This is a genomic window from Streptomyces sp. NPDC091371, from assembly GCF_040684275.1.
GTDB lineage: Bacteria > Actinomycetota > Actinomycetes > Streptomycetales > Streptomycetaceae > Streptomyces.
In genome coordinates this window covers 1-113,003 of record NZ_JBFBFP010000022.1, presented here as the reverse complement: position 1 = coordinate 113,003, position 113,003 = coordinate 1, and the positions used below count along the sequence as shown (strand labels likewise).

The following is a 113,003-nucleotide window of genomic DNA, read 5'->3' as shown; positions in this document are numbered from 1 at the left end:
TGTCGGCGAGAAGATCCAGTCCGAGCACTTTCCGGCCGGGTCGGGCGACCCCGTCTTCGTCGTGGCCAAGGCTGCCTCGGCGGAGCAGGTGAAGGCCGCGCTGGCCGCCGTACCGGGAGTCGTCGGCGTCTCGACGCCGATGATCAAGGACGGCGAGGCCATCATGCTCGGGGAACTCAAGGACGACCCCAGCAGCAAGACCGCGATACGCACCGTCGAGCAGGCCCGGATTGCGGTCCACGCGATCGACGGTGCGGATGCCCAGGTCGGTGGCAGCACGGCGATCATGCTCGACACGCAAGAAGCGGCCGCCCGCGACTCCAAGGTGATCATTCCCATCGTGCTGGTGGTGGTGCTCCTCATCCTCGCGCTGCTGCTGCGGGCGATCGTCGCGCCGCTGTTGCTCATGGCCACGGTGGTGCTGTCGTTCGGAGCGGCCCTCGGCGTGAGCAGTCTGATGTTCAATCACGTGTTCCACTTCGCCGGCGCGGAAGCCTCCTTCCCGCTCCTGACGTTCGTGTTCCTGGTCGCCCTGGGCATCGACTACAACATCTTCCTGGTCACCCGGGTACGCGAGGAGGCACTGCTGCACGGCACCCGGCGCGGCGCGCTGACGGGTCTGTCCACCACAGGGGGTGTGATCACCTCAGCGGGTCTGGTGCTGGCCGGCACCTTCGCGGCGATGGCGTCGCTGCCGCTGGTGTTCGCAGCCGAGCTCGGGTTCGCCGTGGCGTTCGGCGTGCTGCTGGACACCATGATCGTCCGCTCGGTGCTGGTCACGGCACTGACCCTGGACGTCGGCCGCTTGATGTGGTGGCCCAGCGCACTGTTCAGGCGTCACGAAACCCCGCAACCGCCGGCGGGCAAACCCGACCGCGAACCCGCGCTCAGGGCCATCTGACAACCTTCGCCCACGGGCCTTCCGGCGCCGGACGGAAGGCCCGGTGCGTCGCCGGTCCGGCGTCGACTCACCCTGGCCCGGAGGATGGACCCGGCGAGCCGCACCCCGGTGCAGTGATCGATATGGTCCCGCTGGGCCGCCTTACCTCTCGATGTACTGCGCGAGGACTCGGGCACCTTCGTGGAACGCTGCGCAGGCGTATCAACGCCGCTGCTGCCGTCCGCTCCCGAACGGCGCTGTCGCTACCCGGGTCGGCTTCGTGTACCGGACCGGGCGGCTCTCGCGGGCGTGATGTACGTGCTGCAGACCGGTGTCGCCTGGCGCGATGGTCCGGCCGAGACCGTGGGCTGCTCCGGGGTGACGGCCTGGCGCCGGCTGCGGGACTGGACCGAGGCCGGCGTATGGCCGCGTCTGCATGCCGCCCTACTGGCTGAACTGCGCCGCGCAGACCTTGTGGGCCTGGACGACTGCGCTGTGGACGGGTCGCACGTCCGGGCCCTGAAAGGGGGGATCACGTTGGACCCTCGCCTGTCGAGCCCCGGCGTCAGGCGGAATCCGATCCGGCGGACCTGACGGGCAACGCCCGTCGGGCTGCCCCCGTGGTCGCCGAGGCCGCCCGGCGCGGCGCCCGGGTCGCCGTCCTGCCGGAACTCCACCTGTGCGGTTACGACTTGCCGACCCTGACCGCCAACCCCGGCGCCTGCGAGGTCCCGGCCGACGCGGCGGGAGCCGTGACCGACCGGCGGCCGGCCCCACTGACCGAGGAGGCCGTGCGAACGGGGACGCTCGTCCTGGCCGGAGCGGCGGTCCGTCGGGCCGACGGTGCGCTCGTCAACGCCCTCCTGCGGATCGATCCCTCCGGCTCGGTGTCCCTGGGATACGCGAAGCAGCACCTCTGGCATGCGGACGAGGCCAGGATGTTCACCGCCGGCACCGGACGGGACGAGTTCGTGGACATCGACGGCTGGTGCCTCGGCTCGGCCATCTGCTACGACATGTCCTTCGCCGCGCACGCCGGCGCCGCAGCCCTGGCCGGCGCGCACGCCTACGTCTGCGCGAGCGCCGTCTACGCACCGTACGGCAGCCTCGTCGACAAGGCGGGAACGGACCGCGAGGAAGTCCTGGTCGGCGAGCTGGACCCGAACGAGATCACCCGGACCCGCGCCTTCCTGCACATGCTGGCGGAACGGGTCCGGACCCGCGAGGACCGGACGCGTTGCCGATCTGTCCCTCGTAGCACGCCTGCCGGACGTCGTCCGTGACCTGCTGCTTCTGCTGCGTGATGTACTGCTCGCAGGCCTTCATGTCCGCCTGGGCGGCCGGGGCGGTGAACGCGATGCCTCCGACGGCGAGGGCCAGGCCGGCGAGGATGCTGGGGATACGAGCCGACGAACGCATGCGGATGCATCTGCTCTCTCGATCGGTCACGCGATCCGAGATGCGCCGGACCACGGGCGGGGCGGCGCGGAGCAGGCACTCCGTGGGGCGACCGGCTCGACGCATCGGTCACCCTCGCCCTTCCGACGCTAGAGCACGGCACCAGCGCACGCACATAGGCCGACCGGACCCCCTCCCGGCGAGGCGGTACGGACCCGAAGTGCGCCGCGGACCGCGCGCGCGGAGAGTGGTCGGGGGAACAGCAGCGACCGAGGAGCCGGGCATGCCCCCCACGGCATCAGGAGAACAGTGGCGGCTGCGCCACGGCGAGCAGGCGGCGGTGGTGGTCGAGCTGGGCGGCGCGCTCCGCCACCACGAGGTGGGCGGGCGGCCGCTCCTCGACGGTTTCGCCGCCGACGAGCGGATCACCGGCGGACGGGGGCAGCTTCTCGTGCCCTGGCCGAACCGGGTCGCCGGCGGTCGCTATCGCTTCGGTGGCGAGGACCTGCAACTCCCGTTGACCGAACCGGAGAACGGCAACGCGATCCACGGGCTCCTGCGGTGGGTGCCGTGGCGGCTGCTCGCCCGCAGCGAGGACGCCGTCACGGTGGGCACCACCCTCTTCCCGCAGCCGGGATACCCCTACCGGCTGGAGGTCCGCGCCGAGTACCGGCTCGGCCGGGAAGGGCTCGAAACCACCGTCACCACCACCAACGCGGGGGACGGCGCGGCGCCCTACGGCGTGGGCCAGCACCCCTATCTGACCGTGGGCACCGACCTGGTCGACACCGCGCTGCTGACCGTCCCGGCCCGTCACCGGCTCTCCACCGACGCGCACGGCCTGCCGACCGGTGAGGAACCGGTCGAGGGCACGGCCTACGACTTCCGTACCGCCCGCCCCATCGGAGAGGAACGCCTGGACACCGCCTACACGGGCCTGGAGCCCGGTCCCACCGGTCACTGCGCGGTCCGCCTCGCGCACCCTTCGGGGAGCCGTGGCATCGACGTCCGGCTCGTCGAGGGCGTCCGGTACGTACAGGTGTACACCGGGGACTCTCTGCCACAGGCCGGGCGGCGTCGGCGCGGCGTCGCCATCGAGCCGATGTCCTGCCCCGCCGATGCCTTCCGCAGCGGCACGGCCCTCACCGTCCTGGAACCGGGCGCCGACCACGTCTTCCGGTGGGGCCTCGCCCCGTGGGGATCCTGGTGACCCCGGCCGGCCGGGAGCCGACGCCGCGGCCCATGACCGGTGAGGCCTTCCGCGCGCTGTACCGGGAGCTGCGCGACAGGACCCCCCGGGCCCCGGACGACCGGCGCGGCACGCTCGGCCACCTGACGCCCAGGCGGGTGGTGGCCGCCGTCGCCGAGATCCGCTCCGGGCTCACGGTGTCCCTGGCCGCGCCCGTCGAAACCGTGCCAGGCCCGGACAATCCCGCACCCGCACAGCACCGGATGATCGCCTCCGCTCCCCGCGGGCCCGGCGCCGGCGGGCTGCACTTCGCACGCGACCGGTTCGCGATGAACGTGCACGGGGACGCGGACAGCCATCTCGACGCGCTGTGCCACGTGCTGTTCGACGGGGAGCTCTACAACGGCGTCCCCGCGAGTACGGTGACGCCCCAGGGCGCCCGTGAGCTCTCCGTCGAGACCGTCCGGGACGGCATCGTCGGCCGCGGCGTGCTCCTGGACGTCCCGCGGCTGCGCGGCCTGCCCTGGCTGGAGCCCGGCGACCACGTGACCGCCGATGACCTGACCGCGGCGGAGACGGCCCAAGGGGTCCTGGTCCGGCCGGGGGACATGCTCTTCGTACGGGTCGGACATCGCCTCCGGCGCCGGGAACACGGTCCGTGGGACGCGGCCCGGGCCCGGGCCGGCCTCCATCCCACGGCCGTGCGGTTCCTGGCCGAGCGGCAGGTGTCCGTACTGGGCTCGGACGGCAACAACGACACCGCCCCCAGCGGGGTGGGCGGGATCGACTTTCCCGTCCACGTGCTGGCGATGCACGCCATGGGGCTGCGACTGATGGACTACCTGCAGTTCGAGGAGTTGACGGGGGCCTGCGCCCGTACGGGCCGGTGGTCGTTCTTCTGCGTGGTCGCGCCGCTCAGGCTGCCGTCGGCCACCGGATCGCCCGTGAACCCGATCGCCGTTCTGTGACGGCCGTGCGGCGACCCCGCCCGGTCGCCGCACGGGGAGAGGAGGGATACGTTCGAAGAGGTGGGATGCCTGCCGTGTCCCGGTGGCGCGCAGACCGAGGGCCCGCCGCCAGGGCGGGCCACGAGCGCAAGGACGGTGGTCGCCGTGGGCGACACCCCGCACTACGACGTCATCATCATCGGTTCCGGCGCCGGCGGCGGCACGCTCGCCCACCGGCTCGCCCCGACCGGCAAACGGGTGCTCATCCTCGAACGCGGAGACCACCTCCCCCGCGAGCGGGACAACTGGGACTCCACCGCCGTGTTCGTGAAGGGCAAGTACCGTGCCCCGGAGTTCTGGCTGGACAAGCACGGCAACGAATTCCCGCCCGAGGTCAACTACTACGTCGGGGGGAACACCAAGTTCTACGGCGCCGCCCTCTTCCGGCTGCGGCCCGAGGACTTCCGGGAGCTCCGCCACCACGACGGGCTGTCGCCCGCCTGGCCGATCCGGTACGAGGACCTGGAGCCCTACTACACCGAGGCCGAACACCTCTACAAGGTCCACGGACGCCACGGAGAGGACCCGTGGGAGGGGCCGTGCAGCGCCCAGTACGCCCACCCGCCGGTCGAACACGAGCCACGGATCCAGCAGCTGAGCGACGACCTGGAAAAGCGCGGGCTGCACCCGTTCCACCTGCCCATCGGGGTGGACCTGGTGCAGGACGAGCACGGGCGGGCGACGAGCGCCGGTGCCTGCATCCGCTGTGACCGGGTGGACGGCTTTCCCTGCCTGGTGCGCGGCAAGTCGGACGCCGAGGTGATCTGCGTCGAGCCCGCCCTGCGCCACCCGAACGTCGAAATGATCACCAACGCCCGGGTGGTCCGGCTGGAGACCGACCCGACCGGCCGCAGCGTCAGCCGGGTCCTGACCCGGAGCGAGGACGGGACCCCGGCCTCCTATGCCGCCGACATCGTGGTCGTCGCCTGCGGGGCGGTCAACTCGGCGGCGCTCCTGCTGGCCTCGGCCGACGACCACCACCCGGGCGGCCTCGCGAACAGCTCCGGCGTGGTCGGACGGCATTACATGCGCCACAACAACCTGGCGCTGATGGCCGTTTCGAAGGAACCCAACGACACGAAGTTCCAAAAGACCCTGGCCCTGCACGACTGGTACCTCGGCAGCGACGACTGGGACTACCCGCTGGGCGGCATCCAGATGCTCGGCAAGTCGGACGCCGACCAGATCCACGGTGAGGCGCCCCGCTGGGCGGGTGCCGTGACCCCGGACATGCCCTTCGAGGTGCTGGCCCACCACGCGGTCGACTTCTGGCTGTGCGGCGAGGACCTGCCGCTGCCCGACAACCGGGTCACGATCGACGGAGACGGCACCATCCGCCTCGTGCTCGACGAGAAGAACAACATCGAGGGGCTGAAACGCCTGCGCCACAAGCTCCAGGGCATGCTCAGCCATCTGGGGATGCACGAGCACCACCTGCTGTCGCGCAGCATCTACCTCCACAAGGGCATGCCGATCGGCGCCACGGCACACCAGGCAGGCACCGTGCGGTTCGGCGCCGACCCGGCCGACTCCGCCCTGGACGTGCACTGCAAGGCCCACGACCTCGACAACCTCTACGTGGTCGACACGAGCTTCTTCCCGAGCATCGGCGCGGTCAATCCGTCCCTCACGGCGATCGCGAACGCGCTGCGGGTCGGCGACCACCTCGCGGAGCGGCTGAGCTGACCCCGGCGTGTGCTCCGACCGGGCGTTGATGCTCGGCCGCGTGGCCCAAGAGCACCTCGCCCGGGCGGCCGATGTCCACGGAGGGTGCTTCCGTGGTTCGGACCCTGTCGGGCCGCGGTCGGGCGGACCGGATCGGGCAGTCGAGGAGGCAGTCGATCGTGAGTTCCACCGAGGGCGCACTGCGGGGAGTGATCCCCGCTCACCTGCTCAAGGGCCAGAAGGCGCTGGTCACCGGGGCCAACAGCGGCATCGGCAAGGCCACGGCCATCGGCCTGGGCCGGGCCGGCGCCGACGTGGTCGTGAACTACGTGGCCGGGGCGGAAGAGGCCGAGAAGGTGGTTCGGGAGATCACCTCGTTCGGCGTGCGCGCCGCCGCGTACGAAGCGGACGTGTCCCAGGAGGACCAGGTCGTGGCCATGGTGGACCGGATGGTCCAGGAGTTCGGCACGATCGACATCCTGGTCGCCAACGCCGGACTCCAGCGCGACGCCGCGTTCGAGGAGATGACGCTCGCCCAATGGCAGAAGGTGATGGACGTCAACCTCACCGGCCAATTCCTCTGCGCGCGGGAGGCGACGAAGGAGTTCCTGCGGCGCGGCGTCGTCCCGGAGGTGTCCCGCGCGGCCGGAAAGATCATCTGCATGAGCTCCGTCCACCAGATCATTCCCTGGGCGGGGCACGCGAACTACGCCTCTTCCAAGGGCGGCGTCCAGATGCTGATGGCCACCCTGGCCCAGGAACTGGCGCCCAAGAAGATCCGGGTGAACGCGATCGCCCCGGGGGCCATCAAAACGCCGATCAACCGCGGCGCGTGGGAGACGGAGGCGGCCCGGGAGGACCTGCTCCGGCTGATCCCGTACGAGCGCATCGGCGAGCCCGAGGACATCGCCCACGCCGCCGTGGCCCTCGCCTCCGACCTCATGGACTACGTCGTGGGCACCACCCTCTACGTGGACGGCGGGATGACCCTCTTCCCCGGCTTCGCCACCGGCGGCTGACCCCTCGTCCGACCGATCGTCCCGAGCGGCAAGGGAACGCATGCTCACCACGCTCCACCTACTGGCGGCGGATGCCCCCGCCCAGTTGCTCCCGGCCAGGGAACTCATGGCGTTCACCCTCGCCTCCCACATCATCCTGGTCCCGATGGGAGTGGCGCTGCCGCTGATCACCCTGGTGATGCACTACCGCGGTCTGCGCCGGAACGACGCCACCGCCCTGTTGCTGGCCCGGCGCTGGTCGGCCGTGATGGCCGTGCAGTTCGCCATCGGCGTCGTCACCGGCAGCGTCCTGTCGTTCGAGTTCGGCCTGCTGTGGCCGGGGCTGATGGGCAAGTGGGGCGACGTTTTCGGCATCGGATTCGGCGTCGAGGCGTGGGCGTTCTTCCTCGAAGCGGTGCTCATCGCCATCTACCTGTACGGCTGGCGCAGGCTGAAACCGCGCACCCACTTCCTGCTCGGGCTGCCCCTGCCGGCCACCGCGCTGCTCGGGGCCTTCGGCATCCTGGCCGCCAACTCGTGGATGAACACCCCCCAGGGGTTCACCCTCGATTCCCAGGGCAACCCGGTCGACGTGGACGTCCGCAAGGCCATCTTCACCCCGATGTTCGGGCCCGAGTACTGGCACTTCGTCCTGGCGATGCTGGTGACGGCGGGGTACGTCGTGGCAGGTGTGTACGCCGTCGGATGGCTGCGCGGCCGTCGGGACCACTATCACCGCCTCGGCTTCGCGGTCCCCTTCACCATCGCGGCGGCGGCCACTCCGGTGCAGTTCGTCCTGGGGGACTCGATCGCCCGGCAGGTGTTCCACAAGCAGCCCGTGAAGTTCGCGGCGATGGAGATCGTCTGGGAGACCGACACCCACGTTCCGGAGTACCTGTTCGGCCGGCTCCATCCGGACGGCACGATCTCCGGCGGCATCAAGATTCCCCAGCTCGACTCCATCCTGGCCGGTTTCAGACCGGACACCCAGGTGACGGGACTGACCTCCGTACCGGCGAGCGACCGGCCGAACGCCACGCAGGCCACGATCACGCACTGGGCCTTCGACACCATGGTCGGGATCGGCACCCTGCTGCTTCTCCTGGCCCTCTGGTACGGCCTGGTCTGGCTGCGCCGGCGCCGGCTGCCGCGCTCCAAGTGGTTCTACCGCAGCGCCGCCTGCGCCGGCGTCGGCTCCGTCATCGCCGTCGAATGCGGCTGGATCACGACCGAGGTGGGTCGCCAGCCGTGGATCGTCTACCAGAACATGCGCGTGGCCGAGGCCGTGACCTCAACCCGCTCCACCACTCTGTGGATCATGTTCGGCCTGGTGATCGTGGTGTACCTGTTCGTCTTCGGGGCGTTCCTCATGGTGCTGCTGAAGATGCGCGACCGCTGGCGCCGGGCGGACGAGGCGGCCGACGGCGGGCCGGTGGAGGCGCCCGAGGCGGTCACCCCCTACGGTCCGCGCCCGCCGGTCCCGGCCGGCGACGCGCGGACCTCGCACGACGGGGGATCCGCGCCTTCCGGGGGAGGCGGAGCCTGATGGCAGACGTCGTCGCTTTCGTGATGCTGCTCGCCGTGGCCGCCTACGCCTGCGCCGGCGGGACCGACTACGGGGCGGGCTTCTGGGACCTGACGGCCGGCGGAGCCGAGCGGGGCAGGCGCCCCCGATGGCTGATCGACCACGCCATGGCTCCCGTGTGGGAGGTCAACAACGTCTGGCTGGTCTTCGTCCTCGTCGTGATGTGGACCGGGTTCCCCCTGCTGTTCCAGACCGTGTTCACCGCGATGTGGCTGCCCCTGGCGCTGGCAGCCCTCGGCATGGTCCTGCGCGGCGCCGGCTTCGCCCTGCGCAAACCCAGCCGCCGACTGGCCCGGCGGCGCCTGTACGGCGCCGTGTTCGCCATCGCCTCCCTGCTCACCCCGTTCTTCCTCGGGGCGGCCGTCGGCGCCATCGCCACCGGCCGGATCGCACCGGGCACCGAGGCATCGGCCGATGCGTGGGCCAACCCCGCGTCCCTCGCGTTCGGACTGCTCACCGTCGCCGCGACCGCACTCCTCGGCGCCGTGTTCCTGAGCGCCGACGCCACCCGCTTCGATGCGCCCGACCTCGTCGGCTACTTCCGGCTCCGCGCCCTCGCCGGCCTCGTCGCGGTCGCCCTGACGGCCGTGGGCGTGCTCCTCGTCACGCGCGCCGAAGCGCCTCACGTCTGGCACGGGCTCACCCACGGTGCGGGGCTGGCCCTCACGATCCTGTCCGCCGTGCTCTTCGTCGCCACGGCACTGCTCGTCCTGCGGGGCAAGACCCACTGGGCCCGCTTCGGCGTCGTCGGCGTCGTCGGCGCGGCCGTCCTGGCCTGGGGGATCGCCCAACACCCCTATCTCATCCCCACGTCGCTGTCCGTGGAGCAGGCCGCGGGCGATTCCGAGACCCTGGCCTGGCTGACGGTGGTCAGCGTCGTCGCCCTGCTGCTGGTCGCCCCGGCCGTCTTCCTCCTCTACTGGCTGGACACCCACGGCGAGCTGGAGCCCCTCACCGACGCCGACGTACTGCGACCCCGCCCCGCTCCGGGCGACACGGCCGGCGGGGACTGATCCAGAGGGAGGCTCCGCCATGAGCGAGGACGACATCCTCCTGGGCTTCGCCCTGATCACGACCCTGGCCGCCGCCTGTCAGATCCTCGCCGGCAAACTGCGCGTACCCGCACTGATCCTGCTGCTGCCGGCCGGCTTCGCCGCGGGCGCCCTGACCGACGTCGTCCATCCCGACGTGCTGATCGGGGACGAGTTCTCCGCCTTGGTGTCCCTGTCCGTGGCGGTGATCCTCTACGACGCCGGTCTCGGACTCGACCTGCGCAACCTCACCGGGCACACCCGCGCCACCGTGGGCAGGCTGTTGGCCTTCGGAGTGACCTTCACCTTCCTGGCCGTCTGCGCCGTCGGTCCGGCCCTGTTCGACGTGTCGCTGCGGGTGGCCGCGATGGTGGGCATGATCCTCGTCGTGTCCGGGCCCACGGTCGTGGGCCCCCTGCTCCAGTACGTACGGCCTACGGAGAAGGTCCGGCGCCTGCTGATCTGGGAAGGGACGCTGGTCGACCCGATCGGCGCCATCCTCGGCGCACTCGTCTTCCACGCCATCGCCACGACCCACCACATCGACCTCGGTCGGGGGTACCAACTGGGCCAGTTCGCCATCAGCATGGCGGTCGGCCTGCTCGGCGGGTGCGTCGGGGTCGCCCTGCTGTGGCTGACCCTGCGGGTGCTCCGGCTCGGCGAGACCCTCGGCACGCTGGCGCAACTGGCCACGGTGATCGCCGTGTCGGCGGGATGCGACATCGTCCGCGACGACACCGGGCTCATCGCCGCGATCGTCATCGGCATGGCCGCGGCCAACATCCGGGGCTTCGACATGCCCGCCCGTCGGCCCTTCTTCGAGACGCTGGTCCAGATGATCATCGGGCTGCTGTTCGTCTCCATCTCGGCCGGCGTCACCCCGGCTTCCCTGACGCCCGTGCTCCTCCCCACCCTCGTCCTCGTCGCGTTCCTCGTCCTCGCGGTCCGGCCGCTCGTCGCCTTCGCCTCCACCACGGGCAAGGACCTGACCCTGCGGGAACGGGCGTTCGTGGGGTGGATGGCGCCGCGCGGCATCGTCGCGGCCTCCACCGCGGCGGCCTTCGCCGCGTCCCTCGTCCGGCTCGGGCTGCACGGCGCCTCAAAGATCCTCCCCATCACCTTCCTGGTCATCGTCTCGACGGTCGCGCTCTACGCCCTCACCGCCGCTCCCGTGGCCCGGCTGCTCGGCGTCGCCCGACCGAACCACACCCGACCCCTCCTGGTGGGCGGCGCCCCGTGGACGGTCGCGCTGGGCAAGGCCCTGCGGTCGGCCGGCCTCGACGTGCAGATGTGGGCGGGGCAGGGTGACGAGCGCGAGCGGATCAAGGAGGCCGGACTCATCCTGGCCCCAGGGGACCTGCTGGCGACGGCGACCAACCCCCGGGCACGACTGGAGGGGGTCAACGCCGTCTTCCTCCTCACCGACGACGACGATTTCAACGCCCTCGCCTCGGTGATGGTCGAGGACAACGTCGAGGGCCCCGTCTACCGGGTGGGACCGCCCCAGGAGAACCACGGTGTCGTCGCCCCCTACACGGGCGGCGCCGTCCTGTTCGGCGGAACCCTCCTGCGGCACGTCCTGGCAGAGCGGTACGAGCGGGGCGCGCGGTTCCTCATCCGGCCCGCCTCCGATCCGCTCCCTCCGGGACACCGCACCCTGTTCGTGGTCCACGGCGACGGCCGACTGGAGCCCTTCGACGAGGACCGGCCCCTCGCCCCGCAGGAAGGTGACGTCTTCGTGGCGCTCAGCCCGGTGCCCGGTTCAGGGTCTCGTCCAGGGTGATGGCCGCGTCGATGAGGGCGAGATGGGTGAAAGCCTGCGGGAAGTTGCCGAGCTGTCGGCCCGTCAGGCCGATCTCCTCGGAGAACAGGCCCAGGTGGTTGGCGTACGTCATCATCTTCTCCAGCACGAGCCTGGCCTGATCCGTCCGGCCGGCCCGGGCCAGGGCGTCGACGTACATGAACGTGCACAGGGAGAAGGTGCCCTCGGAGCCGCGCAGACCGTCGGGCGACGCCTCGGGGTTGTAGCGGTAGACCAGGCTGTCGGTGACGAGCTCCCGGTCCATCGCGTCCAAGGTGGACGTCCACATGGGGTCGTCGGGGGTGATGAAGCCGACCGTCGGCATCCGCAGCAGCGAGGAGTCGAGCACATCGCTGCCGTAGTGCTGGACGAACGCGCTGCGCCCCGGGTCCCAGCCCTTCGCGAGGATCTGCTCGTAGATGTTGTCGCGCTCGGCGGCCCATCGGCCGCTCTCCGCCGGCCGGCCGTGCTGCACCGCCAGCCGCAGCGCGCGGTCGAACGCGACCCAGGACATGACCCGGCCGTAGGTGAAGTGCTGGCGCCCGCCACGGGTCTCCCACAGGCCCTCGCCGGCCTGGTCCCAGTGGTCCACGAGCCAGTCGAGCAGGGTGCGCAGCGAGTTCCAGCCGTGGATGTCCAGGTGGATGCCGTGCTTGTGGGCGAAGGAGATGCTGTCGAGCGCCTCGCCGTAGATGTCCAACTGCAGTTGGGTCGCCGCGCCGTTGCCGATGCGCACCGGGGCGGATCCCTGGTAGCCCTCCCAGTGGTCCAGGGTCTCCTCGTAGAGATCGGAGGAACCGTCCACCCGGTACATGATGTTCAGCGGGCCGGTGTCGGTGTCACGGCCGGCCTTCTCCTTCACCCGGTCGCCCAGCCAGCCGATGAACGCCCTCGCCTCCTCCGTGAACCCCAGCCCCAGCAGGGCGTAGACGGAGAAGGAGGCGTCTCGGATCCAGGTGAACCGGTAGTCCCAGTTGCGCTCGCCGCCCAACTGCTCCGGCAGCCCCGCCGTGGGGGCGGCCACCAGGGCGCCGGTGGGCGCGTACGTCATCAACTTCAGGGTCACGGCGGAGCGTTCCACCGTCTCGCGCCACCGGCCCGTGTACCGGGACTGGCGGAGCCACGACCGCCAGAACCCCCGGGTTTCGTCGAAGAGCTCCTGGAACTCCTCGACGCGGATCTCGCGCGGCGGACCCTCCGCGGCCGACTCCATGACCAGCCCCCGCTGTTGTCCGGCCTCGAGAGCGAGCGAGACGCTCAGGTCGTGCTCGTCCGTGAGGGTGAGGGCGTGCACCACCCGTTCGTCTTCCGGTTCCCGCACCAGGCTGATGGTGAGTTCCAGGTCGTCCGAGGCGAACACCGCCCCGTTCCGGCTGATCTGCGCGGTGTGGGGCTTGCGGCCGTAGTCGAACCGCGGGGCGATCTCGACGTCGAAGGTCATGCTGCCGCGTACGCACCGGAGCATGCGGACCAGGCAGTGACGGTCCGTGGCCGTCCCTCCGGTCACCGGCATGAAGTCGATCACCTCACCGGCACCGGATTCGGTCATGAACCGCGTCACGAGGATCGCGGTGTCCGGGAGGTACAACTGCTTCGTGGTGTACGTCCGGTCCGCGGGCCTCACCGAGAAGTGCCCGCCCTTCTCCCAGTCGAGGAGGGCTCCGAACACGCTGGGCGAGTCGAAACGCGGGCAGCAGAACCAATCGATCGTTCCGTCCGTGGTCACCAGGGCCGCGGTCTGCAGATCTCCGATCAGGCCATGGTTCTCGATCAGCGGGTAGTCAGTCATCGGGTGACCCCTTCCGACGCCACCCAGTCAGCGTAGGCGTGAAGTTCCCGGGGAGCCCGTCGAGCGCCGTGCCCCTGCGTCTCCCGCCCACCGCCCTTAGCATGGGAAGGCACGAACCGGACGTCCGGGCCGCGACGCACCACCGAATCCGGAGGCTGCCGTGCTGCCGAACTTCGTCGCGCCGACTCCCGAAGCCCGCGAGGGCCCCGGGTGTGGACCGCACGGGGGCGGACGATGATGTCCTGGGCGGCCCGCTTCCGGCTGCGGCAGTACGCCAAGGCAAGCCTGTGGATCATGCCCCTGCTCGGACTCGTGCTGGGGGCGTTGCTCGCGGAATGGACCGCCGGGACGCAGGGAGCGGGCTGGCTGCCGGACAACTGGCAGTACTCCGCGACGACGGCGAGCAGTGTGCTCAGTTCCGTCGTCGGATCCATGGTCGCGCTGCTGGGGTTCGTCGTCACCATCGGCGTACTCGTCGTCCAGCAGGCCACGGGAACGCTGTCCCCCCGGTACATGCGCCTGTGGTACCGCGACCGTCTGCAGAAGGCCGTACTGGCCACCTTCACCGGAACGTTCGCGTACGCCTTCTCCCTGCTGCGCAAGATCGAGTCGGACGCCGTTCCCGATCTGGGCGTGACCCTGTCCGGCGTGGCGGTCTCCGTCAGCCTCATGCTCCTGCTGATCTACCTCAACCGGTTCACCCACAACCTCCGCCCCGTGGCCATCGCCGACCTGGTGGGACGTCTGGGCGAGAAGGTGCTCGACCGCGCGACGGTACGCATCCGACGCTCCTCGGCGCGCGACGAGGCTTCCGTGCCGCCCGCCGGTCCGGTGGCCCGGATCCGGTCCGAACGGGGCGGCGTCATCCAGGCGTTCGACGCGGCGGGGCTGATCGCCACCGCCGTCCGTCACGACTGCGTCCTCGTACTGGCCCACCAGGTCGGCGACTTCGTGCCGCCCGGCACCACCCTCGTCGAGGCCCACGGCTCCGCGCGGACGCCCGACCCGCGGAGGCTGAACGGGCTGGTCGCCCTCGGAACCGAACGCACCATCGAGCAGGATCCCGCCTTCGCCCTGCGCGTCCTCGTCGACATCGCCATCCGAGCCCTCTCGCCCGCCGTGAACGACCCCACGACCGCCGTGCAGGTGCTGAACCACGTCGACACGTTCCTGCACCTCCTCGGCCGGGCCCGGCTCCGGGGCCGGTACGTCCTCGCCGACGACGAGGGCCGGGCCCGCCTGGTGGTGCCGGGCCGCGGCTGGGAGGACTACCTCCAGCTCGCCGTTACCGAGATCCGCGAGTACGGGGCCACGTCCCTGCAGGTGTGCAGGCGGCTCCGCGCGCTGCTGGAGGACCTGCTGGCGACTCAGCCGGCCGAGCGCCTGCCGGCGGTACGCGCGGAACTCGTCCTCCTGGAGGAAGCCGTCCGGCGGGCGTTCCCCGAACCCGCCCGGCGCGCCTGCGCGGGGACGGCCGACCGGCAGGGCATCGGCGGTGGCCGGGCTCCCGGCAGCGAACCCTCTCGATGACCGGTCATCCCTGCGGTCCGGTGCGCGCGGCGTCACCCGGATCCGGGGCCCCGGGAGGAACAGCGCGGCGGCGAGCCCGACGAGCCCGACGGCGGCGAGGGCGATCATGGCGGCGGCGTAGGCACCGGTACTGAGTCCGGCGACGAGGGTCGTGTCGCCCTGCTGCGACGACGACTGCTTTTCGGGTCAGCGCCAAACCAGCACGGGAGTCAGCACCGCACCGTCGAAGACGGGCACACGGTGCAAGCCGGGCACCCCGCTTTGGGGGTGCCCGGCGGCACTTGGCGGTGGAGGTCGCAGCCGGGATGGTGGCCGTACTCACCCCGCCGCCCAGAACTATGGTGTTCCCCCACATACGCCTGTGACCTGCGCGCTTTTACGGTGTGGCGACACGACAACGTCCCCGTGACCCGCTCGGAAGTGGTGACCATGGCCGCCTCGGCAACCGCTCCAACACCCCCCGGCTCCATCAAGCGCATCATCGCCGCCAGCCTCATCGGCACCACCGTCGAGTGGTACGACTTCTTCCTCTACGGCTCCGCCGCCGCGCTCGTCTTCAACAAGCTGTTCTTCCCCAGCAGCGAACCGCTCGTCGGCACCCTCCTCGCCTTCCTCACCTACGCCATCGGCTTCGCCGCCCGGCCGCTCGGCGGCGTGGTGTTCGGCCACTACGGTGACAAGATCGGCCGCAAGAAGCTGCTCGTCCTCAGCCTGCTCATGATGGGCGGCGCCACCTTCGCCATGGGTCTGCTGCCCACCCACGCCGGCATCGGAGTCGGCGCGCCGATCCTGCTGACCGTGCTGCGCCTGATCCAGGGCTTCGCCCTCGGCGGCGAGTGGGGCGGGGCGGTGCTGATCGTCTCCGAGCACGGAGATGACGAGAACCGCGGGTTCTGGGCCTCCTGGCCGCAGGCCGGCGCCCCCGGCGGCAATCTGCTCGCCACCGGTGTCCTCGCGCTGCTGGCCGCCGTCCAGTCCGACGAGGCCTTCCTCGCCTGGGGCTGGCGCATCCCGTTCCTGCTGTCCGGCGTCCTCGTCGTGATCGGGCTCTGGATCCGGGTGTCGGTCTCCGAGTCGCCCGTCTTCCTGGAAGCGCAGGCCAAGGCCGCCGAGCAGGCGGCGGCCGGCGTCAAGGAGAAGCTGCCCGTGGCGGAGGTGTTCCGGACGAACTGGCGCGGCGTGCTCACCGCGATCGGCACGCGCCTCGGTGAGAACATCTCGTACTACATCCTCACCGCCTTCCTCCTCGTGTACGTCACCACCCACCTCGGGCTGTCCAAGAGCAACGGTCTGAACGCGGTTCTGATCGGCTCCGCCGTCCACTTCGTCACCATCCCGGCCTGGGGTGCCCTCTCCGACCGCATCGGCCGCCGCCCCGTCACCCTGATCGGCTCGGTCGGCATGATCGGATGGGCCTTCGCGTTCTTCGCCATGCTGGACACGAAGTCCTTCCCTGCCATAGCCGCGGCCGTCACCATCGGACTCCTCTTCCACGGAGCCATGTACGGCCCGCAGGCAGCCTTCATCTCCGAGATGTTCGACACCGGCGTGCGCTACTCCGGCGCCTCGATGGGCTCCCAGCTCGCCTCCATCATCGGCGGCGCCCTCGCCCCGATCATCGCGGTCGAACTCCTCAAGGACTACGACGCGTCGCTGCCCATCTCGATCTACCTGGCGGCCGCCGTGGCCATCACCACCGTGACCGTCCTCGTCGCCAAGGAGACCCGCGGTCGCAGCCTGGCTCAGGACCACGCCCCGGCCGGCGCCGCCACGCTCCCGGGCAGCCGCCGGACGGATCAGCGATCGGCCTCCGCCACCGGGTGAGTCGTCCGGCCCCCCGCATCGGCCCGGCCAGGGACCGATGCGGGGGGCGTCCGCGCCCGCACAGCAGCACGCACGCGACCACGGAGAACGCCCCCATGCCCACCACCACCCCGAAGCGCCCCGGTACCGGGCAGCCGTGGACCGCCCTGCGCCACCTCCTCCACCTCCTCGACCTGCTCGCACAGGGCGCGCCGCCCGAACACTTCACCCGCCCCGCCGAAGACGCCGCGGGCGCGGGCGCGGACGTGTCCGAGGCCGAGGCCGCGGCGATCGCGGACGCGACCCGGGTGGCGCTGCGGATACGCCGCACGCTCAGCCAGCACCGCCGGCGCGAGGCCGAGCTCGCCGCCCTCTTCGACACCGCCGGAGACCTCGCCGGGCTCCGGGACCTGGACGCCGTACTGAAGGCCATCGTCCACCGGGCCAAACTGCTCCTGGGCACGGACGTCACGTACCTGTCCCTCAACGACGACGAGGCCGGCGACACCTACATGCGGGTCACCGACGGCTCCGTCTCCGCCGCGTTCCAGCAGGTGCGCCTCGGCATGGGCGAGGGGCTGGGCGGACTCGTCGCCGAATCCGCCCGCCCCTACACCACCGGCGACTACCGCGAGGACACCCGCTTCAAGCACACCCGTACGATCGACCGCGCCGTCATCGAAGAGGGGCTGCACGCCATTCTCGGCGTACCCCTGCGCCTGGGCGCCTGGGCGCCCGGGTGATCGGCGTCCTCTACGCCGCAGACCGCAACGCCCGCACCTTCACCCCCGACGAGGTCGCCCTGCTCTCCTCCCTTGCAGACCACGCGGCCATCGCCATCGACGGCGCCCGCCTGCTGGACGAGACCCGCACCGCGCTGGTCGACCTCAACGCGGCCTCACAGACCATCGAGGCGCACAGCGAGGCCATGCGGCGCGCCGAGGAGGCCCACGACCGGCTGACCGACCTCGTGCTCCGCGGCGGCGACATCACCGACGTGGCCACCGCCATCGGCGGCATCCTCCGCGGCGGCACCCTCATCCACGACGCGGACGGCGGCGAACTCGCCCGAGCGGGCACCGACACCCTCCTCCCGCCCCCGCAGGCCGTCGCCGCCTCCCGGGCCGGGGGACGGGCCGTACCCGTGGACGGGACCTGGGTGTGCGCCGTACTCGCCGGCCACGAACTCCTCGGCAGCATCGCCCTCACCGGCCGCCCCGACCTCGGCGAAGCGGACCGGCGGCTCTTCGAACGGGCCAGCGTCGTCACCGCCCTGCTCCTGCTCCTGCGCCGCTCCGTGGCGGAAACCGAGGACCGCATCCGCGGCGAGCTCCTGGGCGACCTGCTCACCCGGGCCGCCGACCCCGGCACCCTCGCGGCCCGCGCCCGGCGGCTCAAGGTCGACCTCGGCGACCCGCACACCGTCTTCGTCATGCACGCCCCCGCCGTTCCCCGGCCCCGGCTGCTGGCCGCCGCCGCCCGGACCGCGCACACCCGCCACGGACTGGCCGGCACGCACCACGAGGAGGTGGTCTTCGTCTGCCCGACCGACGACCCCAGCGCCGGCGCCGCGCACCTCGCCGAGGAACTGGGGCAGGCCCTCGCCGCGCCGGTCACGGTCGCCGCCGCCGGACCCGTCACGGGCCCGGACGGCTTCGCCGACGCGCACGCGGAAGCCCTGCGCTGCCTGTCCGCCCTCCAGGCCCTCGGCCACGAGGGGCGCGGAGCCGCCCTGGCCGACCTGGGCTTCGTCGGCGTGCTCCTCGGAGACCGGGCCGACCTGCGCGGCTACGTCCAGCAGACCCTGGGCCCGATCCTCGACTACGACGCCAAGCGCGGCACCGACCTCCTGCACACCCTCCAGGTGTACTTCGCCACCGGGATGAACCAGACGAAGGCGCGCGAGGCGCTGCACGTCCACATCAACACCGTCGTACAGCGCCTGGACCGCATCGGGCAACTCCTAGGCCGGGACTGGCAGCGCCCCGAGAGGGCACTCGAGCTCCAGCTCGCCCTCCGTATCGCGCAGGTGTCGCCGACGTAGGCGTAGGGCCAGGGCCAGGGCTAGGGCAGCTTCGCGAAGGGCGACAGGAAGGCCCGTGCACCAGGGGTGTCCAGGCGGTACGAGACGTTCGTGGCGTAGCACGGCCCGTCACCGGTGATGGTGGTGGCGACCAGGGTCCGCTCGCCGTCCACCGTGGCGAAGTTGGGGCCGCCCGAGTCCCCGTAGCAGGCCCCGCCGTTGCCCTGGGGCGCCGTCATGCCCAGGCGTACCCAGGCGTCGTTGAGGGCGTTGAACGTGACGGGCGCCTTCATGCGGACGCCTCCGCCGGGGTGGGTGTGGCCGCCGGGGCCGCGCAGCGCCTCCTGGGTTCCGTACCCGGCGACCGAGAAGGGGGTGTTCTGGAGCCCCCGCGGGCCCAGCGCGTCGAGCGCCCCGGCCTTGGGGAGTGCGGCCGGGGTGAAGGTCCAGCGGGCCCCGACCCGGGCGGCGGGCAGTTCGATCACGGAGATGTCGTGGTCGTCCGCGGCCGGGCCGGGGTAGTCGGGATGGGTGTGCGCGACGCCCGCGACGGCGACGGCCGCAGCCACGGCCGCCGGGTCGCCGGGGTGTTCGGCCGCCGCCGCGTCGAGCCCGGCCTGCACGTCCTGGTCGAGTGAGACGTAGAACTTCACGTTCGCCGGCCAGTCGGTGGTGCAGTGCGCGGCGGTCAGGAAGGTGTCCGCGTCGATCATCGTGCCGGAGCAGACCCAGTCGACCCGGTCGGGGGTGGCGGGGTCGTCGTCGTTGTCCCAGGTGGCGACGAGGGCGCCCACCTCCGTGCGCTCCGGTGCGGGAGCCGCGTTGTACGAGTTGATCGCGGAGGACGGCAGGGCCGCGCCGAGGACGAGCGCGCAGGCGGCGGCGGAGACGGCACTCAGACGTGCGGGTACGGCAGTCAAGGGAAGCCCTTCGATGTCGTGGGGTCGGGGTCCTCCTGTGGGGTGACCGACAGTGAAGCGCGGGCGGCCGTCCGCGGCAAGAGTGGCGGGATTCTTTGGCTGTGGCTTGACCGTTTTCCTGTGGCGGGAGGGGAGTTGGCGAGGATTTGCGGTTCGTGGGCCATGGCCGGCGCCGTATGGCGGTTTGCCTAAACCCTTTAGGCAATTGCATACTTCCTTCAGGCAGACGAAGGAGTGGTGATGGCGGGACGGGTAGGGCTGACCGGGGAGCGGCTGGTGGAGGCCGGCGCGGAGCTCGCGGACGAGCTCGGCTTCGAGCGGGTGACGCTGTCGGAGCTCGCCCGGCGCTTCGACGTCAAGGTGGCCAGCCTGTACTCGCACGTGAAGAACTCGCACGAGCTGAAGACCCGGATCGCGCTGCTGTCGCTGGAGGAAATGGCCGACCGGGCCGCCGACGCCGTGGCCGGGCGGTCCGGCAAGGACGCCCTCGCCGCGTACGCGGGTGTCTTCCGCGACTACGCCCGCCTGCACCCCGGCCGGTACGCCGCGACCCAGTACCCGCTCGACACCGAGACCGCCCTCGCCAGTGCCGGCGTACGGCACGCGCGCATGACCCGGGCCATCCTGAGGGGCTACGACCTCGCGGAACCCGAGGAGACCCACGCCGTCCGGCTGCTCGGCAGCCTCTTCCACGGCTACGTCAGCCTCGAGAACGCCGGCGGCTTCAGCCACAGCGCCCCCGACAGCCAGGAGAGCTGGGTGCGCGCCGTCGACGCCCTCGACTCGCTGCTGCGCAACTGGCCCGCCGCACCCTGACCGCCCGCCCAGCCCAGGGCGCCCCGAACGACCCGCAGGAGCAGACGATGACCACGGATCCGCGCTGGATCACCACCCCGATCACCGCCGAACTGCTGCGCGGTGCCATCGAGCTGGAGCGCACCGCGCAGGGACTGCTGCCTCACCGGCTCCCGGCCCGGGCCCGAGCCCAGTGCGCCGACGGGCAGTTGGCCATGGTCGAGGCCCAGCCCTCCGGCGTGCGGGTGGCGTTCCGCACCCGGGCCACCGCCGTCGAACTCGACACCCGGCCCACCAAGCGCGTCTACGCGGGCGCGCCGCCCCGGCCGGACGGCGTGTACGACCTGTTCGTCGACGGCCGCCTCGCCGCGCAGGGCACGGCCGACGGCGGCAACACCCTCCTCATCGACATGCGGGACGGGAGCACGGAGCTTCGGCCGGGCCCGCCCTCCACCGTCCGCTTCGCCCCCGCGACCGCCCTGTCCGGCGCCGTCAAGGACGTGGAGATCTGGCTGCCGCACGACGAGAACACCGAGGTGCTCGCCCTGCGCACCAACGCCCCGGTGGAACCTCCGGCCGACCGCAGCCGCCCGGTCTGGCTGCACCACGGCAGTTCGATCAGCCACGGTTCCAACGCCACCAGCCCCAGCGCGATCTGGCCGGCGCTCGCGGCGTCGCTCGGCGGCGCGGAGCTGGTGAACCTCGGGTTCGGCGGCAGTGCGCTGCTCGACCCCTTCACCGCCCGCACGATGCGCGACACCCCCGCCGATCTCATCAGCGTCAAACTGGGGATCAACCTGGTCAACCTCGACCTGATGCGCCGACGTGCCTTCGGCCCGGCCGTGCACGGCTTCCTCGACACCATCCGCGAAGGCCACCCCACGGCGCCGCTGCTCGTCGTCTCACCGATCCTGTGCCCGATCCACGAGGACACCCCGGGGCCCACCGCCCTCGACCAGGACTCCCTGGCCACCGGCAGGTTGACGTTCAGGGCCACCGGCGACCCGGCGGAGACCGCCGCCGGCAAGCTGACCCTGAACGCCATCCGGCAGGAACTGGCCCGCATCGTGGGGGAGCGGTCCGCCGACGACGAGAACCTTCACTACCTCGACGGACGGGAGCTGTACGGAGCCCCGGACGCACCCCGACTGCCCCTGCCCGACAACCTCCACCCGGACACCGCGACCCACCGCCTCATCGGCGAACGCTTCGCGGAACTGGCGTTCGCCGACGGCGGGCCGTTCAGGGGGAAGGGCTGACCTGGAGGGTCGTACGGGCGCCGCCCGAGTCCTCCTTCACCACCGTGATCCGGGTCCCGGTGTCCGGGACCCGGACACCGAGCTGAGGCAGCTCGGCGTTCCAGTACGAGCCGTGGCGGTCGTCGAACACGGCCACCCCCGGCCGCGACGGGACCACCACCGGCGTGCCCGCCTTGTGCAGCACGATCCGGTCGCTCGCCCGCAGGGAGAACGGCGCGTCGAAGGTCTGGGCGCGCGCGTTGAGCAGCGTGCCGTCCGCGAACCGCAGCGGCTGCGGGCGGGCGTCGACCGGCAGCAGCATTCCGCCGCCCGGGTGGGCCTTGGTGGTGTTGTCGCTGTAGGCGGTGTCCCAGAGCCAGATCAGCACGCCCTGCTGGTAGGGGTAGAACTCCACCGTGTCCCCGCCGAAACCGAAGTTGTACGGGCCGGACTTCAGCAGGCTGCCGTAGCCCGTGTAGCGGCGGTTCTCCGCGAAGTAGGCGCGCGGGTGCTCCGCGATGCCCGCCCGGCCCTCCGTGCGCGACCACTTGTGCGCCGTCCAGCCGTTGGCGCCCTGCTCCGCGCCGTCGCGCAGCAGCTCCCGGCCGCCGTCCGCCGTGATCCGGATGTCGTCGAAGGTGACGCCCTTGCCGTGGGTGTTGCTGTCCGAGGTCACGCGCAGCCGCAGCTGGACGCTCCGCCCGGCGAACCGGTCGAGCGGGATGGCGAGTTCGCGCCGGCCGGACGAGGAGCCGGAGACCCCCCTCTCCGGGATGGCGGCCCCGTCGACCGTGCCCGGCAGCGGCGCCCAGATCACTCCGCCGTCCGTGGAAGCCTCCACCGTCAGGAAGTCGAAGTCCTGCTCGATGTCGTACCAGACGCGCGCGTCGAGCCGCGCGGAGCCGGCCCCCGTGAGGTCGACCGTACGCCCGAGGGTGTTGTCCATGAAGTCGCCGGTGCCGCTCCACCACTGACTGGCGCCCTCGTACGGGTCGGTCAGCTCGGTACGGGTCACGGAGGGCGGCAGGTGGACCAACAGGGCCTGCGGATCCTCGGTGTTGTAGCCGGACACGCCCAGCACCGCGCGGGTCTTGCGGCCCGCGTCGGCCTCCGTGTACTCCAGCCAGCCGAGCTGGAGCTTGCTCCACGGGTCGAGGTCGCCGGGGAACTCGCCCGTGGTGTTGGCGCCCTTGCCGAGGTAGGAGGCCGAGGACATCAGGGACCAGAAGTTGACGCTGTTGTCCCCGTCCGAGCTGTACAGGTCGGGCAGGCCCAGATCATGGCCGAACTCGTGGGCGAACAGCCCGGCTCCGCTGTTCTCGCCGCCCGTGAGGTAGTCACCGGCCCAGATGCCGGTGTCGCCGACGGGTGTGCCGCCGGCCTTGTTGCCCTCGGGGCCCGCGCTGCCCGCCTGGTTCCAGTACGCGAACCAGCGGTGCGCCCAGACGGCGTCCTTGCCCTGCGCGCCGCCGCCCCAGGTCTGGTCTTTGCCCGCGTGCACGACGACCAGGTGGTCGAGGTAGCCGTCGGGCTCGTCGAAGTTCCCGTCGTGGTCGGCGTCGTAGCGGTCCCACACGTCGTACTCGGCGAGCTGCGCCTTGATCTGCCCGGGCGTACGGCCCTTCGCGCGCTCGGCGTCGTACCAGGCGGTGGTGGCGTCCCGGATCATGTCCCAGTTGGTGCGGCACTGGCCCGGCTCGGTGCAGTTGTCGGTGCCGTAACGGGCCTCGTTGAAGGGGAGCTTGACCCAGTCGGTGACGGTGCCGTCCAGGTCGTAGCGGCCGGAGGACTGGAGCCGGTAGTAGGCGCGCAGGGAGGCCGATCCGGGCTCGGTGGAGAAGAACTGCCGCTGGTAGTAGTCGCGTCCGAAGTCGCTGCGCCACAGCGTGTGGTTGTCGTCCCGGGCGGGCTTTCCGATGGTGTTGTGCAGCGGCCCCGGGGTGCCGCCGAAGCGGGGGTCCGTCTGGTCGCCGAACTCGGCGAGGATGACGAAGACCTTGTCCTTGCGCTCCTGGGCGAGTTCGACGTACCGCTTGCCGATCTTCGCGGTGCGGGGGAGGGTGCCGTCCGCCTCCGCGCGCAGGCCTTCGGCGCCGCCGCCCGCCGCGACGCCTTCGAGGGCCTGGCGGCGCAGGGCTTGACGCTGGAGTTCCAGCGGGGCGGGCGGGGGAGCGGCGGCGTGCTCGGCCCGCGGCCCGCCGAGGGGTGGCGCGGGCGGCGGGGTGGCGGCGAGCGCGGGGGTGGAGAGGAGGGTGAGGGCGGCGAGGGATATCGCCGCTCCCACCGCAGCGAGTCTGCGCAACGTGGCGTGCCTTTCCGTGAATTGAGCCCGGCGGTGAACCGAAGCGCGGGTAATATTTCACATGTGACAGGTGATGGATAGATGCGCGCCGTCGCCCTCTCCCTGATGGGCCCCGCCGCGGACCGGCCTCGCGGGTGCGCCGCCCGGTACCCAAGCCCTCCATCAGCGGGTCTTCCGTCGGGGATCTCTGTTCGTAATAGCCAAATGGCCATCTGATCTATTACCTTCTGTGGTGGGGGAAGCCCCGGCCGCGCGGAGTCGCCGTGTGCCCGGAGTGACGTGCGGAGGGGAGGTGTGCCTTGATCGAGCGCTATGCGCGGCCTGAGATGGCGGCGCTGTGGACCGAACGCTCCAAGTGCGAGACGTGGGCCCGCGTCGAGGTGCTGGCCTCCACGGCACAGGCCGCACTGGGGCTCGTACCGGACGGGGCGCTGGCCGACATCCGGCGGGCACCGGTGCCCGAGGTGTCACGGATCCGGCAGCTGGAGGCGGAGCGGGACCACGAGATCCTCGCGTTCCTGGCCGCGTACACCGAGACGATGCCGGCCGACTCGGCGCGCTGGGTCCATCACGGCATGACCAGCTACGACCTCGTCGACACCGCCCAGGGCCACCTGCTGGCCCGCTCCATGGACCTCGTCCTCGACGCCGCCCACGCCTTCACCCGCGTCCTGGCGGACCGGGCCCTGGAGCACTGGGACACGGTGTGCATCGCCCGCACCCACGGGATCCACGCCGAGCCGACCACCTTCGGGCAGAAGCTCGCCGTCCACGCCCACGCCATGCACCGCTGCCTGACCCGGCTGGCCGACGCCCGCACGGCAGTGGCGGTGGGCACCGTCTCCGGGCCCGTCGGCACGTACTCCCACATCTTGCCGCAGGTCGAGTAGTACGTGTGCGGGCAGCTGGGACTGGGCGTGGAGCCGATCCCGACGCAGGTCGTCGCCCGGGACCGGCACGCGCAGCTGCTGTCCGCGCTCGCGATCACCGGCGCGGTGGTGGAGCAGTTCGCCCTGGAGATGCGCATGCTCCAGCGCACGGAGGTGCGCGAGGTCGACGAGCCCCGCAGCAGCGCCTACCAGGGGTCGAGCGCCATGCCCCACAAGCGCAACCCGACCACCAGCGAGCGCCTGTGCGGACTCGCCCGCCTCCTGCGCGCCAACGCGGGAGCCGCGTACGAGAACATCGCCCTGTGGCACGAACGGGACCTGCGGCACTCCTCGGTGGAGCGCGTCGTCCTGCCCGACAGCCTGACCGCGGCCCACTACCAGCTGGTCAGCGCGGCCGAGGTGCTCAGCGGCCTGGAAGTCTTCCCCGACCGCATGGCCCGCAACATCGACGCGACCCACGGCCTGGCCTTCTCCTCCGAGGTCTTCCTCGGCCTCGTGGCCGAAGGCGCGGAGCGCGAGCGGGCGTACCGCCTCGTCCAGGCGGCCGCCGACGAAACCTGGCGTACGGAAACCCCGCTGGCCGAAGCGCTGGCGGCGCGCGGCGTCACCGTCCCCACTGAACTCCTCGACCCCCGGCGCTTCCTCACCAACCGGAACCACCTCAAGTCCCGACTCGAAGAACTCGGCAAGGAGCTGCAGCAGCATGTGGAAGTGTGAACAGGTCATCGGCGGCGCCCTCGACGTCGAGGAAGCGGCCGCCCTCTACCGGGCGTCCACCCTCGCCGAGCGCCGCCCCGTTGCGGACACCGGACGCTTCACCCGGATGCTCGCCGACGCCAACCTCGTCGTCGTCGCCCGTGACGAGGACGGCCGGCTCATCGGCATCGCCCGCTCGATGACCGACGGCGCCTACGCCACCTACCTCAGCGACCTCGCGGTCGACGCCGCGTACCAGGGCAAGGGCGTGGGCCGCGACCTCATCCGCGCCACCCGGGAGGCCGCACCCCAGGCCAAGCTGATCCTCCTGTCGGCCCCGGCGGCCGTGGACTACTACCCGCACATCGGGTTCACCGCCCACAATTCCGCCTGGACCATGGACGGCCCGTCCACCGCGTCCTGACCCCCGATCAGCCGCCCCCCCCGCAGGACGGAACCGCGTGACATCCGAGACCCGAACCCCGGCCCTGTGGCTGCGCGCCGCCGGGGCCGCCGCCCTCTACGCCGTCGCCGCCTTCATGCTGCTCCTGAGCGTCCCGGCGATGGGCAGGGAGCTGACCCCGACGTCCGACCAGGACGTCCGGGGCGGAGCGCACTTCTGCCTCGTCCTGTCGACGCTCTTCCTGGTCATGACGGCCGTGGTGGCACGCAAGTGGAAGGCGGCGCGGGCAGTGTGCCTGCTGCACCTCGTCGTCACGCTGTACGTGTGGACGCAGGTGCCCGCCCTGTTCCAGCCGTGAGCCGGCCGCTGCGGCGCAGGTCGCCGGGGGTGGCGCCGTACCAGCGCTGGACCGCGCGGCGCAGCGCGCGGGCGTCGGCGTAGCCGCTCCGGGCGGCGATCGCGTCGATGCCGAGGTCGGTGTCGTGGAGCAGGCGCGTGATGTGGGCGCGGCGCACGGTCTCGGCCTCGTGGCTCCATGTGGTGCCGTGCTCGTCGAGGCGGCGCTGGAGGGTCCGCGTGCTGAGGGCCATGCGCCGCGCCACGCTGGACAGCGTGGGAGCGCCCTCGTCCTGGGCGGCCGAGGCGAGGGCGGTGCGGAACAGGTCCAGCCAGTCGTGCAGGGGGATCGAGGTGGCGAGCGTCTGCTCGGCGTGTCTTCGAAGGACGGCCGACAGGCCGGGCTGGGCGTGCGGGTTCGGGGCGCTCAGGTCGGTGGCGAGGAAGGTGATCGAGCTGTTCGGGGCCTCGAACTCGATGGTGCGCGTGCCGTACAGCTCGGCCAGGGCGTCATGGCGGCGGGGTGCCTCGGTGGCCAGGGCGACGCGGAGCGGAACGAGGCGGCGCTGCGCGGCCTCACCGAGCCGCCGCTGGTAGAGGGCGAGCGCGTAGGCGCGGATCGCGCAGGCCGCCTCGTAGGTCACATCGGCGTGGTTGACGTGGCTGATGGTGATCTGCGCGCCGTCCTCGGTGATCCGCAGGGCGTCCGTGCGGGTGTCGGCCACGGCGGCGAAGTAGGCGGAGGCGTCCCGGATCCCTTCGAGCGGGGTGGGCGCGGAGGTGATCAGGTAGTCCCAGACCCCGAGGGCGCCGATGCCCGACTGCTGCGCCAGTACCAGGGAGAGTTCGGTCCAGGGAGCGCGCGTGGTCGTCAGTTCGGCGATGCGGATGGCCGTGGCCGCGGGGGTCCGGCACAGGTCGTCGTTGAGGTGCTCGGGCGCCAGGCCCAGCAAGTGGGCGTATCCGTGCGGCGGGACGCCCAGCAGGCGGGCGGCGTTGACGCTGAGACGGGTGAGGGCGGAGGAGGTTGTTCCCTGATGCGCGTGCGAGACCACGGGGGCTGAGCATAGAGCAGCGTGAATTACCAGATCATCGCCGGGCCCCGGGTCCTGTTGCTCCGTCATGGCGCGGAAGGTCCCCTCGGTGGCGCGTGCTGCCCTGGGGCGGGGGATCCTTCCGGCCATAACGTGGTGCGTGCTCGCTCGTGCGGGCAGTCCGGCGCGGTGCGGCTGGTCAGCCCGCGGCTCGGCCGAGGATCGGAGCTCCCCCACGGGGGTGGGGGGCTCGGCATCCCGTGGTGGTGGACCCGCCGCCGACGCGGACCTCACGGGTGCTCATGTCACGGCTGCGGGCGGGACTTCGGCGCGCTCAGGGCCCGGCGCCGTCCAGCACCAGGTCGACCAGGCGTGGCGCGATGTCCTCGTCCAGCGGCTCTCCGGTGAGCAGGATCCGTGCGAGCAGGGGGCCGGTGATGGCCTCCACCAGGAGGTGCGGGTCGGTGTCGGCGGCCAGTTCGCCGCGGTCGATGCCGCGCCGCACCAGGAGCTCCGCACGCTCGAAGCGGGCCTGCCAGTAGGCGCGCCGGCCCTCCTCCAGGGCGCCTTCCTCGCGGACCGTTCCCAGCAGCAGGAGCGCGGTGCCCGCCGGTGTGGCGAAGAAGCGGGCGAGCGCCGTGAACAGCTCGTGCAGGTCCTCGCGGACGGTACCGGTGTCGGGTGCGGGAAGGGCTTGCTCGGTACGCGTGGCGAGCGCGTCGAAGATCAGATTTTCGCGGGTCTTCCAGCGCCGGTAGACGGAGGTCTCGTGCACGCCCGCCGCCCGGGCGACGGCCGCGACCGTGGTGGCGCCCAGGCCCTCGGAGGAGAGCAGGTCGACGGTCGCGGCCAGCACGGCCTGCCGCATCCGCTCCCCGCGCCGCTTCAGCGGCGGTGCCTCCGGCGTACCGGTCTTCTCGTCTTTCGTCACCCGGCAACGCTATCGCAAGGCCCCTTGCGATGCGTAGCGCATCGGCGTACGTTAGAACGCAAGTCGACTTGCGTTAGCTCTGGAACGTCAGCCAGGAATGGACCACCCCCCATGGAACTCATGCGCGCCGTGCGCCTGCACATCCCCTCACGCACCCTGACCGTCGACGAAGTGCCCGTCCCGACCCCCGGCCCCGGTCAGGTACTGGTCAAGGTGGAGGCGGCGGGCGTGTGCCTGTCCGACGTACACCTCATCGACGGCACCCTCACCCCCGCCCACCTCCAGGGCGACACCGTCACCCTGGGACACGAGGTCGCCGGCACCATCGCCGAGTGCGGACCGGAGGTCACCGGCTGGACGGCGGGCCGCCGGGTGGTCCTGCAGGCCGGTGAGGTCCGCGACGGCCGGGTCCTGACGCGGGGCGTCGACTACGACGGCGGCTGGGCGGGGTACGCGATCGCCGGCGCCGACACCCTCGTCGCCCTCCCCGAATCGATCCCCTTCGAGCAGGCCGCGATCATCCCGGACGCCGTCTCCACCCCATGGGCCGCCATCACCACCACCGCGGACGTACGCCCCGCCCAGGCCGCCGGGGTGTGGGGCATCGGCGGCCTCGGCGTGCACGCCGTCCAGCTGCTGCGCGCAGTCGGCGCCCACCCGATCGTCGCCGTCGACCCCGCCCCGGCCGCCCGCGACCGAGCCCTGGACTTCGGCGCCGACCTGGCCCTGGATCCGGCCGACCCGAGCCTGCCCGAGCGCGTCCTCGCCGCCACCCGCGGCCGCGCGCTGGACGTCGTGTTCGACTTCGCCGGAGTCGCCGCGGTACGGGAACAGGCGCTGCGCGTGCTCGGACCGAAGGGGCGCCTCGTCCTGGTCGGCCTGACCGACGCGCCGCTGACCGTCACCGACGGCACCCTCTTCAGCTACCTTCAGCACCAGATCCTCGGTCACTACGGATCCGCGGAGGACGCGGTGGCGCAGCTGATATCCCTGGCCGAAGGCGGCCGGCTGGACTTCTCCCGCTCCGTGAGCGACGTACTCCTGCTCGCCGACGCCGCCGAGGCCGTCGAGCGCCTGCGCACCAAGGACGGCGATCCCATCCGCCTCGTCCTGCGCCCCTGACCCCCTGCCCCTCCGGATCCCCCAGCCGCGACACCGCGACCCCTGGCCGTGCCCCGGCCGGCGCCGGCCGCGCGCGGCGGATGCCCAGCAGGGCGCCGGCCCTGCACCGCGCCCTCCCACGCATACGCATCGAAAGGCCGGTGTCACCGCACCGGAACCGATCGCGGCCGGCCCGGTGCAGGACGCCGCCGTTCCCGGCCCCGCCGGGCACATTCCCGTACGCGTCTACCGGCCCCCGACGCAGGGTCCCGTGCCGACGGTGGTGTTCTTCCACGGCGGCGGCTGGCTCACCGGCGACCTCGACTCGCACGACGACGTCGCGCGCAGGCTGTGCCGCGATGTGGAAGCCGTGGTCGTCGCCGTCGACTACCGGCTGAGCCCCGAGCACCCGTTCCCGGCCGGCTACGACGACTGCCTCGCCGCGGCCCGCCACGTCGCAGACCACATCGAGGACTGCGGCGCCCGCCCCGACAGACTCGCCCTGGCCGGCGACAGCGCCGGCGCGAACCTGGCCGCCGTCGTCGCCCTGGACTTCCGCGACGAGCGCCGCCCGCTTGCGGCCCAGCTCCTCGTCTACCCCGCCACCGACTTCGACGGCGACTACCCCTCGCGCACGCAGAACACCACCGGGTACGTCCTGAGCCACCAGGACATCCTCGACCTGCAACACCTCTACGCCGGCGACGACCCCGCGGTCCGCTCCTCGGCCCGCGTCTCCCCGCTCCGCGCGGACAGCCACGCCGGCCTCGCGCCCGCAGTCATCGCACGTACGACGGGCTGATCCACGCCTTCCTCAACCTCGACCGCATCTCCCCGGCGGCGGACGCGGCGGTCACCGAGCTGTACGACCAGCTCAAGAACCGGCTCGCCTGATCCATTGGGGAATGCTGCCCCGGATATTCGCTCGCGCCCGCGCACCCCGGCGTCTTACGGTTGAGGCCGCCGGGTGGAGCAGGTCGGCAGCTCGCTGGGCTCATAACCCAGAGGTCGCGGGTTCAAATCCCGCCCCGGCCACTGAAACGGCGGGCCCGTCGCACATCATGCGCGACGGGCCCGCCGTATTGCCCGCTTCAGCCGATTCCCACCGTGTACGCGGCCCGGTAGCCGCCGCCGTCGGGAGTGAGGGCCAGCGTCATGGCGGCGCCGGACGACCTGTAGCGGCTGTCCCGGCTGTTGGGGTGCTTCGGGGCGCGGCGCTGCGCGTAGGGCTGGCGCGCGTACACCTTCAGCAGCGTGTCCTCGGGGAAGAAGAACTGCGACGTCGTCTCGGAACGGGCGTCGGGGTGCACCTTGAAGTGGATGTGGGGTGCCAGCCCCGCGTACCAGCCGGGCACGATCGTCCGGAACACGCACCGGCCTGCGCCGTCCGTGACCTGCGTACCGCGCAGGAACGTCTCCCCGCCGGTGGAGTAGGCGCCCGAGGCGTCGGCGTGCCACACGTCGACGCCGGCGCCCGCCAGCGGCCGGCATCCCGCGGACGCCCGGACCACCGTCAGCTCCAGCCGCAACGGCACTCCGCCGCGGCCCTCGGTGATGTCGGAGCGGACCCGGTCCAGGTCCAGGTAGTACGGGCCGGCGCCCGCTTCGGTGACGAGGACACAGGCCGGGCTGCTGCCACCGCCCGACGGCTGCCCGGCGGCTCCGGGGGTGGCGGCCGAACGGGCACAGGCCCCGGCCAACAGGGCGGCCCCGGCCGAACCGGCGGCCAGCAGCACGGTACGACGGCTGGTCCGGGAGGTGTCGTTCTCGGCCATGCGAACCCCTCACGGGTGGACGGCAGCGCACTGCGCCCACCGTGCCGGACGGCCGGGCGTCAGGTCGGCACCGACACACCCCGACCCGCGACGTCGCACCTCATGGCCGCGCCCGTCCCAGCGCGCCCCCGCCGGAGTGGCGGAGCAGCCAGTCCGCCTCGTCTTTTTACCTCGGGTCCTCGCTGTCCCACGGATGGACGAGGTCGGGGGGACGGACGTGCCACGCTCTGAGCACGGCGGTCAGCTCGGCCTCGCTGCCGGCGGCAGCGGCCCTGACGAGCACCGCGCCGATGTCGTAGTCGAACCCGTCGATGCGCTCGCCGTCGTACTCCCAGTGCGCCAGGCGGAACACGCGATCAGCGTCGCTGCGCACCCAGCCCTGCCGCCGCGCCTGCGAGTCGCGCTCGTCGACCTGGGGCGTGACGTCGACGAACGCCCTGCGGTCTGCCCGAGACGCCGGGACCTCGGCCACCAGCCGCCTGCCGAGGCGGAGGGCGGTCAACTTGTCGGTGGGCCATCGGTACGGGATGTGATGCGGCCTCACCTCCGCCCCGTGTCCTCCCGGCTCCTCTGCCCCCTCATCGACTGCTCCCTCCGCTTCTCCTCAACCGCCCGAGCGCGGTCCCGCCACGCCTATGGGCGCGGCGGTGATCACTGCGGAGGACGCGAAGCTCGTCGAGGCGTTGAAGAGATGGAAGATGTTCCCCGAGGGTGAGACCGCCCCGGCCGGATCCGATGTGGCGGTCATCCGGCGCGGCCTGCCCGAGGGTACGGGTGACGTCGCCTGGATGCCGGACGCCAACACCTACTGCCTGGTGTCGATCCGCGAGCGCGGGGCCGATCGGAAGTGCATCGGGCTCCCGGCCCAGCGCAAGCCGCGGGGCTATGTGAACGTGGGCCGGGCCGCTCCGCACGGTCTTAGCGTCCAGGGGGGACCGACCCAGATGTGGCTCACCGTGAGCGTCGTCGAGAACACCGACGGGCCCTTCACCTACTCCGCCGGCACCCCGCAGCACGCGACACCGCTACAGGAGGGCACGGTGCGGTTCCCGTCGGGCAGGACGATGACGTTTCTGACGTACGAATTCCCGGAGGCCACGAGCATCCCGCACGACGCCGAGATCTGCAGTCCCGACCGCACGGTCTGCTTCCAGGCCTTCGAAGCGACTGCCCGCGGGGAGTAGGGGAGTAGGGGACGGAACGGACGGAGCCGACCGGATTCGAACCGGCGTCCTCACGGTTTTGGAGACCGCGCGCGTCGACCTCTGCGCTACGGCTCCGCCCGCCCGTCATGCTAGGTCAACCCGGGGTCTCGGTCGTGAGCCGGGTGCCCTGGGCCGTGCGCCGGTAGAGCACGTAGCGGCCGTCGCGGACGGCGCTGACGAGGCCCGACCGGCGCAGGACGCCGAGGTGGTACGAGACCGTCGCGGGGGTGAGGAAGTGCCGCGCGGCCAGCTCCGAGGTACTGGCCGGGTGGGCGAGGGCCGTGAGCAGGCCGGCTCGGGTCGAGCCGACCAGGCGGGCGAGCTCCGCGGACACGGGGTGCGCGGGAGACGCCGGGGACGGCAGGGGGTAGTGGATGAGTGGAGGCCATTGCTCGGCCGGTTCGACCGGGTCGATGGCGACGACGGGGAATCGCGCGGCGAGCGAGGGCACCAGCACCACCAGGGGTACGTGCAGACACACGGTGAAGCGGATTCCGACACGCAGTGCGCCGTTGTCCCATGCGATGTCGGGGTGCAGGGAGTTGAACAGGTCCCCGGCTCCGTACCGGGCGAGGATGCCGGCGCACCGGTCCACTTCCGCGTTGAGGAGGGACGCTGCCGCCGACCAGTGCGGGCTGAAGGCCAGCTGCCAGTAGCGGCGCAGTTCGGTGGAGGCCTGCTGGGCGACGTGGCGTCCGCCACGGGTCATGGCACGGCGCAGGGTCTCCGACGGTTCCAGTCCGCGCACGCCGATCCAGGGCAGGCCGCGGCGGACGTGCTCCAGCTCGGCGATGACCCGGTCCGGTGCGGTCCGGGCCACGAGCTCGAGTTCCTCCTCGATGCTGGGGGCGGGGGACGACGGGTACGGGCTGAGGAAGTCGGGGAAGTACCCGGCTCCCTCAAGTGCCAGGGCGGACAGCAGGGGGAGTCCGGCCCGGCGCAGGGACCGGCGGGCCCTCGCCAGCCAGGGGCCGACGTCGTTGGGTGGGGCGAGCCCCCACGGCATGAGGGTGCCGACGACTTGATGGAGCGGTGACACGACGAACCGGGACCGCGCCAACCCGGCGGCGTCGACGGTGAGTTGAATCATGCGTGCCCCCCTGCCTGCATGGATTCGAACCTCCTCGAATCGTCGCATGGAATCTCGTCCTCCGGGGGCGGGGCGCCCGAGGCTGGGCGCAGGCCGTGCACCCCGGCGCGGCCCGTCCACCGGGTCCAAGGAGGAACCATGTCCGTCCACCGAGCAGCCGTAGGGGCGGCCGTGATGGCCGTACTGACAGCCGGCGCACTCGGCCTCACCACCGGCACCGCTACCGCCGACCAGGGCCCATGGCCCGGAGGCAGTGCCCGTTCGGCACCTGCCGTGGCGCGGGCGGGCTCCGACGGCGCCCAGGCCGCCGGCCTGGTCTACTTCAACACCGTCATCGACCAGTGGTCGCACTGGACACCCGACGCGAACGCCTCCTCACACGCCGGATGGCTGTACAGGGGACGCAACTACTTCAAGTGCTACGCCATCGGTGAGTACTACGCGGACAACGGCCGGGGCAGCGTCTTCTGGCTGAAGACCGACGACGACACCGGGCACGCGAACGTCTACGTCAGTGACGTCTACCTCGACGCGTACGGCTGGGCCAACGACCTCAATCTGCTGCCGAAATGCTGAACCGGCGCCGCACCTTCACGTCCAGCCCTCTCGACCCACCCAGGAAGGGGAACCATCCCATGCACTTACGCCACCGGCTCGCGGCGCTCGCGACCGCCGCCCTCGTCACGGGAAGCGTCCTGACCGCCGCCACCTCCGCCGCGCACGCCGCGCCGCCCGCCCCACAGCGGCAGGCCACGACCGCGGGGTCCCTGGCCTACTGCAACTACTACTTCGGCAGCACGACCGTTCGGCGCGGCAGCCGGGGCGACGCCGTAGCCGAGGTGCAGTGCATCATCAACTACTGGTACGGCCACAGGGTCCTGGAAGAGGACGGCATCTTCGGCCAGTACACGGAATCCTGGGTGAAGGATTTCCAGAGGTACAACGGCATTGCCATCGACGGCATAGTCGGCCCGGTCACCTGGAGCTACCTGCGGGCCGTCTGAGCAGCGCGGTCCCCGGCCGACCTGTCCGGCGGCCACCGCTTCGGCGGCGGACCGCCGGCACGGGAAGGGCCGGCTCGACGGCGACGTGCCGCCGAGCCGGCCCTTCCGTGTGGTGCGTCGAGGCAGCGCCCGGTTAGTCCGTGCCGGACTCCATCGCCGCGCGGTCCAGCATCTCCTCGTCCTCGGAGACCTCGCCGCGGGAGGCGATGGCCTCGGCGCCGCCCTCCGGCATGCTGCCGATCAGCCCGGTCGCGGCGGCCTGCGCGGCGCCGACGGCGGGGTGGCCGGTGCCGATCAGGCCGAGGCCGACGTACTGCTCCAGCTTCGCGCGCGAGTCGGCGATGTCGAGGTTGCGCATGGTGAGCTGGCCGATGCGGTCCACCGGGCCGAACGCCGAGTCCTCGGTGCGCTCCATGGACAGCTTGTCCGGGTGGTAGCTGAACGCCGGGCCCGTGGTGTTGAGGATCGAGTAGTCCTCACCGCGCCGCAGCCGCAGCGTCACCTCACCGGTGACGGCCGCGCCGACCCAGCGCTGGAGGGACTCGCGGATCATGAGGGCCTGCGGGTCGAGCCAGCGGCCCTCGTACATGAGGCGGCCGAGGCGCCGGCCCTCGTTGTGGTACTGGGCGAGGGTGTCCTCGTTGTGGATGGCGTTGACGAGGCGCTCGTACGCGGCGTGCAGCAGGGCCAGGCCGGGGGCCTCGTAGATGCCGCGGCTCTTGGCCTCGATGATCCGGTTCTCGATCTGGTCCGACATGCCGAGGCCGTGCCGGCCGCCGATGGCGTTCGCCTCCATCACGAGGTCGACGGGGGAGGTGAACTCCTTGCCGTTGATCGTCACGGGACGGCCCTGGTCGAAGCCGATCGTCACGTCCTCGGTGGCGATCTCGACCGACGGGTCCCAGAACCGGACGCCCATGATCGGCTCGACCGTCTCGACGCCGGTGTCCAGGTGCTCCAGGGTCTTGGCCTCGTGGGTGGCACCCCAGATGTTGGCGTCGGTGGAGTACGCCTTCTCCGTGCTGTCGCGGTAGGGGAGGTCGTGGGCCACCAGCCACTCCGACATCTCCTTGCGGCCGCCGAGCTCGGTCACGAAGTCCGCGTCCAGCCAGGGCTTGTAGATCCGCAGGTGCGGGTTGGCGAGGAGGCCGTAGCGGTAGAACCGCTCGATGTCGTTGCCCTTGAAGGTCGAGCCGTCGCCCCAGATCTGGACGTTGTCCTCGAGCATCGCCCGGACCAGGAGGGTGCCCGTGACGGCGCGGCCGAGCGGCGTGGTGTTGAAGTAGGCACGGCCGCCCGAGCGGATGTGGAACGCCCCGCAGGTGAGCGCGGCCAGACCCTCCTCGACCAGCGCGGCGCGGCAGTCGACCAGGCGCGCGATCTCGGCGCCGTAGGTCTTCGCACGGCCGGGGACCGAGGCGATGTCGGGCTCGTCGTACTGGCCGATGTCGGCGGTGTACGTGCAGGGGACGGCGCCCTTGTCGCGCATCCACGCGACCGCGACGGAGGTGTCGAGACCGCCGGAGAAGGCGATGCCGACGCGCTCGCCGGCGGGAAGGGAGGTGAGGACCTTAGACATGGGAAGAGTATGCAGGCCTTCGCATGATCATGCAAACTCCGACATTGGTCACACCCCGAAGCCGGTCCTCCGAGCTCCATGGTGGCCCACCGTGCGGGGGGCGAGGGCTCAGGACACGGGGCCGCCGGCGTCCCTCAGCCGTTCGGCGAACGCCCGTGCGGCGGCCAGATCGGCGGTGTCCGGTCGCTGCTTGTTGATGCCGCCGACGAGTTTGAAGGGCGCCCAGGTGTCGAAGGCGCGGCACGTGAAGCTCCCGGGCACCTCGAAGCCCTTGCCTTCGAGGAGCCGGACCAGGGGGCGGGTGAACGGCGCCCGCGGCTTCTCGCGGAGCCCGCTGGTGGCGAACACGAAGGCCCGGCCCCTCCCGGCGGGAAGCGCCTCGGCGAAGGCGGTCAGGCGGGGGTTGAGCCTGCCGTAGAAGACGCCCGCGCCGAACCCCACCAGGTCGGCGCCGGCCAGTTCCTCCACGTCGGCCTCCTCGGGGGTGACGACCTTCGCGCCCAGCACCTGGGCCATGGTGTCGGCGACACGACGGGTGTTTCCGTGCGACACGGAGACGCACACGATGACGGTCTTCATCCGGATGATCCCTTCACTCGTTTTCGCTTCCGTAGCGGGGACCGGGCAGCGCCTCCGGACGTGACACCGCGTCGGTGTGACGGCGGTCACGCCCCGAGGCGGTGCGGTGCGGTGCGTGCGGGGCTGGGCACCGGCCGGTCAGGAAACTCAGGCAGCCGACGCCCGGAAGGGATCGGTCGGATCGATCTCCGCAGCGTCGAAGAGCCGCTCAAGGGCCTCGTGGCCGCGCCGCCTGCGGAACTCGATCTCGGCGGCCGTCACAGGCAGGGTCCACAGGATGCGGGCGTGTCCCCCGGGCAGCCGACAGTGTTCCAGGTCGGGTCCGTGGAGGTAGGGCAGGCTGACCAGGAGGTGGTCGCACTCCGAACCCGGCACCCATGGTTCACCGATCGGCATGCTGTGCTCCAGGTCGAGCTGATGGCCTCCGCAGTGGTAATAGGCGATCATGCCCATCAGCTCGACGAAGCGCTGGTCGCGGACGCGGGCCGTCATGACGAACTCAAGCCCACGCCCGCCCTCCTCCGTGGCCGCCCAGCATCCGGCAGTCACATACGCCCAGCAGTCACTTCGGGGACCTGGACCCACGACGAGAACCCGCAGGCCGGACACGGTCTCTCGGCGTTCCGGCCCGAGGTCGCAGGCGACTGCCTCTACGGGATGCCCCTCGAAGAACGCCCGGACATGTGACTCGACGGCCTCTGCGGCCGGCAGCCCCTCATCGCTCACCGAATGATCATCGCAGACCAACCGCGGTCGACGGCCAGGCCGAAGTCGCCGACTTTCGCTTCGAAGGAGACCCACCGTATGTGGACGCAGACAGCCGTGGCGGCCGGAGTGCTCGCCCTGCTGACCGTGGTACCGGGGCCCGACATGGCCGTGGTCACCAAGCGCGCGATCGACTCGGGCCGGGCGGAGGCCCTGCGTACGGCTGCCGGGATCACCACCGGGCTGCTCGTGTGGGGCGTGTGCACCGTCGTCGGGCTCGCGGCGGTCCTCGCCGCCTCGGCCGAGGCGTACATCGTCGTGAAGATCCTCGGCGCCGCGTACCTGTGCTTCCTGGGGCTGCAGGCCCTCTGGCAGAGCCGTCGCTCCGCGCCGCGGACCGCCGAGCCGAAGGCCGCCGGCCCCGGGCGCGCGTTCCTGGCGGGCCTGACCACCAACGTCCTCAACCCGAAGATCGCCGTCTTCTACACCGGTCTGCTGCCCACCCTGGCCCCGCGCGAACTCCCCACGGCGGCCGGCATGGGCCTGCTGGTCCTCCTGCACGCGGCGCTGACCCTGATCTGGCTCGGGTCGTACGCCCACCTCGTCTCCAGGGCGCGCTCCGTCTTCGAACGACCTGGCTTCCGCCGCCTGTTGGACCGCGTGACGGGTGCGGTGCTGATCGGCTTCGGGGTGCGGGTAGCCGCGGAAGCGAACTGACGCGGGCTCCCGGGAGAGGTCACCTCCTGTTAGGTTCGTCGTCATGTGCTGCGTCATCCACAACTGGCGGTCCACCCGCACCCGGTCGATGCTCTGACCGCGGTGTCGGCCGTTGCCGACGCCGGGTCCCGCGTCCACCGTTCGCCTCAGGATGACGAGGATCCCCACCATGCAAGCAACCACCTTCCTGTTCGTTCACGGCGGTTCCAGCAACGCCCGGGCCTGGGGCCCGCTGCAGAACGAACTGGCCCTGCTCGGGCACCGTTCGTACGCCGTCGACCTGCCCGGCCACGGCGACCGCGCCCACAGCCCCGCCGCCTACTACCGCCACCCCCAGGACGTCACGGCCCTGGCCGCCGCCCCCTCCCCGCTGCGCGGCGTCACCTTGCAGGACAACGTCCGGCACGTGGTGGACACCCTGCGGCGGCTCGCCGAACGGGGCCCGGTCGTCCTGGTCGGCCACAGCCTCGGCGGTCTGACGGTCAGCGCCGTCGCCAACGCCGTACCGGAGCTCCTCGACCGCGTGGTCTACCTCTCCGCGCTCTGCCTCGGCGACCCGGCCATGCTCACCGAGCCGTGGGACGTGGCCGACGACAACCTGCTGGACGCCGCGGCGGCGCGAATCACCGTGCCGGGCGTCCGCGAACCCGGTGTGGTCCGGCTGAACTGGCGCAGCGCCCACGCCGACCCCGCGCTGTTCGCCGAGTTGAAGGCCGCGATCATGGCCGACTCCACCGACCACCAGTTCCGGCTGCTGCTGGACTCCATGGACCCGGACGAGAACCACTCGGTGCTGGAGCCGGCCGCGGTGGTCCGCGCCGACGGCTGGGGGCGCGTCCCGCACACCTACGTCCGTCTCTCCGAGGACCGCGGCATCACCCCGGCCGTCCAGGACCACATGATCCGCACAGCGGACGAGCTGACCCCGGACAACCCCTTCGAGGTGCACACCCTGGCCACCTCGCACGTCGGGTACTTCAGCCGGCCGCAGCCCTTCGCGGAACTGTTGGCCGGCCTCGCCTGAGGCCGTCCCCCGGGGCCGCAGGCCCTGCGGCCCCGGGGGAGCCCCACACCCCGACGGCGCGCGCCGAACTGCGCCGAGCCCGGGAGCGGGATATCAAGGAGCCTGAAGGTGAGCGCGAGGCCAGGCGGTCGCCACCCCACGGCTGAGGAGTACGTCTCGTGGAGTTCGAGGTCAATGGCGCCCCGCGCGCGGTGGACGTGGACGACGACCCGGCCGCCGTGGACGTGGTCCGCGACCGGCTGGGTCTGACCGGCACCAAGCTGGTCTGCGCGGGCGGGGTGTGCGGGGCCTGCACCATCCAGGTCGACGGTGAGCCCCGGGTGTCCTGCCTGACGCCGGCGGTCGCCCTCGCCGGCCGGCGGGTGATGACCGTGGAGGGGCTGGCCGGCCACCCGGTCGCGCGTGCCTTCGCCGGCGAGGACGCCCTCCAGTGCGGCTACTGCACCCCCGGGTTCGTCGTCGAGGCGGCCGCGTTCTTCGAGCGGTGGCGGGCCGAGCACGGCCGCGTCCGGCCGGAGCGCGGGCAGATCGCGGACGCGCTGGCGGGCCACCTGTGCCGCTGCGGCGCGTACGAGGGGATCTTCAGCGCGGTGGCCGCCGCCTGCGCCGGCGACTACGACACCGCGCCGACCGACGGCACCGCGCCGCCGGTACCGCGCGCCGAGGCCCCGGAGAAGATCGGCGGATCGGCCCGCTACACCACCGACCTGCGGCCCGAGGGGATGCTGGAGGGGGTGATCATCCGCTCGCCGCACGCGCATGCCGTCGTACGGTCACTGGAGGCCGGAGACCTCCCGCTGGTGCCGCTGCTGCCCCCCGACGGTGTGCTGCGGTACGTAGGACAGCCGGTGGCGGCGGTCGCCGGGCCCGACCGGGCCTCGGCGCGGGCGGCCGCCGCCCGGGTCTCGGTGGAGTACGAGGTGCTGCCCGCGGCCCTCGACGTACGGCGCTCGCGGGACGGCGAGGGCCCGTTGGTCTACGAGGACAAGGCGGCCCGCAAGCGGGCACCGGGCTCCGGCGAGACCCCCCAGCTGCTGCCCGCCCGCTGGCGCGGCAACCTGCGGGGCCCGTCCGCGATGAGCAAGCGGCCCGCCACGGCCGTGCGCCGCATCACCGAGGCCCGGGGGCGGAACCCCGAGCGGGTGGTGGAGGGCGTGTTCACCACCGCCGCGCAGACCCACACCCCGCTCGAACCGCACGCCTGCCTGGCCCAGTGGGTCGACGGCACCCTCCACCTGGACGTGTCCACGCAGTCGTTGAAGCACGTGGCCGAGCAGGCGTCCGAGCGCTGGGGCGTGCCCGTCGAACGGGTGGTGGCGAAGGCCGTCCACGTGGGTGGCGGCTTCGGCTGCAAGATGGGGCTGACCACCGACGTCGTCGCCGCGGTGGAGCTGGCCCGGCTGCACGGCGCCCCCGTACGGGTGGTGCTCGACCGGGACGAGGAGCTCATCGACGGCGGATACCGGCCCGCCACCCGGATCCGGCTGGCGATGGTCGCGGACGCGGACGGCGAGCTGAGCGCGCTGGCCATGGACGCGGACAGCGACGGCGGGGTCTCGGTGGGCGCCTCCGTGGCGGCGCAGGCCCGGTTCATGTACGGCAGGGCCCCGCGCCGGCTCCGCGACTTCGACACGGTCACCAACCGGCCGCCCGGCGCCCCGTTCCGGGGCCCGGGCGGACCCCCGCTGTGCTGGGCCCTGGAGCAGGCCGTCGACGAGATGGCCCACCGGCTCGGCGAGGACCCGATCGCCCTGCGCCGGCGCTGGGACGGCAACGCCAAGAGGCACGCCCTCTACGACCGGGCCGCCGCGCTCCCGCTCTGGTCGGGCTCCCGCGGGGGCACCGGGCGGTACCGCCGCGGCGTCGGCGTCGCGGCGGCCAACTGGCTGTACTTCCTCGACCCCGCCACCGAGGTGGAGCTCACCGTCGAGGACGGGGTCGTCGTCGCGCGCTGTGCCGTGCAGGACATCGGCACGGGCGCGCGGACCGTGCTGCGCCGGGCCGTCGCCGAGGAACTCGGCGTGCCGGAGGAGCGGGTACGCGCCGAGGTGGGCGGGAGCGGGGCCGTCCACGGCCCCACCTCCGGCGGCAGCCGCACCACGCCCTCCATCGCGCCCGCCGCCGCCGACGCGGCCGCCCGGCTGCGCGACGCGCTCGGGGGCGGTGACATCGCGGCCCGGCTGGGCACGGCACACGGAGTGCGGGTCACCGGCAAACGCCCCCGCGACCACCGGGGCTTCGTCACCCCGTTCAACTTGACCATGGGCGGTGTGGCGATCGGCCGCGGCTTCACCGGATCGGTGCAGGTCGCCGAGGTCGAGGTGGATACGCGACTCGGCCGGATCCGCCCGCTGCGGGTGTGGAGCGGTATCGCCGCGGGCCGCATCCACGAGGACCGGCTGGCCCGCAGCCAGTGCGAGGGCGCCGTGGTGCAGGGCGTCGGCTACGCGCTGTTCGAGGAGCGGCGCGTCGACCCGGCCACCGGCCGGGTGCTGACCGACAACCTGGAGGACTACCGCCTTCCCGGCATCGGCGACACCCCCGAGATCACCATCCACTTCCACCAGGAGGGCTTCGAGCACGTGCCCGGCGGCGGTGTCGGCCTCGGCGAGATCGCGACCCTGCCCACGGCGGCGTGCCTGGCCAACGCGGTCCACGATGCGACCGGCTGGCGCCCGTACGACCTGCCCATCCGACCCGACCGGCTCCTGAAAGGACTGGGTGCGTGAGCGTCGAGCCCGCCCTCACCGATCTCTCGGCCGCCGTCCTGGCCCGCGGCGGGGAGCTGCGCGCCGGAGGCACCGACACCACCGCCCGGCAGCGCAGCGGCGTTTCCCCCGGGCCGTTCACCGACCTCGGCGGCGCCGTCCACCTGCGTGGCTGTACGCCACTGCCCGGCGGCGGGCTCCGGATCGGCGCCCTGACCACCCTCGCCGCTCTGGCCGCCGATCCGCAGGTGCGCGCCGGCTGGCCGGCCCTGGCGGCCTCGGCCGCGACCGCGGCGACCCCGCAGATCCGCGCCGCCGGCACGCTGGGCGGCAACCTCCTGCAGCGCAACCGCTGCTGGTACTACCGCAATCCGCACGTGAGCTGCTTCCAGAAGGGCGGCAACAGCTGCCCCGCGCGGGCGGGCGACCACCACTTCGGCGTGGTCAGCGGCGACGGCCCGTGCGTCACCCCGCACCCGTCCACCCTCGCGATGGCCCTGCTCACCTACGATGCCGAGGCCGAGATCCACGGCGAATCCCCGCGCGCCGTCGCCGACTTGTACGGGGACGGCGACCAGCTCTTCCACGCCGACCACCTGCTCCCACCGGACCGCATCCTCACCGCGGTCAGGCTGCCCGCACCCCTCCCCGGCGAACGGGCCGCCTGCCACCGGGCCATCAGCCGGGCCCACGCCGAATGGCCCCTGGTCGAGGCCACCGCCCGGCTCGCGCTCGACGGCACCACCATCACGCACGCCGCCGTCGCGGCGGGCGGCGTGGCACGCGTCCCGCTGCGGCTGACGGAGGTGGAGGCCGCCCTGACCGGCCGCGAGGCCACTCCCGAGGTCCTCGCGGCAGCGGCGGCGACGGTGCTCGCGCGCTGCCGCCCGCTGCCGCAGACCGGCTACAAGGCCACGCTGTTCCGCGACACCGTCCTGGAAGTCCTGGAACGGGTCGCCGGCCAGGCTCCGCCCGGCGGGGCCTGACCAGGACGACTTCAGCTCGGCGGCTGTTCGACCGTGCTGGTCCCGCTGCCCTCCTGGGACTCCCACGTCCACGTCTCGTCCAGCCGGAGCCGGCCGTCGGGGAGCTCCGTCAGCCGGGAGACGCAGTGTCCGGAGGCGGTCGTACCGTCGAGGCGGAGCTGGACGTAGCGGAAATCGAGGGTGTCCGCTGCCCGGGTGCCGACCAGATGGCCCCGGACCACGTCCCCGCCGGAGTACTCGGCCCAGACGCGGCCGTCCTGCTCGTGGTACGTGAACCGGGTCTCGCGGCCGACCTGGCCGGGCGCCTGGTCGGCCACGGGGACGAAGACGAGGCCGTCGAGCGATCGGGCCATGGGTGACTCCTGGGGGAAGCGGTCCGGGGCCGTCGGGCCCCGGCTGCGTGGACGGTCCGGGCCACCCTAGTGCTGTGGCCGGAAAGGTTTGCCGGGTCGCGGTGTCCGGTGCATGGGGCCTCCCCAGGCCCGCAGGGCCTAGGGGAAGCATCGCAAGGCGGAGGGCCGCGGCTCGTACTGGACGTACTTGCGCGGTCCGACAACGCAGCGAGGTGCCGTGCCGGGCGCCGTGACCCGGTGAACCTTGCCGGTCACAGCACTAGAGCCCGGGAGCCGCTACTTCGGCTGGTACTCGGCGATCGGCTGGAACCAGCCCGGGTGTGGTGCCACGCGGTGCCATGACCGCGGGCCCGCCCGCCGCGGTCCGTTACGAGGTGGCGGGGCGCGCCGCCGGGGTGGATGGTGAAAGTAACTCCGGCCACGCGCCCTCGGGGACGAGTCCACCGGGAGGAGCCATGCGCCGTCTACCGGCCGCGCTCTTGGCAGCGCTCGCGCTTGTCGCGGGTGGTCCGGGCGCGCAGGCGTCCGCGGCCCCCTCCCAGGCCGTTCCCCTGGGGACGACGGTCACGCTCACCGGCGTGAAGTCCGGTGAGCAGGTCGACGTCACCGCCCTGAAGGTGGTCGACCCGGCCGCATCGGCCGTCGAGTTCTTCACGCCTGATCCGGGGAACCGCTACGTATCGGTCCAGTTCCGCCTCAAGAACACCGGGACGGTCGCGTACAAGGACAGCCCGGTGAACGGCGCCACGCTCGTCGACACCGCGGGGCAGCAGTTCGACGCGGACGTCGTGGCGAAGACCACCGCCGGGCCGCGGCTGCCCGTTTCGCTGACCATCACGCCCGGCAACACCGCACTGGGCTACCTGACCTTCCAACTGCCCGACGGCTCCGAGCCGGCCATCGTGCAGTTCTCCCTGAACAGCGGTTTCTCCGATGACGTGGGCGAGTGGAAGACCGATGGCGGCGCCGCGACGGGGCTCACCACGACCCTCGGGGCTCGGAACTGAAGGTCCGTGCTGATCGGCGAACGGGACGTCGCCGCCACCAGGGCAAAGATCTTCGTCTGTGCGAGCATGGCCGCATGGCCGCGCACACGCAGTCGCACCCGCAAACCGTCGACCACGAACTGATCGAGGTCGCCACCCGCGTCTCCCGAGACCGGTGTTTCGGCGACAACCACACCGTCGCCGCCGCCGGCCGCAGTGCCGACGGCGAGATCGTGACGGCCGTGAACGTCTACCACTTCACCGGCGGCCCGTGCGCCGAGCTCGTCCTCATAGGCGCGGCCGTCACCCAGGGCATCACCGAGCTGCGCACCGTGGTCGCCATCGGCGACGGCGGGGAGGGCGTCATCCCGCCCTGCGGCCGCTGCCGCCAGGTCCTCCTCGACCTCCACCCGAAGGTCGAGGTGATCGTGGGCCGCGGCGCCGAGTGCCGGTCCGTCCCGATCCGCGGCCTGCTCCCCGAGAGCTTCGTCTGGGCCGACCACCAGCTCCCGGACGACGCGCCAGGTGCCTGAGCCCCACAGGCTCCCGCCGGCTGCGCCATAGGAGGGCACTGAGCGTGCCGCGGCCGGGTCGTCGGGATCACCGCGTCCAGGGTTGACGTGTGATCCCGTACGAGAGGACGACCATGGGGTTCAAGCTCGTCGGCCGGACTGCGGGGCGGGCCGTTGCCCTGGCCGTGGCGGCGCTCCTGTGGGGCGGCGTCTCCCCGGGTGCGGTGCCGGGCGCGGTCGCGGCGGACGGAGGTGCCTCCGCGGAGCCCGGCGACGTACGGGCATGGGGCAGCAACGCGAGCGGGCAACTCGGAGACGGGATCACGATCGGGCGCAGCACCACGCCCGGTTCCGTGTGCGCGCCCGCCACCTGCACCTCGTCCCTCGACCGCCTCGTAGCCGTTGAAGCGGGCGCCAACCACAGCGTCGCGCTGCGGGCCGACGGCACGGTCTGGACCTGGGGGTCGAACGGTGCGGGCCAGCTCGGTGACGGCTCGTTCTCCGACAGGACCACCCCGGTACGGGTCTGCGCGCCCGGCGAGAGCGCCCCCGGCCAGACTGCGACCTGCTCCGGCTTCCTCACCGGCGTGACCGCCGTTGCCGCGGGTGACAACCACAGCCTGGCCCTGCGCTCCGACGGCACCGTCGTGGCCTGGGGCAGCAACAGCCTCGGCCAGCTGGGCACGAGTTCCACCGGCGGTGCCAGAACGACGCCCATCGGGGTCTGCCAACAGGACACGTTCGTCAGCGCCCCGGCCACCTCCTGCACACCGGCCGTACTGACGCGCGTGACGGCCATCGCCGCCGGCGGGAACCACAACCTCGCCGTGCGCACCAACGGCGCCGTCGTCTCCTGGGGATCCAACAGCAACGGCCAACTCGGCAGGCCGGCGACGGCACCCGGCAACACCACCCCCCGCGCGGTCGCCGTGACCGGCGTGACCGCCGCGGCCGCGGGAGGCCAGCACAGCCTGGCGCTGCGCTCCGACGGCACCGTGGCCGCCTGGGGAGCCAACGCCTCTGGCCGGCTCGGAACCGGGAACACCACCCAGCAACCGTCGCCCATCACGGTCTGCGCGTTCGCCGGCCTGCCCTGCCGCGCCCTCACCGGCGTCGCCGCCGTTGCCGCGGGCGGCCGCCACAGCGTCGCCCTGCAGTCCGACTCCAGCGTCCGCACCTGGGGGGCCAACGACAACGGCCGGCTCGGCACCGGGTTCATCGCGACCGGCGCCACGACCTCGCCCGTGCGTCCCTGTGCCGTCGGGAGCAGCTTGCCCTGCGCCACGAGCCTCAGCGGGGTGACCGCCATCGCCGCGGGCGGCAACCACACCCTCGCGAAGGAGACCGGCGCCACCCTCGTCGCCTGGGGCGGCAACGGCAGCGGTCAGCTCGGCGACGGCACGACCACCGACAGGGCCATCCCCGTGGGGATCACGTCCCTCGACAACGCGACCGCCGTCGCCGCCGGAGGCGAGCACAGCCTGGCCATCGTCCGGTCCGGCGCCGACGTGGCGCTCGCGCTCAGCGCCGGGCCCGAGCCCGTACCGACCGGATCGAACCTGACGTACACCGTCACGGTGACCAACCACGGCCCGCGGGCCGCGGAGCACATCGTGTTCCACGACACCCTGCCGCCCAACGCCCGGTTCGTCGGAGCCACTCCGGGCCAGGGAAGCTGCGTGATCCCGCCGAGCGGCTCCTCCGACACGGTGACCTGCTCGGTGGGCACCCTCCTCAGCGGTGCCGAGGTCACCACCGAGATCGTCGTGAGGGTCGTGGCTCCGGAAGGCGGCACGGTCACCAACAGGGCCACCGTGACCACCAGTTCACCCGACGCGAATCAGGTCAACAACACCGCGTGGATCGAGACCCCGGTGGACGACGCCCCCACCCCGGAGTGAACTGACGCCGCCGACAGACGGCAGGAGGCCCCGGAACGTGTGTTCCGGGGCCTCGCCGTGTCACTTCGCTGACCGCCGTGTTCAACGACGGGGCGCGCCCGGTGTCACGCCCGGCGCGCGCTCGGTTTCGTATTGCGGCGGACGGTCAGTCCTTACTGGCGGCGTGCCAGGTCATTCCCCAGCCGTACTCGATGTCCACGGCCTCCTGGTTGCTGATGCCGGGCGGCAGCACCAGGTACTTCGCCTCCCGCCGGACGATCAGTTCCCCGCCCACGTTCTCGATCAGTGCGATCGGCGCGACCGACGAAGGAACGGTGCACTCGTCCAAGCGCATCTCGATCGGCGGACCGACGGGCGGGTACAGGGTGGCCACCCCGTGCAGACCGGCGAAGCCGGCAGCCCCGGAGTAGAGGGACACGAACACCAGCAAGCGCTTGATCTCGGCCGTGCGATCAAGATTGATCATGAGGTTCTCGCCGTCCTCGCTCCCGCCGGTCCGGTCGTCCTGGTCCAGGAGGATGTACGGCGGCTGGTCGAACGAGCCGAACTGGTTGTTGATGGGGTGGACGATCCCCTTCGCGCCGTTCTGCAGCTCCCACAGGCAGGAGAGGTCCAGGTCGACGTCCTCCAGCCGGACGGCGTCCTTCCCCTTCTTCATCCAGCCACGCGACGGCTTGGCCGCGCTCCACGAGAGATTGACCCGCATGCCTCCCGACGTGGCCCCCTGCTTGGTCAGGGAAACCGTGGGCGACGCCTTCGTCAACGTGATCTTCGACAGCCGCACCGGCTGCGCAGGCACGGGAACGGGGGTAGGAGCCGGTGGCGGGGGTGCCGAGGGGAGCGGCGCGGTGACCGGTGGAGGTGCGGCCGGCTCGTCGACCGTGATGCCGAAATCGGTGGCGAGCCCTGCCAGGCCGGAGGCGTACCCCTGCCCCACCGCCCGGAACTTCCACGCGCCGTTGCGCCGGTACAACTCCCCGAGCAGGAACGCCGTCTCCGAGGTGGCATCAGTGGCGTCGAACCGCGCCGTCTCGGCGCCGCTGTCCGCGTCCAGGACCCGTACGAACAGCCCGGACACCTGACCGAACGTCCTGTCGCTGGAGGCCGCGACGACGATGCGGCCGATCTCCTGCTCCACCCCCGGGAGCGACACCCCGATCGTCTCGACCGTGCCCGTGCCGTCCTGACGCCTGCCTTCGTGGCGAACGGCGCCACTGGGATGCACGGGCTGGTTGTAGAACACGAAGTCGTCGTCGGAGCGCACTCTGCCGGCCGCTGTCAGCAGCAGGGCCGACACGTCCACGTCCGGGCCTCCGGGGCCTCCTCCCCAACCGAGCTCCACCCGGATCCTGGTGGCGGCCACCGGTACGTTGGCGCCCTTCTGTAAGGACACGTGGTTCCCCCTTCCGCGACTTCCCGTCTGCTCCCGCAGCGTACGCTTCCGCCGTGAGCAGCGTGCGGTGGAACCGGAGGCGGGTGGTGGGCGCCGGACTCGGCGCGGTCGGGCTCGCGTTGGCCGGATGCTCGGGGGACTCCGCACCGGCCTGGCGGCTGCGGCTCGCGACGGGGCCGGAGGGCGGTCCGTACAACGCGTTCGGGCACGTCCTCGCACGGGCCGTCGCCGCGAGCGGCGGTTCCCTGGAGGTCGTTCCGGTGAGTACGGCGGCCAGCGTGGACAACCTGCGGAAGCTGGACGACGGCTCCGCCGACCTGGCGCTGGCCATGGCGGACGTGGCCGAGGACGCGGTGCTGGGGCGCGAGTGGTTCTCCGGGCCCGCCAAGGCCGAGGTGACCGCGCTGGCCCGGGTCTACGTGAACTACACGCACCTCCTCGTTCCGGCCGACGGGCCCGTGCGCTCGGTGGGCGAGCTGGCCGGCCGTCCGGTCGCGGCCGGAGCGGCGGGGTCGGGGGTCCAGGTCGTGGCGGAGCGGGTGCTGAGGGCGGCCGGGCTGAGCGGCGGCCCGGCGCCGGCGCGCGAGCGGCAGCTGGGCCTCGCCGAGTCGGCGAGGGCGCTGCGCGCCGGCGCGGTCGACGCGCTGTTCTGGTCCGGTGGCGTGCCCACGCCGGCACTGACGGAACTGGCGCGCGAGCTGCCGCTGCGGTTGCTGCCGCTCGACGGCTACGTCGGCGCGCTGCGCGAGCAACACGGCCCCGTCTACACGGCCGTCACGCTCCCGGCCCAGGTGTACGGCCAGACGGAACCGGTGGGAACCATCGGCGTCGGCAACTACCTCCTGGCCCGTGGCGACGTACCGGCCGATGCCGTACGCGCGCTGCTCCAGGTGGTGTTCGACCGCTGGCGCGACCTGCTGCGCGAGGTGACGGCGGGGGCTCGGCTGGAGCCCCGGTTCGCCATCTCGACCGGCGAAGTGCCGCTCCACCCGGGCGCGGTCGCCTACTACCGATCGGTGTACGGCTGAGCGCTCACGCGGGCGGGAGCCGGAGCTCGACGACCAGACCGCGGGGCGTGTTGGCGCCGACGCCGAGCGAGCCGCCGCTGATGCGGGCGATCTCGTCGGCGATGGCCAGCCCCAGTCCGCTGCCGCGCACGTTCTGGTGCTCGGGGGAGCGCGCGAAGCGCCGTAGCAGCAGGGCCAGTTGCTCCTCCGCGACTCCCGGTCCGTCGTCGGCGACCCGTACGACGGCCGTCCCGTCGGCGGCACGCGCGGCGGCCACCTCGACGCGGCCGCCGCTCGGCACGAACTTGACCGCGTTGTCGAGGAGCGCGTCCAGGATCCGGCCCGCCGCGTCGGACAGGGCGCGTGCCCGCAGGTCCTCCGGCAGGTCCACGGCCGCGAGTTCGAGCCCGGCGTCGCGGAAGACCGGGTCCCAGGCCCGCACCCGCTCCCGCACCGCCCGCGACACGTCCTGCTCCGCGGGCTCCGCCGCGGCGGACTCCACCCGGGCCAGGGCCAGCAGGCCGTCGAGCAGCTCCTCCAGGCGCCCGGCCTCGTCCAGGGCGCGGGTGTGCTCGGCCCGGCCCGGGCCCGGGGCGACGTACGGTTCGACGTTCTCCAGTTGCAGTACCAGAGTGGCCAGCGGGTTGCGCAGCTGGTGGGAGGCGTCGGCGACGAAGTCGCGCTGGCGGCCGATGGAGTCGGAGACGGCCTGCGCCATGGTGTTGAAGTGCTGGCGCAGATGGCGCAGTTCGGGCGGCCCGGCGCCGGAGACGGCCCGTGCCTGGAGGCTGCCGGCGGCCAGTCCCTCCACCGCCCGGTCCAGGTCGAGGAGCGGGCGCATCAGCCAGCGCGAGATCCCCGCCGCGACCAGTGCGGCGGCCGCGAAGGCGGCGAGCGCCCCTGCGGCGATGAGCGACCAGCGGACGGCCACGTCCCGGCGGGCGGCGCCGGTGGGCACGGTCAGCAGGACCGCCCCGCTGACCCGCTCGTCCCGCCCCACCGGCTCCGCGAGCACGACCGTCGCCGGGCCCCAGGGGCGCAGGGTGGGCAGCCGGTCGGTGGAGCGCCCGGTGAGGGCGCGCCGACGGGCTTCGGCCGCCGCGGGGGAGACGCCCGAGGCCGCGCGGGGGCCGGCACCGCTGTCGGCCCGTGCGATCGTCGCGCCCGCCGTGTCGACCACGACCACCGCCGCCCCGTACAGCTCGGCGTACCGCGTGATCTCGGCGGACAGTTCCGTCCGGTCGGCGCCGGTTCGCATCCGGTCGGCGAGATCGGCGAACCGGACCGCCTCCGAGCGCCGTTGCAGGAGCAGGTGCTCGGTCCGTCCCCGTGCGTAGGCGTCGGCCAGGGGGAGGCAGAGCAACAGCGCCGCGGCCCCCATGAGCACCATCAGTACCGCGAGGAGTCTGCGCCTCACCTCTCGCCGTCCTGCTCGCCGTCCCGCTCGGCGCGCGGCGTGGGGGAGCCGAGCTGGTAGCCGAACCCCCGGACGGTGCGCACCAGCCCGGAGCGGCCGGTCTTGGCGCGGATGCCCGCCACGTGGACGTCCAGCGAGCGGGAGGCGGCGAGGAAGGCGTCCCCCCAGATCCGGTCCAGGATCTCCTCGCGGGAGTGGACTTCGCCGGGGCGGGCGGCCAGCAGGGCGAGCACGTCGAACTCGCGTCGTGTCAGCTGGATTTCGCCGCCCGCCACGGTGACCGTGCGGCCCGCCAGGTCGACTTCGACGTCTCCGGCGCGCACGGGCTCGCCGCCGTCGCCGGCCGGGCCGGTGGAGTGCGTGTCCGTCCGGCGGCGTACGGTGTCGATACGGGCCATCAGCTCGGCCATCCGGAACGGCTTGACCACGTAGTCGTCGGCGCCCGCCCGCAGCCCCTGCACGATGTCGCGCTCCTCGCAGCGGGCGGTCACCACGATCAACGGTGCGTCACAGACGGTACGCAGCCGCCGCAGGAGCTCTATCCCGTCCAGGTCGGGCAGGCCGAGGTCGAGCAGGACGAACTCGGCCTCGCGGACGTGCCGCAGGGCGTCCAGAGCCCGGGCGACCCGGCGGACGGTGTGCCCGCGCTGGGCGAGGGCGGTGCCGAGCGCCTGGGCCATGCGGTCGTCGTCCTCGACGAGAAGCGCGTGCACGGACAGCCTCCTCGTGACCGGCGACCCGTGACAGGGTACCGGTGCCGCTCAGCGCGCGATGTCGGCGGGAGCCGCGGCCGGCCGCACATCACGTCCGCCGTCGCCGTCGCCTTCGCCGTCGGCCTCGGCCTCGGCGCGGCTCAGCGCCGCGTTGCGGGTGTCCGGCATGAGGACGTACGTGACGAGGGAGACGAGCGCGCACCCCGACACGTACCAGAAGAACATCGTCTCGTGGCCGCTGCTCTTGAACCACAGCGCCACGTACTCCGCCGTGCCACCGAACAGCGCGTTGGCGATCGCGTAGGGCAGCGCCACCCCCAGGGCGCGCACCCTGGTCGGGAACAACTCGGCCTTGACCGCCGCGTTGATCGAGGTGTAGCCGGTGACGATCACCAGGGCGAGCAGCGAGAGACCCAGCGCGGACCAGTACGAGGACGCGGACCCGAGCGCGGTCATGATCGGGTACGTGCCGAGGGTGCAGCCCACTGCGAAGGTGATCAGCAGGGGCCGCCGACCGATCCGGTCGGACAGCATCCCGGCGAACGGCTGCAGTACGGCGAAGAGGGCCAGCGCGGTGAAACTCACCAGCGTGGCGGTCGTCTTCGCCATGCCCGCGCTGCCGACCAGGTACTTGGTGAGGTACGTGGTGTACGTGTAGTAGGCCACGGTCCCGCCGAGGGTGAGCGCCATGACCAGGCCCGCCTGCCGCCGGTGCTCCCACAGGGCCTTCAGCGTGCCGCGCGTGCTGTCGTCGTGAGCGTCCTCGCCCGAGGCCTGCTCCTTGAACGCGTCGGTCTCCTGGAGCCGCCGCCGCAGCCAGAAGACGACCAGTGCGAAAAGGGCCCCGAGGACGAAGGGGATGCGCCAGCCCCATGCGGTCAACTGGGCGGTGCTGAGGGTGTGCTGGAGCGTGATCAGGATGCCCAGGCCGAGCAGCTGGCCGCAGGTCATCGACACGTACTGGAACGACGATCCCAGGCCGCGCCGGTTACGGGCCGACGCCTCGGTGAGATAGGTGGCGCTGGCCGCGTACTCGCCGCCGATGCTCATGCCCTGGAGCAGCCGCGCGAGCAGGAGCACCAGGGCGCCGAAGTAGCCCGCCTGCCCGTAGGTCGGGGCGACGGCGATCAGCAGCGCGGCCGCCGACATCATGGTGACGGTGAGCGTGAGCGCGCTCTTGCGGCCGTGCCGGTCCGCGGCGCGGCCGAGGATCCAGCCGCCGACGGGGCGCATCAGGAAGCCGACCGCGAAGATCCCCGCCGTGTTCATGAGCTGTGTGGTCGGGTTGTCGCCCGGGAAGAAGGAGTCGGCGAAGTAGATCGCGAAGCTCGCGTAGACGAACCAGTCGTACCACTCGACGAGATTGCCGAGTGAGCCGCCGATCAGTGCGAGACGGCGCTTCTTGCGCTCGTCCACGGGAGGTGTTTCGGGCATGGCGGCGGACGAAGGCATGGCGGCTCCAGACGGATGTCCCTGATGAGGGAGGGAGGACTTCCCCAGCCCCCCGTGCTGGGGAAGTTCCCAGAGCATCGCGTCGGCCGTCGTGCCCGGACAAGGTCCGGCACCCAGATCTAACGTCCCGCTAAGAAAGCCCGTCCCGCGGTGGCCGCTACGGCTGCCGCTCGCTCCCCGGCGGTGGAGTGAGGCGGCGCGCGCCCGCCGCGGGAGTGGCGGTGAGGATGCGCGGGGCGCGGTGGCCGGCGGCGGCGAAGGCGGCCGTGACGCGGTCGCCCACCACGTCCTCCCGCCCCGCCCGCACCAGGGCGATGACGGAGCCTCCGAAGCCGCCGCCCGTCATCCGCGCGCCGAGAGCGCCGGCGTCCAGTGCGGCGGTCACCGCGAGGTCGGTCTCCGGGCAGGAGACGCGGTAGTCGTCGCGGAGCGAGGCGTGGCCGCTGGTGAGGATCGGGCCGAGCGCCGCCGCGTTCCCCTCCCGCAGCCGGGACACGGCTTCGGCGACCCGGGCGTTCTCGGTCACCACATGGCGGACCAGCGGGGCGAGTTCGGCCGGCAGCGCGTGCAGGGCCCGCGGGAGTTCCGCGGGGGGCAGGTCGCGCAGGGCGGGCAGGCCGAGCAGCGCGGCCGCCCGTTCGCAGCCCTGGCGCAGGGCCGCGTAGGCCCCGTCGCCGAGGTCATGGGCCACCCGGGTGTCGATGACCAGCAGCCGCAGCCCCTGGCCGCGCAGGTCGAAGGGCACGTGCCGGTGGTGCTCCGGGCTGCGGGCGTCGAGGTGGAGGGCGGACCCGGCCGTGCAGCAGACGGAGGCCATCTGGTCCATGATCCCGCAGGGGACGCCGACGAACGCGTTCTCCGCGCGCTGGGCGATCCGGGCCAGCGCGGCCCCGGACAGGCGCAGCCCGTACAGCTCGTCGTACGCGACGGCGACCGCGCACTCCAGCGCCGCGGAGGAGGAGAGCCCGGCGCCGGTGGGCACGGTGCTGTCGAAGTGGAGGTCCGCACCCGCGACCGGGTGGCCCGCCTCGGCGAGGGCCCAGACCACGCCGGCCGGGTAGCCGGCCCAGCCCTTCACGGAACCCGGGGCCAGCGAGGCCACGGGCAGTTCGGTGATCCGGCCGTCCCCCTGCGCGCTGTGCAGCCGCAGCCGGCCGTCCGTGCGCCGGCGCGCGGCGAGCAGAGTGCTCTGCGGGAGGGCCATGGGGAGGGCGAACCCGTCGTTGTAGTCGGTGTGTTCGCCGATCAGGTTGACCCGGCCCGGTGCTGCCCAGACCCCGTCCGGGGCGTCGCCGAAAAGCCGCCGGAAGGCGTCCGCGACCCGGTCCGCCCGCATGCCGTCGTCCTCGTGGTCCGTACGGTTCACGCCAGCGCCTCCCGCAGTCGCCGCGCCGCCGTCTCCGGGGCCACGTCGTTGATGAAGGCTTCGGTCCCGGACTCGGTCCCGGCGAGGAACTTCAGCTTGTCGGCGGTCCGGCGGACGGTGAACAGCTCCAGGTGCAGGGCCAGTTCGTGGCCGCCGGTGCGGGGAGCCTGGTGCCAGGCGGAGATGTACGGGGTGCGCGCCCGCGGCTGCCCGGCCACGGGGAACAGCCCGTCGAAGCGGCGCAGCAGGTCCAGGTAGATGCCGGGGAACTCGGCCCGCTCGGCCTCGGTGAGGCAGGTCAGGTCGGGAACGCGGCGGTGCGGGTAGAGGTGCACCTCGTACGGCCACCGGGCGGCGTACGGCACGAAGGCGGTCCAGTGCTCCCCGGCCGTCACGACGCGCTCGGTGGCGGCGCGGGCGCCGGCCAGGAGGTCCTCGAAGAGGTTGCGGCCGGTGGCGGCGCGGTGGGCGGCCGCGGCCGCGGTCATCTTGGCGGTGCGGGGCGTGACGAAGGGGAAGGCGTAGATCTGGCCGTGCGGATGACTGAGCGTCACTCCGATCTCGACCCCGCGGTTCTCGAAGCAGTACACCTGCTCGACACCCGGGAGTGCGGAGAGCTCCGCGGTGCGGTCCGTCCAAGCGTCGAGGACCAGGCGGGCCGCCGCCGGGGTGAGGTCGGCGAACGAGGCGTCGTGCTCGGGGGCGAAGCAGACGACCTCGCAGCGTCCCACCGGGCCCGAGAGCGAGGGGAAGCGGTTCTCGAAGACGGCCACCTCGTAGTCGGCGGCGGGGACCTCGCTGAGCCGGCCGTCCCGGGAGGGGCACAACGGGCATTCGCCCGCGGGCGGGTGGTAGGTGCGGTCCTGCCGGTGGGACGCGATCGTGATCCAGTCGCCGGTCGCCTCGTCCAGCCGCAGTTCGGGCCGGCTGCGCCCGGCGTCCAGCGGGCGCAGGTCGGGAGCCTCGCGTGCGGCGTTGTGGTCGGTGTCGAAGTAGATCAGTTCACGGCCGTCCGCGAGTTTCGCGAGTGTTTTCTTCACGCGCCAAGAATAAACAGAACCCAACACACATCACCAGCACCCAACAACATCACCGTGCTATCTTGCTGCTTTCCAACGGATTGACCGGACCCCTGGAGCAACCGTGGCCGAACAGGCAGCCCAGCTGGCCCACCAGCGGCGGGCGCTCATCCTGGACGCGGTCCGGCGCGACGGCGCGGTACGCGTGGCGGATCTCGTCGGACGGCTCGGCGTCTCGGACATGACGATCCGCAGGGACCTGGACGCCCTGGCCCGGAGCGGCGCCGTGGAGAAGGTCTACGGCGGGGCCGTCGCCGCGGCCGGGACCCGCGGCCACGAGCCCGGATTCGACGCCAAGTCCGATCTGGAGGGCGCCGCCAAGGCCGCCATCGCCGAAGCCGCCGCGACCCTGGTGGAACCGGGCAGCGTGGTCGCGGTGTCGGGCGGCACCACCGCGCACGCGGTCGCCGCCCGGCTGCTGGGCGTCCCCGAGCTCACGATCGTCACCAACTCGCTCCCGGTCGCGGAGCTGGTGCGGGCCGCGGGCGGGGACCCGGGGAACGGGGCCCCCACCCTGCTGCTCACCGGCGGCTCACCCACACCCTCGGCCGCGCTGGTCGGTCCGCTCGCGGACCTGGTGATCGGTTCGCTCCACGTCGACCTGCTCTTCCTCGGCGCGCACGGAGTGGCCGAGGAGGCGGGGCTGACCACCCCCAACCTCATGGAGGCGCAGACCAACCGGGCGCTGGTCGCCTCGGCCCGGCGGGTCGCCGTCGTCGCCGACCACAGCAAGTGGGGCGTCGTCGGACTCAGCGGATTCGCCGCCCTTGACCGGGCCGACTGGTTCGTCACCGACGCCGCGATGCCCGCCGAGGCCCGGGCCGTCCTGGCGGAAGCGGTGGGCGAACTCCTCATCGCGGGCGAGGAACACTGAGCCCCGCCGCCTGAAACGGTCCCCGCCGCCGGGCGTGCCCGGCGGCGGGTCCGCGCCGCGGGCCGGTCAGGCCTTCGCCGCGTCGTACCCCTCGCGCGCCTTCTCGATCGCGGCCATGCGCCGCGCCGTCCACCGCGCGAGGCCGCGGACCTGCTCTGCCGCCTCCCGGCCGAGGTCCGTGAGGGAGTAGTCCACGCGGGGCGGGATCACGGGCTTGGCGTCACGGTGGACCAGGCCGTCGCGCTCCAGGGTCTGCAGGGTCTGGGTCAGCATCTTCTCGCTGACCCTGCCGATCTGCCGCCGCAGCTCGCTGAAGCGGTACGAGCGGTCCAGCAGGGAGATCAGGACCAGGGTGCCCCAGCGGCTGGTGACGTGCTCCATCACGAGGCGCTCGGGGCACATCGCGTCCCCGCCGGCGTTCCGTACCCGGTCCACGATCGACGTCTCACTTACTTCCATGCCAGTACCTTACTTCAAGGTGGGTACTTCCTGTCGGTTAGTGCACCTCTTAGGGTAAGTGCACAGAGCCAATCCGACAGGGAGATTTCCGCCATGAGCATCGTCATCACGGGCGCCACCGGACACCTCGGCCGCCACGTCATCGAGGGCCTGCTGGAGAAGGTTCCGGCCGACCTGATCACCGCCGTCGTCCGCAACGAGGACAAGGCCGCCGACTTCGCCGCCCGCGGCGTGCGGATCGCCGTGGCCGACTACAACACCCCCGAGACCTTCGACGGCCTCTTCAAGGCCGGCGACAAGGTCCTCCTCATCTCCGGCAACGAGTTCCACAAGGGCCGCGTCGGCCAGCACAGGGTCGTCCTCGACGCCGCGAAGGCGGCGGACGTCGCGCTCTTCGCCTACACCAGCGCCCCCGGCAGCCTGACCGCCGCCCTCGCCGACGACCACCGGAACACCGAGGCGGCGATCCTCGAGTCCGGTGTGACGTACGCGCTGCTGCGCAACGGCTGGTACAACGAGAACTACACCGAGCAGCTGGCGCCCGTACTCCAGTCCAACTCCGTCACCCAGGCCGCCGGCGAGGGCCGCGTCGCGTCCGCCGCCCGCGCCGACTACGCCGCCGCGGCGGTCGCCGTACTCACCGGCGAGGGCCACGAGAACGCCACGTACGAGCTGAGCGGCGACACCGCCTGGAGCTTCGCCGAGTACGCGGCCGAACTGGGCAGGCAGAGCGGCAAGGAGATCGCCTACAACGCCGTTTCCGTCGAGGCCTACACCGGCATCCTGACCGGCCACGCCGGACTGCCCGCGCCGCTGGCGGCGATCCTGGGCGAGGTGGACCGCTCCATCGAGAAGGGCGAGCTGGCCGCCACCGGCGGCGACCTGTCCCGCCTTACCGGGCGGCCCACCACACCGATCGCCGACTCGATCGCCGCCGCGCTGAACCGGTGACATGCCGCGCTCGGCGTAATGGAGCCGTCGGGCCCTCCGGCCGCCGCACGCTGTGCGTGTCGGTCACGGTCGTGTCAGGGGACTCGTGTGGGGAACGCCAGAGCCCGCAAACGGCTTCACCGGGATGATGGTGCGCGAGAGGCGCGGACGCCCGACCTCGCCGAGCCGCGGCCGTCGCGGGCCCACCGGGCCCGGGAGATCGCGCGAGCCGAAGGCCCCGCGGCCGCCCGCATCGTGGTCACGGTCGCCGTCGCCTGGCAGGTCGCCCTCTGGCTGGGAGCCGACCAGCCGCCGGTCTACGCGGCGGTCGTCCCGCTGGTGGCCCTGCGCGGCGACCCGGTCACGGCCCTGGGCGCATCGGTGCAGCGGTCCCTCGGCGTGGTGGCCGGCGTCCTGATCGGGATCGCCGTCCTGAACGTGCTGCGCCCCTCGACCCTCACGCTGTCGCTGGTGGTGGCCCTGGGCCTGGGCGTCGGCATGGTCCTGCGGGCCGGCGGCGCGCTGAACATCCAGGTCGCGGCATCGTCCCTGCTGGTCTTTGCCAACGACTCACCCGACGCCTACGCATGGCACCGGGTCTGGGAGACCGGCGCGGGAGCCGCCGTGACCATCCTGCTCGCCCCGCTGCTGTGGCCGCCCGACCCCCACCGCGTCCTGGCAGTCATCGCCGACGACTGCCGGGCGCGCCTGATCCGGGCCCTCACCGGCACCGTAGCGGCCCTGGACGGCGGTCCGGCCGCCGCGCGCGACAACCTCACCCTGGTCAACGCCCACGTCGCAGCGGTCCACGCGGGCGCCGCCCGCGCCCGCGAAGCCGAACGCGCCATGAGGTTCAACCCCCTGCGCCGCCGTCACCGCGACACCCTACGCGGGCAGGCTGAGCATCGCCACCGCCGACGCGCTCACCCCCCACCTGACCACCCTGGCCAGGGAAGTCGCCGCGCTCACAGGCCGGGACGACCTCGCCCCCGACCTCGCCCGCGCTCGCCGCCGGCTCCCCGAACTGGCCTCCCTCACCGCGCGGGCCATCGACCGCACCCTGTCCGGGGACGACCCCCGACCCGCGGTGGGCGCCGCCCGCGCCAACCTGGAGGCCTACATCCGCGCGGACTCCCGCCCCCTCGCCGTCGCCCTGCGCCGGCCCTTCTACCAAGTCCTCAACGACCTCGACCAGCCCGCCCGCCCCGCCTGACGGCGAGGACGTCCCCGCGGGTCAAGGCGTCAGGGGCGCGAGCACCTGGTTGTGGGTGTGCTGGTAGATCACGGACGTACGGAATCCGACGACCTCGCGGCGCTCGGTGAACTTGTCCATCAGGAAGCCGTGGAGGTAGTCCACGCTGGGCACGGAGACGTGCACGATCATGTCGTCGCCTCCGGTGACGACGTAGACCGTACTGACCTCGGGCAGGCCGGCCGCGTACGTCTTGAACCCCTCGATGACGGCTCGGCTGAGGGGGCGGATCTGGAAGTGGATGAGCGCTTGGACGTGACGGTTCAGGGCGGCCGGGTCGACCGCGGCGTGAAAGCCGGTGATCACTCCGCGGGCGCGCAGTGAGCGGAGACGTTCAAGGCAGGTCGACGGGGCGATGCCGAGGGCTCGGGCGAGGTCGCGGTTGGTCTGCCGCGCATCGCGCTGCAGATGCCGGACGATCGCCGAATCAAGTTCGTCCATACGGCGATTATGGCTTCCGTACCGAATTTCGTTCGGTGAACGGCCGAGCCTGTTGTCGAAGCGGCTAGCTTCATGCCATGACAGCCGCACTTGAGCACGCTCTGGCCCTCAACACCCCCCACCCTTCACACGAGTTGGTGCAGGTCGTACGCGGACACCGCAGCGGCCTCGCGATCACCATCGCGATCCACTCGACCGCCCTCGGCCCGGCCGCCGGCGGGTGCAGGATCGTCCACTACCCAGACCCCGCCGCCGCGATCGCCGACGCGCTGCGGCTGGCGGCGGCGATGACCGAGAAGAACGCGCTGGCCGGTCTGGCCCACGGCGGCGCGAAGGCGGTCGTCGCCCTCCCCGCGGCGGGCCGTCCGCCGGCCCTTGACCGTACGGCGCTGCTCCACGACCTCGGCGACGCCATCGAATCGCTCGGCGGCCGCTACATCGCGGGCCCGGACGTGGGCAGCAGCCCGGCCGACATGTCCGTGATCGCCGAACGCACCGCGCACGTGTGCTGCCGCCCCGTCGAGGACGGCGGCAGCGGCGACTCCTCCCTCCACACCGCGCGCGGCACCCTCGCGGCCCTGCGCGCCGTGGCCGAGGAAGCCTTCGGCTCAGCCGACCTCGCCGGCCGGACCTTCGGGGTGATCGGCCTCGGCGCGGTCGGCGCCCACGTGGCCCGGCTCCTGAACCGGGCCGGCGCGCGGCTCGTCGTGACCGACATCAACCCGGCCACCCGCAGCCTGGCCGAGGAACTGGGCGCGACCTGGGTGGATCCGGACGACGCCCTCGCGGCGGAGGTCGACGTCCTCGTACCGGCAGCGCTCGGCGGCCTGCTGACCGCCGCAACGGTGCCGCTGCTGCGGTGCGCGGCTGTCGCCGGCCCGGCCAACAACCAGCTCGACGAACCGGCCACCGCCGGCCTGCTCGCCGGACGGGGCATCCTCTGGGCGCCCGACGTGATCGTCAGCGCGGGAGGCGTCATCCACGCCACCGGCGCCGAACTGCACCGGGAATCCGAGGAACAGCTGACCCAGCGCCTCCACGGCATCGCCGGCACGCTCCGGCAGGTCTTCCACACGGCCCGGACCCACCGGACCACCCCCGCGGCGGCGGCCACCGAACTCGCCGGGCAACGAGTCCGCCGGGCGACCCGCCCGGCCTGACGGGCCGCCGACACGGGGTCTCGGCGGGTCAGCGGCGTCTGCCAGACTTCGCGGCATGCGATTCTTCAAGCGAGCCGACGAGCCGAGCCCTGCTCAGGACGCGGAGCCGGCAGACCTCAGCACGCTGCTGCTCCAGGGCGAGGACATGATCGAGCAGCTGGCTCGCGCGCACGTGTCCTGGGGTCTTGGTTCGGCGGACCGCTGGGGCCTGGACCAGAGGACCGGCCTGATCACATGGACCTTCCCCGACAAGACCGCGACGGCGCCCGCGCAGATCCTGGCCAGTTTCAGTCCCTCGTCGGGCTCGTGGCTGTGGGCCTGGGCGAACGAGAGCATCCTTCCGGAGATGAGCCGCGACGCCCGGGGCGTTCGGGAGTGGGCAGAAGCCCATGGTCACCATGGGCTGACCCGACCGGAGGTCGACGCCGACGAGCAGGTGGCGGCGACCCTCGCGGCTCTGGCCGTGCGGATCACCAGGGCAGCCGGCTTCTATCGGGCCCCGGGAGGCAACTCCGTCGCGATCATCACGTTCGGGCCCGTCACCCTGACCGCTGTGGACGGCACCACGTCCACCGTCAACATCGCCCTCGACTAGCTGACCATCACCACGTTCGGTGCACACTCGCCTTGCTGCCGGTCACCAGGCTCGCCGGCGGGACGTCATCGGCCACGACCGCGCCCGCGGCGACCACGGAGTCCCGGCCGATGCTCACGCCCGGCAGGATCGTGGCACCGGCGCCGATCCACACGTTCTCCGCCACGTCGATGGGTGCGCCGGTGAGGTACAGCCGCCGCTCCTCGGGATCGACCGGGTGGCCGCTGGTGATGAACGTGACCTTCGGTCCGACCATCACGCGCTCGCCGAGCCGGATGCCGGCGTAGTCCAGGAACGTGCAGTTCTGATTGATGAAGACGCGCTCGGCGAGGTCGAGGTTCAGGCCGTGGTCCGTGTAGAAGGGCGGATAGATCGTGACCCTCGGCGGCAGCGGCTTGCCGAGGATCTGTTCGAACAATTCCGCCTTGCCCGCTTCGTCGTCGAACGGCAGGACGTTCAGGCGTGACGTGAGCTCGGTGACCCGCAGGACCCTCTCGGCCATCGCCTGGAACTCGGCACTGTGGATGCGCATGAGACGGTCGCTGGACATGCCGCGATCCTTCCTGATGTACCGGTGGCTGGACAAGGCTCACCGGCGGCGTGCTCGTCCGCGTCGTGCAGCGCATCGCATCGCATCCTCGCGCTGACCGCCGCGATCCGGACAACGACCACACCGGACGGCCCGTCCGGAGCCCATCATGGACGGTATGACGACCGAATCCCGTGCTCGTTCGTTCAGCTCGGCGGCCGCGCGCTACGCCGCCCACCGCCCTTCCTATCCGCCCGCGATCTTCGACACCCTGCCCGAACTCGCCGGATTCCCGCTGGCCGGCGCCCGAACCGCCGACGTCGGGGCCGGTACGGGCATCGCCACCGCGCTTCTGGAGGCGCGCGGTGCCCGTGTCGTCGGCGTGGAGCCGGGCGAGGGCATGGCCGCGGAGTTCCGGCGCCGCAATCCGCGGACGCCGCTGGTGCGCGCGGACGGCAACCGGCTCCCGTTCGCGTCCGGTTGCCTCGACCTGGTGACGTACGCGCAGTCCTGGCACTGGACCGACCCGGCCCGCGCCGCCCCGAAGCGCTGCGGGTGCTGCGTCCCGGTGGGGCGCTGGCGGTCTGGTCGAACGACCCGGACGTCACCGTCGGATGGATGGCGGAGCAGCAGACCCGCATCGAGGAGCGGTTCGGCCCGGGCTGGTACATCAACGAGCGCACGCGCTCGCAGTACGGAGTGCGGTTCACCCACCGCCGCCTGCCGTGGTCCCGGCGCGTCCCCGTCGACACGCATCTGGGCAAGCTGTCCACGCACTCCCTGTTCCTCCTCGGCAAGCCCGGCACGGACGCCTTCCTCGCCGAGGAACGCGCCCTCCTCATGCGGCGGTTCCCGGACGGATGGGTGGACGAGCACTACGTGGTCGACCTCAGCCTGGCCGTCCGCCCGAACGGGCCCGGGCGACAATGACGTCGTGGAGCCAACCGGTCAGATCATCGTCGCCCTGGATTTCGACGACCGCCGAGCCGCCGACGAACTCGTCGACCTGCTCGGTGAGGAATGCCGTTCCTACAAGGTCGGACTGGAGCTGCTCACGGCGTCCGGGCCGGGCCTGATCAGGGACCTCGTAGCCGAGGGAAAGGACGTCTTCCTGGACCTGAAGCTCTTCGAGATCCCCAACTCCGTGGCCGGCGCGGTCCGCGCAGCCGGTTCTCTGGGCGTCTCCATGGTGACCGTCCACAGCATGGGCGGCCCCGGCATCATGGCTGCCGCCGTGGCCGCGGCCCGCCCCTTCCCGCGCCTTCGCGTGCTGGCCCTCACCGTCGTCACCAGCATGACGACGTCCGACCTCGCCGACATCGGGGTCACCGGCTTGACGTCGACCGAGGACCAGGTGCTGCGGCTGGCCCGGCTGGCGGAAGCCGCCGGGTGCCACGGGGTGGTCGCCTCGCCGCAGGAAGCCGGGCCACTGCGTGCCGTGCTGGGAGCCGGCGCGCTGATCGTCACGCCGGGAGTTGCGCTGCCAGGTGAGACCCCGGGCGAGCACATCCGGTCCGGCACGCCGCACGGCGCCGTGGCCGGCGGCGCGTCACATGTCGTCGTGGGCCGGTCGGTGACCCGTGCCGCGGACCCGGCGGCCGCATTCCGTCTGGTCCGCGCCGACCTGGAGCGGTGAGGAGCCGCCGACTGCATGTAATGGTCTCAGAGGTTATCTGTTCCTATACTTCGGCGCATGCAGCCCGTAAAGATCAGACGAGCAACCGAACAGGACGCTGAGGCCCTCACGGCACTGATCCATGAGTCCAGTGCCTACCAGGGGCAGTACGCCACGGTGATCGCCGACTATCGAGTCACACCTGCCTACATCGACCGGCACCTGGTCTTTGCGGCAGTCGGCTCTACAGGCCAACTGCTGGGCTTCTACGCCCTGGTGGTGGACCTCGCTGAGCTGGACCTGGCCTTCGTGTCGGACGGGACGCAGGGCATGGGTGTCGGTCGGCGTCTCGTGGAGCACATGCTCGACCAGGCCGCACGGGAGGGCCTGACGCACGTGCGTGTCGTGTCGAACCCCCCTGCCGAGCAGTTCTACCGGCGCATGGGTGCCGAACCGGTAGGGACGATTCCTCCCGCGCCGCCGAAGGTGACGTGGGCGCGCCCGGAGCTGCGGTTCACTGTTGCCCGCCGTGCGGAGGCCACGGGCGTTCATTGATCGCAGCGACGACGGCGGGTGGCTTCGGTCAACCGCCGCCGCTACGCCGGTGGGCAACTCGCCCGGCAGGTCCCGGCGGGCCATGGCCCATTACACGGGGCCGGGTCGAGCGGGGCGGCAACACCCTCCCCGGCGGCCGCAAACGGTCCGGCAGGTGAACCATCCCGCCACACAGAAGTGCGTCAGCCGGGCCGCGCGATACCGTTCAACGGCCGTACCGTCAACGGATTGTGACGATCCCTCACCCCATGTACTTTCGGGGGTGGCCGCGGAGCACGAGCCGTCCGGGGGAGCGATGAAGATCGGCCTTGTTCTGCCTCTCGCCGAGTACCCGTCGGGGCAGCCTTCGTACACGGAGATCAGATCGCTCGCCCTCCAGGCGGAGGACTCGGGCTTTGACTCGGTGTGGGTCTTCGACCACCTGCTGTTCCGGGGGCAGGACGGGGCGAGCGAGGGCATCTGGGAGTCCTGGACCGTCCTGGCGGCCCTGGCCGAGGCCACCGAGCGGGTCGAGCTCGGCTCGTTCGTGATGTGCACCGCGTTCCGCAACCCCGCCGTGCTGGCCAAGATGGCCGTGACCCTCGACGAGGTCAGCCGGGGCCGTCTCATCCTCGGTCTGGGCGCCGGCTGGCACCAGCCCGAGTTCGAGGCCTTCGGCATCCCCTTCGAGAGCCGGGTGGACCGGTTCGAGGAGGCGCTGCAGATCATCGTCGGGCTGCTGCGGACCGGGCGTGTCGACTTCACCGGCCGCCACCACTGGTCGCGCGCCGGCGAGCTACGGCCCCGCGGGCCCCGGCCCGGAGGCCCGCCCGTCCTGGTCGGTGCGAACCGGCCGCGGACGATGGGGCTGGCGGCGCGGTACGCGGACCTGTGGAACTCCTGTTGGTTCGGCTCTCCCTCCGGCGCCGTGGAGGTCCTCGCCAGGGTGCGGGAGAGCTGCCTGGGCGAAGGGCGCGATCCGGCGACGCTGGGCATCACGCTCGGCGTCAACGTCAGCGTCGAGGGGGAGGACGGTCGCGGCGGGGAGGCGCCCCCGGGCGTCGACGTCCTGACCGGATCGCCGGGCGTGGTGGCCCGGGGGTTGCGCCGGTACGAGGCGCTCGGTGTCTCCCACCTCGTCCTCAACCTCAATCCGCATCACAGGGAAGCCCAGAGCCGCCTCGGCGCGGCCCTGCGGCTGTACCGGTCCGGAGCCCGGCCGACCACAGAAAAGGTGAACCAATGACGTGGACCGTCGATGAATCACGGGTGCGGCCCTTCCTGTCGGCCGCCGAACGGCGCGATGTCACGGGGATGTTGAGAGGAGCACCGGAACGGGGCCGGACCTTCTCCGAGACGGGGGAGGCGGACGCGGGTTCCCATCCCGTGGTGCCCGAGGCGCGCAAGAGGTGGAAGGACAGCAAGGATTTCAAGGACTTCAAGGACATCAAGGACGGCAAGGACGGCAAGGACGGGAAGGAGTCCAAGGACGTCAAGGACGGCAAGGACACGAAGGACGGCAAGGAAACCAAGGACATCAAGGACTACAAGGACAGCAAGGACTCGAAGGACAACAAGGACTACAAAGATTCGAAGGACAGCAAGGACACCAAAGACACCAAAGACGGCAAGGACGGGAAGGACGGCAAGGACGGCTTCGACGGGGCCATGACCCCGCCCGGCCCCGGCGCCTTCGTGGACCGGGCACTCGGATCCGCCGCCGGGGTCGGCCCCGGCCCCGCGAGCGCCGGCATGGGGAACGCGTCACCGGCCCCGGCGGGACGGCTCACGGAGGAGCAAGAGGTCGCGGCGGAACTGCGGGGCTCTCGGATCAACCGACTGCTGAGGAGGCGCGGTGTCGTCATCTGAGGTGCCCCGCGCCGACTTCTCCGGACTGGTCATCGTCGCCGACCCCGAGGATCCGGTGGCGGTCGAGGTGCGGGACTTCGTCCGCGAAAGCGGGCACGAGGCCGCCGTTCTCGACGTGTTCGATGCCGCACAGATGTTCACCGTCACCGTCGAGGACGACACGGCCGTCGTCGAGCCGGCCCTGCCGATGGTGCTCCGCCTGCCCGCACCGCCCCTGCTCAGGATCAGCTTCGACGCCGAGTTCCAGCTCAACGAGTGCCTCGCGCACCTGTGGGCCGTTGCCGCCCTCACCCCGGCACCCGTGATCAACCGTCCCGCGCCCGGCGCCCTGGGCAGCAGCGTCTCCGCCTCCGCGGCGCTGACCGAACTGCGGGCCGGACTGCCCGTCGGCTCGGTCGAGGTGTTCTCCTCCCGGCCGCCGGAGCCCGACGGGCCCGCGGCAGCGGACGGGGAGGGCACCCAGTGGTGGGTGCAGGACCTGAGCTCCTGGACCACACGGCCCTGGCCCGAGCAGTCGGCCGCCCCCGGCCCCTACCGTGCGCGGTGGTCGGACCCCGACCCCCTGTTCGAGAACGTGGTGGTGCTCGGGGAGCACGCCTGGCCGTGCAGCGCCGTCGAACTCGACGGGCTGCGCCTGGAGGAACGCAGCACCGAGATCGTCGCGCGACTCGGACTCCAACTGGCCTCCGTGGTCTGGCGCATATCCCCGGACCTCACCGGTGCGAAGCCCGTCCTCGTAGAGCCGTTCCCCGATGTGGAACAGCTGCGCATGGTCTGGCTGGGTCTCGGCCCCCGACTCCTGAAGGTGATCTTCCCATGATCTACACCGTCGGACTCGCCTCCGAGAGCACCATCGCGCACTTCACCGACGCCGCCGAGGCCCGCGGAGTCCACGTCGAGAACGTGGACCTGAGCGAGGTGGTGCGGCAGGACGACTGGCGGCTGGCCATCGGCGGGTCCCGTCCGGCGCGGCTCGGCGAGCACACCCTCGATCCCGAAGGCTCGTACTACTGCCGGATCAGCGACCTGTCGTCCCTCGCCGAGGACCGGGAGCAGGCCCTGCGCTGGCGCTGGCTCACCACCGCCCTCACCGCCTGGCTCGACCAGATCCCCGGTCTGGTCGTCAACCGCCCTTCCATCCGATCCGACAACGGCTCCAAGCCGCTCCACGAACGGTCCCTGGCCGGCGACGGGTTCAGGGTTCCGCCCGCCATCACCGGCTCCTCGCCGGAACGCCTGCAGGCCTTCGCCGAGGCCGGGCCGACCATCGTCAAGGCGGTGTCAGGGGTACGCGCCGACAGTCGGCTCCTGCGGCCCGGCGAGCTGGCCGACTTCGACCCCTGGCAGGGACCGATCCACCTTCAGCGCTACGTACGGGGCCGGGACGTCCGCGCCCACGTCGTCGGCGACCGGGTGCACGCCGAGGAGATCCGCTCCGGCGCGGCGGACTACCGGACCGACCCCGACGCGGTGTTCACCCCGTACGAGCTGCCCGGACCGCTCGCGGAGCAGGTCGTCCGCCATACCGCGGACCTGGGCATGTCCCTCGCGGGCTGGGACTTCAAGGTCGCCGACGACGGCACCCACTGGTGCCTGGAGGTCAACCCGATGCCGGCGTACGACTGGTACGACCGGCGGCTGGGCGGTGACATCACCGCATCGCTCCTCGCACTGCTCCAGGGGAGGCACCCGTGATCGACAGGCTGACCGTACTCACCGAAGCCGAAAGCGACGCGCTGCGCGAGACCGTGCACGGCCTGCGCGAGCACTGGATCCCGCGCGGCGCCGAACCCGCCTCCTTCTTCACACTGGGCACGCCCAGCTACCTCGACCTCGCCGAGAACCCGGACGTCGGCGACTACCAGAAGCGGGCCGACACCTCCAGGCCGCTCCTGTGGGAGGCCTTCGGCGGGCTGTACGAGCGGCTCGCCGACCTCCTCGAAGGGCATCTCGGCGCCCCCGTCCACTACCCCGGACACCTCGCCATGCCCGGCTTCCACGTGTGGCTGTCCGCAGCCGTGTTCACCAAGCCCAAGGCGCCCGTCCACTTCGACATGCAGTACCGGGCCTTCAGCTGGCCCCCCGGGACCGACCTGACCCGGCTGGTGTCCTTCACCCTGCCCGTCCGGCTGCCCGCGGCCGGCGGCGGCCTGAACGTCTGGGACGCCGACTACGAGGACTTCCGCCGGGCCGCCGGCAAGGGCTGGATCGAGAGCGCCGCCGACCTCAAGCGCTTCCACACCAAGCACTACGTCCCCTACACCCCCGGCCAGATGGTGATCCACTCCGGCCACACCCTCCACCAGGTCGCCCCCAGCAGCCGTGTGGAACCCGACGACGAGAGGCTCACGCTCCAGGGCCACGGGGTCTGGAGCGCCGGACGCTGGCTCCTGTACTGGTGACCGGTGACCGTGCCGCGTATCCGGTGCGTGTATCGCGGGCGTATCGAAAAGCGCATACGCCACGGCAACGGCCCGTCGTCTCCCATGGGTCCATGAACCACAACGCCTCCCCGCCCTCCCCGTCCTCACAGCCCCGCCACACGCGCAGGATCGTGCTGATCGGCCTGTCGGTCCTCGGCGTGGCGAGCGCCGTGTTCGTCGTGCGGGGGCCGCTGCTGATGTCCGCTCCGGCGTGCATGGCCGGGCGGTGGCACGGCTGCTTCGACACGTTCAACGGCGTGGTGCTCATGACGCTGGTCGCGCTGCCGTTGGCCGCGCTGGTGGTGTGGGCCCTGGCGCGCCGTCGGCGTGCCGCCGGCGTCGCACCGGCGTGGCGGATGCCGCTGGCCGAGGTGGGCATGGTCCACGGGACGGTGCCGTTCGTCTGGTTGACGATGATGCCGGGCGCCGGGGCCGGCATCGTCCCCGGCCGGGTGAGCCTGGTACCGCTGCGGGACCTGATCACGATGGGGCCGCTCGGGATCGCCGGCAACCTGCTGGTCTTCGCGGCACTGGGGTTCTTCGCCCCGATGCGGTTCGCGGCGCTGGCGTCCGTGCCGCGGATCCTGGCGCTCGGGGCGGGCTGCTCGGCCCTGGTCGAGATCGCGCAGTACGTCCTGCGCCTGGACCGGGTGTCCTCCGTGGACGACGTACTGGTCAATGCCGCCGGCGCCGTGCTGGCCGCGCTGGCGTCGCGCCGCTGGTGGCGTACCACGACGCAAGCGCCGTCGGACCGGCCGCGCCCCGCGCCGGCCCCGGCATCGGCATCGGCGGCGGCACGATGAACCGCGCGTCCGGTGGGCCCCGCCTCCCGGCATGCGTCGGCGCCGGGTCCTGTCGTCGCGTTGCTTAGGCTTCGGACATGCGCGTACTGATCGTCGAGGACGAGCCCTACCTGGCCGAAGCCGTCCGTGACGGCCTCCGGCTGGAAGCGATCGCCGCCGACATCGCCGGCGACGGCGACTCCGCCCTGGAACTGCTCAGCGTCCACTCCTACGACCTCGCGGTCCTCGACCGCGACATCCCCGGCCCCTCCGGAGACGAGGTCGCCCGCCGCATCGTCGCCTCCGGCAGCGGCATCCCGATCCTCATGCTCACCGCCGCCGACCGGATCGACGACAAGGCGTCCGGGTTCGAGCTCGGTGCCGACGACTACCTCACCAAGCCGTTCGAGCTGCGGGAGCTCGTCATGCGGCTGCGGGCGCTCGACCGCAGGCGCGCGCACGCCCGGCCCCCGGTCCGCGAGATCGCCGGCCTGCGCCTCGACCCCTTCCGCCGGGAGGTCTTCCGCGACGGCCGCTACGTCGCGCTCACCCGCAAGCAGTTCGCCGTGCTCGAAGTCCTCGTCGCCGCCGACGGCGGGGTCGTCAGCACCGAAGATCTGCTGGAACGGGCCTGGGACGAGAACGCCAACCCCTTCACCAACGCCGTCCGCATCACCGTCTCCGCACTGCGCAAACGGCTCGGCGAACCGTGGATCATCGCCACGGTGCCGGGCGTCGGCTACCGCATCGATTCCGGCAGCCCCGACCTCGGCCCCGATCTCGGCTCCGACACCGACCGCCCCGGTGCCGCCGGTGCCTAGACGCCCAGGGCTCAGCGCCCGGCTGAAGCTCACCCTCAGCTACGCCGGGTTCCTCGCCGTCGCCGGCGCGCTCCTGCTGGCCGTGGTGTGGGGGTTCCTGCTGCGCTACGTCCCCGACAACCCCCAGGGGCTTCTCGGGATCTCGCCCAACCGCTACCTCCTCGTACGCACCTTCGTCCCCGCCGCGGCCGTGGCGATGGGCTTCCTGCTCGTGTTCGGGCTCGCCGGGGGATGGATCCTCGCCGGCCGGATGCTCGCACCGCTCACCCGGATCACGGCCGCGGCACGGACGGCCGGGAACGGATCGCTGGCCCACCGGATCCGCATGGAAGGCCGCCAGGACGAGTTCCGTGAACTCGCCGACGCGTTCGACACCATGCTCGGACAACTCGAATCGCACGTCGCCGAGCAGCAGCGGTTCGCCGCGAACGCCTCCCACGAACTGCGCACCCCGCTGGCCATCTCCCAGACCCTGCTCGACGTCGCCCGCAAGGACCCCACGCGGGACAAGGACGAACTCCTCGCACGCCTGCAGGCCGTCAACAGGCGCGCGATCGACCTCACCGAGGCCCTCCTGCTGCTCAGCCGCAGCGACCGCGGGCACGTCACCCGCGAGAGCGTCGACCTCTCCCTCGTCGCCGAAGAGGCCGCCGAAACCCTGCTCCCCCTCTCCGAACAGCGCGGGATCACACTCGACGTCACCGGCGGTGCGGCACGCACCAGCGGCTCGGCGGAGCTCCTGCTGCGGATGGTGACGAACCTCGTCCAGAACGCCGTCGTCCACAACCTCCCCGCCGGCGGCTCCGTCACCGTCCACACCGAGGCGCAGGGCGACGCGAGCGTGGTGCGGGTCGAGAACACGGGGCGACCGCTGCCACCCGAACTGGTGCCGACCCTCACCGAACCCTTCCGGCGCGGAACGGAACGCGTACGCACCGACGAGCACGCGGGCGTCGGCCTCGGCCTCGCCATCGTGCACAGTATCGTCCGCGCCCACGACGGGACCCTCGACCTCGCGCCCCGGCCCGCCGGCGGTCTCGTCGTCACGGTCCGGCTTCCCGGCCTGCCGTAGGCACCGTCCCGAGCGGCGGGCTGGGCATCGCTGTCAGTGCCCTCCGCCACAATGCGTTGCGTGATCAACGAACTCGAAGCGATCGACTGGTCGTCGATGAACCACGCGTACGGTCCGGCCGGTGACGTTCCGCTGTGGCTGCGGGACATGCGCTCGGCCGACCCCGTTGTCCGGGAGAAGGCGTTCAGCGCGTTCTACGGCGCGGCCCACCACCAGGGCGACGTGTACCCGTGCACGACGGCGAGCCTGCCGTTCCTCTTCGACATGGCCGACGACCCCGAGGTCCCCGACCGTGCCGCGGTCATCGGGCTGCTGCTCGGCATCGGACGCGCAGCCGTGGACGGCGGCGAGGGCATCCGCATCGCACCGGACGGCACCGAGTCGTCCGCCTGCGCGGACGGCGCGGCGGTGATGCGCGCACGCGCCGACGCCTTCGTGCGCTACGCGGCGGACCCGGATCCGCTGGTGCGCCGGGCGGCGATCGAGGGACTGGGCCTCTTCCTCGACGACGCCGACCGCGCGGTGGAGATACTCGGGGGACGGCTGCCGGCGGAGAGCGGGACCACGGAACGGCTGCTCGTCGTCCGGACGATGGCGGACCTCGCGCTGCGGCTGCCCGCCGCACGAGATGCCGCCACGAGCCGGCTCGGCACCCTGGCCGATGACACGGAGGCGGACCCCGACCTCCGCCTCGCCGCGCTCGTCCACCGGGCCCGTTGCGTCCCGGAGGGCATCACGGACGAAGTCGTACCGACCGCGATCCATCTGCTGCGTGAACTCACGCCCACCCCGCAGAGCGCGCCCGAAGGGGCCGCATGCCGGTCCGGTGCCGGGGAGGGCGCGTGCACGGATGCCGCCGCGCCCGCGACGGCACACGACGTCCCGCCGCAAATAGCCGCCGCGTTCGAGGACCTCGCACGGCACAACCGTGTCCACGCCCCGACCACGTCCCTGTTGAACACCTTCCACGAGGTGCTGAACGCCCGCGTGCCCGCACGCACGGCCGTGCTCACCGAACAGCTCCGCAGCCCGGACCCCGCCACCCGCTACGACGCGATCCGCATGACCCAGAACCTCGTCACCGGCTGGCGCGGTGACCACACCGGCCTCGTCATGCTCCTCGCGGACCTCCTGCAGCTGGACGATCCGTACACCGCCGCGGCGGCGGGCGAGTGCCTCGGATCCCTGGTGCCGGTCTGCGAGCCTGCCCGCGAAGCCCTCGCCGCCTACGTCGCCGCACACCGCACGGCGTACGGGCCGGACGTGTGGGCGGCGCCGAACCCACGGTTGCGCCGCGCCCACCAGGAAGCCGTCATGGCGCTGGCACGCCTGGGTGACCCACGGGCGCTGCCCTGCCTGCTGACGGCCCTGGACAGCGGTACCGACGCCTGGCGCGCCGTTCAGGTCGCCGGTCGTCTGGGCCCGGCCGCCGGCGAACTCGTACCGAGGCTGACCCGGCGGCTCGCCGCCGTGGACTTCTCGGAGGAGTGGGCCGGCATGGGCGCCGGCGCCGTGATCTCCGCCCTCGGCGACCTCGGCGACCCCACGGCCGTTCCCGCGCTCGCCGACGCCGTCACCGCCGCGGTCCGCCACGAGCAGTGGCGCACCGCGGCCTCCGCCGTGGAGGCGCTCGCCTCCTTCGGAGCCCGCGCCTCATCCGTCCTGGAGGTGGTCCGCCCGCTCGCCGACGCCGGAGACGTCGACCTCAGGGCGGCCGCCACGGCCGCGCTGTGGGCGATCGGACGCGACCCGGAGGGCGTCCTGCCGCGGCTGAACGACCTGCTCGACAGCTACCGCGCCCACGGCGCGGCCGACGTCCTGGGCCGGATCGGCCCGCCCGCCGCGACGGCGCTGCCGCGCCTGCGCAGGATGCTGACCGCCGACTACGAGTGGACCCGCGTCCACGCCGCGGCCGCGCTGTGGGACATCGGCGGCGAGGCCGAAGCCCCTCTCGTGCTCCAGACGCTGCTGGCCGCGTGGGACGAGAACGAGGCCACCTCGAACCACGTCCTGGCCTGCCTGAACCGCATGGGCCCGGCCGCCGCACCTGCCCTTCCCCGCATCCGAGCGGAACTCGCATGGCCCCGCCGCAGCGGCCGCTTCCAGGACATCACGCACGACGAAGAACTGCAGCGCACCTGCCGCGCCGTGGCGGCCCGTCTCGCCAGGGCCGTCACGTAGGGTGGGCCGGTCCGCGAACAGCCAAGGAGAACGGGGGAGTTGGTGGAATCCTTGCGGCCCGGCGACCAGCGGGAGATCGGGGGGTACCGCCTGCTGGCGCGCCTCGGCGAAGGGGGAATGGGCGAGGTGTTCCTGGCCCGGACCGCGTCCGGGCGGCCGCTGGCCCTGAAGACCGTGCACCGGGAGCTGAGCCTGGAGCCGGACTTCGCCGACCGGTTCGCCCGCGAGATACGCACCAACGACCGTGTGCGCAGTGCGTGGACGGTCTCGGTGGTGGATTTCAGCCCGCCGGGGGTGCTGCCGCAGTGGCTGGCGACGGAATACGTTGCCGCGCCGTCGCTGGGCGACTGGGTGCACCAGTACGGACCGCTGGGGGCACCGGCCGTGGCGTGCCTGGCCCGGGAGCTGGCAGCCGCGCTGGTCACCGTACGGGCGACCGGCGTGGTCCACCGCGACATCAAGCCGGCCAACGTACTGCTCGGTCCGGAGCGGCCCTTCCTCATCGATTTCGGGATCGCCCGCGCGGTGCGCGACCCGCGCCACACCCAGACGGGCACGGTCATCGGCACGCCCGGCTATCTCGCGCCGGAGCAGGCGACGGGTGCCGTGGCATCGGCTCCGGCGGACGTGTTCTCCCTTGCCGCGGTCCTCGTGTACGCGGCCACCGGACGCGGTCCGTTCCTGGCGCGCGGCGAGGAGCTGGAGCTGCCGGCCCTCCTGTACCGGATCGTCCACGACGAGCCGCGCCTCGACGGCCTGCCGGAAGCACTTCTGCCGCTGGTGGGGGAGTGCCTGGCGAAGGACCCGGACCAGCGCCCGACCGCCGAGGACCTGGTGGCGCGGCTCGGCGCGGCGGCCGCAGCAGAGGAAGACTGGAGCAGCGTGATACCGGCGGCCCTGGCCGCCGACGTCGGCCGCCGGGAGGCCGAACTCCGCCGACTGCTGACCGCGTCACAGCGGCCCGCCCCCGCCCCCGCCCCCACGCCCGCGGGGCCCGGCACGTCCCGGGTCCCCCCACCGCAGCCCCAGTACGCCCCCGTCACACCCGCGGCCCCGGCTCCGTCCGCTCCCTCCCCACACCCGCGCGGGTGGGCCTCCCGCCGGCCCCTGGCCACCGGCGCGGCCGCGGCCCTCGCCGCCGCCCTCGTCACGCTCGCGATCCGCCTTCCCGGGGGAGGCGAGGGCGACGGGTCCGCATCCCCCACGCCGTCGGCGTCCGCACCGGCGTCCTCACCGGCCTCGCTGCCGGAGTCGTGGGTCGGCACCTGGTCCGGCGTCGGGCCCGGGACGCCGGACGCGGACGGCATCTCCCGGGCGAGGACAGGTGAGTTCGCGGTCACGGTCACGCTGCGCGCAGGGGTCGTGGGCGAGCTCGTCGGCGGGCAGGTCAGCGACGTCAAGGAGGTCTCCACCGGGCGCAACCTGGGGTGCACGGAGGCCCTCGAGCTGCGGCAGGTCAGCCGGACCACGGCGGTCTTCGCGGCGGTGACCAGCCACCCGACCGACCGCACGGCCACCTTCGACTGCCCCCGGGGCAATCTCTACGTGCTGACGCTGGACAACCCGGACCGCCTGACCCTCGCCTCGGAGGGAGCCCAGTCGGCGGGCGCCCCCGCATCCCTGTCCCGCCGCCCCTGAACCCGGGTCCCGCCCCCGGGGGTCACAAGGCGAGCACGGGGCGGGTCGAGAAGTCCTCGCAGAGGTCCTCTCCCTCCGGGCCGTAGACGAACTCGGCCATCGAGGGATTGCGGTTGGCCGTGGCCAGGGGCAGCCACGCCAGCAGGTGGCCGTACCCGCCGCACACCGACTCGCCACCGTCGCCGCCGTGGACGGCAGTGGCGTCGCTCGTCAACTCGGTGCTGTAGGTGTCGTAGGCGATGCGCAGGCCGAAGCCGTTCAGCTGGTTGTGCGGGCCCGTGTGGTCCCCGTACGGGATGCGGTCGAGCGGGCAGTCGTTGCCCCACCGGAACAGGGTGTCCGCTCCGGCCCCGCAGGCGTGCTCCCACTCGTCGGAGGTGGGCATCCGCAGGCCACGGGCCGCGAGAGCGGCCGGCATGTCATCAGGCAGTTCGGTCAGGTTCTCGTCCTCCACGGCCATGAGCACGGTCGCCAGGACAACGCTCCGGCGCGGGCTGAGCACCTCCGCGAGGTGCGCCCGCAGGGTGGGCCCGTAGCCGAAACCCTGCTCCAGGCTCTCCGCGTAGTCGGCGGTCTGCTCGGGCGTCGGCTGCCAGGCGTCGAGGTCGAAGCCCAAGGACACGGGGCCGCCGGGTATCAACGCGAACTCCTGGCCGTCCCGCTCGATCCGGACGCGGTGCAGCGGGGCACCCAGGAATTCGACGGTTTCGACGCCGGATACCCGGCCGTTCACCAGCGCGGCGGCTTCCCGGGCGACGCGATGTGCAGTCGCCGCATCGAAGCGCCGCCACTGGTCGAGAGTGAGATCAGCGAGGGACATGGACCGGAGTGTTACACGAGGGTCTGACACTGCCCGCACCGGCAAGAGCGACATGTCAGGCGTCGAGGGACGCGCGCCGGATTGCGTCGAGGGAGCGTGCCACATCGTCGTCGGTCGTTGACCAGTTGCTGACCGAGATGCGCATGACGCGGCGGCCGTGCCAGGAGGAGCCGCTGATCCACGCCGTACCGTCGTCGAGCAGCCGGGCGAGGACGCGTTCGGTGCGCTCGTCGGTGCCGAAGGAGGCGCAGATCTGGGTGAACACGACATCGTTGAGGACGGTCGCGCCCTCGATCCGGGCGATGCCGGTGGCGAAGGTGCCGGCGTGCCGGCACAGCCGGTCGACGAGGTCCGCCACGCCGTGGCGGCCCAGGGACCTGAGTGCCGCCCATACGGGGAAGGCTCTGCCGCGCCGGGACAGCTCGGGGACCTTGTCGATGGGGTCTCCGCGTTCGTCGTGGATGAGGTAGTGGCCTTGCAGCCCCATGGCCGCCTTGAGCGCCGAGGGGTCGCGCACGATGGCGAGGCCGCAGTCGTAGGGGACGTTCAACGTTTTGTGGGCATCGGTCGCCCACGAGTCGGCGTCCCCGCAGCCCGCGGTCAGGTGTGCGTATGCCGGGGAGGCTGCTGCCCACAGGCCGAACGCGCCGTCGACGTGCACCCACGCTGCCGCCTCGCGGGCGGCGCGGATCGTCTCGGCGAAGGGGTCGAAGGCGCCGGAGTGGATGTCTCCGGCCTGGAGGATCAGGATCGTCGGCTGCTGCCCGCCGCCGCCGGCCAGGGCGTGCCGCAGGGCCTCGGCCTCGATACGCCCTTGATCGTCTGCCTTGACCAGTTCGGGCATGCCGAGCCCCAGGTAGCGCAGCGCCAGGTCGACGGCCATGTGGCGGTCCTCACCGGCGAGGACACGTACACCCGGCCCACCCGTGAGACCGTCGCGGGCCACGTTCCAGCCGGTGCGCCGCAGTACGGCATCGCGCCCGGCGGCGAGGCAGGTGAAGTTCGCCATCGTGGCACCCGTGGTGAAACCCACGGCGCTGCCGCTCGGCAGCCCGAGCAGATCGAGCAACCACGCCCCGGCGACTTCTTCGGCTGCCGCGTACGCGGGCGACGCGGCCCGCATGACGCAGTTCTGGTCCCAGGCGCTGACCAGCCAGTCCGCGGCCAACGCGGCCGGCTCGGTGCCGCCGACCACGAACCCGTAGAAGCGGCCGCTGGGAAACGCGGTGAGTCCGGGCTCACAGGCCGTCGCCAGCAGATCGACGACGTCGGCGGGCACGCCGGGACCGTCGGGCAGCTCGACACCGAGCGCGCGCATGATCTCGTCGACCGAAGCGTGTGCGGGAACCGGGCGGTCGGGCAGGCTCGCCAGCCATTCCACGGCATGGCCGTACGCCTGTCGCAGCGCCGCCTCGCGCGCGTCCATACCTCGGACTATGCGACGGCCGCCACCACCACGCAAGCCACAACGTGGACGGTCACTCCCCGTCGACCGCGGATCGCCCGGGCCGCCCTGATTGCTCCTCCGCAAGCCACCCCGAACGGACACCGTGCCGTGCTCCGCCATCCTGACGGCGGCGTCTACGAGTACGTCAGCAGCTGAGGAAGGGCATCGGGAGCAACGCGGGTGCGGCCGGCCAGGGTGAACGGCTGTTGGGGTACGGGCCCACGGCAGAGGAGTGGCGCGGCCGTACTCCACGTTGCGCTCACCCCTCCGGGGCGGGGGCTGGGGAGCCCGTCACCAGCGCCTCCACCTGGGGCCGCAGCGCGGGCTCCGCGCACAACGCGAAGTGATCGGTCCGCCGCAGGTCGAACACCCCCCGCAGGCCACGCCGCCGCGCATGCGCGACCAGATCGTTGAAGTGCGTCTCGAAGCGCGTGGAGAAATGGATCCGCACCGGCCCTCCGCACACCGACCGCAGCCGCTCGCACCGGCGCACGAACCGCTCGTAGGACCCCACATCCTCCGCGTCCTCCCACACCTCGCCCGCGTGCCGGCACACCTGCGCCAGGTCCTTCCCGGCGATCCGGTGCAGGTAGTCGCAGAAGTTCGCGAAGGTGTCCAGGTCCCGGGTCCCCGCCACGATCCCGCGCAGCGCCGCCGCCGGATCGGACAGGTCCAAGCCGGCCAGGGCCCGGGTGACGGGGAGAGTGGACCGGTTCATGTTCGGGTCCAACAGCAACACCCCCGTGAGCGCGGGTCGCTGCTCCGGACGCTCCGCCCACTGCTCGGCCAGGCGCAGCACCGTGTCGGCCCCGTACGAGAACCCCACCAGCACGAGCCGCTTGTTCGGGTGGCGCCGGGCGAGCGCCTTGATGGCGCCCGCGATCAACTCGGTGTGCGTGGCCAGGCCGATCGGCCGGTAGCGCGCGTCGCGTGCCTCCTCCGGATGGTGGCCGAACGCGGTCAACGCGACGGTGTGGGGCCGGGCCGAGGCCATGTACGGGCGGAACTCCGAGGCGTCCGTGCCCAGACCGTGCAGCAGGACCACCAGGTCACGCGAAGCCGTGGCCCGCTCCAGGTAGCGCAGCCGGCGGCCGAAGACCATGTGGTCCGCCGGCAGGTCCACGTCGAAGTCGTCGGCACTGATCTCGAAGGAACCCTCGACCACCACCGGCCCCGCGTCCCGGCCGCCCGAACCCGCCCTGCCGCTCCACCACCCGAGGCCGAAACCGGTGCCCGCGGCGAGGAGCGCGACACCGGTCGGCGCGACGGCGTGCGCCCCGACCCAGTCGAGCACGGCGCGGGCCTCGTCCGCGTAGATCCCGATCAGGATCCCCAGCGCGCCCCCGGCGCCGGCCAGGGCCGCACGCACCCGGGTCACCATGCCCGTGGCCGGGCCCGGGCCCGGAGCCGTCATCCCGCGCCCCGCGGCCGGGCCGACGCCCGCACCCCTGTCCGTCCCCGCACCCCGTCACCCCGTCCTCCGTGCCGCGGCCCCCGTCGCACCGGTGTTCGCGTCCCTTACCCGTGGGGTGGGCGGGCGAAGCCCTTCCGGTTCCCGGGGCCTCCGACACCTCTAAGTGCGCTGGGTGTCGTCTGCCTTGAGGGCGGTGCGGACACCGGTGAAGACCACGGTGATCAGGCAGAGGGCGACGATGGTCTCGGCCCACAGGAAGGCGAACCAGTCCAGCACGCAGCCGATCGGGGGTGTGCCCGGGGCGGTGTTGCGGAACGCGGCGAGGGCGAAGAGGGTGGCGGCCATCCACGCGAGGGCGGGCCAGAGCAGCCCCTGCCGGTGCGTGATCACGTACCAGGCCGCGAGGAGCACGGACGCCGCCAGTGCCCACATCACGATCATCATGAAGGCCGTGAAGACGAGCAGGCTGCCCGATCGGGACACCTTCACCCCCAGTTCGGCCTCCTGCCGGGAGCCTGCGGGTGTCGTGGAGACCGAGAAGAGCGTGTCGTTGTTGGAGAACAGCAGCCGTACCGGAACCTCCTTGCCGTCCAGGAGCGCCCAGAACCCGATGTCGGTCTCGTAGGTGTCGAACGGGTAGTCGCTGATCGATCCGTCCGTGACCGCGACCTGCAGGTCTTTGGTCGTGATCCGCTCGTGCGCCTTGAACGCCAGGTCGCCGAGGGTCGCTTGGGTGGTCTGGAGGGTGAGATCGGCCACCGGGGCGGTCCCGTCCTCCTCGCCGAGGGTGCCGCGCGGGGTGACCCGGACCCGGAGTACGAGGTCTCTGGCCGCGGCGTCGACGCGTTGGACGGTGGCCTCCACGTCCACCCGGTCGGGGGCCGGGGAACCGACCGTGTGGACCGTGTCGATCACCTGCCGCTCGGTGAACTGCAGCCATGACCCCAAGGCCACCGCCCCCACGATCAGGAACGCGATGGGGAGCAGGACCGACAGCATCGACGACCCGGAACGGCGAGGGCGGGGTGGGTCCGAGGGGGAGGGTGGGGCCATGATGACTCCGGCGAGATGGGGGAGGGGCTCGTCCGGCCTGGGCGGTGCCCGCCGTGCGATCCTCGTCCACCGGGCCGGAGATCCACCGCATCCGGGCGGGTGTGTCGCCGTAGACCGGACTGCCCGGTTCCGCTCCCCTTCCCGGTCCACCGCCGGGACCCGACGCGGCCGACGGCTCCTTCCTCCCGCGCCCGCGCGGCGCCCGCGGGAACCGTCAACGCCCTCCTGAACGTCGTCCGGACGAGGCACCCCGATCGCAACCCGTAGGCGACGCCGCCCCTCCGGCGGCGGAAGGAGACGGCATGCCGGACTGGCTTCTCGCGATCCTCATACCCGGCGGCCTGCTGGCCGTGGGCCTCGGCGGGTTCCTCCTCTGGGCCCGCTTCGGCACCGAGGATCCCGTGGAACACCACAGCTCCATGCCCCACACGTGGGACCCGCCCGACGGCTGATCAACGGCCCGGCAGGCAGGGGGCGCGGAGCGCCGCTCACGTGGTGAGGTCGACGCGTACGGTCTCCACCCAGGCCGGGGGCGCGGGAGGGTCTTCCCCCACCAGTGCGGCGATCAGCCGGCACGACGGGGTCTCGTCCGGCCACGGCGTGTACCCGTCGGTCAGTACGACCACGACGTTCGGCCGGTCGGGCAGGGCCAGTGCCGCGCTGATGCCGACCCGCATGTCCGTGCCTCCGCCGCCGGCCAGGGTCACCTCGCCGGTACTGCGCACCCGGGTCACAGCGTGCACGTCGGCGTCGCAGGCGAGGACGGCGACCCGGTTGCCGCCGACACCCACCTCCCGCAGGACGCCGGTGACTTCGGCGAGCGCGGCCGCGAGGTCGTCGGGGCCCATCGAGCCGGAGGTGTCGATGACGACGGCCACCCGCGGCAGCGGCCTGCGCAGGCTGGGCAGCACCACCCGGCCGCCGAGCGCGGGAGTGCGGCGCGAGGGGCGGCGGTACGTGTAGTCCACCGCGCCGGCCGCCCAGGCCGCGGCCTCGCGGACCGCTCCGGACAGGGCTTGGCGCCAGTCGACGGTGGGCTCCAGCAGCTCCTCCGCCCACCGGGCCCAGCCCGCGGGGACGCGGCCCCGGGTGCGCTGCTGGGCCCGTACGGCCTGGGCGGTCTGCCGGCGCAGCGCCTCCGCCTCCACCGGGCCGACCCGGGCGGGGCCGCCGTCCTCGCCCAGCTCCCAGGACGAGGGAGTGCCGTGCGCGCCGGAGCCGCAGTCCGGCCCGTGGGGCGTGCGGGGGATCGCCGGCAGGTAGGTCTCGAACAGGCCGCCCGTGGGCAGGCCGTAGAGCCTCGGCTCCATCCGGCCCTCGGGCAGCGCCAGCCCGTCGGCGAGCAGGTCGTCGTTGATCTCGCAGTCCTGGGCGATGTTGACCCGGACCGGATCGCGCTGGTCGGCGGCGGGCAGGCGCTCGGCGCGGCCGTGGTGGTCGCGCAGCAGATGCGCCACCTCGTGGATCCACACCCCGGCCAGCTCGACGACCGGGGTCGCCTCGACGAACGCGGGGGAGACGTAGCAGCGCCAGTACCGGTCGACGCCCATGGTGCGCACCCCGTCCGAGGGGACCACCGTCAGGGCGTACAGCGCGGAGGCGAGGTACGGACGCGCCTCCGCGGCCTTGTAACGGGCTGCCAGCAGCTTCGCGCGGTCCAGGGGCGGGCGCACGGCCGGCCCGGGCTCAGTCGCCGCCCGGCAGGGAGCCGGACAGCTGGAGCAGTTCCACGAAGGCGTCGATGCCGGCGGGCACCGGCCAGTCGAGGTCGCGCATCGCGGCGAGGTCGGCGGCGGCGCGGGCGGCGACGTCGGGCACGCCCGCGTCCACGGCCTTGGCCAGGACCGCCCAGCCCGCCTCCCAGCGCGGGCGGGTGAGCTCGCTCTGCACGGCCGCGACGACGGCGATCAGGAAGGCCAGCTGCCGGTCGCCGCGCTCGGGCAGGGCGAAGGCGTCCGGGTCGGCCAGCACCCGGTCCGGGTCGGGCAGGTCGAGGTGCTCCAGGTACGAGAGCAGTTCGATCCCGGCGGCTTCGCCTACGGCGCCCGTGAGCGCGGCGGCCAGCGCCTCCCGGCCCGTCGAGGCCGCATACCCCGTGGCCAGCAGCCGCAGGGCCATCTCCCAGGTACGCGGGGAGGGCCAGCCGCGACCCCGTGCGGCCGCCTCGGCCGGCATGTGGTGGACCAGCCCCGGCCGGGCGGTGAGGAAACCGGAGACGGCGCCGCGGGCCCGGGCGACGGCACCGGAGGCCTTGCCGGGATCGACGGCGGGGATGGCCACCTCGGGCCAGGTGCCGGCCATGCCGCGGGCCACGGTGCGCGGGTTGTGCGTCCAGTCGAGGTGGACGAAGCGGTTCGCGAGCGGCGGGCTGAGGTGCCAGCCGTCGGCGGCGCTGGCGGGCGGGTTGGCCGCGGCGACGATCCGTACCGCCGCCGGGAGTTCGAGACTGCCGACCCGGCGTTCCAGGACCACGCGCAGCAGGGCCGCCTGCACGGCCGGCGGGGCGGAGGACAGCTCGTCGAAGAACAGCAGCCCGTGGCCGGTGCGGGCGAGGCGCACCGCCCAGTCCGGCGGGGCCATGGGGACGCCGGTGGTGGCGGGGTCCTCGCCGACGATGGGCAGCCCGGCGAAGTCGGACGGCTCGTGGACGCTGGCGATCACGGTCTCCAGCCCCACGCCGAGCGCGGTGGCGAGCTGCTCCATGCCGGCGGACTTGCCGATGCCGGGCTCACCCCACAGCAGGACGGGCTGATTGGCCGTCACGGCCAGGGCCAGCGCCTCCAGTTGGGGGCTGGTGGCGGGCTCGGTGCGCGTGGCCCTGAGCCGGGCGCCCAGGGCGTCGGCAGCGGCCAGGGCCCGCGAAGGCTGCGGCAGGGTCGCGCTCATGCGTCTTCGTCCATGTCTTCGGGCTCGTACCCGTCCTCGTCCTCGTCGTCCCCGTATTCCTCGCGGTACTCCATGTGCTCGTCGAACCAGTCGGCACCGATGCCGGGGAACTCCCCGTCGACGCGGTCCCGCAGGAAGGCGAGGTCGGTGCGCTTGTAGCGGCGGATCTCCTGGGACAGCGACAGTTCCATCTCGTCGGTGACGTCGATCCGGGACCCGGCCGCCAGCAGGGCCCGGACCAGCTCCGCCGAACCGCCCCAGTGCACCGCGGACAGCAGCGGGGTGCGCTGGGCCTTGTCCCGTGCCTCCAGGTCGAGCCCGGCCGCCAGCAGTCGGGGCAGCAGCATGTCGTGGTCGAGCAGATGGAGTTGGTGCAGCAGGCCGCGGCCGCGGGCGTCCCGGATCCGGGGGTCCACGCCCGCGTCCAGCAGCGCCACCACACCGGGGGTGTCGCCGTTCTGGACGCGCAGGAAGAGGTCGTGCCGCTGGGCCTGGAGGGCACGGGGCAGCCGCCCCTCGCCCGTGGTCCAGGTCTGCTGCACGGCGAAGCACCCCGAGACCGCGCCGCCGAACGCCCGCATGGCGCGCTCGCGCTGCTGCTCCTCGGGGGTGTGCGGTACGTCGAGTACGCCGTCCCGCGAGCGCACCTCGTGCCACCCGCCGCGGCAGCGCACCCGTACCGGCTCGCCCGATTCGGGGCCGGGAGGGCCCGCGGCGGGTCCGGCGGCGGGGAACAGCGCGGCGGCCACCAGCGGGTGCAGCTCGCGCGGGGTGATCCGGCCGGTCCGAACCAGTTCGAGGTCGGGGAGGCGCTGCCAGGCGTACCGGGGCAGCAGCGGTGCGGGCGCCTCGGCCTGGTCGACGACGCGGGCGCGGAGCCCGTCGGGACCGGCGTGTTCCAGCAGGAGGTGCCGGCGCCAGCCGGCCGCGATCCGGAAGCGGTTCCCCGCTCCGGCCGCCACGAGCCGCGCCACCTCCGGGACGAGCCGGGAGAGGTCGACGGGCATCCGCGCGAGGACGGCCTTCGGGTCCGACGTGCGCTGGTGCGGCTGCGGCGGGGGTACGGTCAGGTCGCACTCGATGCCCGCCGCCGCGTAGGCCTCGGCCGTCTCGCCCCGGGCCCACAGCTCGGCGGTCCGCTCGGCGAGGCCGTCCGGGGCGGCGAAGCGCGCGCCCAGCTCGGATGCGCACCGGGCGTCCCAGAACGGCCGGATCGCGGTCCAGTCCTCCGACACGAGGCCGCGTCCCGTGTACCGGTTCCGCTTGGTGACGACCGGCGCGCACTGCAGGCGCAGCCGCTGCGGCCCTTCGGACATGAGGGGCGTGGTGACCGACAGGGTCGGGCCGCCCCGGCCGCCGTACGAGGCGAGCAGGATCCTCATTTCGAGGGCGATGGTGGTGCGGCCGCCCAGGAGCCGGGGCAGGTGCCAGCGCAGCAGGTCGGGGGCGAGGTGGCGCAGGTCCTCGGCCACGGCCTCGGCTACGGCGGGGCCGTAGCGGGCCTGGAGCTCGGGCAGCTCGAAGTCGACGTCCACGGCGGCGGCCGCGCAGGCCGCCCGCCAGTCACCGGCCAGCCGGTGCGCGGTGGCCTGCTCGATCATCCAGCCGGGCACGGCGTAGCGGCGGATCCGCTGCCATGCCGGGCCGTCCTCCGGCCGGAAGCCGCCTAGCAGTTCGGCGTTCTCCGCGCTCACCGGTACACGCTGCCGATGGCGCGCACGTCCGGGTGGGCGGCCCGGGCGGGGCGGAGCCGTTCGGTGAAGGAGCGCTTCACCCGGCGGGGCAGGCCCGGGCCCAGCCCGACGTACTCCAGCGGGCTGTCGGCGGGCACCGCGGCGAGCAGGCTCTTCGCGCCGCGTCCGGTGAGGCCGGTGTGGCGCAGCTCCAGGCGGCGCAGCGGGCTGCCGGGCAGGGCGGCCGCCAGGGCGTACGCCCCTTCGTCGCCGGGGTCGTTGCCGGGGGCTCCGAGGCTGCGCTCGGACATGGTCCGGCCGAGGTCGAGGGCTTCGATGCCGCCGAGGGACGCGGCCAGGGAGCGGGCGCCGGCGGCGCCGATGCCGTTGCCGCCGAGCCCGAGGCGGACCGGGTGGGCCGAGGCGGCCGCGGCGGTGGCGAGGGTCGCGGCGCCCTGGTCGCCGAGGTGGTTGGCCGGGGCGTACAGCTCGCGCACCCCGGCGTCCCGGATCAGGGCGGCGAGCAGCGGGGCGGCGTCGGGGCCGAGGCCGTTGCCGCCGAGGAAGAGGCGTTCCAGGGGCTGTTCGCGGTCCAGCAGGGCGTCGAGCAGGAGGCGTACGCCGTCGGCGCCGATCCCGGTGTTGACCAGGTCGAGGGTGCGCAGCGAGGTGTTGCGGCGCAGCAGCGCGGCCAGGGCGCGGGCGCCGTCCCCGAAGAGCGGGTTCCGCTTGAGCCAGAGGGCGCGGACGGTGGAATCGTCGGAGAGGGCGTCGGCGAGGGCGCCCGCCCCGTCGGGGCCGACCCGGTTGCAGCCGAGGTAGAGGGTGTGCAGCCCGTGGTTGCCGGTGAGTGTTCCGGCCAGCGTGCGGGCGCCCGCGTCGCCGATGGCGTTGGTGCCGAGGAGCAGGTGGGTGGCGTGGGCGGAGGCGGCCGCGGCGGGCAGCAGCCGGGCCGCACCGGCCGGGCCGAGCCCCTGCTTGCAGAGGTCGACGCGGCCGTCGGCGCGCAGGGTGCCGAGCGGGAAGGTCTCGTCGGCGTCGACGGGCCGGTCCGCCGCGAGGCGGGCGAGCAACGGGTCGAGGCCGGCCGGGTCGGCCGCCGGCAGGTCGGGGTGCTCGATCGCGGGGCACCGTACGGGTGTCGGCTGTGTCATCACCACTCCACCGGCTTCTTCGCCGGTGCCCGGCGTCCACCACGACTTGAGACGAGAACTGCGGAAGTAGACGCAAGACCGGTCGGATTCGAACCGACGTCCTCCAGCTCGATGCGTGGGCGCGACGACCTCTGCGCTACGGCCTTGCTGTCGGCGATCATACCCACCCGGCGACCGGAAATCGATCACCAGTTTGGGTCGTCACGTCCTGACTGCCCTGATGTGCCCACCCGTTGCCGTCCGCCGGTCCGCGTGCTCGACTGAGCCGCCGTCGGCCGCCAGACTCGACGCAGAGGAAAGGACCCAGGCATGAGCGCACAGCCCGTACACCCGCACCAGGCCCCGCCGGCCCCCGCCGCGGCCGCCAAGGTCCGCACCCGCATCGTGGCGCATCCCGCCGCTGATCGCTGGCTCCCCGCGTTCGACCGCGACTGGTCCAATGCCCTGGAGGAGTCCCGCCACACCTTCGATCTCACCGCCCTGCACGGGGTCGTCCGCGCATGGCAGGGCCGACTCGACACCGCACCCGCCGTCGCGGCTTTCGCCGCATCGGGGTTCGAGGACACCGAGAGCGTTGCCCTCGAGGACGTCATAGGGCCCCGCCGGTGAGCGACGCCTGGCCGGCCCGGCTGGCACCGCGGGCCGCCGCCTGCCTCGCGGGGCTCGACCCCGCTGTCCGGGAGATGGCCCGTGACGTCCTCGACATCGCGTCGCGCTCGCCGTGGTCATGGCCCCAGTGGGACCGTACCGACCCCGAGGGCGAGGACGTGCGCTGCGCGGCGGTCGGCCCGCTCACCGTCGTCTACTGGATCAACCGCAACCTCGGCCACCTCCGGGTGCTCGACATCGTCTGGGCGAGCTGACACCGCGGAGCCCCGCACGGCCGGTGCGCCCCCCCGGGTTCATGCGCACACGGGCCCGGGGGACCGCCCCGGCAGGTACGCCGTGCTCTCCGCCGGGGTCAGGTCGCGGCCGATCGCGCGGCAGATCTTCTTGATCGCGTCGCCGGCCGGGGCCAGGCGGACGTCCCACAGCCGGGCCGTCCTGTCCGCGCTGCCCGTGGCGAGCGTCCGCCCGTCGGGGCTGAACGCCACGGAGGACAGTCCGTCGAAGTGCCCCCACAAGGTGGCGCGGGACTTCCCGGCCGCCACGTCCCACAGCACCGCGGACGAGTCGCTGCTGCCGGTGGCGAGGGTCCGCCCGTCGGGGCTGAAGGCCACCGCGACCACCCAGTCGTAGTGCCCGACCAGGGTCTTGCGGGTCTTGCCGGTGCCCATGTCCCAGACCCGGGCGGTGTAGTCGAGGCTTCCGGTGGCGAGGCTGCGGCCGTCGGGGCTGAACGCCAGCGAATAGACCTGATCGGTGTGCCCGCGCAGGACGGTGCGCTCCTTGCCGGTGGCCACGTCCCACAGCCGCGCGGTGAAGTCTGCGCCCGCGGTGGCGAGCGTACGGCCGTCGGGACTGAACGCGATGCCGTACACCTGCTCGTCGTGGCCGTGCAGGACGGCGCGCTCCTCGGCGGTCGCCAGGTCCCACAGGCGTACGGATTTGTCACGGCTGCTGGTGGCGAGGGTACGGCCGTCCGGGCTGAACGCCACGGAGTTCACGGCGTTCTGGTGGCCGAGCAGTTTCGCGCGCTCCTCACCGCTGTCCACGTCCCACAGTCGTACGGTCTTGTCCGCGCCGGCGGTGGCGAGGGTACGGCCGTCCGGGCTGAACGCGGCGGCGTTCACGCCCTGCGTGTGGCCCTTCAGGACGGTGCGCACCGTGCCCATGGGCATGTTCCACAACCGCACGGTGAAGTCGGCGCTGCCCGTGGCGAGCGTCCGGCCGTCGGGACCGAACGCCACGGTCTCCACCCGGTTGATGTGTCCGACCAGGGTGGTCCGGGTCGCCCGGGTGATGTCCCACAGCCGTACCGTCTCGTCACGGCTGCCCGTGGCGAGGGTATGGCCATTGGGGCTGAACGCCACCGCGTAGACCATGTTGGTGTGCCCTACGAGCTCGTCGCGGGTCGCACCGGTGGCCACGTCCCACAGCCGCGCCGTCCGGTCGACGCTGCCGGTGGCGAGGGTCTGGCCGTCGGGACTGAACGCCACCGAGTACACGATGTCGGAGTGCCCGCTCAGCGAGAGGCGCGCCTTGCCCGTCTCGGCATCCCAGAGCCACGCCGTGCCGTCCCAGCTGCCGGTGGCGAGCGTGCGGCCGTCCCGGGCGAGAGCCACCGACTGCAGCGGTTGGGCCTGCCCCGCCAGCGTTCTGCGGTGCTCCCCGGTGGCGGCGTCCCAGACTCGCGCGGTCCGGTCCCAGCTGCCGGTGACGGCGGTACGGCCGTCCCGGCTGAACGCGACCGAGACCACGTGGTCGGTGTGTCCCTCGAGGGTGGCGCGGACCTTGCCCGTGCCCACCTCCCACAGGCGCACCTTCTTGTCGCCGTCACAGACGGCGAGCGTGCGGCCGTCGGCGCTGAACACCACTGCCCAGACGTCGTCGGACTGCCTGGGCAGGGTGGTCCGCAACGCGCCGGTCCGCGCGTCCCACAGCCGTGCCGTGCCGTCCAGACTGCCGGTGGCGAACGCAGTGCCGTCGGGACTGGCCGCCACCGCCGTCACCGTGTCGGTATGGCCCTTGAGGACGGTGCGGGTCCGGCCCGCGTCCACGTCCCACAGCCGTACGGTCTTGTCGCTGCTCCCGGTGGCAAGGGTGCGGCCGTCCGGGCTGAACACCACGGAGTTGACCAGGTTGGTGTGGCCGGACAGGCGGCGGTGCAGCGGCAGCGTGGCGGAGGACCGCAGGCTGGCCAGGGACTCGGACGTCGGACTGGTGCGGTAGGCCTGGATGGCCAGCAGGGCGGAGAGCTCGGGGTTCGTGCCGCTCAGCGTCTCGGACTGGGTGGCGAGCTGCCGGGACAGGGCTGCCTGCCGTTGACCGACCGCCGTCCGCCACTGCCACAGGGCGCCGCCCGCGGCGAGGAGCGCGAGGACGAGCAGGCCGGCGAGGATGGCGTTGAGGCGCCTGCTGCGCCGGATCACGGCCTGCTGGCGCTGCCGGCTGGCGGTGAGGAAGGCCGTGATATCGCCCGGCAGATGGCGTTGCCGCGACCATTCCAGGCCCTCGGCCAGGGCCGTCCCGGCCAGCAGGTCCCCCGGGTCGCGCTGCGCGGCCCAGTGGGCACGGCGCTCCCGCGTGCGGTCGAGCCACTCCTGGAAGCGGTGGTCCTGACCGACCCACTCCCGCAGGGTGCCCCAGTCGCGGATGAGGGAGTCATGGACCAGTTCGGCCACCGCCTGCCCAGCCGGGGCGTCCAAGCGCTGGGTGGTGATGATGCGGTGGCGCGCGAGGCCGGCGATGACCTCGTCCACGCCTCCGTCACCGCCACCCGCCACCAGCTCGCGGAGCTCGTCGATCGGGACGCGCGCACGTACGGCGGGAATGCGGCGGGCCGGGTCCGCCGGGTGGACCAGGGCGGTCAGGATGCCCTGCGCGACGGGACGTTGCCCCGGCGGCAGCTGGTTGAGGGCGGTGTCACACCACGTGGTGAGGCTGCCGCTGACCGCTCCGATGCGCCGGTACGCCTCATGGGTGAGGTAGCCGTCCTCGCGCCGCAGCCACAGCTGGCTGAGCGCGAGCTCCAGCATCGGCAGCACCGTGGCGGGCGCCCGGCGGCTCGCGGCCGCCTCCTCGGGGCTCGCGGCCAGGACGTCGGCGATCATCTGCTCGGGCAGGCCCGGCTGGAAGTGCAGCCCCACGTCCTGGGCGGGCAGGGTGATGATGTCGTGCAGGTCCTCCTCGCTCAGGGTGCCCGGCACGTTGAGGAGTCCGGGCATCGCGGCTTCCAGCAGCCGGGGTGCCACGGCGGCCAGTTGGGGGTAGAAGTCGTCCCGCATGATCAGCACCACGGAGAGCTGGGCCGGTGAGCCGGCCGCCTCCGCGATCTGGTCCGCGACGGCCGCGAGTTCGGTGTGGGCGGTACGGCCCGTCTGGCCCGTCTGGCCCGTCTGGCCCGTCTGGCCCGTACGGGCCTCCTGCCCACCGGCCGCAGGCCCGGTCAGGAGTTCCTCGAACTGGTCGACGACGAGCAGTACGCGATCCCGGTCGGGCTCGGCGGCCAGCCTGCGGCCCACTGCCGCCGCGATGCCGTCCGTGGCGGCGCCGGCCAGTCCCGCTCGTTCGATCTCGGCCGCCAGGTCCTGCCGCGGCCGGACGACCACGGGCAGCCACCGGTCGCTGCCCGGCAGCCCGCCCGCCGCCAGCGCCCGCAATACGCCTGCCTGGACGAGGGAGGACTTGCCCGAGCCGGAAGGCCCGAGCAGCAGGGTGAGCCGCCGCCCACCGGCCAGGTTGGCCACCACCTGCCGTACCGCTTCCCTGCGGCCCTCGAACCACCGGGCCTGTTCGGCGGTGAACGACTCCAGCCCCTGGTACGGGCACATGTCCTGCTCGGCCAGCGTCGGCAGGACCTCCCTCAGGACCTGCGTGGGGGTGACGTACGCGATGCCCTGCCCCCGCTCGTGCTCGTCGGGGGCCGTGATCTCCGTGAGCATGCCGATGACCAGGCCCGTCACCTCGTCCAGCACCGGCCCACCGCTGAAACCGGTGGTGAGGTCGTTGGCGGCGGTCAGCTGCAGATGCGCCCCCCGGCTCTCGGTCGCCGGCAGCACCTTGCCGGCCACACCGAAGCCGAAGTGTCCGTCCGGCGGGGCCTGCGCGGGGAACCCGAACGAGCGCACCGTATGGCCCCGGCACCCGGCCGCGGAGCCGAGCGGCAGCGCGGCCGCGCGCGGAGCCGTACCGCCCAGGCGTACGAACGCCACGTCCTCGGCCCCCGGGGCACGCCACGCCTCTTCGAGAACCTGCCCCTCGGCCTGGGGAGCGCCTTCCACGTGGGGGAACGCCAGCCGCACGACGCCCCCCGGGCCGCTTCCCGCGGCCCGCACGACGTGTGCACAGGTGACCAGGACGTCCTCGGCCACCAGGAAGCCGGCCCCGGCCACCCGGCCGTCCGGGTCCAGGACCTGCGTCACGGCACGGGGCAGGTCCCACTGCCCGGCGCCGTTCACCGGTCGGCCCCGCCCTCGTCCGGCACCGCCCGGTTCCACGACATGGTCACCTTCAGGTGGCACGTCGCCTGGCTCTTGGTGATCACGGCCCCCGCCTCGACCGCCAGGTCGACACCGAACTCGACGGTGATCTGGTCGGGCCGGGCCTTGCGCAACTGTTCGAGCGTGGCGCGTGCCGCCTCCGTGACCGGCTCCAGAGCCTCCTGCAGACTTCCCGGCAGTTGGCGCACGGCATCGCCGATGCGACCGGCCTGCACGGGGCCGGTCGGCAGCCCCGGCCCCTCGACGAGGATGCTGCCCCCGCCCGCCAACGGAATCCGGGCCAGAGCCGTCACGATGCCTCCTCAGCTCGTCAGGCGTCGTCTCCCCAATCGTCGGCTGCCCCGGCACCCGCTGCACCTCGGCTCGGGCCGAACCCGCCCACCGGTGGACCGCTCCGTGCCGAATGACTCAGGTGACCGTTCCGGCCCGGTCGACGGCTCCTGCCGCGGTCAGCACGGCGACCGTTTCGGGGTGGGGGCCGGCGTTCGCCCAGTCCAGCGGGGACCGGCCGGCGCCGTCGTCTTCGCGAAGGTTCGGATCGGCGCCATGAGCCAGCAGTTCCCGCACCGTGTCCGCCTCTCCCCAGCACGCCGCCGCGCACAGCGGCGTGCCCTCCGCGCCGATGCCCCGGCTCTCGGCGTCCGGGGGAGCCCCGGCTTCCAGCAGCAGGCGCACGATCCCCGTCCTGCCGCTCACGGATGCCTCGTACAAAGGCGTCGTTCCCCCGGCTTCCGCTCGCCGCGGGTCGGCACCGGCGCGCAGCGCCGCACGTACCCGCAGGGCATCGTTCTTCACGATCGCTTCGAACAAGTGGCGGGAGAGCATCTTCTGGCGGCGTCGCTTCATGGTCACGGAGGCTAACCGGCCGGGCGGAAGCCGGACACCACACTGCCGCCGGCCCGCCTCCACGCAGTGATGGGGGGCTTGCGGCAGCGGGTGGGTGTCATCGGCAGAGCGTGTCTCAGGGCCGGGCGGCGACCGCCTCGACCTCGAACAGCACGTCAGGGGTGGCCAGGCTCGCGACACCGATGAGGGTCTGCGTGGGGGGCTCTTTGTCCCAGCACTCCTGCACGGCCCCGGCGATCGGCCCGAGCTTGCTGACGTCGTGGTCCACCACGTACGTCCTGAGCTGGACGACGTGGCTGAGGTCGAGCCCATGGGCGGCGAGAGCGGTGCCGATGTTGCGGAAGGTCTGCTTCACCTGCTCGGTGAAGTCGGTCGAGACGACCGCGCCGTCCGGGCCCGATCCGTACTGACCCGCGATGAGCACCAGTTCCGTGCCCGCGGGGACGGCCGCGGTGTGGCTGTAGCCGTACGGGACCGGGTTGTGCAGACCTTCAGGATTGACGATGGTGTGCGCCATGGGGATCACCTCTCGTGTGCGATGGATCTTCGTTACGAGGACAAGCCTCCCAAGCAATCACGACACCGTGTGTCGTGTATTCGCTTAGAGTTCTCGGATGCGCGCCGACCGGTTGGTTTCGCTGGTACTGATGCTGCGGCAGCAGGGCCGGCTGTCCGCGGCCGCGCTGGCCCGCGAGCTGGAGGTGTCCACCCGTACCGTGCTGCGCGACATCGAGGCGCTGTCCGCGGCCGGCGTTCCCGTCTACGCCGAACGCGGCCGGCACGGCGGTTTCGCGCTGATGCCCGGATTCAGGACCGAGCTCACCGGACTGAACCACGACGAAGCGCTCGCCCTGCTGATCGCCGGATCACGGCGCGGCGCGCAGACGTTCGGCCTCGGCTCGGCGCTCGCCTCGGCCATGCTCAAAGTGGTCGACGCACTACCCGAGAGCCATCGGGACATCGCGGCCGGCGCGGTCCAGCGGCTGCTCATCGACCCCGAGACCGACCTCCTCTCGCGCCGGACGGTCGCCGAGGAGGTACCCGACACCGTGGTGTCCGAGGTCCGGCGCGCGGTACTCGCCGGACACAAGCTGCGCATCCGCTACGCGGCCGTGGACCAGAGCCCGAAATGGCGCACGGTGGACCCGGTCGGGCTGGTCACCGTACGAGACCAGGGGTACCTGCTGGCCACGCGGTCCGGCGAGGACCGCACCTACCGGCTGTCCCGCATCCTGTCCGCCGAGGAACTCGCCGAACCGGCAGAGCGACCGGACCGGGTCGATCTGGACCGGGCCTGGCGCGAACGCGGCACGCGGTTCCGGACCGGCGGCGACCAAGTCGTCGTGCTGGTACGGGTGGACCCGGCGCGGAGGGAGGCCCTGGTCGGCACCGCGCTGGCCGTCCTCACCGAAGAAGCCGACGCAGACGGATGGCTGCGGCTGGAGGTGGCGTTCCAAGACCGGAGACATGCCGAATGGGCGGTGTGGCACCTGGCCACGCATGCGGAAGCCCTGTCCCCGCAGTGGCTGCGCCACTCCCTGCACAACCGCGCCGCAGCGATCGCCGCCCGCTACGGAGCGACATCCTGAGCCCGAGCGACAGGGCGCTACGGAGATCCCTGCACCGATCGAGGAAAGGGCGAAGGCTGTGAGGCACGCACTGAACCTATGGCGTCAAGAGCTCGGCGCGGTACCCGAGTCGGTGTGGCGACTGACCGAGCTCCGCGTGCTGATCCTCGCGGACAACGGGCTCACCGCCCTCTCGCCGGAGATCGGCAAACTGGACCGACTCAGCACCCTGGACCTCGGCCACAACGAACTCACCTCCGTGCCGGACGAGCTGGGGGACCTGCCCGCACTCACCGACTGCCTCTACCTGCACGACAACCGCCTGTCCGGGCTTCCGCAGACCCTGGGACGCCTGGCACGACTGCGCTATCTCAACGTCGGCGAGAACCGCCTGACCGCCCTGCCCGACGCCATCGGCGGGATGGCCAGGCTCATCGAGCTGCGAGCACAGCACAATCGACTGACCACCTTGCCCGGCACGATCGGCCGGCTCAGCAAGCTGCGTGAGCTCTGGCTACGCGGAAACAACATCGAGCACCTGCCGCCGTCGACCGCCGAACTCCTCGCGCTGCGGCACCTGGACCTTCGGGAGAACGCTGTCGCCGAGCTTCCCGAATCCCTGGCCGGCCTCCCGCTGCTGCGGCAGATCGATCTGCGGAGCAACCGGCTCAGCAGCCTGCCGGAATGGCTCGCTCAGATGCCATCGCTGGAGAAACTGGACCTGCGATGGAACGACATCGACCCCTCCCTGCCGCTGCTGACCCGACTGGAGCGGCGGGGATGCGTGGTCTTGACGTGATCACACTCGGCCGCAGACGCGACTCTGCTAGGAATTGATCATGGATGCGGAAACGATCGACCCGGTGGAACGTCTGCTCGCCGAGCGGGCCTGTGAGCGTCTGATCGTCGAGTTCGTCCACCGCCTCGACCTCGCGGACCCGAGCTCGGTGGCCGACCTCTTCGTGCCGGACGGGATGTGGGAATGGCCCGCCGGCGATCGCCTGGTAGCGGGCCGCGATGCCCTTCGCGACTACTTCGGCGGCCGGCCTGCGGACAGGCTGTCCCGCCGCATCTGCACCAACATCCTCGTCACCGTGACCTCTGCCGAGACCGCCACCGCCACCACCTACTTCACCACGTACCGGGTCGACGGATACTCCGGAGGCTTGGTCCCACCGAGGCCTCCGACCCAGGTGGGGCACTACGAAGACACGTTCCGCACGGTGAACGGCGCCTGGCTGCTCGCGCGCCGGACCTTGTTCCTGTCCTTCGCCGGTCCCACAGAACAGCTCGACAGCCCAGGCCAGTCGTGACGTTGAAGCTTGGGGGGTGACCTGCGGGCAACCGACAGCCCGCCCGCCCCGATTGTCATTGGCTCCGCGTACGGTCTGGGCATGGTTGATCAGAGACCCCCCTTGTCATCGGTATCCGAGTTCGCGACGTGGGAGCCGGTGCTGCGGCTCATGCTCGCCGATGACACGGACCGGCGTTCCGCCCGGTCGGCCCGTGTCGCAGGACGCATCAGCCGGCACGGCTGGAGCCTCGCCCATCGCGGAGCCATGTCGTCGACGGCGCGGATCGCGGTGGAGAACATACAAACGGCCCTCGCGCGCGGCGGAGTCCAGGAGATCGCGTTCAGGGCCGAGGTCCAACCGGACGGCAGCACCACGCTAGGCCTGGTCTGGCCGAGCCCGGTCGTGGAACCGGCCGTCGGCTACCCGGACTTGGGGGTGCTCGTCCTGGCAGACGGCGCCCTTCCCGAGCCCTGGCTCCGCCGTCCGGATCCGGTGCCGGGCGCGGCACCGGCACCTTCGGTGGATCTGGAGTTGCTGGAGCGGACGCTGCGCGAGCGGCTGCCCGACGCAGTCGGCGCGACGGAGGAACAGATCGCCGCCGCCGAAGCGCGCCTCGGCGTCACGTTGTCCGATGAGCTCAAGGTGGTCTACCGGGTGACGCGGGTGGACTGGGTCGACGACTTCGAAGGGGCGATCAGCGCCAATAATGCGGTTGGCTGCGAGATCTCCGGCTTGGAGCATCTGAACGCTGTCGACGGGGCAGTGCGTCACCCCGGCTGGTACCTCGGCGCGACGGAGGCGCTCCGCACCCCGCCCGACGCCGCGGTGCAGGGCGTGGCCGGCTCACCGGGCTGGATCGGCTTCGGGAGCAACGGCGGCGACGAGTTCGCGGTCGACCTGACTCCCGGCCCGGCCGGGCACGTCGGGCAGGTCATCCTGGTCGATCACGAGCAGAGCCTCGGTGCCGAGCTCGTGGCCGACTCCCTCACCGATTTCGTCCTGGGCCGGGTACGGGAGGAAGGCCACACCCACCACGGAGATGGGCTTCCGGCCGTGGCCAAGGTCGGCACGGGAGGCCTCGAGACCATCGAAGCCGCCGCCGACCCCGCTCTGGAAGTCCTGTCGATCGGCGCATGGGCCGGCACTCCGTTCAGCCTCGCGCCCGTCGCCGGACTGCCCCGCCTGCGCACACTCACCGCCCTGCCCGGCACACTGGCCGACCCCCTTGAGGTCGCCGGATTCACCGGACTGGAGTTCTTGGAACTCGGCGCACGGGAATGGCGCGTCCTCCTGGACGCCGGAGCCGTCCCGCGCACCCTGAAAGCCGCGGCGATCAAGGTGCGGGACCAGGACCACCTGCCCGTCGTGGACCTCGCCAACGAGATCCTGGCCCTCTGGGACCGGCCCCGGATCATACAAACGCTCCTCGAGGGCGACCTCGGCCCGGCGGCCTAGCCGGCACGGACCGCCACCCGGCCGGAGCGTGTGCGAAATCGGCGGCCCGCGCACACTCCGGCGCCGGCGAGGCGACGGCCGGCCCGTCTTCAGGTTCTGCTCGAACAATCCGGTCGACCCAGGCCGGCGGGGTTCGTACCCTCTCGAAGTGACCGCATCCCGAAGCATCGGTTCCTGGCAACGGGTGGAGTCCCGCCAGGACTTCATCACCCACCTCCGACTGCTGTCGGCGGCCTGCGCGACCGCGTGCAACGGGCGAGATCCCAGGGCACCCGCAGCGCAGCGCTGGACCAACCAGTCCGTTGACGGCTTCCTCGGTTCCGTCACGGGGCCGGACGAGGTGGACGGCGCAGACAGCCTGCGCATGTATGTCGCGACGCTCGCCGTCGACTTCGCCCGAGACCAGCGGGAAACCCGGGTGAAGGCCGACCGCGGTGAATGGGCCTTCGACGGAGGCAGTTGGGCGCACGGCGACCTGCACGCCGTACTCGAATCCTGGGCAGCCTGGCTGGCGGCCGACACGCCGTATCACGCGAAGCTCGAACCGGTCACCTGGCGATCCGTCGCTGACCAGCTCTCAGCCGCCCAGATCTACGAGTAGTCCGTCATCGGCCCAGCGGCGGGTGCGCGGCGAGCCAGTGGCGTGCGATCTGCTCGCGGGTGGTGACCCAGGCCCCGCCCCGCCGGGCGATGTGTTCCAGGAAGCCGTCGAGCGCGCGGATGCGCCCCGGCCGGCCGGTGATCCGGCAGTGCAGGCCGACGCTCATCATGCGCGGGCGGTCGGCGCCCTCGGCGTGGAGTGCGTCGAAGGTGTCGACGAGGTACGTGAGCATGTCGTCGGCGGTCGTGAAGCCGTGGACGATCAGGTACTTGAAGTCGTTCGCGTCGAGGCTGTACGGCACCACGAGGTGCGGGCGGCCGGCTTCCTCCACGTAGTACGGCAGGTCGTCCGAGTAGTCGTCCGAGTCGTACAGGAACCCTCCCGCCTCGACCAAGAGGCGGCGCGTGTTGGGGCTCGTACGGCCGGTGTACCAGCCGACGGGGCGGCGTCCGACGAGCCGTTCGATCGTCGCGACGGAGCGTGCGATGTCGGCGCGCTCGGCGTCCTCGGGCACGTGCCGGTAGTCGATCCAGCGCCAGCCGTGGCTCGCCACTTCCCAGCCGGCGTCGCCCATCGCCCGTGCCGCGTCCGGGTTGCGTTCGAGCGCCTGCCCCGCGGCGTAGACGGTGAGCGGCGCACCGTGCGTCGCGAGCGTGCGATGGATGCGCCAGAACCCGGCCCGTGAGCCGTACGCGAACATCGACTCGACGTTCAGATCCCGCCCGCCCACCACGGGCGGCGTGCCGACGAGCTCGTGGAGGTACGCCTCCGATGCGCGGTCGCCCTCGAGCACGTTCTGCTCGCCGCCCTCCTCGTAGTTGAGGACGAGGCTGACGGCCACCCGGGCGCCGCCGGGCCAGGCGGCGTGCGGCGGGTCGGCGCCGTAGCCGACGAGGTCGCGCTGGTGCTCGGACACGGGCCGCACCCTACCGCCGACAGGGCGCCGCGCCGGACAGGCGGGGCCGTGCCGCTTGCCGAGGCACCGCACCGCGGCCGCCGGCCGCAGTCACCTGACCGGCGGTGTCTCGAGGAGGACGACGCGGTCGGCTTCGGTATCGAAGCCGAGAACCGGATGCCCGTTGCCGCCCTCCGAATCCATCAGCACCGGCTTGCCCAGCTGCTGTCCGATCCGGCGAAGGAAGCCGCAGAAGTCATCAAGCCGCTCCTGCCCTTGCAACTCGTACAGGTCGACATCGAAGTCGATTTCATCGTCGGAATGGAAACGGAAGATCGCCAGGATGTCGGCCGTCGGCCAGACCCGCAGCTCAGGGCACTCGGCATCCGCGGGGCGGGACAGCACAGCCCCCGCCCGAGGCATCGGCAGCACCCTGTCGCCCTCGGAGTACCGGCACGACCAGCCCCTCTCCTCGACCAGATCGAGCACCGCCTGCCAGTCCTCCACCGAGGCGTTCGGGACGCGGACGTCCGGCAGCGAACCCATCAGGTCCGGATCGAAGAAGCACTTCACGTCATCCCACAGCAGATCAGCCACACCGCCATGCTGCCTGGCCCCCGGGTTCGACGCAGCCGCGTTTTCCCTTGGGTAAAGGGACAGGGGCCCCCGGGGCTGCCCCTCAGGCGCCCGCGCGCCGCTCCCTCAAGTCGGCCAGGGTGCTCTCGAACCCGCGGGTGAGCGCGGCCAATCCGGCTTCGAAGGCCAGCTCGCGGAGGTCCGGCGGCGGGTTCAGCAGGGGTTCGAGCCCGGGCGGGGGCTCCTCGCCCGGCGGTAGTACGTCGTCCGGGGCGGCGAGGTCGAGGGCGGAGCCGATGAGGTAGTACTCGACGCAGCGCACGATCGGGAGGAGCTGCTCCTCGGGCCAGCCCGCTTCCCGGAGCACGGCGAACGCGTCGGCATAGGCCTGGAGGGCCGCGACGGAACGCACCGGACGGCCGACGAGCAGGGGTACGACGCGCGGGTGGGCGGCGAAGGCCGCCCGGTAGGAGCGGGCCCAGCTGTCCAGGGCGGCCGTCCAGGGGCGGATCGCCGGGGCGAGCTCCATCTCGGCCACGATGAGGTCCCGCATTCCGTCGATGATCTCGTCGCGGCCGGAGACGTGGTTGTACAGCGCCGGCCCCTTGACGCCCAGCCGGGCCGCGATGCGGGTGGTCGACAGGGCGTCGGCGCCCTCCTCGTCGACCAGCGCGAGCGCGGTCCGCACGATGGCCTCGCGTGTGACCAGCTGCCGCGGCGGCCTGCCCATGCCTCGTCCCTTCCTGCCTTCCCTGTTCGCGCCCGCCACCCGCCACCCGCCACCCGGCACCCGCTCGCCTGCCCGCCGCGTGTGGCCGGGATCAAGTGGTGCTCTCCTGTGGGGTCTTGGCGGCGCCCGCGGCCTAGGGTACTGTCCGCGCCATAAAATTACAGGCTCTAATTTTTCAGGGAGCGGGCGATGGAGTACGCCGAGTACCGCAGCCACGACGCCGTCGGGCTGGCTCAGCTGGTCGCCGCGGGCGAGGTCTCACCGTCCGAACTGCTCGAGGTCGCGATAGACCGGGCCGAGGCCGTCAACGGCCGGCTGAACGCGATCGTCCGGCCGATGCACGAACTCGCCCGCGAGCGGGCGAAGGAGCCGCTGACCGGGCCGTTCGCGGGAGTTCCGTTCCTGATCAAGGACCTGATGCAGGACTACGCAGGACTGCCCACCGGCGGCGGCAACCGGGCGCTGCGGCACCATGCCGTCGCCGAGCACAGCGCCGTGGTGAGCCGGTGGCTGGACGCCGGGCTGGTCGTGTTCGGCAAGACCAACACGCCGGAGTTCGGCTCCAAGGGCATCACCGAGCCCGAGGTGAACGGCCCGACGCGGAACCCCTGGGACCTGACCCGGACGCCCGGGGGATCCTCCGGCGGTTCGGCGGCCGCCGTCGCGGCCGGCATCGTGCCCGTCGCGGGCGCCAACGACGGCGGCGGATCGATCCGCATCCCGGCCGCCTGCTGCGGGCTGTTCGGCCTCAAAGCCGGGCGCGGGGTCGTCCCGGCGGGCCCGGGCGCCGCCGAGCACCTGGAGGGCGCCGCCACCGACGGCGTCCTCTCGCGCAGCGTGCGCGACTCCGCCGCGATGCTGGACGCGCTCACCGCGCAGGTCGACCCGGGCGGCCCGTACCTGCACGCCCGCCCGGGCCTTCCGTACGCTGAACTCGCCCGCAGAACACCGGAGCGCCTCCGCATCGGCTTCTCCACCCGCTCACCCGTCGGTACGGACGTACACCCCGATGCCGTCGCGGCCGTCGAGGACGCCGCCCGCCTGCTCGCCCGCCTCGGCCACGACGTCGAGCCCGCCGAGCCCGACATCGACCAGCGCGGGCTCACCTTCGACTTCCTGGCCATGTGGTGCACCCAGGTGGCCCACACCGTGGACGAGATCCGCAAGCTGCCCGGTGTGAGCGCGGACGACTTCGAACTCGACACCCACCTGCTGGCGGCCGCCGGCCGGGCCCTCAAGGCGCCGGACTACTACGCGGCCCACCAGCGCTGGAACACATACAGCCGCCAACTCGCCTCCTTCCACAGCCGTTACGACCTCCTGCTCACCCCGACGATCGCCCGGCCCGCCGTGCGCATCGGTGAACTGGACACCCCCCGCCCGGTGCAGGCCGTGGCACGCGTCCTGAGGCGGCTCGGGCTGCTGGGCGCGCTGGCCGGAACGAAGGCATGGGAGCAGGCGGTGATCGCGAACATCGCCGCCACCCCCTACACGCAACTCGCCAACATCACGGGCCGCCCGGCGATGAGCGTCCCCACGTACCGCACCTCCGACGGCCTGCCCCTGGGCGTCCAGTTCGTCGGCCCGCTCGGCGGCGAGGGCACGCTCCTCGCCCTCGCGGCCCAGATCGAGGCCGACCGCCCGTGGGCCCACCTGCAACCCCCCGTCTGATGATGCAGGATCATGACCGGATGGAGGCTCGTTTCCTTGGCATCGAAGAGCTGGTCGAAGTCCCGTCCGTGGCGGTCGTGGTCGACGTCATGCGTGCCTTCACGGTGGCTGCCTGGGCCTTTGCCCAGGGGGCGGAGAGGATCGTTCTCGCCGAGTCGCTGGACGAAGCCCTGGCGCTCAAGGCCCGCCACCCGGATTGGGTGGCGCTGAAAGACGGTCCGCCCGCGCCCGGGTTCGACGCCGTCAACTCGCCGGCCCTGCTGCGGTCCGTCGACCTCGGCGGACGGACCGTCGTGCAGAAGACCACCGCGGGGACGGTCGGCGCCCTCGCGGTCAAGGAGGCGTCGCTCGTGCTCTGCGCCGGTTTCGTCGTGGCGGAGGCAACGGCTCGGCTCTTGCGGGCGCGCACGGGTGACAGCGTCGCGTTCGTGGTCACGGGCGAGGACGGGCGGGCCGATGAAGACCTGGCGTGCGCCCAGTACATCGCCGCGGTGACCATCGACGCCGGGACGGACGCAGCGGAGTTCCTGCGCCGTGCCGCCGAGTCGCGCGCCGCCACCGAGCTGGCGGAGGGGGTGCGTCAAGGGGCCCATCCTGATGACGTCGCACTCTGTCTCGAGCTCGACCGGTTCCCCTTCGCCATGGTGGCCGCCCTCGAAGGCCCGCTCATGGTCCTGCGCGCGTACGCCGTGCCTTCCCTGATCGACGGGGCGTCGGTCTGAGCGCTCCGCCACGTGTCGGATGAATCGGGAAACGTTCTCAACCTTTCGGCGGCGCCGGTGCTCAGAGACGGGTGACGTACGGCCCGAGACCGGACCGTACGGATCCTTCGATCACCGCTCCCGAAGGGACCGATCATCCGATGAAGCGCGCACTGCTCGCCCTGACCGGCGGCCTCGCCGCCCTCACCCTTGCCTTCGGGCCCGCACCGGGTCCATGGGCCACCGAGGAGTTCCCGGCCGGCGACGCCCGCCTGCTCGTCGCCGAGCGCATCGACGCCGACACCACCTGGACGGCGGGCTTCCGCAGATCTGGCGAGGGCAAGCAGAAGCCCCTCCGTCCCGTCCTGTTCAGCCGGGAGGACTCCTCGTACAGCTGGAAGCGGATACCCACCCCGCTGGACGACGCACGGACCCGTATCAACGGAATCGGCGCGAGCCCGGAGGGCGACGCCTGGCTCGTCGGCGACAGCGACGAGGCGACGCGTACGATCCACACCGCGCACCACGACAACACCGGTTGGAAGCTCGCCCCCGCGCCCTTGCCCGAGGGCACGCTGGGCGGGGGCTTCCTCGGGGTGGCCGCCGTGGACCACGACGATGCGTGGGCGGTCGGCTGGACCCAGCCCGACGGTCCGCTCCTCACCTTCCACGGGCTGATCGAGCACTGGGACGGCGCGGCGTGGCGACAGGTGGTGCCGCCCGCGCTCGACACCGACTACTGGTCGCTGGGGGGCATCACGGCGATCGCCCCGGACAACGTCTGGGCCGCCGGTACCATCGGCACACCGGACGGGGCCCGTCCCCTGCTGCTGCACTACGACGGCACGTCGTGGACCCGGCAGCCCGCCCCCGAACTCGACTCACTGAAGGGCGAGTTCACCGCGATGGCATCGAACGGGGCGAACGACGTGTGGGCTGTCGGCCGCGTTGAGCGCGGTGCGGCGGGTACGGACCACGGGCTGGTCGCACACTTCGACGGCACCCGGTGGAGCGTGGTCGACGCCCCGGTCGGCCAGGGGCGGCTCTACGGTCTGACCGTCGAGGGCGGCGCGGTCGCCGTGGTCGGCGCCGAGAACGGATCCAAGCCCATCGGGGCGCGACTGCAGTACGGCAGCTGGCAGGCGCTGCGCCTGCCGGCGGTGGGCACCCAGGACACGATGCCCGTCGGCGTCGTCACCACGGGCAGGTCCCTCACCGTCGTCGGGGTGGCGACGAACACTCCGGCCGCCGGGGAGGAGCGCGTGATGCTCCCCTTCGCGATCCGGGGGTTCTGAGGCGCCGGCCGGCGGCTCTGAACGGCGGGGCCGGGAGCGGAGGCCGGCCCGGATGGCTCAGCCGCCATCCGGGCGGGGCCGGCAACCGGCCCCGCCGCCCCTTCGGGGCCGCCACGGGGCGCTGCCCGGGACCGCATGGGCCTCGATCCCTAGCCGATCAGGCGGCGGCGCCAGTCCAGGTGGGTGACGGTGATGGCGCGGCCCGGGTCGTGGTCCCACTCGGTATGGAGGCCGACCGCTTCCAGGGCAGCCACGACCTCCTGGCCGATGGCAGCAGTGGTTTCGGAAGAGCCGTCGAAGCCGCCGTAGAGAAGCATCAGTCCGTGGCCGGCTGCGGCGGAGTCCGTGCACTGGGTGTGGAAGTAGACGAAACCGCGGGCGTTGGGTCCGGCTTCGTCTCCGATCTCGGACTGGCCGCAGCTACGGCAACAGGTGAAGTTCTCGCGGGCGGTGATCCCGGCCTCCTCCATGGCGGTGAAGGCGCGGGTGAGCCGCTCGGGGTCGGTTTCGCCCTGCCATGACGCTTGTTCCGCGACACGCTCCAGCCACAACCGGTCGGCCAGCGCCTCCGCCTGCTCGCGGGAAACGGGCCGGCGGTCCTGGGTGACCAGGTACTCCTCGGCAAGCTCGGCCAGTTCAGCGCGGGAGGTGTAGCCGCCGACCAGCACCTCTCGGACGTGCTCTTCCAACTCTTCACGCTCGTCTTCGTCGAGTTCGAGCGGCGGCACCTCGCGGGCGGGTCCCATGTCCAGCAGCGACCAGGCGAGGCCGGCATCCCAACCGGCCTCTTGGCGGGCCCAGCCGGTCATCGCGGCGATCACGGCCTCGGGTCCGTCGGCCTTCGCCTGGAAGTGCCGGTCAGCGGCACCATCGCGATACTCCAGCGTGTAGTCGCCACCTGCCTTGTGCCAGACCTGGGCGAAAACGTCCGGCAGGTCGGGTATCCGCTGGACCACCAGGAACAGGTCACCGTCACCACCGATCCGCCGGACCAACCCGGCCAGCTCCTCGGCGGACACACGGACGTGCCGCTCCCAGTTCTCCGTCTTCACCACGATCTCGAGCATGCGCAGACTCTGGCACACCCCTCTGACAGCACACCTCCCGGGATCCCCGGCGCACCTGGTGCTCGTCGGCCCAGGCCGGCTGATCCGAAGCGTCAGCAGCGAGGATGGCGGCCGCGGAGGCGAGCCGGTGGGGACGGGCAACTCACCCGCTCGGAGGAGAGCGCAGCCTGCTCGGGTAGGACCTGAGTGGGGTGCGGGCACTCTTGCTGGAGGACGCGCGGCCGCTGTGGTCACGGCCAGGATGAACGGCATGACGACAGCGATCTCTCCGGTTCCTGCTCCCGCCCCCGCGCCCCTCTGGGCTCGCCGTGCCGCCCACGCCATCGCGCTGTGCGCCGTCCCGTCCGGCCTGTGGCGCATCGCCATGGCATCCGGTGTCTACGTCGGCTACAGCGACCAGGTCCTGCGCGACGTCTTCGACATCCCGGGGTGGGGCATCGCGTATGTCGTCGGCCTCTCCGTCATCGGTGAGCTGGCCGCCCTGTTCCCGTTGTTGCTCGTGAGCGAGAGGTGGCGGCCGCTGCGCCCCCGGACCCTCTCCGCGCTGGCCTGGGCCGGCTCGGCGCTCTTGGTCGTGGTGGCGTTGTGGCAGGTCGTGGTCGCCTTCACCGTCGAGAGCCAGACGTACATGTCGAGCGGTCCGGCACAGACCGTCTGGGCATTCGTCTTCGCCCCGCTGCTCGCCATACCGGCCTTGATGACGGCGGTGACCTGGTCGTACGCCAAGCGGCACCGGGTGCGGGGCCAGGCATGACCCCCGATCACGTGCATCACCCGACGGCGTCGCCATGGCCCCACGCCCGGTGGTCGAGACGCACTTTCAGGGGGCGACGCGTGTGGGTGCCGCCGCCGTCCTGCCGGGCCAGCGTCCAGATTCGGTCGTCGTCGCCGGTGCACGTGTCCTGCACCGGTACGAGGCCGTCCGCGGTGCCGGTCACCCGCAGGCACAGCATGCTGCCGTCGTTGACCAGCCGCCCCGTGAGCACGGACGGATCCGTTCCGGCTGTGGCCGGTGCCGTGTTCGCGGTGGGGATGCCGGTGGGTGTGGAGGCGGCCCCGGTGCCCGGGCCGTCGCCCACCCGGACGGCGATCACGGTGGCCACGCACACCAGGGCGACCGCGCAGGCCGAGAGGATGCCCGTGCGGTGCTCGTGGCAGCTGAACTGCACGCTCTTGTTGCCGTGCTGCACTCCGGCCGCGCCGTGGCAGACGTCCCCGCGGCGGCGGCGGCCGTCGTCGCCCTGACCATCGCCCCCTGCGGGCCCGGCCCCGGTCACGGGCGGGAGTCGAACCGGTTCACCTGGACGTTGCCGTCCCCGGTCTGGACCGCCGCCGGGCCGAGGAACACGTTCCCCGAGATGCCCCCTGCGGCCGGGCGCACGGCCTCCGCCACATCGTCGAGCAGTCCCCGGAGCCCCCCACGACCGAGCGGCCGGGCCGGCCTGAAACAGTCGAGATCCGGACGGAGTTCAGCACGACTCGACTCCTAGGCGAACCCGCCGTTGCTCATCAGGAGCTGCCCATTGATCCACTGGCCCTTCGGTGAGCAGAGGAAGTCCACCAGGTGTGCGGTGTCCTGCGGAGCACCGAGGCGGTCGAGCGGTGTCTGGCGGCGTACGTGCTCGCGCACGTCCTCGGACATCCAGCCGGTGTCCACCGGCCCCGGATTGATGACGTTGGCGGTGACGCCGAGGCCGGCGAGCTCGCGAGCGGCGGCAATGGTGATGCGGTCCAAAGCCCCCTTGCTCGCTCCGTAGGGAAGGTTGCCCACGGTGTGGTCGCTGGTGAGGCTGATGACGCGTCCGCTCCCGTGGACGCCGGTGAAACGCCGACCGAACTCGCGGATCAGAAGCCAGGTGGCACGCGCGTTGACGGCGAAATGCCGGTCGAAGCTTTCGACCGTGGTGTCGAGCAGACCGGAGTCGACCGACTCGCAATGACTCATCACCAGGGCCGTGACCCCGCCGAGTCGGCGTTCGGCCTCGTCGAAGATGCGGGCGGGTGCGTCCGGGTCAGTGAGGTCGGCCTCGATGGCCATGGTGTCTGCGCCGTGCCCGGTGAGCTCGCGTGTGATCGCGTCGGTCGCCCCGTGCTCGGCTCCCCAGGCCATGCGCTGGTCATAGGGGGCCCAGTACGTGAAGGCGATGTTCCAGCCCGACGCCGCAAGCCGGCGGGCGATGCCGGCGCCGATGCCGACGGTCCGGCCGACGCCGGTCACCAGCGCCAACGGCCGGGACCCGGCAAAGCCATGATCTTCCTTGGTATCCGTCACAGCATGCGATCGTTCGCGAACAGCGCGAACAAGGCAAGCATATTTGTCGCTTCCCGAGCGGCCCGTGCTCGGCAGCCGCATCTGACGAACACCCCGCGGTGGCGGGCGAGGGCCCGCGCCCGCTGCGCTGTCCGACGCCTCGTTCGTGAACTCGGCTACGCCTCCCGGCCGGCTGCGGCATCGTCGTACCCCAGCAGCCCCGGACGGGGAGGCGAAGACGCGGAGCCGGCAGCAGGAGGCGTGTGGTGAGCGAGCGGGAGACATGGACGACGGACGAGTTCGGCCCCTCCCACGAGGGGGCGGTCGGAGTGCTCCTGGCCGACGGCAGCGTCCCGGGCCCGGTGTACTTCGACACCGGCTCCGGCTCGGGCGGGCCGCCGGTGTCGCAGTGGAGCGTCTACGACGGCCGCTGGGCGCACGTGCCGCGCGCGGCCGCGCTGCGGGCGGTGTGCTCGTGCGGCTGGGCGGGCCCCGAGCACCCCCTGGACTGGGAGGCGATCGGCGAGGCGGCGCTGGGGGAGGGCGGCCATGCCGAGGCGGACGCCTGCGTACGGGACTGGGACGGGCACACGGCCCAGGTCGAGGCGACGACCGTCCCTCTGCCCGAGGCCGTCATCGATCTGCTGGAGCGGTTGCAGGGGGAGCTCGTCAAGCTGGCCAAGACGTCTCCGGTCGCGGCCGTGAGGGCGGCCCGGCGGTTGGAGGTCACCGCAGCGCAGGTCGGCTACTGGGCCGCCCGGGACACTCGCGATGATCTCAGCGCCGCGCAGGCAGCGGCCGCCCTCGGGCTCGACGAGGACGCCACGCGCAAGGTGTTGGCCCGCTTCGGCCGTTGGAGCCCGTACCTGTGAATGGCACCTACCGGGTTGCTGGTGGGGAGCCCACGAGGCGCCCGCGAAGCCCGTGGACCGCTGCAGCACCCGAAGCCCCGCTCCGGCCGGATCCCGGCCTCCGCCGGCAGGCTTTCGCGGCCCGGCCCGACGCTGCCGGGCGGCGACATCCCGGCCTGGGAGCGCCGGTGCCGCCCTCACCTCGGAGGACGGGCGCGCGCAGGTGATCGGCCTCATACGTCCGGCAGGAGGAGCCAGACCTCGGAGAAGGCGAGGCCGTGGTCGTGGCTCACCACCCCACACGGGCAGCCCAGCGTGGTCTGACGCCAGTCCGACGCCACGGTCCAGGGGCCGGCCGTACCCCCGCACCCCGGGCAGCCGACGGTCTCGGCCGTCCACACCCCGGCGGCCGGCCTGCCGTAGCGGCGGAACCGGCCCGCGTACGGGGCCTGCCAGTGCACGGCCGGGGGCGTGAGCGGGACGGTACCGGGCGGGCCCGTCGCGGCCAGGGGGGTGAACAGTGCGATCAGATCGGGGAGCAGGGCCTCGCCCGCCGCGGTCGGCGCCACGGCCACTCCGTTCGACGACGCCCTGGACGCGGACCAGTACCTCGGGGCGGCCGCCGCGGCCGGTGGGTTCGGGTGGGCGTGCCAGGGCAGCAGCGCGCGGGCGACGGCGGCCAGGAGTGCGGCGGCGGGCGGGCTGACGGCGCCCGCGTCGAGGTGGTGGAGGGTGGTACGCAGGATGCGCTGGAGCCGCCGGTCCCTGTCCGTGGCCGAGCTCCGTGCCGTCGTGGCCCGCCGGGTCGGGAGCGGGGCGGTGAGGTGGGCGAGGACGGCCGCCGCTGCCTCGGCGTCCGACGCGGCAGGACGCCACTCCCCGGCGGCCAGGAGCTGCCGGGCCCGCCCGGATTCCCGGGTGAGGGCGTGCGTGCGCAGCGGATGGCCGCCGCGGGCTGCCGTGGCCGTGGGCGTGTCCTGTCCGCTCAAGACGGCGCCCCCGTCCCGGGCAGGTTGATGACGTAACCGTTGGGGGAGCCCTTGCGCATGGAGCGCGCCAGCTCGGAGACCTGCCTCGCCTGGGCGGCGGAGAGGCGCCGCGACTCCCACAGCAGAGCCGCGGCGTCGACCGCCTCCGGGGCCGGGGGCGGTGGCACGTCATGCAGCCGGACGTCCGTCAGCGCGGCCAGTTCCCGGGCGTCGATGCCCAGCAAGGCTGCGAAGTCCGTCACCAAACGGGGCGTCAACTCCTTGCGACCGGAGCCGATCACACCGTAGGTGGACGCCGCCAGGTACGTGGGCGTCACGATTGCCAGGGTCTTCGCGATGCCCGCCCAGCTCAGATTGCGGTACTGGAGCATGCGGATGACCCGGCCTCCCGGAACAGCAAGGGGTGCGAGCAGCTTCGGGGCGAAGACGGAGGGGCGTTCCTCTTGCGGCAGTGCGCGTATGTGCCGCAGGAGTTCACCTCGTGCCGCCGGCGGGAGGTGCACCGCGTCCATCACGATGTCCTGCGCCCACTGCTGGGCCGCGGCGTCCAACGGCGCCAAGTCGTCCGGGACGGCCAGCCCCGCCAGGATGAACAGATCGACGGCGTGGTGGCCCACGGCGGGCGCGATCCGTTGGAGCAGCTCCTCGCAGGGGGCTTCCCCCGCGAGCACCGCTCGAAGCTCGTGTGCGGTCAACCCGGCGCGATCGGCCGGCTCCTGCACGCTCGACTCCCTGTGGTCCAGCAACCGCGCCAGCATCACTCCGAATCCGTTGTGCTTCGTCATGCCCGCAGCCTAGGACTTGTCCGGCCCGCCATGTGAGCGCGGCCGTTCCGGACCGGAGCCGGGACCCGGCCCGGCACGCGAGGTGCCGGGCCGGGCCGGTGTTCAGAAGTTCCAGCTCTGGCTCGGTGCGCCGTTGCAGCTCCAGCTCACCAGGAGCTGCCCGTTCTCCGACCGGCCGGCCAGGATGTCGAGGCACTTCCCGTTGACCCGGTTACGGATCTCGTTGCCGTTGCGGTACCACTTCTGGTGGAGGCCGCCATTGCAGTCCCACATGGCCACCGAGCCGTGGTCACCGAGATGGGGACCGTAGATCTCCAGGCACTTTCCGTTCATGCTGGAGCGGATCTGCTCACCGCTCCAGTACCACTGCTGGTTGACGCCGCCGTGGCAGTCCCACGTCACGGTGGTGGCGCCGTTCTCCTGGTGGCCCATGAAGATGTCGACGCACCTTCCGTTGAGGTTGGACTTGAGCAGCGGTGCCGCGGCGAACGCGGGCCCGCCCGTCAACGTGGCGCCGGCCAGCAGCCCGGTGGTCGCCGCCAGCAGCATCAGTCGTCGTACAGACCTCATGATTCTCCTTCGAATCGCCCTTGCGCGGTTGCGCTGGTCCATGTCTAGCCACCGGTTGATGTCCGGCGCCGGAACGAGGATTCCGGACATCAAAAGGTGGACAACCACCACCCAGCACGGCTGCGGAAAGACGCAGGAAGGAAGCACATGCCACGCCCCGAACGCCCGCTCGACCCGGACACCGGTCCGCTGACACGATTCGCGGCCGACCTTCGGAAACTGCGCGAGGCGGCGGGACGCCCGCCCTACCGGGCACTGGCCAAGAAGGCGCACTATTCGTCCACGACGCTGTCGGACGCCGCGGGCGGGCACACGTTTCCGAGCCTGGCCGTCACGCTCGCGTACGTCGAGGCCTGCCAGGGCGACCGCCGCGCATGGGAGAACCGGTGGCACGCGCTGGCCGCCGAAATCGCTGCGACCGCCGCGAGCGCACGGGCCGAGGAGCCGGGGGAAAGCAGCGGGCAGGACGCGCCGTACGCGGGGCTGTCGGCGTTCCAGCCGGAAGACGCCGACCGCTTCTTCGGGCGCGAGCAGCTGACCGGCGAGCTGCTCGCGAAGGTGCGTGACCGCCGCTTCCTCGCGGTCTTCGGACCGTCCGGATCGGGGAAGTCCTCGGTGCTGCGGGCCGGGCTCGTCGCCCGCGCGCGGGCGACGGGGTGGCCGGTGATGCTGTTCACGCCGGGCCCGCATCCCGTCGAGGAGTGCGCGGTCCACCTGGCCGGGACGGCGGGGGAGAGTCCCGGCGCACTGGTGACCGAGCTGCTGGGCGATCCCGTGACGCTGCACCTGCGGATCCGGCAAGCCATGGTCGACCGCGCACCGGACGTGGACACGCTGATCGTGGTCGACCAGTTCGAGGAGATCTTCACCCTCTGCCGGGACCAGGACGAACGAGACGCGTTCATCGGCATGCTGATCGCCGCCACCACGGCGACGACCAGCCGGACCCGGGTCGTACTCGGCGTCCGCGCCGACTTCTACGGCCACTGCGTCCAGGACCCCCGCCTGGTCGAGGCGATGCGCGACGCGCAGATCGCGGTCGGTCCGATGAGCGGCCAGGAGCTGCGCGAGGCCATCACCCGGCCCGCCATGCTCGCCGACTGCACGGTGACCGGCCCGCTGCTGGCGGCCGTGGTCGCGGACGCGACCGGTCAGCCGGGTGCGCTGCCGCTGGTGTCGCACGCGATGGCCGAGACCTGGCGCCGCCGCAGCGGCAGCCGCCTCACCCTGGACGGGTACCTGGCGGCCGGCGGCATCCAGCACGCGCTCGCACACACCGCCGAGGCCGCCTACCGGGACCTGTCGCCGGCGCAGCAGGAGCTCGCCAGATCGCTGTTCCTCCGGCTGACCGCGCTGGGCGACGGTACCGAGGACACCCGGCGCCGGATCGCCAGGAACGAGCTGGACCCGAACCCCGACACCGCGTACGTTCTCGAATCCCTTGCCCGGCAACGGCTGGTGACGCTGGACGAGGGGTGTGTCGAGATCACCCACGAGGCGATCATCCGGTGCTGGCCGCGGCTGCGCGGCTGGCTGACCGAGGACCGGGACCGGCTGCTCCTGCACCGGCAGCTCACCGACGCGACCGCCGACTGGGAAGAGCAGCACCGCGATCCGCACGCCCTGTACCGGGGTGCCCGCCTGGCCGCGGCGCTGGACCTGGCCGCCGCGGACGGCAGCGGGCTGACCTCCCGGGAACGGCGCTTCCTCGACGCGAGCCGGGAGGCGCAGGCCGGCGAGATGGCGGCGGTCAGGCGACGGACGGTCCGCCTGCGGCAGCTGGTCACGCTGCTCACCATGCTGGTGGTCATCGCCGCGACCGCGGGCGGCCTGGCCGTCGACTCGCGCGACTCGGCCATCCGGCAGCGGAACGTGGCCCTCGCGCGCAAGGCCGCCGCGGACGCGGCCGACGTACGACAGCAGGACCCCGCGTTCGCCGCGCAGCTGAACCTGGCCGCGTACCGGCTGGCCGCCGCAGGCGACGTCCGCGACCAGCTCATGAGCGCGTTCGCGACGCCGTACACGAGCCGGCTCATCGGCCACACCTCCGACGTGGTCTCGATCTCCTTCGCGCAGAAGGGCACGGTCCTGGCCACGGCGAGCTGGGACCGTACGGTCAGGCTGTGGGACGTCGCGGACGCCCACCATCCCGAACAGCTGGCCGTCGTGAACCAGTCGGAGCGGATGAAGGCGGTGGCGTTCGGTGACGGCGGCAGGCTCCTGGCCACGGCCGGCGACCGGTCGGTGCGGCTGTGGGACGTGGCGAACCGGCGTGCGCCCGCGGAGCTGAGCACGCTGCCGGATCAGCGGTCCGCGCCGACGTGGGTGGCGTACCGGCAGGGCGGCACCATCGCCACCGGCCACAGCGACGGCACGGCGCGGCTGTGGAACGCGACCGATCCCCGCCACCCGCGGCTCGTGGCCACGGTGCCGGGCCACACCGGCACGGTCACCTCGGCGACGTTCAGCCCGGACGGCCGCACGCTGGCGACCACCGGTGACACCACCACCCGACTGTGGGATGTCACCGACCCCGTGAATCCGCGGCTCATCGAGGTCCTGCGCGGACACACCGACACGGTGACCTCGGCCGCCTTCAGCCCCGACGGCCGGACCGTGGCGACGGGGAGCTGGGACCGCACCGCACGGGTGTGGGACATCGGCGGCAGCCCGCGGACGCAGCCACCGGCCGTCCTGCTCGGCCATCCCGCGATCGTCTGGTCGGTGGCCTTCAGCCCGGACGGCAGCGCCCTCGTCTCGGTGGGCGGGTCCACCCTGTTCTGGGACCTCGCCACCCCGGCACGCCCGAAGCGGATCAGTACGGTTCACGGCGGGGCCTACCAAGCCGCCTTCAGCCCGGACGGCCGTACGCTCGCCAACTCCGACCGGTTCCTGGACCTGCGGGACCTGTCGCTCGCGACCCACGACGACGTGGTCACGTCCCTGGCGTTCGGCCCCGGCGGTCATCTGCTCGCCAGCGCCAGCTGGGACGGCACCGCACGGCTGTGGCGGGTCACCGGCGGCCGGGCCCTGTGGCCGCTGTCGGTCCTGCACGGGCACACCAAGTTCGTCCGGTCCGTGGCGTTCAGCCCGGACGGGCGCACCCTCGTCACCGCCAGCGAGGACACCACCGTCCGCGTGTGGGACGTGACCGATCCGCGCAGACCGCGGCTGACTTCGGTCCTCGCCCCCGGCGCCGGCGAGGTCGGCGGCGTCCGCTTCGCCCCGGACGGCCGCCTGCTGGCGGTCTGGGCACTGGGTACGGCCGGGCTGTGGGACCTGACCGATCGCGGCGACCCCCGGGCACTGAGCCGGATCGCCGAGGGCGGGCCGGACGTCACGACGGCCTCGTTCCGCCCGGACGGCCGTGTGCTGGTGACGAGCAGCGGCGAGTCCGGTTCGCTGCGGTTCTGGGACATCGCAGATCCGCGCAGCCCCCGGGAACTGCCTTCCCCGTTCCGGTCCGACCCGCTGACCTCCGGCGTGTTCAGCCCCGACAACCGGAGACTGGCCGCCTTCCACCGCACGGACAGGACGGTCTGGCTGATTGACGGCAACGACATCGGCCGCCCGGCGAAGGTGAGGAAGCTGCCGGCGTCAGGCTCCTGGATCTACACGCTGACGTTCGACGCGGACGGCCGCCGACTGGCAGCCGGCGCCGCGGACAGCAAGGCCCTGCTGTGGGACGTGCGCGGCGCGGCCACTCCCGCCGTCCTCACCGGCCACTCGAACCCCGTACCGGCCGTGGCGTTCACCCCGGACGGCAACACCCTGGCGACCGGCGGCAACGATTTCACGATCCGGCTGTGGGACACCGGCCTGGACAGGGTCTCCGCCCGCATCTGCGAGAGCGCGTACCCCCGGATCACCAGAGCCCAATGGGCGCAGTACTTCGCAGCGCTCGACTTCGACCCGCCCTGCCCCGCCACATGACGCGGGTCGGCCGGTTGTCAGTGTCGCCTTTTACATTGGGGCCATGGAGATCACCAAGCAGTCACTGGCGGAGGCCTGGCAGCGGACGGCCGCGCGACACGCCCTGCTCGACGAAGTGGGCCTGCCACCCGTGGCACTCTCGGAAGACGAGCTGGAGGAGTGGGCCGACCGCGCCGAAGAGGCAGGGGACGGCGGCCTGTTCCTGCTCCTGGACGAGGACGGCACGGTGCGCGGCCGGCACGGCCCCTACCGGGAGGCTTTCGCCACCCGCGACCTCGAACAGGTGCTGTACCTGATCGCCGAGGCCGCGATGCGCCGGCGCGGCGGCAGCCTCGAGGAGGCGGCCGAGGCGCTGGACCGGATCGATCCGGCGTGGGGGAGACGGTTCCGCAGCGGCGGCCTGGACGACGCCGGGACGGTCGAGGCGTGCGGGCGCGACCCGCTGGAGGGGCTCGCCTGGATAGCCAAGTCCTGGCGTGACCAGCACCCGTACACGACGCTCGCCTTCTACCGCGCGGAGCCGGGGCAAACCGTCGACGCCGAACGCCTGGCCCTGCTGTACGGGGCCGATCCCGCACAGGTCGCGGCCGGCACCCGCCTGAAGGACCTGGAAGCCGTGGACAGCGGCCGGGCCCACTGGGACCGGCAGTGGGAAAGCTGCTGTTTCGGGCAGGCGGGCGGGTGGACGTACCTGCTGTACCACGACACGCCGCCGGGATCCTTCGCCGACAAGGAGGCGTACGCGGCGCTCGGGATCAAGGAGAGCGTGTGGCTGACCGCCACCTCCGCGAAGGCCATCTACACCTTTGACTACGTGCGGGACGGCCGCCGCGTCGACGACGACTGGGGCATCCTGGAGCTGATCTGGTACGAGCGCGGCAGCGCCCCCTATCTGCGGGGCGGTGAACTGGACTTCCTCAACCGGGCCGTCCGCCGTGCCGAGCTGGACCACCCCGAACTGACCAGCACGTTCGAGCTGTACTTCCACGCCCTGGAGGAGTCCCTCGGCCTGTCTCTGCCGCGCGGGGACTTCGCGGAGGGGGAGGTGCGGGCCGCGTACTGGGCCGAGTGATGGCGCTGGCCGAATCGGGTCAGTCCCTTTGCTGCGGCTCGCACACGCCTCTACGCTCGTCCGGTGTCCGGAAGTTCGCAGTCAGACCGTAGCGCCGTTACCAGGGGAGAGCGTGGACGTCCCGACGTTGATTCTCTTAGGCCGTGTCTTCAAATGGTTCTGATGAGGGATCATGTCGGCATGGTGCGTCGTCATGAGCTGACGGATGTGGAGTGGGGAGTGCTGTCCGGGC

General features: G+C 72.4%; 103 protein-coding genes, 2 tRNA genes and 6 pseudogenes (1 of these 111 running past the window's edge). 67 read left to right on the top strand and 44 right to left on the bottom strand.

The annotated features are described in order from the left end of the window. The 10 genes and pseudogenes from AB0O21_RS23705 to AB0O21_RS23660 form a co-directional block, all read left to right on the top strand. Window positions 1-901: the end of an MMPL family transporter gene (locus AB0O21_RS23705; RefSeq protein WP_365173521.1), read on the top strand. It extends 1,211 nt beyond the left edge of the window; only the last 901 of its 2,112 coding nucleotides appear in the window; its start codon lies off the left edge, out of view; it ends in the stop codon at window positions 899-901. Window positions 902-1,081: 180 nt separating this feature from the next. Further along, window positions 1,082-1,437, top strand: a pseudogene (locus tag AB0O21_RS23700) (transposase); the annotation flags it as partial. Between the two features lie 63 nt (window positions 1,438-1,500). Next, a complete protein-coding gene (locus AB0O21_RS23695; protein WP_365173553.1) occupies window positions 1,501-2,163 on the top strand; it encodes a carbon-nitrogen hydrolase family protein in 663 nt (220 codons plus the stop codon). Between the two features lie 398 nt (window positions 2,164-2,561). Next, window positions 2,562-3,488 carry an aldose 1-epimerase family protein gene (locus tag AB0O21_RS23690; RefSeq protein WP_365173519.1) on the top strand — a complete coding sequence of 309 codons (927 nt, stop codon included), beginning with the start codon at window positions 2,562-2,564 and terminating at the stop codon, window positions 3,486-3,488. Between the two features lie 32 nt (window positions 3,489-3,520). After that, window positions 3,521-4,435 (top strand): cyclase family protein, encoded by a 915-nt coding sequence (locus AB0O21_RS23685; protein WP_365173517.1) that lies wholly within the window; start codon window positions 3,521-3,523, stop codon window positions 4,433-4,435. Between the two features lie 144 nt (window positions 4,436-4,579). Continuing rightward, window positions 4,580-6,160, top strand: a complete 1,581-nt coding sequence (locus AB0O21_RS23680) for a GMC family oxidoreductase (RefSeq protein ID WP_365173514.1) — start codon at window positions 4,580-4,582, stop codon at window positions 6,158-6,160. A gap of 158 nt (window positions 6,161-6,318) precedes the next feature. After that, complete coding sequence (locus tag AB0O21_RS23675) at window positions 6,319-7,158, top strand: SDR family oxidoreductase (RefSeq protein ID WP_365173511.1); 840 nt, start codon at window positions 6,319-6,321, stop codon at window positions 7,156-7,158. 40 nt (window positions 7,159-7,198) lie between these two features. After that, complete coding sequence (locus AB0O21_RS23670; protein WP_365173509.1) at window positions 7,199-8,683, top strand: cytochrome ubiquinol oxidase subunit I; 1,485 nt, start codon at window positions 7,199-7,201, stop codon at window positions 8,681-8,683. Continuing rightward, the gene (locus tag AB0O21_RS23665; protein WP_365173506.1) at window positions 8,683-9,735 is read left to right on the top strand and encodes a cytochrome d ubiquinol oxidase subunit II; all 1,053 of its coding nucleotides are present in this window, start codon (window positions 8,683-8,685) and stop codon (window positions 9,733-9,735) included. Before AB0O21_RS23670 ends, AB0O21_RS23665 begins: the two co-directional genes overlap by 1 nt. A gap of 19 nt (window positions 9,736-9,754) precedes the next feature. After that, complete coding sequence (locus tag AB0O21_RS23660; protein ID WP_365173504.1) at window positions 9,755-11,536, top strand: cation:proton antiporter; 1,782 nt, start codon at window positions 9,755-9,757, stop codon at window positions 11,534-11,536. Here the strand turns inward: AB0O21_RS23660 and AB0O21_RS23655 are convergent. Then, complete coding sequence (locus tag AB0O21_RS23655) at window positions 11,499-13,343, bottom strand: glycoside hydrolase family 15 protein (protein WP_365173502.1); 1,845 nt, start codon at window positions 13,341-13,343, stop codon at window positions 11,499-11,501. The genes AB0O21_RS23660 and AB0O21_RS23655 overlap by 38 nt on opposite strands. 234 nt (window positions 13,344-13,577) lie before the next feature. Here AB0O21_RS23655 and AB0O21_RS23650 point away from each other — a divergent pair, with 234 nt between their 5' ends. From AB0O21_RS23650 to AB0O21_RS23640, 3 genes and pseudogenes are all read left to right on the top strand, one after another. Then, window positions 13,578-14,873 (top strand): DUF2254 domain-containing protein, encoded by a 1,296-nt coding sequence (locus AB0O21_RS23650; RefSeq protein ID WP_365173499.1) that lies wholly within the window; start codon window positions 13,578-13,580, stop codon window positions 14,871-14,873. Window positions 14,874-15,302: 429 nt separating this feature from the next. Further along, a complete protein-coding gene (locus AB0O21_RS23645; protein WP_365173550.1) occupies window positions 15,303-16,697 on the top strand; it encodes an MFS transporter in 1,395 nt (464 codons plus the stop codon). Window positions 16,698-16,792: 95 nt separating this feature from the next. After that, window positions 16,793-18,720 (top strand): annotated as a pseudogene (locus tag AB0O21_RS23640) (helix-turn-helix domain-containing protein). A 20-nt stretch (window positions 18,721-18,740) separates the two neighbouring features. On the opposite strand, the gene AB0O21_RS23635 reads toward AB0O21_RS23640, so the two are convergent. Then, window positions 18,741-19,619, bottom strand: a complete 879-nt coding sequence (locus AB0O21_RS23635; RefSeq protein WP_365173496.1) for a trypsin-like serine protease — start codon at window positions 19,617-19,619, stop codon at window positions 18,741-18,743. A gap of 240 nt (window positions 19,620-19,859) precedes the next feature. On the opposite strand from AB0O21_RS23635, the gene AB0O21_RS23630 reads away from it, so the two are divergent. Together AB0O21_RS23630 and AB0O21_RS23625 are read left to right on the top strand one after the other, a co-directional pair. Next, a complete protein-coding gene (locus AB0O21_RS23630) occupies window positions 19,860-20,435 on the top strand; it encodes a WHG domain-containing protein (protein WP_365173493.1) in 576 nt (191 codons plus the stop codon). 47 nt (window positions 20,436-20,482) lie between these two features. Then, entirely contained in the window at window positions 20,483-21,673 is a 1,191-nt protein-coding gene (locus tag AB0O21_RS23625) for a GDSL-type esterase/lipase family protein (RefSeq protein ID WP_365173490.1), read from the top strand. Here AB0O21_RS23625 and AB0O21_RS23620 read toward each other — a convergent pair. Further along, window positions 21,657-23,936: an immune inhibitor A domain-containing protein gene (locus AB0O21_RS23620; protein WP_365173487.1), complete on the bottom strand. Its 2,280-nt coding sequence runs from the start codon at window positions 23,934-23,936 to the stop codon at window positions 21,657-21,659. The genes AB0O21_RS23625 and AB0O21_RS23620 overlap by 17 nt on opposite strands. Before the next feature lie 344 nt (window positions 23,937-24,280). Here AB0O21_RS23620 and AB0O21_RS23615 point away from each other — a divergent pair. From AB0O21_RS23615 to AB0O21_RS23600, 4 genes and pseudogenes are all read left to right on the top strand, one after another. Further along, window positions 24,281-25,087: pseudogene (locus AB0O21_RS23615) on the top strand (lyase family protein); the annotation flags it as partial. Between the two features lie 189 nt (window positions 25,088-25,276). Next, a complete protein-coding gene (locus AB0O21_RS23610) occupies window positions 25,277-25,561 on the top strand; it encodes a hypothetical protein (RefSeq protein WP_365173548.1) in 285 nt (94 codons plus the stop codon). Further along, window positions 25,548-25,964, top strand: a complete 417-nt coding sequence (locus tag AB0O21_RS23605) for a GNAT family N-acetyltransferase (RefSeq protein WP_365173484.1) — start codon at window positions 25,548-25,550, stop codon at window positions 25,962-25,964. The genes AB0O21_RS23610 and AB0O21_RS23605 overlap by 14 nt, the downstream gene beginning before the upstream one ends. A gap of 37 nt (window positions 25,965-26,001) precedes the next feature. Then, a complete protein-coding gene (locus AB0O21_RS23600) occupies window positions 26,002-26,301 on the top strand; it encodes a hypothetical protein (protein ID WP_365173482.1) in 300 nt (99 codons plus the stop codon). On the opposite strand, the gene AB0O21_RS23595 is transcribed toward AB0O21_RS23600, so the two are convergent. Both AB0O21_RS23595 and AB0O21_RS23590 read right to left on the bottom strand, forming a co-directional pair. Then, window positions 26,255-27,334: an AraC family transcriptional regulator ligand-binding domain-containing protein gene (locus tag AB0O21_RS23595; RefSeq protein ID WP_365173479.1), complete on the bottom strand. Its 1,080-nt coding sequence runs from the start codon at window positions 27,332-27,334 to the stop codon at window positions 26,255-26,257. The genes AB0O21_RS23600 and AB0O21_RS23595 overlap by 47 nt on opposite strands. 313 nt (window positions 27,335-27,647) lie before the next feature. Further along, window positions 27,648-28,181: a TetR-like C-terminal domain-containing protein gene (locus tag AB0O21_RS23590; RefSeq protein ID WP_365173546.1), complete on the bottom strand. Its 534-nt coding sequence runs from the start codon at window positions 28,179-28,181 to the stop codon at window positions 27,648-27,650. 174 nt (window positions 28,182-28,355) lie between these two features. Between AB0O21_RS23590 and AB0O21_RS23585 the strand changes: the two genes are divergently transcribed. From AB0O21_RS23585 to AB0O21_RS23575, 3 genes are all read left to right on the top strand, one after another. Further along, window positions 28,356-29,366 carry a zinc-binding dehydrogenase gene (locus AB0O21_RS23585; protein ID WP_365173477.1) on the top strand — a complete coding sequence of 337 codons (1,011 nt, stop codon included), beginning with the start codon at window positions 28,356-28,358 and terminating at the stop codon, window positions 29,364-29,366. A gap of 175 nt (window positions 29,367-29,541) precedes the next feature. Then, complete coding sequence (locus AB0O21_RS23580; protein ID WP_365173475.1) at window positions 29,542-30,147, top strand: alpha/beta hydrolase; 606 nt, start codon at window positions 29,542-29,544, stop codon at window positions 30,145-30,147. A 159-nt stretch (window positions 30,148-30,306) separates the two neighbouring features. Continuing rightward, window positions 30,307-30,380 (top strand) — tRNA-Met (locus tag AB0O21_RS23575). A gap of 56 nt (window positions 30,381-30,436) precedes the next feature. On the opposite strand, the gene AB0O21_RS23570 is transcribed toward AB0O21_RS23575, so the two are convergent. Together AB0O21_RS23570 and AB0O21_RS23565 are read right to left on the bottom strand one after the other, a co-directional pair. Further along, a complete protein-coding gene (locus AB0O21_RS23570; RefSeq protein WP_365173472.1) occupies window positions 30,437-31,120 on the bottom strand; it encodes an intradiol ring-cleavage dioxygenase in 684 nt (227 codons plus the stop codon). Between the two features lie 166 nt (window positions 31,121-31,286). Beyond that, on the bottom strand, window positions 31,287-31,664 hold the full coding sequence (locus tag AB0O21_RS23565) for a hypothetical protein (protein ID WP_365173469.1): 378 nt from the start codon (window positions 31,662-31,664) through the stop codon (window positions 31,287-31,289). 103 nt (window positions 31,665-31,767) lie between these two features. Between AB0O21_RS23565 and AB0O21_RS23560 the strand changes: the two genes are divergently transcribed. Further along, a complete protein-coding gene (locus tag AB0O21_RS23560; RefSeq protein WP_365173466.1) occupies window positions 31,768-32,304 on the top strand; it encodes a hypothetical protein in 537 nt (178 codons plus the stop codon). 21 nt (window positions 32,305-32,325) lie between these two features. On the opposite strand, the gene AB0O21_RS23555 is transcribed toward AB0O21_RS23560, so the two are convergent. Further along, a tRNA-Trp gene (locus tag AB0O21_RS23555) sits at window positions 32,326-32,400 on the bottom strand. A 19-nt stretch (window positions 32,401-32,419) separates the two neighbouring features. Then, entirely contained in the window at window positions 32,420-33,415 is a 996-nt protein-coding gene (locus AB0O21_RS23550; RefSeq protein WP_365173463.1) for a winged helix-turn-helix domain-containing protein, read from the bottom strand. Between the two features lie 138 nt (window positions 33,416-33,553). Between AB0O21_RS23550 and AB0O21_RS23545 the strand changes: the two genes are divergently transcribed. Then, window positions 33,554-33,991 (top strand): hypothetical protein, encoded by a 438-nt coding sequence (locus tag AB0O21_RS23545; protein WP_365173460.1) that lies wholly within the window; start codon window positions 33,554-33,556, stop codon window positions 33,989-33,991. Window positions 33,992-34,050: 59 nt separating this feature from the next. Continuing rightward, on the top strand, window positions 34,051-34,419 hold the full coding sequence (locus AB0O21_RS23540; protein WP_365173458.1) for a peptidoglycan-binding domain-containing protein: 369 nt from the start codon (window positions 34,051-34,053) through the stop codon (window positions 34,417-34,419). A gap of 133 nt (window positions 34,420-34,552) precedes the next feature. Here AB0O21_RS23540 and argG read toward each other — a convergent pair whose 3' ends face one another. The 3 genes from argG to AB0O21_RS23525 all read right to left on the bottom strand — a co-directional run bounded on the left by argG (window position 34,553) and on the right by AB0O21_RS23525 (window position 37,186). Further along, window positions 34,553-35,998, bottom strand: a complete 1,446-nt coding sequence (gene argG / locus AB0O21_RS23535; RefSeq protein ID WP_365173455.1) for an argininosuccinate synthase — start codon at window positions 35,996-35,998, stop codon at window positions 34,553-34,555. A gap of 108 nt (window positions 35,999-36,106) precedes the next feature. Continuing rightward, a complete protein-coding gene (locus AB0O21_RS23530) occupies window positions 36,107-36,577 on the bottom strand; it encodes a flavodoxin family protein (RefSeq protein WP_365173453.1) in 471 nt (156 codons plus the stop codon). A gap of 147 nt (window positions 36,578-36,724) precedes the next feature. Next, window positions 36,725-37,186 (bottom strand): suppressor of fused domain protein, encoded by a 462-nt coding sequence (locus AB0O21_RS23525; RefSeq protein WP_365173544.1) that lies wholly within the window; start codon window positions 37,184-37,186, stop codon window positions 36,725-36,727. Window positions 37,187-37,381: 195 nt separating this feature from the next. On the opposite strand from AB0O21_RS23525, the gene AB0O21_RS23520 reads away from it, so the two are divergent. The 4 genes from AB0O21_RS23520 (at window position 37,382) to AB0O21_RS23505 (ending at window position 42,717) form a co-directional block, all read left to right on the top strand. Beyond that, on the top strand, window positions 37,382-37,999 hold the full coding sequence (locus AB0O21_RS23520) for a LysE family translocator (RefSeq protein WP_365173450.1): 618 nt from the start codon (window positions 37,382-37,384) through the stop codon (window positions 37,997-37,999). A gap of 169 nt (window positions 38,000-38,168) precedes the next feature. Beyond that, window positions 38,169-39,023, top strand: a complete 855-nt coding sequence (locus AB0O21_RS23515; protein ID WP_365173448.1) for an alpha/beta fold hydrolase — start codon at window positions 38,169-38,171, stop codon at window positions 39,021-39,023. A 158-nt stretch (window positions 39,024-39,181) separates the two neighbouring features. Beyond that, window positions 39,182-41,752: a molybdopterin cofactor-binding domain-containing protein gene (locus AB0O21_RS23510; RefSeq protein WP_365173445.1), complete on the top strand. Its 2,571-nt coding sequence runs from the start codon at window positions 39,182-39,184 to the stop codon at window positions 41,750-41,752. Beyond that, entirely contained in the window at window positions 41,749-42,717 is a 969-nt protein-coding gene (locus AB0O21_RS23505) for an FAD binding domain-containing protein (protein ID WP_365173442.1), read from the top strand. Before AB0O21_RS23510 ends, AB0O21_RS23505 begins: the two co-directional genes overlap by 4 nt. Window positions 42,718-42,728: 11 nt before the next feature. Here the strand turns inward: AB0O21_RS23505 and AB0O21_RS23500 are convergent, their stop codons facing one another. Next, window positions 42,729-43,070 carry a hypothetical protein gene (locus AB0O21_RS23500; protein ID WP_365173440.1) on the bottom strand — a complete coding sequence of 114 codons (342 nt, stop codon included), beginning with the start codon at window positions 43,068-43,070 and terminating at the stop codon, window positions 42,729-42,731. 455 nt (window positions 43,071-43,525) lie between these two features. On the opposite strand from AB0O21_RS23500, the gene AB0O21_RS23495 reads away from it, so the two are divergent. The 3 genes from AB0O21_RS23495 (at window position 43,526) to AB0O21_RS23485 (ending at window position 46,469) form a co-directional block, all read left to right on the top strand. Continuing rightward, window positions 43,526-44,077: a DUF4352 domain-containing protein gene (locus tag AB0O21_RS23495; protein ID WP_365173437.1), complete on the top strand. Its 552-nt coding sequence runs from the start codon at window positions 43,526-43,528 to the stop codon at window positions 44,075-44,077. 74 nt (window positions 44,078-44,151) lie between these two features. Then, entirely contained in the window at window positions 44,152-44,589 is a 438-nt protein-coding gene (locus AB0O21_RS23490; RefSeq protein WP_365173434.1) for a cytidine deaminase, read from the top strand. Window positions 44,590-44,678: 89 nt separating this feature from the next. Continuing rightward, window positions 44,679-46,469, top strand: a complete 1,791-nt coding sequence (locus AB0O21_RS23485; protein WP_365173432.1) for a hypothetical protein — start codon at window positions 44,679-44,681, stop codon at window positions 46,467-46,469. 145 nt (window positions 46,470-46,614) lie between these two features. On the opposite strand, the gene AB0O21_RS23480 is transcribed toward AB0O21_RS23485, so the two are convergent. After that, complete coding sequence (locus AB0O21_RS23480; RefSeq protein WP_365173430.1) at window positions 46,615-47,862, bottom strand: TerD family protein; 1,248 nt, start codon at window positions 47,860-47,862, stop codon at window positions 46,615-46,617. 53 nt (window positions 47,863-47,915) lie between these two features. Between AB0O21_RS23480 and AB0O21_RS23475 the strand changes: the two genes are divergently transcribed. Continuing rightward, entirely contained in the window at window positions 47,916-48,890 is a 975-nt protein-coding gene (locus AB0O21_RS23475; protein ID WP_365173428.1) for a TAXI family TRAP transporter solute-binding subunit, read from the top strand. Window positions 48,891-48,894: 4 nt separating this feature from the next. On the opposite strand, the gene AB0O21_RS23470 is transcribed toward AB0O21_RS23475, so the two are convergent. The 5 genes from AB0O21_RS23470 to galT form a co-directional block, all read right to left on the bottom strand. Next, window positions 48,895-50,286: a HAMP domain-containing sensor histidine kinase gene (locus tag AB0O21_RS23470; protein ID WP_365173426.1), complete on the bottom strand. Its 1,392-nt coding sequence runs from the start codon at window positions 50,284-50,286 to the stop codon at window positions 48,895-48,897. Then, window positions 50,283-50,999 carry a response regulator transcription factor gene (locus AB0O21_RS23465; RefSeq protein WP_365173423.1) on the bottom strand — a complete coding sequence of 239 codons (717 nt, stop codon included), beginning with the start codon at window positions 50,997-50,999 and terminating at the stop codon, window positions 50,283-50,285. Before AB0O21_RS23465 ends, AB0O21_RS23470 begins: the two co-directional genes overlap by 4 nt. A gap of 48 nt (window positions 51,000-51,047) precedes the next feature. Beyond that, complete coding sequence (locus tag AB0O21_RS23460; protein WP_365173542.1) at window positions 51,048-52,433, bottom strand: MFS transporter; 1,386 nt, start codon at window positions 52,431-52,433, stop codon at window positions 51,048-51,050. A 175-nt stretch (window positions 52,434-52,608) separates the two neighbouring features. Then, window positions 52,609-53,787 (bottom strand): galactokinase, encoded by a 1,179-nt coding sequence (gene galK / locus AB0O21_RS23455; RefSeq protein ID WP_365173540.1) that lies wholly within the window; start codon window positions 53,785-53,787, stop codon window positions 52,609-52,611. Window positions 53,788-53,813: 26 nt separating this feature from the next. Then, on the bottom strand, window positions 53,814-54,857 hold the full coding sequence (gene galT / locus AB0O21_RS23450; protein WP_365173421.1) for a galactose-1-phosphate uridylyltransferase: 1,044 nt from the start codon (window positions 54,855-54,857) through the stop codon (window positions 53,814-53,816). Between the two features lie 103 nt (window positions 54,858-54,960). Between galT and AB0O21_RS23445 the strand changes: the two genes are divergently transcribed. Further along, window positions 54,961-55,770 carry a DeoR/GlpR family DNA-binding transcription regulator gene (locus AB0O21_RS23445; RefSeq protein WP_365173419.1) on the top strand — a complete coding sequence of 270 codons (810 nt, stop codon included), beginning with the start codon at window positions 54,961-54,963 and terminating at the stop codon, window positions 55,768-55,770. A gap of 66 nt (window positions 55,771-55,836) precedes the next feature. On the opposite strand, the gene AB0O21_RS23440 is transcribed toward AB0O21_RS23445, so the two are convergent. Continuing rightward, window positions 55,837-56,229, bottom strand: a complete 393-nt coding sequence (locus AB0O21_RS23440) for a helix-turn-helix domain-containing protein (RefSeq protein WP_365173416.1) — start codon at window positions 56,227-56,229, stop codon at window positions 55,837-55,839. A gap of 93 nt (window positions 56,230-56,322) precedes the next feature. On the opposite strand from AB0O21_RS23440, the gene AB0O21_RS23435 reads away from it, so the two are divergent. From AB0O21_RS23435 to AB0O21_RS23425, 3 genes and pseudogenes are all read left to right on the top strand, one after another. Beyond that, window positions 56,323-57,180 (top strand): SDR family oxidoreductase, encoded by an 858-nt coding sequence (locus AB0O21_RS23435; protein ID WP_365173413.1) that lies wholly within the window; start codon window positions 56,323-56,325, stop codon window positions 57,178-57,180. Window positions 57,181-57,198: 18 nt separating this feature from the next. Next, a pseudogene (locus tag AB0O21_RS23430) lies at window positions 57,199-57,783 on the top strand (FUSC family protein); the annotation flags it as partial. A gap of 463 nt (window positions 57,784-58,246) precedes the next feature. Continuing rightward, window positions 58,247-58,372: a hypothetical protein gene (locus AB0O21_RS23425; protein WP_365173555.1), complete on the top strand. Its 126-nt coding sequence runs from the start codon at window positions 58,247-58,249 to the stop codon at window positions 58,370-58,372. A 21-nt stretch (window positions 58,373-58,393) separates the two neighbouring features. Here AB0O21_RS23425 and AB0O21_RS23420 read toward each other — a convergent pair whose 3' ends face one another. Continuing rightward, window positions 58,394-58,852 (bottom strand): Lrp/AsnC family transcriptional regulator, encoded by a 459-nt coding sequence (locus tag AB0O21_RS23420; RefSeq protein ID WP_365173410.1) that lies wholly within the window; start codon window positions 58,850-58,852, stop codon window positions 58,394-58,396. A 77-nt stretch (window positions 58,853-58,929) separates the two neighbouring features. Between AB0O21_RS23420 and AB0O21_RS23415 the strand changes: the two genes are divergently transcribed. Both AB0O21_RS23415 and AB0O21_RS23410 read left to right on the top strand, forming a co-directional pair. Beyond that, window positions 58,930-60,012 (top strand): Glu/Leu/Phe/Val dehydrogenase dimerization domain-containing protein, encoded by a 1,083-nt coding sequence (locus tag AB0O21_RS23415; RefSeq protein ID WP_365173407.1) that lies wholly within the window; start codon window positions 58,930-58,932, stop codon window positions 60,010-60,012. Between the two features lie 55 nt (window positions 60,013-60,067). Further along, window positions 60,068-60,607, top strand: a complete 540-nt coding sequence (locus AB0O21_RS23410) for a DUF6882 domain-containing protein (protein ID WP_365173405.1) — start codon at window positions 60,068-60,070, stop codon at window positions 60,605-60,607. 7 nt (window positions 60,608-60,614) lie between these two features. Here the strand turns inward: AB0O21_RS23410 and AB0O21_RS23405 are convergent, their stop codons facing one another. Continuing rightward, complete coding sequence (locus AB0O21_RS23405; protein WP_365173403.1) at window positions 60,615-61,157, bottom strand: DapH/DapD/GlmU-related protein; 543 nt, start codon at window positions 61,155-61,157, stop codon at window positions 60,615-60,617. A gap of 157 nt (window positions 61,158-61,314) precedes the next feature. Between AB0O21_RS23405 and AB0O21_RS23400 the strand changes: the two are divergent. From AB0O21_RS23400 to AB0O21_RS23340, 13 genes and pseudogenes are all read left to right on the top strand, one after another. Continuing rightward, window positions 61,315-62,066: pseudogene (locus AB0O21_RS23400) on the top strand (class I SAM-dependent methyltransferase). A 4-nt stretch (window positions 62,067-62,070) separates the two neighbouring features. Next, entirely contained in the window at window positions 62,071-62,772 is a 702-nt protein-coding gene (gene pyrF, locus AB0O21_RS23395) for an orotidine-5'-phosphate decarboxylase (protein ID WP_365173400.1), read from the top strand. Window positions 62,773-62,829: 57 nt separating this feature from the next. Then, on the top strand, window positions 62,830-63,306 hold the full coding sequence (locus AB0O21_RS23390; protein WP_365173397.1) for a GNAT family N-acetyltransferase: 477 nt from the start codon (window positions 62,830-62,832) through the stop codon (window positions 63,304-63,306). Window positions 63,307-63,568: 262 nt separating this feature from the next. Continuing rightward, window positions 63,569-64,531: an LLM class flavin-dependent oxidoreductase gene (locus AB0O21_RS23385; protein WP_365173395.1), complete on the top strand. Its 963-nt coding sequence runs from the start codon at window positions 63,569-63,571 to the stop codon at window positions 64,529-64,531. Continuing rightward, a complete protein-coding gene (locus AB0O21_RS23380) occupies window positions 64,528-65,154 on the top strand; it encodes a hypothetical protein (protein ID WP_365173393.1) in 627 nt (208 codons plus the stop codon). The genes AB0O21_RS23385 and AB0O21_RS23380 overlap by 4 nt, the downstream gene beginning before the upstream one ends. Then, window positions 65,141-65,974 (top strand): hypothetical protein, encoded by an 834-nt coding sequence (locus tag AB0O21_RS23375; protein ID WP_365173390.1) that lies wholly within the window; start codon window positions 65,141-65,143, stop codon window positions 65,972-65,974. The genes AB0O21_RS23380 and AB0O21_RS23375 overlap by 14 nt, the downstream gene beginning before the upstream one ends. Beyond that, window positions 65,971-66,849 carry a hypothetical protein gene (locus AB0O21_RS23370; protein WP_365173387.1) on the top strand — a complete coding sequence of 293 codons (879 nt, stop codon included), beginning with the start codon at window positions 65,971-65,973 and terminating at the stop codon, window positions 66,847-66,849. Before AB0O21_RS23375 ends, AB0O21_RS23370 begins: the two co-directional genes overlap by 4 nt. Then, complete coding sequence (locus AB0O21_RS23365) at window positions 66,846-67,556, top strand: hypothetical protein (protein WP_365173384.1); 711 nt, start codon at window positions 66,846-66,848, stop codon at window positions 67,554-67,556. The genes AB0O21_RS23370 and AB0O21_RS23365 overlap by 4 nt, the downstream gene beginning before the upstream one ends. A 92-nt stretch (window positions 67,557-67,648) precedes the next feature. Then, a complete protein-coding gene (locus tag AB0O21_RS23360) occupies window positions 67,649-68,380 on the top strand; it encodes a VanZ family protein (protein ID WP_365173382.1) in 732 nt (243 codons plus the stop codon). Window positions 68,381-68,457: 77 nt separating this feature from the next. Then, window positions 68,458-69,180: a response regulator transcription factor gene (locus AB0O21_RS23355; RefSeq protein WP_365173380.1), complete on the top strand. Its 723-nt coding sequence runs from the start codon at window positions 68,458-68,460 to the stop codon at window positions 69,178-69,180. Continuing rightward, window positions 69,173-70,252 (top strand): HAMP domain-containing sensor histidine kinase, encoded by a 1,080-nt coding sequence (locus AB0O21_RS23350; protein ID WP_365173377.1) that lies wholly within the window; start codon window positions 69,173-69,175, stop codon window positions 70,250-70,252. Before AB0O21_RS23355 ends, AB0O21_RS23350 begins: the two co-directional genes overlap by 8 nt. 51 nt (window positions 70,253-70,303) lie before the next feature. Next, window positions 70,304-72,433 carry a HEAT repeat domain-containing protein gene (locus tag AB0O21_RS23345; protein WP_365173375.1) on the top strand — a complete coding sequence of 710 codons (2,130 nt, stop codon included), beginning with the start codon at window positions 70,304-70,306 and terminating at the stop codon, window positions 72,431-72,433. 42 nt (window positions 72,434-72,475) lie between these two features. Continuing rightward, window positions 72,476-74,071 (top strand): serine/threonine-protein kinase, encoded by a 1,596-nt coding sequence (locus AB0O21_RS23340; protein WP_365173537.1) that lies wholly within the window; start codon window positions 72,476-72,478, stop codon window positions 74,069-74,071. A gap of 22 nt (window positions 74,072-74,093) precedes the next feature. On the opposite strand, the gene AB0O21_RS23335 is transcribed toward AB0O21_RS23340, so the two are convergent. The 4 genes from AB0O21_RS23335 to AB0O21_RS23320 form a co-directional block, all read right to left on the bottom strand. Continuing rightward, window positions 74,094-74,891, bottom strand: a complete 798-nt coding sequence (locus AB0O21_RS23335) for a hypothetical protein (protein ID WP_365173373.1) — start codon at window positions 74,889-74,891, stop codon at window positions 74,094-74,096. A gap of 55 nt (window positions 74,892-74,946) precedes the next feature. Further along, window positions 74,947-76,317 (bottom strand): pyridoxal-dependent decarboxylase, encoded by a 1,371-nt coding sequence (locus tag AB0O21_RS23330; RefSeq protein ID WP_365173370.1) that lies wholly within the window; start codon window positions 76,315-76,317, stop codon window positions 74,947-74,949. Window positions 76,318-76,597: 280 nt separating this feature from the next. Next, window positions 76,598-77,752 (bottom strand): hypothetical protein, encoded by a 1,155-nt coding sequence (locus tag AB0O21_RS23325; RefSeq protein ID WP_365173368.1) that lies wholly within the window; start codon window positions 77,750-77,752, stop codon window positions 76,598-76,600. Window positions 77,753-77,911: 159 nt separating this feature from the next. Continuing rightward, window positions 77,912-78,751, bottom strand: coding sequence for a DUF4436 family protein (locus AB0O21_RS23320; protein WP_365173366.1), 840 nt, complete (start codon window positions 78,749-78,751; stop codon window positions 77,912-77,914). A 356-nt stretch (window positions 78,752-79,107) separates the two neighbouring features. Here AB0O21_RS23320 and AB0O21_RS23315 point away from each other — a divergent pair, with 356 nt between their 5' ends. After that, window positions 79,108-79,257, top strand: a complete 150-nt coding sequence (locus tag AB0O21_RS23315; RefSeq protein ID WP_365173364.1) for a hypothetical protein — start codon at window positions 79,108-79,110, stop codon at window positions 79,255-79,257. 36 nt (window positions 79,258-79,293) lie between these two features. Here the strand turns inward: AB0O21_RS23315 and AB0O21_RS23310 are convergent, their stop codons facing one another. The 5 genes and pseudogenes from AB0O21_RS23310 to AB0O21_RS23290 form a co-directional block, all read right to left on the bottom strand. Beyond that, window positions 79,294-80,478 carry a VWA-like domain-containing protein gene (locus tag AB0O21_RS23310; protein ID WP_365173362.1) on the bottom strand — a complete coding sequence of 395 codons (1,185 nt, stop codon included), beginning with the start codon at window positions 80,476-80,478 and terminating at the stop codon, window positions 79,294-79,296. 13 nt (window positions 80,479-80,491) lie between these two features. Continuing rightward, entirely contained in the window at window positions 80,492-81,691 is a 1,200-nt protein-coding gene (locus AB0O21_RS23305; RefSeq protein WP_365173360.1) for an AAA family ATPase, read from the bottom strand. Further along, entirely contained in the window at window positions 81,688-83,385 is a 1,698-nt protein-coding gene (locus AB0O21_RS23300) for an ankyrin repeat domain-containing protein (RefSeq protein WP_365173358.1), read from the bottom strand. Before AB0O21_RS23300 ends, AB0O21_RS23305 begins: the two co-directional genes overlap by 4 nt. Beyond that, window positions 83,382-84,518: a gala protein gene (locus tag AB0O21_RS23295; RefSeq protein ID WP_365173356.1), complete on the bottom strand. Its 1,137-nt coding sequence runs from the start codon at window positions 84,516-84,518 to the stop codon at window positions 83,382-83,384. The genes AB0O21_RS23300 and AB0O21_RS23295 overlap by 4 nt, the downstream gene beginning before the upstream one ends. A 73-nt stretch (window positions 84,519-84,591) precedes the next feature. Next, a pseudogene (locus AB0O21_RS23290) lies at window positions 84,592-84,664 on the bottom strand. Window positions 84,665-84,827: 163 nt separating this feature from the next. Between AB0O21_RS23290 and AB0O21_RS23285 the strand changes: the two are divergent. After that, window positions 84,828-85,127 carry a DUF6247 family protein gene (locus AB0O21_RS23285; RefSeq protein ID WP_365173353.1) on the top strand — a complete coding sequence of 100 codons (300 nt, stop codon included), beginning with the start codon at window positions 84,828-84,830 and terminating at the stop codon, window positions 85,125-85,127. Next, the gene (locus AB0O21_RS23280; protein WP_365173351.1) at window positions 85,124-85,381 is read left to right on the top strand and encodes a hypothetical protein; all 258 of its coding nucleotides are present in this window, start codon (window positions 85,124-85,126) and stop codon (window positions 85,379-85,381) included. Before AB0O21_RS23285 ends, AB0O21_RS23280 begins: the two co-directional genes overlap by 4 nt. A gap of 39 nt (window positions 85,382-85,420) precedes the next feature. Here the strand turns inward: AB0O21_RS23280 and AB0O21_RS23275 are convergent, their stop codons facing one another. The 4 genes from AB0O21_RS23275 to AB0O21_RS23260 form a co-directional block, all read right to left on the bottom strand. Next, window positions 85,421-89,578: a trypsin-like peptidase domain-containing protein gene (locus tag AB0O21_RS23275; RefSeq protein ID WP_365173348.1), complete on the bottom strand. Its 4,158-nt coding sequence runs from the start codon at window positions 89,576-89,578 to the stop codon at window positions 85,421-85,423. Then, the gene (locus AB0O21_RS23270) at window positions 89,575-89,913 is read right to left on the bottom strand and encodes a CU044_2847 family protein (protein ID WP_365173345.1); all 339 of its coding nucleotides are present in this window, start codon (window positions 89,911-89,913) and stop codon (window positions 89,575-89,577) included. Before AB0O21_RS23270 ends, AB0O21_RS23275 begins: the two co-directional genes overlap by 4 nt. A gap of 115 nt (window positions 89,914-90,028) precedes the next feature. Further along, window positions 90,029-90,466, bottom strand: a complete 438-nt coding sequence (locus AB0O21_RS23265) for an ankyrin repeat domain-containing protein (RefSeq protein ID WP_365173342.1) — start codon at window positions 90,464-90,466, stop codon at window positions 90,029-90,031. A 115-nt stretch (window positions 90,467-90,581) separates the two neighbouring features. After that, on the bottom strand, window positions 90,582-90,983 hold the full coding sequence (locus tag AB0O21_RS23260; RefSeq protein ID WP_365173339.1) for a RidA family protein: 402 nt from the start codon (window positions 90,981-90,983) through the stop codon (window positions 90,582-90,584). 97 nt (window positions 90,984-91,080) lie between these two features. Between AB0O21_RS23260 and AB0O21_RS23255 the strand changes: the two genes are divergently transcribed. The 5 genes from AB0O21_RS23255 (at window position 91,081) to AB0O21_RS23235 (ending at window position 95,385) form a co-directional block, all read left to right on the top strand. After that, complete coding sequence (locus AB0O21_RS23255; protein WP_365173336.1) at window positions 91,081-92,055, top strand: WYL domain-containing protein; 975 nt, start codon at window positions 91,081-91,083, stop codon at window positions 92,053-92,055. A 58-nt stretch (window positions 92,056-92,113) separates the two neighbouring features. Further along, window positions 92,114-92,833: a leucine-rich repeat domain-containing protein gene (locus AB0O21_RS23250; RefSeq protein WP_365173333.1), complete on the top strand. Its 720-nt coding sequence runs from the start codon at window positions 92,114-92,116 to the stop codon at window positions 92,831-92,833. A 40-nt stretch (window positions 92,834-92,873) separates the two neighbouring features. After that, a complete protein-coding gene (locus AB0O21_RS23245) occupies window positions 92,874-93,347 on the top strand; it encodes a nuclear transport factor 2 family protein (RefSeq protein ID WP_365173331.1) in 474 nt (157 codons plus the stop codon). A gap of 102 nt (window positions 93,348-93,449) precedes the next feature. Beyond that, window positions 93,450-94,784 carry an SMI1/KNR4 family protein gene (locus AB0O21_RS23240; RefSeq protein WP_365173328.1) on the top strand — a complete coding sequence of 445 codons (1,335 nt, stop codon included), beginning with the start codon at window positions 93,450-93,452 and terminating at the stop codon, window positions 94,782-94,784. 148 nt (window positions 94,785-94,932) lie between these two features. Next, on the top strand, window positions 94,933-95,385 hold the full coding sequence (locus AB0O21_RS23235; RefSeq protein ID WP_365173326.1) for a hypothetical protein: 453 nt from the start codon (window positions 94,933-94,935) through the stop codon (window positions 95,383-95,385). A gap of 4 nt (window positions 95,386-95,389) precedes the next feature. On the opposite strand, the gene puuE is transcribed toward AB0O21_RS23235, so the two are convergent. From puuE to AB0O21_RS23220, 3 genes are all read right to left on the bottom strand, one after another. Continuing rightward, complete coding sequence (gene puuE, locus AB0O21_RS23230) at window positions 95,390-96,301, bottom strand: allantoinase PuuE (RefSeq protein WP_365173324.1); 912 nt, start codon at window positions 96,299-96,301, stop codon at window positions 95,390-95,392. Window positions 96,302-96,391: 90 nt separating this feature from the next. Further along, the gene (locus tag AB0O21_RS23225) at window positions 96,392-96,877 is read right to left on the bottom strand and encodes a hypothetical protein (protein ID WP_365173322.1); all 486 of its coding nucleotides are present in this window, start codon (window positions 96,875-96,877) and stop codon (window positions 96,392-96,394) included. Window positions 96,878-96,959: 82 nt separating this feature from the next. Beyond that, window positions 96,960-97,586: a TetR/AcrR family transcriptional regulator C-terminal domain-containing protein gene (locus tag AB0O21_RS23220; protein ID WP_365173320.1), complete on the bottom strand. Its 627-nt coding sequence runs from the start codon at window positions 97,584-97,586 to the stop codon at window positions 96,960-96,962. A 189-nt stretch (window positions 97,587-97,775) separates the two neighbouring features. Here AB0O21_RS23220 and AB0O21_RS23215 point away from each other — a divergent pair, with 189 nt between their 5' ends. From AB0O21_RS23215 to AB0O21_RS23205, 3 genes are all read left to right on the top strand, one after another. After that, window positions 97,776-99,257: an amidase family protein gene (locus tag AB0O21_RS23215; RefSeq protein ID WP_365173318.1), complete on the top strand. Its 1,482-nt coding sequence runs from the start codon at window positions 97,776-97,778 to the stop codon at window positions 99,255-99,257. Window positions 99,258-99,277: 20 nt separating this feature from the next. Further along, window positions 99,278-99,979, top strand: coding sequence for a 2-phosphosulfolactate phosphatase (locus AB0O21_RS23210; protein WP_365173315.1), 702 nt, complete (start codon window positions 99,278-99,280; stop codon window positions 99,977-99,979). Between the two features lie 140 nt (window positions 99,980-100,119). Continuing rightward, window positions 100,120-101,253 (top strand): hypothetical protein, encoded by a 1,134-nt coding sequence (locus AB0O21_RS23205; protein ID WP_365173313.1) that lies wholly within the window; start codon window positions 100,120-100,122, stop codon window positions 101,251-101,253. Window positions 101,254-101,402: 149 nt separating this feature from the next. Here AB0O21_RS23205 and AB0O21_RS23200 read toward each other — a convergent pair whose 3' ends face one another. Beyond that, window positions 101,403-102,320, bottom strand: a complete 918-nt coding sequence (locus tag AB0O21_RS23200) for a hypothetical protein (protein WP_365173311.1) — start codon at window positions 102,318-102,320, stop codon at window positions 101,403-101,405. Window positions 102,321-102,561: 241 nt separating this feature from the next. On the opposite strand from AB0O21_RS23200, the gene AB0O21_RS23195 reads away from it, so the two are divergent. After that, complete coding sequence (locus tag AB0O21_RS23195) at window positions 102,562-103,074, top strand: hypothetical protein (RefSeq protein ID WP_365173534.1); 513 nt, start codon at window positions 102,562-102,564, stop codon at window positions 103,072-103,074. Between the two features lie 16 nt (window positions 103,075-103,090). Here the strand turns inward: AB0O21_RS23195 and AB0O21_RS23190 are convergent, their stop codons facing one another. Both AB0O21_RS23190 and AB0O21_RS23185 read right to left on the bottom strand, forming a co-directional pair. Continuing rightward, the gene (locus AB0O21_RS23190) at window positions 103,091-103,597 is read right to left on the bottom strand and encodes a hypothetical protein (protein WP_365173309.1); all 507 of its coding nucleotides are present in this window, start codon (window positions 103,595-103,597) and stop codon (window positions 103,091-103,093) included. 209 nt (window positions 103,598-103,806) lie between these two features. Beyond that, entirely contained in the window at window positions 103,807-104,673 is an 867-nt protein-coding gene (locus AB0O21_RS23185) for an SDR family oxidoreductase (RefSeq protein ID WP_365173306.1), read from the bottom strand. Window positions 104,674-104,837: 164 nt separating this feature from the next. Here AB0O21_RS23185 and AB0O21_RS23180 point away from each other — a divergent pair, with 164 nt between their 5' ends. Further along, the gene (locus AB0O21_RS23180) at window positions 104,838-105,443 is read left to right on the top strand and encodes a hypothetical protein (protein WP_365173304.1); all 606 of its coding nucleotides are present in this window, start codon (window positions 104,838-104,840) and stop codon (window positions 105,441-105,443) included. 212 nt (window positions 105,444-105,655) lie between these two features. On the opposite strand, the gene AB0O21_RS23175 is transcribed toward AB0O21_RS23180, so the two are convergent. From AB0O21_RS23175 to AB0O21_RS23165, 3 genes are all read right to left on the bottom strand, one after another. Then, window positions 105,656-106,411 carry a hypothetical protein gene (locus tag AB0O21_RS23175; RefSeq protein WP_365173302.1) on the bottom strand — a complete coding sequence of 252 codons (756 nt, stop codon included), beginning with the start codon at window positions 106,409-106,411 and terminating at the stop codon, window positions 105,656-105,658. Then, window positions 106,408-107,196 carry a hypothetical protein gene (locus tag AB0O21_RS23170; protein ID WP_365173299.1) on the bottom strand — a complete coding sequence of 263 codons (789 nt, stop codon included), beginning with the start codon at window positions 107,194-107,196 and terminating at the stop codon, window positions 106,408-106,410. The genes AB0O21_RS23175 and AB0O21_RS23170 overlap by 4 nt, the downstream gene beginning before the upstream one ends. Before the next feature lie 102 nt (window positions 107,197-107,298). Continuing rightward, the gene (locus tag AB0O21_RS23165; RefSeq protein ID WP_365173296.1) at window positions 107,299-107,766 is read right to left on the bottom strand and encodes a ricin-type beta-trefoil lectin domain protein; all 468 of its coding nucleotides are present in this window, start codon (window positions 107,764-107,766) and stop codon (window positions 107,299-107,301) included. A gap of 147 nt (window positions 107,767-107,913) precedes the next feature. Here AB0O21_RS23165 and AB0O21_RS23160 point away from each other — a divergent pair, with 147 nt between their 5' ends. Together AB0O21_RS23160 and AB0O21_RS23155 are read left to right on the top strand one after the other, a co-directional pair. Further along, entirely contained in the window at window positions 107,914-111,699 is a 3,786-nt protein-coding gene (locus tag AB0O21_RS23160) for a hypothetical protein (protein WP_365173294.1), read from the top strand. Window positions 111,700-111,742: 43 nt separating this feature from the next. Then, window positions 111,743-112,771, top strand: a complete 1,029-nt coding sequence (locus AB0O21_RS23155; protein WP_365173291.1) for a hypothetical protein — start codon at window positions 111,743-111,745, stop codon at window positions 112,769-112,771. Window positions 112,772-113,003 lie beyond the last annotated feature (232 nt).

What these genes read in the sequence shown, in the direction of transcription:
- AB0O21_RS23690 (WP_365173519.1), top strand. Translation starts at nt 2,562, where the DNA reads ATGCCCCCCACGGCATCAGGAGAACAGTGGCGGCTGCGCCACGGCGAG.
- AB0O21_RS23685 (WP_365173517.1), top strand. Translation starts at nt 3,521, where the DNA reads ATGACCGGTGAGGCCTTCCGCGCGCTGTACCGGGAGCTGCGCGACAGG.
- AB0O21_RS23670 (WP_365173509.1), top strand. Translation starts at nt 7,199, where the DNA reads ATGCTCACCACGCTCCACCTACTGGCGGCGGATGCCCCCGCCCAGTTG.
- AB0O21_RS23665 (WP_365173506.1), top strand. Translation starts at nt 8,683, where the DNA reads ATGGCAGACGTCGTCGCTTTCGTGATGCTGCTCGCCGTGGCCGCCTAC.
- AB0O21_RS23660 (WP_365173504.1), top strand. Translation starts at nt 9,755, where the DNA reads ATGAGCGAGGACGACATCCTCCTGGGCTTCGCCCTGATCACGACCCTG.
- AB0O21_RS23655 (WP_365173502.1), bottom strand. Translation starts at nt 13,343, where the DNA reads ATGACTGACTACCCGCTGATCGAGAACCATGGCCTGATCGGAGATCTG.
- AB0O21_RS23650 (WP_365173499.1), top strand. Translation starts at nt 13,578, where the DNA reads ATGATGTCCTGGGCGGCCCGCTTCCGGCTGCGGCAGTACGCCAAGGCA.
- AB0O21_RS23645 (WP_365173550.1), top strand. Translation starts at nt 15,303, where the DNA reads ATGGCCGCCTCGGCAACCGCTCCAACACCCCCCGGCTCCATCAAGCGC.
- AB0O21_RS23630 (WP_365173493.1), top strand. Translation starts at nt 19,860, where the DNA reads ATGGCGGGACGGGTAGGGCTGACCGGGGAGCGGCTGGTGGAGGCCGGC.
- AB0O21_RS23625 (WP_365173490.1), top strand. Translation starts at nt 20,483, where the DNA reads ATGACCACGGATCCGCGCTGGATCACCACCCCGATCACCGCCGAACTG.
- AB0O21_RS23610 (WP_365173548.1), top strand. Translation starts at nt 25,277, where the DNA reads ATGGCCCGCAACATCGACGCGACCCACGGCCTGGCCTTCTCCTCCGAG.
- AB0O21_RS23605 (WP_365173484.1), top strand. Translation starts at nt 25,548, where the DNA reads ATGTGGAAGTGTGAACAGGTCATCGGCGGCGCCCTCGACGTCGAGGAA.
- AB0O21_RS23590 (WP_365173546.1), bottom strand. Translation starts at nt 28,181, where the DNA reads ATGCGGCAGGCCGTGCTGGCCGCGACCGTCGACCTGCTCTCCTCCGAG.
- AB0O21_RS23585 (WP_365173477.1), top strand. Translation starts at nt 28,356, where the DNA reads ATGGAACTCATGCGCGCCGTGCGCCTGCACATCCCCTCACGCACCCTG.
- AB0O21_RS23570 (WP_365173472.1), bottom strand. Translation starts at nt 31,120, where the DNA reads ATGGCCGAGAACGACACCTCCCGGACCAGCCGTCGTACCGTGCTGCTG.
- AB0O21_RS23550 (WP_365173463.1), bottom strand. Translation starts at nt 33,415, where the DNA reads ATGATTCAACTCACCGTCGACGCCGCCGGGTTGGCGCGGTCCCGGTTC.
- AB0O21_RS23545 (WP_365173460.1), top strand. Translation starts at nt 33,554, where the DNA reads ATGTCCGTCCACCGAGCAGCCGTAGGGGCGGCCGTGATGGCCGTACTG.
- AB0O21_RS23540 (WP_365173458.1), top strand. Translation starts at nt 34,051, where the DNA reads ATGCACTTACGCCACCGGCTCGCGGCGCTCGCGACCGCCGCCCTCGTC.
- argG (WP_365173455.1), bottom strand. Translation starts at nt 35,998, where the DNA reads ATGTCTAAGGTCCTCACCTCCCTTCCCGCCGGCGAGCGCGTCGGCATC.
- AB0O21_RS23530 (WP_365173453.1), bottom strand. Translation starts at nt 36,577, where the DNA reads ATGAAGACCGTCATCGTGTGCGTCTCCGTGTCGCACGGAAACACCCGT.
- AB0O21_RS23520 (WP_365173450.1), top strand. Translation starts at nt 37,382, where the DNA reads ATGTGGACGCAGACAGCCGTGGCGGCCGGAGTGCTCGCCCTGCTGACC.
- AB0O21_RS23515 (WP_365173448.1), top strand. Translation starts at nt 38,169, where the DNA reads ATGCAAGCAACCACCTTCCTGTTCGTTCACGGCGGTTCCAGCAACGCC.
- AB0O21_RS23500 (WP_365173440.1), bottom strand. Translation starts at nt 43,070, where the DNA reads ATGGCCCGATCGCTCGACGGCCTCGTCTTCGTCCCCGTGGCCGACCAG.
- AB0O21_RS23495 (WP_365173437.1), top strand. Translation starts at nt 43,526, where the DNA reads ATGCGCCGTCTACCGGCCGCGCTCTTGGCAGCGCTCGCGCTTGTCGCG.
- AB0O21_RS23490 (WP_365173434.1), top strand. Translation starts at nt 44,152, where the DNA reads ATGGCCGCGCACACGCAGTCGCACCCGCAAACCGTCGACCACGAACTG.
- AB0O21_RS23460 (WP_365173542.1), bottom strand. Translation starts at nt 52,433, where the DNA reads ATGCCCGAAACACCTCCCGTGGACGAGCGCAAGAAGCGCCGTCTCGCA.
- galK (WP_365173540.1), bottom strand. Translation starts at nt 53,787, where the DNA reads ATGCGGGCGGACCGGGTCGCGGACGCCTTCCGGCGGCTTTTCGGCGAC.
- AB0O21_RS23440 (WP_365173416.1), bottom strand. Translation starts at nt 56,229, where the DNA reads ATGGAAGTAAGTGAGACGTCGATCGTGGACCGGGTACGGAACGCCGGC.
- AB0O21_RS23435 (WP_365173413.1), top strand. Translation starts at nt 56,323, where the DNA reads ATGAGCATCGTCATCACGGGCGCCACCGGACACCTCGGCCGCCACGTC.
- AB0O21_RS23420 (WP_365173410.1), bottom strand. Translation starts at nt 58,852, where the DNA reads ATGGACGAACTTGATTCGGCGATCGTCCGGCATCTGCAGCGCGATGCG.
- AB0O21_RS23415 (WP_365173407.1), top strand. Translation starts at nt 58,930, where the DNA reads ATGACAGCCGCACTTGAGCACGCTCTGGCCCTCAACACCCCCCACCCT.
- AB0O21_RS23410 (WP_365173405.1), top strand. Translation starts at nt 60,068, where the DNA reads ATGCGATTCTTCAAGCGAGCCGACGAGCCGAGCCCTGCTCAGGACGCG.
- AB0O21_RS23405 (WP_365173403.1), bottom strand. Translation starts at nt 61,157, where the DNA reads ATGTCCAGCGACCGTCTCATGCGCATCCACAGTGCCGAGTTCCAGGCG.
- AB0O21_RS23390 (WP_365173397.1), top strand. Translation starts at nt 62,830, where the DNA reads ATGCAGCCCGTAAAGATCAGACGAGCAACCGAACAGGACGCTGAGGCC.
- AB0O21_RS23380 (WP_365173393.1), top strand. Translation starts at nt 64,528, where the DNA reads ATGACGTGGACCGTCGATGAATCACGGGTGCGGCCCTTCCTGTCGGCC.
- AB0O21_RS23370 (WP_365173387.1), top strand. Translation starts at nt 65,971, where the DNA reads ATGATCTACACCGTCGGACTCGCCTCCGAGAGCACCATCGCGCACTTC.
- AB0O21_RS23360 (WP_365173382.1), top strand. Translation starts at nt 67,649, where the DNA reads ATGAACCACAACGCCTCCCCGCCCTCCCCGTCCTCACAGCCCCGCCAC.
- AB0O21_RS23355 (WP_365173380.1), top strand. Translation starts at nt 68,458, where the DNA reads ATGCGCGTACTGATCGTCGAGGACGAGCCCTACCTGGCCGAAGCCGTC.
- AB0O21_RS23345 (WP_365173375.1), top strand. Translation starts at nt 70,304, where the DNA reads ATGCGTTGCGTGATCAACGAACTCGAAGCGATCGACTGGTCGTCGATG.
- AB0O21_RS23335 (WP_365173373.1), bottom strand. Translation starts at nt 74,891, where the DNA reads ATGTCCCTCGCTGATCTCACTCTCGACCAGTGGCGGCGCTTCGATGCG.
- AB0O21_RS23330 (WP_365173370.1), bottom strand. Translation starts at nt 76,317, where the DNA reads ATGGACGCGCGCGAGGCGGCGCTGCGACAGGCGTACGGCCATGCCGTG.
- AB0O21_RS23325 (WP_365173368.1), bottom strand. Translation starts at nt 77,752, where the DNA reads ATGACGGCTCCGGGCCCGGGCCCGGCCACGGGCATGGTGACCCGGGTG.
- AB0O21_RS23320 (WP_365173366.1), bottom strand. Translation starts at nt 78,751, where the DNA reads ATGCTGTCGGTCCTGCTCCCCATCGCGTTCCTGATCGTGGGGGCGGTG.
- AB0O21_RS23315 (WP_365173364.1), top strand. Translation starts at nt 79,108, where the DNA reads ATGCCGGACTGGCTTCTCGCGATCCTCATACCCGGCGGCCTGCTGGCC.
- AB0O21_RS23305 (WP_365173360.1), bottom strand. Translation starts at nt 81,691, where the DNA reads ATGAGCGCGACCCTGCCGCAGCCTTCGCGGGCCCTGGCCGCTGCCGAC.
- AB0O21_RS23295 (WP_365173356.1), bottom strand. Translation starts at nt 84,518, where the DNA reads ATGACACAGCCGACACCCGTACGGTGCCCCGCGATCGAGCACCCCGAC.
- AB0O21_RS23285 (WP_365173353.1), top strand. Translation starts at nt 84,828, where the DNA reads ATGAGCGCACAGCCCGTACACCCGCACCAGGCCCCGCCGGCCCCCGCC.
- AB0O21_RS23265 (WP_365173342.1), bottom strand. Translation starts at nt 90,466, where the DNA reads ATGAAGCGACGCCGCCAGAAGATGCTCTCCCGCCACTTGTTCGAAGCG.
- AB0O21_RS23260 (WP_365173339.1), bottom strand. Translation starts at nt 90,983, where the DNA reads ATGGCGCACACCATCGTCAATCCTGAAGGTCTGCACAACCCGGTCCCG.
- AB0O21_RS23255 (WP_365173336.1), top strand. Translation starts at nt 91,081, where the DNA reads ATGCGCGCCGACCGGTTGGTTTCGCTGGTACTGATGCTGCGGCAGCAG.
- AB0O21_RS23245 (WP_365173331.1), top strand. Translation starts at nt 92,874, where the DNA reads ATGGATGCGGAAACGATCGACCCGGTGGAACGTCTGCTCGCCGAGCGG.
- AB0O21_RS23220 (WP_365173320.1), bottom strand. Translation starts at nt 97,586, where the DNA reads ATGGGCAGGCCGCCGCGGCAGCTGGTCACACGCGAGGCCATCGTGCGG.
- AB0O21_RS23215 (WP_365173318.1), top strand. Translation starts at nt 97,776, where the DNA reads ATGGAGTACGCCGAGTACCGCAGCCACGACGCCGTCGGGCTGGCTCAG.
- AB0O21_RS23210 (WP_365173315.1), top strand. Translation starts at nt 99,278, where the DNA reads ATGGAGGCTCGTTTCCTTGGCATCGAAGAGCTGGTCGAAGTCCCGTCC.
- AB0O21_RS23205 (WP_365173313.1), top strand. Translation starts at nt 100,120, where the DNA reads ATGAAGCGCGCACTGCTCGCCCTGACCGGCGGCCTCGCCGCCCTCACC.
- AB0O21_RS23200 (WP_365173311.1), bottom strand. Translation starts at nt 102,320, where the DNA reads ATGCTCGAGATCGTGGTGAAGACGGAGAACTGGGAGCGGCACGTCCGT.
- AB0O21_RS23195 (WP_365173534.1), top strand. Translation starts at nt 102,562, where the DNA reads ATGAACGGCATGACGACAGCGATCTCTCCGGTTCCTGCTCCCGCCCCC.
- AB0O21_RS23185 (WP_365173306.1), bottom strand. Translation starts at nt 104,673, where the DNA reads ATGCGGCTGCCGAGCACGGGCCGCTCGGGAAGCGACAAATATGCTTGC.
- AB0O21_RS23170 (WP_365173299.1), bottom strand. Translation starts at nt 107,196, where the DNA reads ATGACGAAGCACAACGGATTCGGAGTGATGCTGGCGCGGTTGCTGGAC.
- AB0O21_RS23165 (WP_365173296.1), bottom strand. Translation starts at nt 107,766, where the DNA reads ATGAGGTCTGTACGACGACTGATGCTGCTGGCGGCGACCACCGGGCTG.
- AB0O21_RS23160 (WP_365173294.1), top strand. Translation starts at nt 107,914, where the DNA reads ATGCCACGCCCCGAACGCCCGCTCGACCCGGACACCGGTCCGCTGACA.
- AB0O21_RS23155 (WP_365173291.1), top strand. Translation starts at nt 111,743, where the DNA reads ATGGAGATCACCAAGCAGTCACTGGCGGAGGCCTGGCAGCGGACGGCC.